The 111477-nt window shown below is 53.8% G+C and carries 116 protein-coding genes, 7 tRNA genes and 1 other RNA gene (2 of these 124 running past the window's edge); 71 read left to right on the top strand and 53 right to left on the bottom strand.

The features are described from left to right. Window positions 1-333, top strand: partial view of a cysteine synthase CysM gene (gene cysM, locus AL479_RS02255; RefSeq protein ID WP_061074907.1) — the 3' portion only. It extends 579 nt beyond the left edge of the window; the window shows 333 of its 912 coding nt (coding positions 580-912); its start codon lies beyond the left edge, outside the window; it ends in the stop codon at window positions 331-333. A gap of 31 nt (window positions 334-364) precedes the next feature. Here cysM and AL479_RS02250 read toward each other — a convergent pair whose 3' ends face one another. Together AL479_RS02250 and ptsJ are read right to left on the bottom strand one after the other, a co-directional pair. Then, the gene (locus AL479_RS02250; RefSeq protein ID WP_061074906.1) at window positions 365-1081 is read right to left on the bottom strand and encodes a type 1 glutamine amidotransferase; all 717 of its coding nucleotides are present in this window, start codon (window positions 1079-1081) and stop codon (window positions 365-367) included. Between the two features lie 13 nt (window positions 1082-1094). After that, a complete protein-coding gene (ptsJ, locus tag AL479_RS02245; protein ID WP_061074905.1) occupies window positions 1095-2390 on the bottom strand; it encodes a transcriptional regulator PtsJ in 1296 nt (431 codons plus the stop codon). A gap of 82 nt (window positions 2391-2472) precedes the next feature. Here ptsJ and pdxK point away from each other — a divergent pair, with 82 nt between their 5' ends. Both pdxK and AL479_RS02235 read left to right on the top strand, forming a co-directional pair. After that, a complete protein-coding gene (gene pdxK, locus AL479_RS02240) occupies window positions 2473-3339 on the top strand; it encodes a pyridoxine/pyridoxal/pyridoxamine kinase (RefSeq protein ID WP_061074904.1) in 867 nt (288 codons plus the stop codon). After that, entirely contained in the window at window positions 3336-3575 is a 240-nt protein-coding gene (locus tag AL479_RS02235; protein WP_042999906.1) for a hypothetical protein, read from the top strand. Before pdxK ends, AL479_RS02235 begins: the two co-directional genes overlap by 4 nt. 109 nt (window positions 3576-3684) lie before the next feature. On the opposite strand, the gene crr is transcribed toward AL479_RS02235, so the two are convergent. The 5 genes from crr to cysZ all read right to left on the bottom strand — a co-directional run bounded on the left by crr (window position 3685) and on the right by cysZ (window position 8545). Then, window positions 3685-4194, bottom strand: a complete 510-nt coding sequence (gene crr, locus AL479_RS02230; protein ID WP_061074903.1) for a PTS glucose transporter subunit IIA — start codon at window positions 4192-4194, stop codon at window positions 3685-3687. Window positions 4195-4234: 40 nt separating this feature from the next. After that, window positions 4235-5962, bottom strand: coding sequence for a phosphoenolpyruvate-protein phosphotransferase PtsI (gene ptsI / locus AL479_RS02225; protein WP_061074902.1), 1728 nt, complete (start codon window positions 5960-5962; stop codon window positions 4235-4237). Window positions 5963-6008: 46 nt separating this feature from the next. After that, window positions 6009-6266, bottom strand: coding sequence for a phosphocarrier protein Hpr (gene ptsH, locus AL479_RS02220; RefSeq protein ID WP_000487600.1), 258 nt, complete (start codon window positions 6264-6266; stop codon window positions 6009-6011). Window positions 6267-6648: 382 nt separating this feature from the next. Continuing rightward, the gene (gene cysK / locus AL479_RS02210; RefSeq protein WP_042999909.1) at window positions 6649-7620 is read right to left on the bottom strand and encodes a cysteine synthase A; all 972 of its coding nucleotides are present in this window, start codon (window positions 7618-7620) and stop codon (window positions 6649-6651) included. Window positions 7621-7783: 163 nt separating this feature from the next. Then, on the bottom strand, window positions 7784-8545 hold the full coding sequence (cysZ, locus tag AL479_RS02205) for a sulfate transporter CysZ (RefSeq protein ID WP_061074901.1): 762 nt from the start codon (window positions 8543-8545) through the stop codon (window positions 7784-7786). A 230-nt stretch (window positions 8546-8775) separates the two neighbouring features. Between cysZ and zipA the strand changes: the two genes are divergently transcribed. From zipA to AL479_RS02190, 3 genes are all read left to right on the top strand, one after another. After that, a complete protein-coding gene (gene zipA, locus AL479_RS02200; RefSeq protein ID WP_061074900.1) occupies window positions 8776-9813 on the top strand; it encodes a cell division protein ZipA in 1038 nt (345 codons plus the stop codon). A 72-nt stretch (window positions 9814-9885) separates the two neighbouring features. Then, window positions 9886-11901 carry an NAD-dependent DNA ligase LigA gene (gene ligA, locus AL479_RS02195; RefSeq protein WP_061074899.1) on the top strand — a complete coding sequence of 672 codons (2016 nt, stop codon included), beginning with the start codon at window positions 9886-9888 and terminating at the stop codon, window positions 11899-11901. A gap of 1 nt (window position 11902) precedes the next feature. Further along, window positions 11903-12121 carry a DUF3820 family protein gene (locus AL479_RS02190; RefSeq protein WP_042317684.1) on the top strand — a complete coding sequence of 73 codons (219 nt, stop codon included), beginning with the start codon at window positions 11903-11905 and terminating at the stop codon, window positions 12119-12121. Here the strand turns inward: AL479_RS02190 and AL479_RS02185 are convergent. Beyond that, complete coding sequence (locus tag AL479_RS02185; protein ID WP_061074898.1) at window positions 12118-13116, bottom strand: bile acid:sodium symporter family protein; 999 nt, start codon at window positions 13114-13116, stop codon at window positions 12118-12120. The two genes, AL479_RS02190 and AL479_RS02185, sit on opposite strands and share 4 nt — an antisense overlap. Before the next feature lie 89 nt (window positions 13117-13205). Between AL479_RS02185 and AL479_RS02180 the strand changes: the two genes are divergently transcribed. After that, window positions 13206-14132: a LysR family transcriptional regulator gene (locus tag AL479_RS02180; protein WP_061074897.1), complete on the top strand. Its 927-nt coding sequence runs from the start codon at window positions 13206-13208 to the stop codon at window positions 14130-14132. On the opposite strand, the gene AL479_RS02175 is transcribed toward AL479_RS02180, so the two are convergent. After that, window positions 14123-14464: a FlxA-like family protein gene (locus tag AL479_RS02175; RefSeq protein WP_061074896.1), complete on the bottom strand. Its 342-nt coding sequence runs from the start codon at window positions 14462-14464 to the stop codon at window positions 14123-14125. The genes AL479_RS02180 and AL479_RS02175 overlap by 10 nt on opposite strands. A 236-nt stretch (window positions 14465-14700) precedes the next feature. On the opposite strand from AL479_RS02175, the gene xapA reads away from it, so the two are divergent. The 3 genes from xapA to AL479_RS02160 all read left to right on the top strand — a co-directional run bounded on the left by xapA (window position 14701) and on the right by AL479_RS02160 (window position 17838). Then, the gene (xapA, locus tag AL479_RS02170; RefSeq protein WP_061074895.1) at window positions 14701-15534 is read left to right on the top strand and encodes a xanthosine phosphorylase; all 834 of its coding nucleotides are present in this window, start codon (window positions 14701-14703) and stop codon (window positions 15532-15534) included. A 64-nt stretch (window positions 15535-15598) separates the two neighbouring features. Continuing rightward, window positions 15599-16855: a nucleoside permease gene (locus AL479_RS02165; RefSeq protein ID WP_061074894.1), complete on the top strand. Its 1257-nt coding sequence runs from the start codon at window positions 15599-15601 to the stop codon at window positions 16853-16855. A 98-nt stretch (window positions 16856-16953) separates the two neighbouring features. Then, window positions 16954-17838, top strand: coding sequence for a LysR family transcriptional regulator (locus tag AL479_RS02160; protein WP_061074893.1), 885 nt, complete (start codon window positions 16954-16956; stop codon window positions 17836-17838). 178 nt (window positions 17839-18016) lie between these two features. On the opposite strand, the gene AL479_RS02155 is transcribed toward AL479_RS02160, so the two are convergent. From AL479_RS02155 to AL479_RS02135, 5 genes are all read right to left on the bottom strand, one after another. Next, a non-coding RNA gene (locus AL479_RS02155) (RtT sRNA) lies at window positions 18017-18150 on the bottom strand. Between the two features lie 22 nt (window positions 18151-18172). Beyond that, a tRNA-Lys gene (locus AL479_RS02150) sits at window positions 18173-18248 on the bottom strand. 4 nt (window positions 18249-18252) lie between these two features. Further along, window positions 18253-18328 (bottom strand) — tRNA-Val (locus AL479_RS02145). Window positions 18329-18369: 41 nt separating this feature from the next. Continuing rightward, a tRNA-Val gene (locus AL479_RS02140) sits at window positions 18370-18445 on the bottom strand. A 45-nt stretch (window positions 18446-18490) separates the two neighbouring features. Continuing rightward, window positions 18491-18566: transfer RNA gene (locus tag AL479_RS02135), tRNA-Val, on the bottom strand. A 258-nt stretch (window positions 18567-18824) separates the two neighbouring features. On the opposite strand from AL479_RS02135, the gene gltX reads away from it, so the two are divergent. Then, window positions 18825-20240, top strand: coding sequence for a glutamate--tRNA ligase (gltX, locus tag AL479_RS02130; protein ID WP_061074892.1), 1416 nt, complete (start codon window positions 18825-18827; stop codon window positions 20238-20240). 53 nt (window positions 20241-20293) lie between these two features. On the opposite strand, the gene AL479_RS02125 is transcribed toward gltX, so the two are convergent. Next, window positions 20294-20686 (bottom strand): MerR family transcriptional regulator, encoded by a 393-nt coding sequence (locus AL479_RS02125; RefSeq protein WP_061074891.1) that lies wholly within the window; start codon window positions 20684-20686, stop codon window positions 20294-20296. A gap of 1 nt (window position 20687) precedes the next feature. After that, complete coding sequence (locus AL479_RS02120) at window positions 20688-21050, bottom strand: MerR family transcriptional regulator (RefSeq protein WP_061074890.1); 363 nt, start codon at window positions 21048-21050, stop codon at window positions 20688-20690. A 221-nt stretch (window positions 21051-21271) separates the two neighbouring features. Here AL479_RS02120 and AL479_RS02115 point away from each other — a divergent pair. The 3 genes from AL479_RS02115 to AL479_RS02105 all read left to right on the top strand — a co-directional run bounded on the left by AL479_RS02115 (window position 21272) and on the right by AL479_RS02105 (window position 23850). Continuing rightward, window positions 21272-21347 (top strand) — tRNA-Ala (locus tag AL479_RS02115). 39 nt (window positions 21348-21386) lie between these two features. Further along, window positions 21387-21462 (top strand) — tRNA-Ala (locus AL479_RS02110). Window positions 21463-21660: 198 nt separating this feature from the next. Continuing rightward, window positions 21661-23850 carry a sensor domain-containing phosphodiesterase gene (locus tag AL479_RS02105; RefSeq protein ID WP_061074889.1) on the top strand — a complete coding sequence of 730 codons (2190 nt, stop codon included), beginning with the start codon at window positions 21661-21663 and terminating at the stop codon, window positions 23848-23850. Between the two features lie 51 nt (window positions 23851-23901). Here AL479_RS02105 and nupC read toward each other — a convergent pair whose 3' ends face one another. Then, entirely contained in the window at window positions 23902-25104 is a 1203-nt protein-coding gene (gene nupC, locus AL479_RS02100; RefSeq protein WP_061074888.1) for a nucleoside permease NupC, read from the bottom strand. A gap of 198 nt (window positions 25105-25302) precedes the next feature. Here nupC and AL479_RS24160 point away from each other — a divergent pair, with 198 nt between their 5' ends. From AL479_RS24160 to AL479_RS02085, 3 genes are all read left to right on the top strand, one after another. Continuing rightward, window positions 25303-25467 carry a hypothetical protein gene (locus AL479_RS24160; RefSeq protein WP_420535882.1) on the top strand — a complete coding sequence of 55 codons (165 nt, stop codon included), beginning with the start codon at window positions 25303-25305 and terminating at the stop codon, window positions 25465-25467. Then, the gene (locus AL479_RS02090) at window positions 25448-26686 is read left to right on the top strand and encodes an Nramp family divalent metal transporter (RefSeq protein ID WP_061074887.1); all 1239 of its coding nucleotides are present in this window, start codon (window positions 25448-25450) and stop codon (window positions 26684-26686) included. The genes AL479_RS24160 and AL479_RS02090 overlap by 20 nt, the downstream gene beginning before the upstream one ends. 87 nt (window positions 26687-26773) lie before the next feature. Next, window positions 26774-28321 carry a hypothetical protein gene (locus AL479_RS02085; RefSeq protein ID WP_061074886.1) on the top strand — a complete coding sequence of 516 codons (1548 nt, stop codon included), beginning with the start codon at window positions 26774-26776 and terminating at the stop codon, window positions 28319-28321. Here the strand turns inward: AL479_RS02085 and nagA are convergent. The 5 genes from nagA to mgrA all read right to left on the bottom strand — a co-directional run bounded on the left by nagA (window position 28314) and on the right by mgrA (window position 34026). Continuing rightward, window positions 28314-29525, bottom strand: a complete 1212-nt coding sequence (gene nagA / locus AL479_RS02080; RefSeq protein ID WP_061074885.1) for an N-acetylglucosamine-6-phosphate deacetylase — start codon at window positions 29523-29525, stop codon at window positions 28314-28316. The two genes, AL479_RS02085 and nagA, sit on opposite strands and share 8 nt — an antisense overlap. Continuing rightward, window positions 29518-30870 carry a class-II fumarase/aspartase family protein gene (locus AL479_RS02075; protein WP_061074884.1) on the bottom strand — a complete coding sequence of 451 codons (1353 nt, stop codon included), beginning with the start codon at window positions 30868-30870 and terminating at the stop codon, window positions 29518-29520. Before AL479_RS02075 ends, nagA begins: the two co-directional genes overlap by 8 nt. A gap of 16 nt (window positions 30871-30886) precedes the next feature. After that, window positions 30887-32446 carry a PTS transporter subunit EIIC gene (locus tag AL479_RS02070; RefSeq protein ID WP_061074883.1) on the bottom strand — a complete coding sequence of 520 codons (1560 nt, stop codon included), beginning with the start codon at window positions 32444-32446 and terminating at the stop codon, window positions 30887-30889. Window positions 32447-32574: 128 nt separating this feature from the next. Further along, window positions 32575-32901, bottom strand: coding sequence for a DUF2502 domain-containing protein YpeC (gene ypeC, locus AL479_RS02065; RefSeq protein WP_061074882.1), 327 nt, complete (start codon window positions 32899-32901; stop codon window positions 32575-32577). 126 nt (window positions 32902-33027) lie between these two features. Continuing rightward, window positions 33028-34026 (bottom strand): L-glyceraldehyde 3-phosphate reductase, encoded by a 999-nt coding sequence (gene mgrA / locus AL479_RS02060; protein ID WP_061074881.1) that lies wholly within the window; start codon window positions 34024-34026, stop codon window positions 33028-33030. Window positions 34027-34208: 182 nt separating this feature from the next. On the opposite strand from mgrA, the gene AL479_RS02055 reads away from it, so the two are divergent. Beyond that, window positions 34209-35864, top strand: coding sequence for an alpha-keto acid decarboxylase family protein (locus AL479_RS02055; RefSeq protein WP_061074880.1), 1656 nt, complete (start codon window positions 34209-34211; stop codon window positions 35862-35864). On the opposite strand, the gene AL479_RS02050 is transcribed toward AL479_RS02055, so the two are convergent. Next, complete coding sequence (locus AL479_RS02050; protein ID WP_061074879.1) at window positions 35865-37100, bottom strand: ion channel protein; 1236 nt, start codon at window positions 37098-37100, stop codon at window positions 35865-35867. 205 nt (window positions 37101-37305) lie between these two features. On the opposite strand from AL479_RS02050, the gene glk reads away from it, so the two are divergent. Then, a complete protein-coding gene (gene glk / locus AL479_RS02040) occupies window positions 37306-38271 on the top strand; it encodes a glucokinase (protein ID WP_061074878.1) in 966 nt (321 codons plus the stop codon). A 214-nt stretch (window positions 38272-38485) separates the two neighbouring features. Further along, window positions 38486-39025, top strand: a complete 540-nt coding sequence (locus tag AL479_RS02035) for a DUF2058 domain-containing protein (RefSeq protein WP_061074877.1) — start codon at window positions 38486-38488, stop codon at window positions 39023-39025. A gap of 7 nt (window positions 39026-39032) precedes the next feature. Here the strand turns inward: AL479_RS02035 and AL479_RS02030 are convergent, their stop codons facing one another. Then, window positions 39033-39731 (bottom strand): RluA family pseudouridine synthase, encoded by a 699-nt coding sequence (locus AL479_RS02030; protein ID WP_061074876.1) that lies wholly within the window; start codon window positions 39729-39731, stop codon window positions 39033-39035. A gap of 189 nt (window positions 39732-39920) precedes the next feature. Between AL479_RS02030 and AL479_RS02025 the strand changes: the two genes are divergently transcribed. After that, the gene (locus AL479_RS02025) at window positions 39921-40403 is read left to right on the top strand and encodes a cold-shock protein (RefSeq protein WP_061074875.1); all 483 of its coding nucleotides are present in this window, start codon (window positions 39921-39923) and stop codon (window positions 40401-40403) included. 36 nt (window positions 40404-40439) lie between these two features. Here AL479_RS02025 and AL479_RS02020 read toward each other — a convergent pair whose 3' ends face one another. Continuing rightward, window positions 40440-41174 carry a LytR/AlgR family response regulator transcription factor gene (locus AL479_RS02020; RefSeq protein ID WP_061074874.1) on the bottom strand — a complete coding sequence of 245 codons (735 nt, stop codon included), beginning with the start codon at window positions 41172-41174 and terminating at the stop codon, window positions 40440-40442. Between the two features lie 14 nt (window positions 41175-41188). Continuing rightward, on the bottom strand, window positions 41189-42886 hold the full coding sequence (locus tag AL479_RS02015; RefSeq protein ID WP_105291713.1) for a sensor histidine kinase: 1698 nt from the start codon (window positions 42884-42886) through the stop codon (window positions 41189-41191). A 388-nt stretch (window positions 42887-43274) separates the two neighbouring features. Between AL479_RS02015 and alaC the strand changes: the two genes are divergently transcribed. After that, entirely contained in the window at window positions 43275-44513 is a 1239-nt protein-coding gene (gene alaC / locus AL479_RS02010; protein ID WP_061074872.1) for an alanine transaminase, read from the top strand. 66 nt (window positions 44514-44579) lie between these two features. Here alaC and ypdK read toward each other — a convergent pair whose 3' ends face one another. Both ypdK and lpxP read right to left on the bottom strand, forming a co-directional pair. Next, on the bottom strand, window positions 44580-44651 hold the full coding sequence (gene ypdK / locus AL479_RS02005) for a membrane protein YpdK (protein WP_010723117.1): 72 nt from the start codon (window positions 44649-44651) through the stop codon (window positions 44580-44582). 370 nt (window positions 44652-45021) lie between these two features. Beyond that, window positions 45022-45942, bottom strand: coding sequence for a kdo(2)-lipid IV(A) palmitoleoyltransferase (lpxP, locus tag AL479_RS02000; RefSeq protein WP_061074871.1), 921 nt, complete (start codon window positions 45940-45942; stop codon window positions 45022-45024). A 422-nt stretch (window positions 45943-46364) separates the two neighbouring features. Between lpxP and AL479_RS01995 the strand changes: the two genes are divergently transcribed. Next, the gene (locus AL479_RS01995; protein ID WP_061074870.1) at window positions 46365-46607 is read left to right on the top strand and encodes a DUF2545 family protein; all 243 of its coding nucleotides are present in this window, start codon (window positions 46365-46367) and stop codon (window positions 46605-46607) included. Between the two features lie 149 nt (window positions 46608-46756). On the opposite strand, the gene AL479_RS01990 is transcribed toward AL479_RS01995, so the two are convergent. The 5 genes from AL479_RS01990 to AL479_RS01975 all read right to left on the bottom strand — a co-directional run bounded on the left by AL479_RS01990 (window position 46757) and on the right by AL479_RS01975 (window position 49607). Beyond that, window positions 46757-47587, bottom strand: a complete 831-nt coding sequence (locus AL479_RS01990; RefSeq protein ID WP_420535881.1) for a cyanate transporter — start codon at window positions 47585-47587, stop codon at window positions 46757-46759. Next, window positions 47587-47928 (bottom strand): hypothetical protein, encoded by a 342-nt coding sequence (locus AL479_RS24155; protein WP_420535880.1) that lies wholly within the window; start codon window positions 47926-47928, stop codon window positions 47587-47589. Before AL479_RS24155 ends, AL479_RS01990 begins: the two co-directional genes overlap by 1 nt. After that, a complete protein-coding gene (locus AL479_RS01985) occupies window positions 47925-48383 on the bottom strand; it encodes a nucleoside deaminase (RefSeq protein WP_061074869.1) in 459 nt (152 codons plus the stop codon). Before AL479_RS01985 ends, AL479_RS24155 begins: the two co-directional genes overlap by 4 nt. Before the next feature lie 61 nt (window positions 48384-48444). Further along, window positions 48445-48915, bottom strand: a complete 471-nt coding sequence (cynS, locus tag AL479_RS01980) for a cyanase (RefSeq protein ID WP_061074868.1) — start codon at window positions 48913-48915, stop codon at window positions 48445-48447. A 32-nt stretch (window positions 48916-48947) separates the two neighbouring features. Beyond that, window positions 48948-49607 carry a carbonic anhydrase gene (locus AL479_RS01975; protein WP_061074867.1) on the bottom strand — a complete coding sequence of 220 codons (660 nt, stop codon included), beginning with the start codon at window positions 49605-49607 and terminating at the stop codon, window positions 48948-48950. Between the two features lie 110 nt (window positions 49608-49717). Between AL479_RS01975 and cynR the strand changes: the two genes are divergently transcribed. The 4 genes from cynR to AL479_RS01955 all read left to right on the top strand — a co-directional run bounded on the left by cynR (window position 49718) and on the right by AL479_RS01955 (window position 53025). Then, entirely contained in the window at window positions 49718-50611 is an 894-nt protein-coding gene (cynR, locus tag AL479_RS01970; RefSeq protein WP_061074866.1) for a transcriptional regulator CynR, read from the top strand. Between the two features lie 106 nt (window positions 50612-50717). Next, entirely contained in the window at window positions 50718-51485 is a 768-nt protein-coding gene (locus AL479_RS01965) for a basic amino acid ABC transporter substrate-binding protein (RefSeq protein ID WP_061074865.1), read from the top strand. Window positions 51486-51551: 66 nt separating this feature from the next. After that, window positions 51552-52316 carry an amino acid ABC transporter permease gene (locus AL479_RS01960; protein ID WP_061074864.1) on the top strand — a complete coding sequence of 255 codons (765 nt, stop codon included), beginning with the start codon at window positions 51552-51554 and terminating at the stop codon, window positions 52314-52316. Next, the gene (locus tag AL479_RS01955) at window positions 52303-53025 is read left to right on the top strand and encodes an amino acid ABC transporter ATP-binding protein (RefSeq protein ID WP_061077914.1); all 723 of its coding nucleotides are present in this window, start codon (window positions 52303-52305) and stop codon (window positions 53023-53025) included. Before AL479_RS01960 ends, AL479_RS01955 begins: the two co-directional genes overlap by 14 nt. Before the next feature lie 48 nt (window positions 53026-53073). Here AL479_RS01955 and AL479_RS01950 read toward each other — a convergent pair whose 3' ends face one another. Continuing rightward, on the bottom strand, window positions 53074-53406 hold the full coding sequence (locus AL479_RS01950) for a YegP family protein (protein WP_061074863.1): 333 nt from the start codon (window positions 53404-53406) through the stop codon (window positions 53074-53076). Window positions 53407-53533: 127 nt separating this feature from the next. Between AL479_RS01950 and AL479_RS01945 the strand changes: the two genes are divergently transcribed. Then, a complete protein-coding gene (locus tag AL479_RS01945; protein WP_061074862.1) occupies window positions 53534-54007 on the top strand; it encodes a methyltransferase family protein in 474 nt (157 codons plus the stop codon). Between the two features lie 14 nt (window positions 54008-54021). On the opposite strand, the gene AL479_RS01940 is transcribed toward AL479_RS01945, so the two are convergent. Both AL479_RS01940 and AL479_RS01935 read right to left on the bottom strand, forming a co-directional pair. Beyond that, window positions 54022-54609, bottom strand: coding sequence for a dienelactone hydrolase family protein (locus AL479_RS01940; RefSeq protein WP_061074861.1), 588 nt, complete (start codon window positions 54607-54609; stop codon window positions 54022-54024). A gap of 7 nt (window positions 54610-54616) precedes the next feature. Further along, window positions 54617-54868, bottom strand: a complete 252-nt coding sequence (locus tag AL479_RS01935) for a zinc ribbon domain-containing protein (RefSeq protein WP_046483423.1) — start codon at window positions 54866-54868, stop codon at window positions 54617-54619. A 292-nt stretch (window positions 54869-55160) separates the two neighbouring features. On the opposite strand from AL479_RS01935, the gene AL479_RS01930 reads away from it, so the two are divergent. Next, window positions 55161-55760 (top strand): DUF1062 domain-containing protein, encoded by a 600-nt coding sequence (locus AL479_RS01930; RefSeq protein WP_061074860.1) that lies wholly within the window; start codon window positions 55161-55163, stop codon window positions 55758-55760. 114 nt (window positions 55761-55874) lie between these two features. On the opposite strand, the gene AL479_RS01925 is transcribed toward AL479_RS01930, so the two are convergent. After that, entirely contained in the window at window positions 55875-56753 is an 879-nt protein-coding gene (locus AL479_RS01925; protein ID WP_061074859.1) for a nucleoside deaminase, read from the bottom strand. A 420-nt stretch (window positions 56754-57173) separates the two neighbouring features. Here AL479_RS01925 and AL479_RS01920 point away from each other — a divergent pair, with 420 nt between their 5' ends. Both AL479_RS01920 and preA read left to right on the top strand, forming a co-directional pair. Continuing rightward, a complete protein-coding gene (locus AL479_RS01920) occupies window positions 57174-58406 on the top strand; it encodes an NAD(P)-dependent oxidoreductase (RefSeq protein WP_061074858.1) in 1233 nt (410 codons plus the stop codon). Window positions 58407-58408: 2 nt separating this feature from the next. Further along, window positions 58409-59644, top strand: coding sequence for an NAD-dependent dihydropyrimidine dehydrogenase subunit PreA (preA, locus tag AL479_RS01915; RefSeq protein ID WP_061074857.1), 1236 nt, complete (start codon window positions 58409-58411; stop codon window positions 59642-59644). Window positions 59645-59680: 36 nt separating this feature from the next. Here preA and AL479_RS01910 read toward each other — a convergent pair. Beyond that, window positions 59681-59755, bottom strand: a tRNA-Arg gene (locus tag AL479_RS01910). A 75-nt stretch (window positions 59756-59830) separates the two neighbouring features. After that, window positions 59831-60772 (bottom strand): formate/nitrite transporter family protein, encoded by a 942-nt coding sequence (locus AL479_RS01905; RefSeq protein WP_061077913.1) that lies wholly within the window; start codon window positions 60770-60772, stop codon window positions 59831-59833. A 291-nt stretch (window positions 60773-61063) separates the two neighbouring features. On the opposite strand from AL479_RS01905, the gene mlaA reads away from it, so the two are divergent. Then, complete coding sequence (gene mlaA / locus AL479_RS01900) at window positions 61064-61819, top strand: phospholipid-binding lipoprotein MlaA (RefSeq protein WP_042999958.1); 756 nt, start codon at window positions 61064-61066, stop codon at window positions 61817-61819. Window positions 61820-61880: 61 nt separating this feature from the next. On the opposite strand, the gene fadL is transcribed toward mlaA, so the two are convergent. Continuing rightward, window positions 61881-63221, bottom strand: a complete 1341-nt coding sequence (gene fadL, locus AL479_RS01895; RefSeq protein WP_061074856.1) for a long-chain fatty acid transporter FadL — start codon at window positions 63219-63221, stop codon at window positions 61881-61883. 373 nt (window positions 63222-63594) lie between these two features. Here fadL and AL479_RS01885 point away from each other — a divergent pair, with 373 nt between their 5' ends. From AL479_RS01885 to sixA, 4 genes are all read left to right on the top strand, one after another. Further along, complete coding sequence (locus AL479_RS01885) at window positions 63595-63879, top strand: YfcZ/YiiS family protein (RefSeq protein ID WP_042317736.1); 285 nt, start codon at window positions 63595-63597, stop codon at window positions 63877-63879. Between the two features lie 179 nt (window positions 63880-64058). Beyond that, on the top strand, window positions 64059-65369 hold the full coding sequence (gene fadI / locus AL479_RS01880) for an acetyl-CoA C-acyltransferase FadI (RefSeq protein WP_061074855.1): 1311 nt from the start codon (window positions 64059-64061) through the stop codon (window positions 65367-65369). Further along, a complete protein-coding gene (gene fadJ, locus AL479_RS01875) occupies window positions 65369-67528 on the top strand; it encodes a fatty acid oxidation complex subunit alpha FadJ (protein ID WP_061074854.1) in 2160 nt (719 codons plus the stop codon). The genes fadI and fadJ overlap by 1 nt, the downstream gene beginning before the upstream one ends. Window positions 67529-67718: 190 nt before the next feature. Continuing rightward, entirely contained in the window at window positions 67719-68204 is a 486-nt protein-coding gene (gene sixA / locus AL479_RS01870) for a phosphohistidine phosphatase SixA (RefSeq protein WP_061074853.1), read from the top strand. Window positions 68205-68257: 53 nt separating this feature from the next. Here the strand turns inward: sixA and smrB are convergent, their stop codons facing one another. Continuing rightward, window positions 68258-68809, bottom strand: a complete 552-nt coding sequence (smrB, locus tag AL479_RS01865; protein ID WP_061074852.1) for an endonuclease SmrB — start codon at window positions 68807-68809, stop codon at window positions 68258-68260. Window positions 68810-68977: 168 nt separating this feature from the next. Here smrB and prmB point away from each other — a divergent pair, with 168 nt between their 5' ends. From prmB to AL479_RS01835, 6 genes are read left to right on the top strand one after another with little or no spacing between them, the layout of a single operon-like run. Next, on the top strand, window positions 68978-69910 hold the full coding sequence (gene prmB, locus AL479_RS01860; RefSeq protein ID WP_061074851.1) for a 50S ribosomal protein L3 N(5)-glutamine methyltransferase: 933 nt from the start codon (window positions 68978-68980) through the stop codon (window positions 69908-69910). A 26-nt stretch (window positions 69911-69936) separates the two neighbouring features. Further along, window positions 69937-71022, top strand: coding sequence for a chorismate synthase (aroC, locus tag AL479_RS01855; RefSeq protein ID WP_061074850.1), 1086 nt, complete (start codon window positions 69937-69939; stop codon window positions 71020-71022). Window positions 71023-71025: 3 nt separating this feature from the next. Then, the gene (gene mepA, locus AL479_RS01850; RefSeq protein WP_061074849.1) at window positions 71026-71850 is read left to right on the top strand and encodes a penicillin-insensitive murein endopeptidase; all 825 of its coding nucleotides are present in this window, start codon (window positions 71026-71028) and stop codon (window positions 71848-71850) included. Further along, complete coding sequence (locus AL479_RS01845) at window positions 71850-72659, top strand: sulfite exporter TauE/SafE family protein (RefSeq protein ID WP_061074848.1); 810 nt, start codon at window positions 71850-71852, stop codon at window positions 72657-72659. The genes mepA and AL479_RS01845 overlap by 1 nt, the downstream gene beginning before the upstream one ends. After that, entirely contained in the window at window positions 72659-73207 is a 549-nt protein-coding gene (locus tag AL479_RS01840) for an elongation factor P hydroxylase (protein ID WP_061074847.1), read from the top strand. The genes AL479_RS01845 and AL479_RS01840 overlap by 1 nt, the downstream gene beginning before the upstream one ends. A 31-nt stretch (window positions 73208-73238) precedes the next feature. Next, complete coding sequence (locus AL479_RS01835) at window positions 73239-73514, top strand: YfcL family protein (RefSeq protein WP_061074846.1); 276 nt, start codon at window positions 73239-73241, stop codon at window positions 73512-73514. A gap of 47 nt (window positions 73515-73561) precedes the next feature. Here the strand turns inward: AL479_RS01835 and mnmC are convergent, their stop codons facing one another. Continuing rightward, window positions 73562-75586: a bifunctional tRNA (5-methylaminomethyl-2-thiouridine)(34)-methyltransferase MnmD/FAD-dependent 5-carboxymethylaminomethyl-2-thiouridine(34) oxidoreductase MnmC gene (gene mnmC, locus AL479_RS01830; RefSeq protein ID WP_061074845.1), complete on the bottom strand. Its 2025-nt coding sequence runs from the start codon at window positions 75584-75586 to the stop codon at window positions 73562-73564. Between the two features lie 157 nt (window positions 75587-75743). Between mnmC and fabB the strand changes: the two genes are divergently transcribed. Beyond that, window positions 75744-76961: a beta-ketoacyl-ACP synthase I gene (gene fabB / locus AL479_RS01825; RefSeq protein WP_042317749.1), complete on the top strand. Its 1218-nt coding sequence runs from the start codon at window positions 75744-75746 to the stop codon at window positions 76959-76961. Between the two features lie 40 nt (window positions 76962-77001). On the opposite strand, the gene AL479_RS01820 is transcribed toward fabB, so the two are convergent. The 3 genes from AL479_RS01820 to AL479_RS01810 form a co-directional block, all read right to left on the bottom strand. Then, window positions 77002-77532, bottom strand: coding sequence for a YbjP/YqhG family protein (locus AL479_RS01820; RefSeq protein ID WP_061074844.1), 531 nt, complete (start codon window positions 77530-77532; stop codon window positions 77002-77004). Then, on the bottom strand, window positions 77532-77900 hold the full coding sequence (locus tag AL479_RS01815) for a CHAP domain-containing protein (RefSeq protein ID WP_061077912.1): 369 nt from the start codon (window positions 77898-77900) through the stop codon (window positions 77532-77534). The genes AL479_RS01820 and AL479_RS01815 overlap by 1 nt, the downstream gene beginning before the upstream one ends. A gap of 153 nt (window positions 77901-78053) precedes the next feature. Next, window positions 78054-78314, bottom strand: coding sequence for a helix-turn-helix domain-containing protein (locus AL479_RS01810; protein ID WP_061074843.1), 261 nt, complete (start codon window positions 78312-78314; stop codon window positions 78054-78056). A 169-nt stretch (window positions 78315-78483) separates the two neighbouring features. Here AL479_RS01810 and AL479_RS01805 point away from each other — a divergent pair, with 169 nt between their 5' ends. Beyond that, window positions 78484-78858, top strand: a complete 375-nt coding sequence (locus tag AL479_RS01805; RefSeq protein ID WP_061074842.1) for a DNA-binding protein — start codon at window positions 78484-78486, stop codon at window positions 78856-78858. A gap of 176 nt (window positions 78859-79034) precedes the next feature. After that, window positions 79035-80213 carry an MFS transporter gene (locus tag AL479_RS01800; protein ID WP_061074841.1) on the top strand — a complete coding sequence of 393 codons (1179 nt, stop codon included), beginning with the start codon at window positions 79035-79037 and terminating at the stop codon, window positions 80211-80213. Here the strand turns inward: AL479_RS01800 and flk are convergent. Next, entirely contained in the window at window positions 80210-81211 is a 1002-nt protein-coding gene (flk, locus tag AL479_RS01795) for a flagella biosynthesis regulator Flk (RefSeq protein ID WP_061077911.1), read from the bottom strand. The two genes, AL479_RS01800 and flk, sit on opposite strands and share 4 nt — an antisense overlap. A 103-nt stretch (window positions 81212-81314) precedes the next feature. Between flk and pdxB the strand changes: the two genes are divergently transcribed. From pdxB to purF, 9 genes are all read left to right on the top strand, one after another. Continuing rightward, on the top strand, window positions 81315-82451 hold the full coding sequence (pdxB, locus tag AL479_RS01790) for a 4-phosphoerythronate dehydrogenase PdxB (RefSeq protein ID WP_061074840.1): 1137 nt from the start codon (window positions 81315-81317) through the stop codon (window positions 82449-82451). Window positions 82452-82517: 66 nt separating this feature from the next. After that, window positions 82518-83531: an aspartate-semialdehyde dehydrogenase gene (locus tag AL479_RS01785; protein WP_061074839.1), complete on the top strand. Its 1014-nt coding sequence runs from the start codon at window positions 82518-82520 to the stop codon at window positions 83529-83531. After that, on the top strand, window positions 83531-84343 hold the full coding sequence (gene truA / locus AL479_RS01780; RefSeq protein ID WP_061074838.1) for a tRNA pseudouridine(38-40) synthase TruA: 813 nt from the start codon (window positions 83531-83533) through the stop codon (window positions 84341-84343). The genes AL479_RS01785 and truA overlap by 1 nt, the downstream gene beginning before the upstream one ends. Window positions 84344-84371: 28 nt before the next feature. Continuing rightward, complete coding sequence (locus AL479_RS01775; protein ID WP_105291712.1) at window positions 84372-85031, top strand: DedA family protein; 660 nt, start codon at window positions 84372-84374, stop codon at window positions 85029-85031. 153 nt (window positions 85032-85184) lie between these two features. Next, window positions 85185-86099 carry an acetyl-CoA carboxylase, carboxyltransferase subunit beta gene (gene accD / locus AL479_RS01770; RefSeq protein ID WP_061074837.1) on the top strand — a complete coding sequence of 305 codons (915 nt, stop codon included), beginning with the start codon at window positions 85185-85187 and terminating at the stop codon, window positions 86097-86099. A 69-nt stretch (window positions 86100-86168) separates the two neighbouring features. Then, entirely contained in the window at window positions 86169-87437 is a 1269-nt protein-coding gene (folC, locus tag AL479_RS01765; protein ID WP_061074836.1) for a bifunctional tetrahydrofolate synthase/dihydrofolate synthase, read from the top strand. Beyond that, a complete protein-coding gene (gene dedD / locus AL479_RS01760) occupies window positions 87427-88116 on the top strand; it encodes a cell division protein DedD (RefSeq protein WP_061074835.1) in 690 nt (229 codons plus the stop codon). Before folC ends, dedD begins: the two co-directional genes overlap by 11 nt. Before the next feature lie 247 nt (window positions 88117-88363). Then, entirely contained in the window at window positions 88364-88852 is a 489-nt protein-coding gene (gene cvpA / locus AL479_RS01755; RefSeq protein WP_046483084.1) for a colicin V production protein, read from the top strand. A 34-nt stretch (window positions 88853-88886) separates the two neighbouring features. Continuing rightward, a complete protein-coding gene (gene purF, locus AL479_RS01750) occupies window positions 88887-90404 on the top strand; it encodes an amidophosphoribosyltransferase (RefSeq protein WP_061074834.1) in 1518 nt (505 codons plus the stop codon). Between the two features lie 51 nt (window positions 90405-90455). Here the strand turns inward: purF and AL479_RS01745 are convergent, their stop codons facing one another. After that, a complete protein-coding gene (locus AL479_RS01745) occupies window positions 90456-92423 on the bottom strand; it encodes a glycoside hydrolase family 127 protein (RefSeq protein ID WP_061074833.1) in 1968 nt (655 codons plus the stop codon). Window positions 92424-92430: 7 nt separating this feature from the next. Further along, window positions 92431-93834, bottom strand: a complete 1404-nt coding sequence (locus AL479_RS01740; protein ID WP_061074832.1) for an MFS transporter — start codon at window positions 93832-93834, stop codon at window positions 92431-92433. Window positions 93835-94109: 275 nt separating this feature from the next. Here AL479_RS01740 and AL479_RS01735 point away from each other — a divergent pair, with 275 nt between their 5' ends. From AL479_RS01735 to AL479_RS01690, 9 genes are all read left to right on the top strand, one after another. Further along, a complete protein-coding gene (locus tag AL479_RS01735) occupies window positions 94110-95021 on the top strand; it encodes an ROK family protein (protein WP_061074831.1) in 912 nt (303 codons plus the stop codon). A 37-nt stretch (window positions 95022-95058) separates the two neighbouring features. After that, window positions 95059-96054 carry a LacI family DNA-binding transcriptional regulator gene (locus tag AL479_RS01730; RefSeq protein ID WP_061074830.1) on the top strand — a complete coding sequence of 332 codons (996 nt, stop codon included), beginning with the start codon at window positions 95059-95061 and terminating at the stop codon, window positions 96052-96054. Window positions 96055-96095: 41 nt separating this feature from the next. Next, window positions 96096-96665, top strand: coding sequence for a UbiX family flavin prenyltransferase (locus AL479_RS01725; protein WP_061077910.1), 570 nt, complete (start codon window positions 96096-96098; stop codon window positions 96663-96665). Between the two features lie 288 nt (window positions 96666-96953). After that, on the top strand, window positions 96954-97736 hold the full coding sequence (gene argT, locus AL479_RS01715; RefSeq protein WP_061074829.1) for a lysine/arginine/ornithine ABC transporter substrate-binding protein ArgT: 783 nt from the start codon (window positions 96954-96956) through the stop codon (window positions 97734-97736). A gap of 247 nt (window positions 97737-97983) precedes the next feature. Beyond that, window positions 97984-98766: a histidine ABC transporter substrate-binding protein HisJ gene (gene hisJ, locus AL479_RS01710; RefSeq protein WP_061074828.1), complete on the top strand. Its 783-nt coding sequence runs from the start codon at window positions 97984-97986 to the stop codon at window positions 98764-98766. A 185-nt stretch (window positions 98767-98951) separates the two neighbouring features. Beyond that, window positions 98952-99638, top strand: a complete 687-nt coding sequence (locus AL479_RS01705) for a histidine ABC transporter permease HisQ (RefSeq protein ID WP_061074827.1) — start codon at window positions 98952-98954, stop codon at window positions 99636-99638. Beyond that, a complete protein-coding gene (gene hisM, locus AL479_RS01700) occupies window positions 99635-100342 on the top strand; it encodes a histidine ABC transporter permease HisM (protein ID WP_061074826.1) in 708 nt (235 codons plus the stop codon). Before AL479_RS01705 ends, hisM begins: the two co-directional genes overlap by 4 nt. Before the next feature lie 13 nt (window positions 100343-100355). Further along, window positions 100356-101129 (top strand): histidine ABC transporter ATP-binding protein HisP, encoded by a 774-nt coding sequence (gene hisP, locus AL479_RS01695; RefSeq protein WP_061074825.1) that lies wholly within the window; start codon window positions 100356-100358, stop codon window positions 101127-101129. Between the two features lie 208 nt (window positions 101130-101337). Next, window positions 101338-102237, top strand: a complete 900-nt coding sequence (locus AL479_RS01690; protein WP_061074824.1) for an Rpn family recombination-promoting nuclease/putative transposase — start codon at window positions 101338-101340, stop codon at window positions 102235-102237. Between the two features lie 23 nt (window positions 102238-102260). Here the strand turns inward: AL479_RS01690 and AL479_RS01685 are convergent, their stop codons facing one another. From AL479_RS01685 to yfcG, 4 genes are all read right to left on the bottom strand, one after another. Beyond that, window positions 102261-102770: a GNAT family N-acetyltransferase gene (locus AL479_RS01685; RefSeq protein WP_061074823.1), complete on the bottom strand. Its 510-nt coding sequence runs from the start codon at window positions 102768-102770 to the stop codon at window positions 102261-102263. Between the two features lie 69 nt (window positions 102771-102839). Further along, complete coding sequence (locus AL479_RS01680; protein WP_061074822.1) at window positions 102840-103733, bottom strand: TIGR01777 family oxidoreductase; 894 nt, start codon at window positions 103731-103733, stop codon at window positions 102840-102842. Window positions 103734-103753: 20 nt separating this feature from the next. Further along, entirely contained in the window at window positions 103754-104116 is a 363-nt protein-coding gene (gene folX, locus AL479_RS01675; RefSeq protein WP_043000007.1) for a dihydroneopterin triphosphate 2'-epimerase, read from the bottom strand. A gap of 54 nt (window positions 104117-104170) precedes the next feature. Beyond that, window positions 104171-104818, bottom strand: coding sequence for a GSH-dependent disulfide bond oxidoreductase (gene yfcG / locus AL479_RS01670; RefSeq protein WP_061074821.1), 648 nt, complete (start codon window positions 104816-104818; stop codon window positions 104171-104173). Between the two features lie 138 nt (window positions 104819-104956). On the opposite strand from yfcG, the gene yfcF reads away from it, so the two are divergent. From yfcF to yfcD, 3 genes are read left to right on the top strand one after another with little or no spacing between them, the layout of a single operon-like run. Next, the gene (gene yfcF / locus AL479_RS01665; protein ID WP_061074820.1) at window positions 104957-105601 is read left to right on the top strand and encodes a glutathione transferase; all 645 of its coding nucleotides are present in this window, start codon (window positions 104957-104959) and stop codon (window positions 105599-105601) included. A gap of 55 nt (window positions 105602-105656) precedes the next feature. Then, window positions 105657-106208, top strand: coding sequence for a phosphodiesterase (gene yfcE, locus AL479_RS01660; RefSeq protein WP_061074819.1), 552 nt, complete (start codon window positions 105657-105659; stop codon window positions 106206-106208). Window positions 106209-106264: 56 nt separating this feature from the next. Then, a complete protein-coding gene (yfcD, locus tag AL479_RS01655; RefSeq protein WP_042317782.1) occupies window positions 106265-106831 on the top strand; it encodes an NUDIX hydrolase YfcD in 567 nt (188 codons plus the stop codon). Between the two features lie 4 nt (window positions 106832-106835). Here yfcD and AL479_RS01650 read toward each other — a convergent pair whose 3' ends face one another. After that, a complete protein-coding gene (locus AL479_RS01650; RefSeq protein ID WP_061077909.1) occupies window positions 106836-107855 on the bottom strand; it encodes a LacI family DNA-binding transcriptional regulator in 1020 nt (339 codons plus the stop codon). Window positions 107856-108101: 246 nt separating this feature from the next. Between AL479_RS01650 and AL479_RS01645 the strand changes: the two genes are divergently transcribed. The 5 genes from AL479_RS01645 to AL479_RS01625 form a co-directional block, all read left to right on the top strand. Beyond that, entirely contained in the window at window positions 108102-108545 is a 444-nt protein-coding gene (locus AL479_RS01645) for a PTS sugar transporter subunit IIA (RefSeq protein ID WP_061074818.1), read from the top strand. Between the two features lie 78 nt (window positions 108546-108623). Further along, window positions 108624-108896, top strand: coding sequence for a PTS sugar transporter subunit IIB (locus AL479_RS01640; protein WP_061074817.1), 273 nt, complete (start codon window positions 108624-108626; stop codon window positions 108894-108896). A gap of 71 nt (window positions 108897-108967) precedes the next feature. Beyond that, window positions 108968-110359 carry a PTS ascorbate transporter subunit IIC gene (locus AL479_RS01635; RefSeq protein ID WP_061074816.1) on the top strand — a complete coding sequence of 464 codons (1392 nt, stop codon included), beginning with the start codon at window positions 108968-108970 and terminating at the stop codon, window positions 110357-110359. Continuing rightward, on the top strand, window positions 110356-111186 hold the full coding sequence (locus AL479_RS01630; RefSeq protein ID WP_061074815.1) for a transketolase: 831 nt from the start codon (window positions 110356-110358) through the stop codon (window positions 111184-111186). Before AL479_RS01635 ends, AL479_RS01630 begins: the two co-directional genes overlap by 4 nt. Beyond that, window positions 111179-111477, top strand: partial view of a transketolase family protein gene (locus AL479_RS01625; protein ID WP_061074814.1) — the start only. Its footprint extends 655 nt past the window's final position; 299 of the gene's 954 nt are visible here — the first part of the coding sequence; its start codon is at window positions 111179-111181; the stop codon falls past the right edge of the window. Before AL479_RS01630 ends, AL479_RS01625 begins: the two co-directional genes overlap by 8 nt.

Below are 111477 nucleotides of genomic sequence, written 5' to 3'. Positions count from 1 at the left end.
GCTATTGTGGGCTTGCAACCGGAAGAGGGCAGCAGCATTCCGGGGATTCGTCGCTGGCCAGCGGAATACATGCCGGGCATTTTTAATGCTCAGCTTGTCGATCAGGTCGTGGATATTCACCAGCGAGACGCGGAGAACACCATGCGTGAACTGGCGGTACGTGAAGGGATCTTCTGTGGCGTCAGCTCAGGCGGCGCGGTCGCTGGTGCGATACGGATTGCGAAAGCAAATCCGGGCGCGGTGGTAGTGGCGATTATTTGCGATCGCGGCGATCGCTATCTCTCTACCGGCGTGTTTGGCGAAGAGCACTTCAGTCAGGGCGCGGGGATTTAATCACATTGCCCGGCGATGACCGGGCATGCGGTTAACCCTGACGTTTTTTCACCAACAGATCGAGGAACTGCCAGAGTTTTTCATTCATTTCCTTATAATCCCATTCGCGCATTTCCGCATTCGAGCGAATAAAGCGCTTCCCTTTGGCTTCCGCCAGCTCTTGCTCAGAGTGTTGAATCAGCCCCTCCACCGCCTCGGCGGTAAATTCCATGTGGCACTGGAAGCCGTAGACAAAATTGCCATATTGCACGATCTGCCGTGGGCAGCCGACGCTGGCGGCAAGCACCGTGGCCTGATCGGTAAGCCCTGGCATGTCGTTATGCCAGTGACCAACCGTCAGCGGAGAGCCGAAGTGAGCAAGCAACGGATGCTGTTTTCCTGCTTCGGTCAGCGTAATGGGATAGTGACCAATCTCTTTTTCCGGGCTCTGGCAGACCCTTGCTCCCAGCGCTTCGCCAATCAACTGCGAACCCAGACAGATCCCGACCACAATCCGACCCGCCGAGATGGCCTGGTTGATCAGGTGTTGTTCAGCCTTTGAGTCAAAATAAGGGCACTCCGCAAGCGTGGTGCGCGGTGACTGCGGGCCGCCAAACACGACCAGCATCTCAAAGCCATCGGCGTTAGCCGGAACCGGTTCGTTGTCGTAGACGCGGGTCCAGGTGATGTGGTGACCGCGCGTTTCAGCCCATGGCAAATAAGCGCCTGCTGATTCAAATGATTCGTGAATAATAAAATGGACGTGCACGGATGATCTCCTGTTATTGGCTCAGCGCCTGATGAAGATGGGCGGCCAGGCGGTTGATATCGTTGTCATTGAGTGTGGAAAGGGTGATACGCAGACCCTGCGCGGGCGTGTTAACGCCGAAAGCGTCGCCTTCACGCACCAGCCAACCGGATTTCGCCAGTGCGAATGCAACGTTCTGGCGGGTTTCGGCAAGCGGTAGCCACAGGTTCAGACCATCGCCGGGGAAAACGCTGTTGATGCCTTGTGCGTGCAGCGCCTTCGCCAGTTTACGCTGCTGATCGGCGTAAAACTGGCGGGATTCGGCGAGCGTATGCTGCCAGACGGGGTCTGCCAGACAGGTGTAAACCAGATCCTGCAAAATATGGCTAACCCACTGGCTGCCGGCGTTAAGACGCAGGCGTAATTTTGCCGACGTCGCGGGATCGCTGGCGACAATGGCAAGACGCAGGTCTGGTCCCAGCGTTTTCGACATTGAGCGAACGATCGACCAGTGGAGCGTTTCCGCCGCAATCACCGGATGCCACGCGGAGGCAGAAAGCAGGGCAAAGTGGTCGTCAACAATCACCAGCACCTGTGGGTATCGCGCCAGGATTGCCTGTAATGCGCCCGCGCGTGCGGCGCTTAAACTGCATCCCGTCGGGTTGTGCGCCCGAGGTGTTACGATCACTGCCCGGGCGCCTTTACTCAGCGCCTGTTCGAGCCCCTCCGGTTGCATTCCTTCGCTATCGACGCTCACCGGGCTGGCGCTGAATCCGGCGTATCGCAGCATATTGATACTGCTTAAAAAGCACGGGTCCTCAACCACCACGCTGTCACCGGGCAGCAGATGGGCGCTCAGCAGGCGTTCAATGGCGTCAATTGCGCCGCTGGTGATATCAATTTCACCCGCAGCGGGAACGGCATCCTGCATCCACTGCGTGGCCCAGCGCTTTAGCTCCGGGGAAACCGGCGCGTCACCGTACAGGCGGTGGCCGTGATGACATTTTGCAAAGTAACGGCTCAGGTCCGGCAGGCGAGCCGGGTCAGGATTTCCGCTGGAGAGATCGTGAAGCGGCGTGTGCGGGTCGCCGCCTTCGCGCGCGATGGGCGTCGAGGCGCTTTTAATAACGGTGCCATTGCGGCCACGACTTTGCGCCAGTCCGGATGTCACCAGGCGTTTGTAGGCCGCTGCAACAGTATTGCGATTCACATTGAGTTGCACAGCCAGTTCCCGTACCGGCGGCAGTGTTTCACCCGCAGGCAACACGCCGCTGGTGACGTGCTGACGTATACTGTCAAAGATTTCGCTGGCGGTTTTTCCGTCGATCATTATTGACCTATGACAAAATGAATTTTAGCATATGACGATAATAGTGAGGCACCCGCCCGCTGTCCAGTGAGAGGAGAAGTCTATGGGGCAGGAGAGTGATATTCAGTCAGTGCTCTTCGACGATAAGCATCGGGCGTTGCAGACCGATATTGTCGCCGTTCAGTCACAGGTGGTGTATGGCAGCGTCGGCAATAGCATCGCTGTGCCAGCCATCAAAGCAAAGGGTTTGCGGGTGACGGCGGTGCCTACCGTCCTGTTCAGTAATACTCCGCACTATGACACGTTCTATGGGGGCGTCATTCCGGCTGACTGGTTCCGTGGTTATTTGCTGGCGTTAAGCGAGCGTGATGCGCTGCGCGAGTTAAAGGCCGTGACCACCGGTTATATGGGCAGCGCGGAACAAATCGCCCTGCTGGCGCAATGGTTGCAAGACGTTCGTAAAACGCATCCTGATATTCCTGTCCTGGTCGATCCGGTGATTGGCGATACCGACAGCGGAATGTATGTGAAAGCCGAGATACCGGATGCCTATCGACATCACCTGTTGCCGCTGGCGCAGGGGCTGACGCCGAATGTCTTCGAACTGGAGATGCTCAGCGGTATGCCGTGCCGCACGCTGGAGGACGCTGTCGTCGCGGCGAGATCGCTGCTGACCGACACGCTGAAGTGGATTGTGATCACCAGCGCGCCTGGACAGGACAGTGAAACCATCAATGTGGCGGTAGTGACGGCCCAAACGCTGGATGTGATTGAGCATCCGCGGGTAGAAACCGATCTGAAAGGGACCGGCGATCTGTTTTGTGCCGAGTTGATTAGCGGCATTGTGCTGGGGAAATCGCTGACGCAGGCAACGCAACAGGCCGCAGAACGCGTGCTGGCGGTGATGACCTGGACGCAGCAATGCGGATGTGACGAACTGATACTGCCTCCGGCAGGGGAGGCGCGATGAAGAGTTATCGGTTGGTGGTTCGCCAGCAAGGGCGCATTGTGGGGCATTTTGAAACCAGCGGGCTGAATGCGCTGGAAGATATCTGCGTGGCGCGCGCGATGTTTGGCATCACGGGTGGCTATCAGTGCGAACTGCTGGTTTCTGATTCAGAAAAGCGGATGCTGGAGAGTGGACCGGAAGGGATGAAAATCCTGATGCGTGAAAAGTGTTATCGCCCGGTGACCTCGCCATTGTGACCCTGGTACCGATGCCGGATGGCGGCGGGAACGCCTTATCAGGCGGATTTTGCCATCCGGTAGATAAAAAAATGGCGCCATCTGGCGCCATTTTTTCCTGCGGCAAGAATTATTTCTTGATGCGGATAACCGGGGTTTCACCCACAGTCACGCTACCGGACAGTTTGATCAGTTCTTTGATTTCGTCCATGTTGGAGATAACAACCGGAGTCAGGGTTGACTTGGCTTTTTCTTCCAGCAGCGGCAGATCGAATTCAATAACCGGGTCACCCACTTTCACACGCTGGCCTTCTTCAGCGATACGCTTGAAGCCTTCGCCTTTCAGCTCAACGGTGTCGATACCGAAGTGAACAAACAGTTCGATACCGTTATCGGATTCGATAGAGAACGCATGGTTGGTCTCAAAGATTTTGCCGATGGTACCGTCAACCGGTGCAACCATCTTATTACCGGTTGGTTTGATAGCGATGCCATCACCCACGATTTTTTCAGCAAAAACGACATCCGGTACGTCTTCGATGTTGACGATCTCGCCAGAGAGCGGTGCAACAATCTCAATAGTTCCGGTGTCTTTCTTATCATCAGAAACCAGAGACTTCAGTTTATCGAACAAACCCATGATCTTCTCCTAAGCAGTAAATTGGGCCGCATCTCGTGGATTAGCAGATTGTTTTTTCTTCAATGAACTTGTTAACCAGCGTCATTAACTCGTCCGTTGTCGGTTGAGCAAGAGCCTGCTCTGCTAACACCTTCGCATCTTCGAAGTTCGTGTTACGGATAATCTTCTTAATGCGCGGGATAGAAATGGCGCTCATAGAGAATTCGTCCAGACCCATCCCCAGCAACAGAAGTGTAGCACGTTCGTCGCCTGCAAGCTCACCACACATGCCAGTCCATTTACCTTCAGCATGAGAAGCATCAATAACTTGCTTGATCAATGTGAGGACAGATGGCGACATTGGCTGGTAGAGATGTGAAATCATATCATTACCACGGTCAACTGCCAGAGTGTACTGCGTTAAATCATTGGTGCCGATACTAAAGAAATCAACTTCTTTGGCTAAATGACGAGCAATTGTTGCCGCAGCCGGTGTTTCCACCATCACGCCAATCTCAATGGTTTCGTCAAATGCTTTACCTTCGTCACGCAGTTCCTGTTTGTAGATTTCAATCTCTTTGCGCAGCGCGCGGACTTCTTCAACAGAGATGATCATCGGGAACATAATGCGCAGTTTGCCGAAAGCAGACGCGCGCAGGATAGCGCGAACCTGATCGCGCAGGATCTCTTTACGATCCATCGCGATACGCACGGCACGCCAGCCCAGGAACGGGTTTTCTTCTTTCGGGAAGTTCATGTACGGCAGTTCTTTGTCGCCGCCGATGTCCATGGTACGCACGATCACCGCCTGAGAGCCACAGGCTTCAGCCACGGCTTTGTAAGCCGCAAACTGTTCTTCTTCAGTCGGCAGCGCGTCGCGATCCATAAACAGGAATTCAGTACGGTACAGACCAACGCCTTCCGCACCGTTGCGTTCTGCGCCTTCAACGTCACGCACGGTACCGATGTTGGCGCACACTTCAACCTGATGGCCATCCAGAGTGATGGCTGGCAGGTCTTTCAGTTTAGCCAGTTCCGCTTTTTCAGTGGCAACTTGCTCCTGAACGGCGCGCAGTTTTTCAATTTCTTCGTTGGTCGGGTTGACGTAAACCTGGTTGTTTACGGCATCCAGAATCAGATAATCATCGTTTTTCACCTGAGAGGTGACGCTACCGGTACCCACGATGGCTGGCAGTTCCAGAGAACGCGCCATGATAGAGGTGTGGGAAGTGCGACCGCCCACGTCAGTAATGAAACCCAGCACTTTCTGCAGGTTCAGCTGTGCGGTTTCGGACGGGGTCAGGTCAGCGGCAACCAGGATCACTTCGTCCTGAATGGCGCTCAGGTCAATAATTGCCAGCCCGAGGATGTTGCGCAGCAGGCGCTTACCGATGTCACGTACGTCAGCCGCACGTTCTTTCAGGTATTCATCATCCAGTTCTTCCAGGGCAGTGGCCTGACCTTCGATAATTTCATGCGCAGCTGCGTCAGCCGTCATGTGTTTATCTTTAATCAGGGCTATGATTTCCTGCTCCAGCTCCTCATCTTCGAGTAGCATAATATGCCCTTCGAAAATGGCTTCTTTTTCTTCACCGAACGTTTCACCAGCTTTCGTTTTGATCGCTTCTAACTGTGCAGATGCCTTGGCACGACCGCTCAGAAAACGTTCAACTTCCTGATCAACCTTGTCGGCAGAAACTTTTTTCCGGTCAATGACGATTTCGTCTTCTTTCAACAAAAGTGCTTTGCCGAAAGCGATACCCGGGGATGCTAAAATGCCTGAAATCATAACCCTACCTTACTTGTGACTGATTTTTAAAAGAACCCGGAAAAACTTATTCCAGTTCCGCCATCAGCTTAACCAGATGTTCTACGGCTTTCTGCTCGTCTTCACCTTCTGCAGAGATGGTAACGACGGTACCCTGAGTCAGACCCAGAGTTTGCAGTTTAAACAGGCTTTTCGCGCTGGCGCTTTTGCCGTTGGAAGTCACAGTAATCTCAGAAGTGAAGCCTTTCGCTTCTTTAACAAACTGAGCAGCAGGGCGGGTGTGCAGACCGTTCGGAGCGGTAATGGTAACTTCTTGCTGGAACATTGTATTTCCCCAACTTATAGGTTTAGTGTTGTGGAACTAAAGTCTAGCCTGGCGGTTTGACTTTAGCCTGTATTGATAGCGCCGGCGTAAACGGGCGCGACACACCAGGTGTTTTACGCAATCCGTTGCAGTCAACCTCTGGCCGCTGACGTTTCGCTCGTCATTAAACATTATGCCGCTAAATCAATACTTGAACCAAATCATAAAATCGATTCAGCCAGCAGTTTTCCTGTAACGATTAATTTCGCGCTTCAAAATAATTAATCAGGTTAAATACCAGACCTGGCGGGGTGAAGCAATGGCAGGTGGGGTGAAAGTTTGAAGCAGGCCACAAAAAAGCACCTGAAAAGGTGCTTTTTTACGCGTTTTTAACATGCTGGCATTACTGTTGCAATTCTTTCTCTGTGAAGAGATCGGCAAACAGTGCTGTGCTCAGATAACGCTCACCCGATGACGGTAGGATAACCACAATATTCTTATTGGTAAAGGTTTCATCTTCCTGAAGCTTAAGGGCGGCAGCCACTGCGGCTCCGGAGGAGATACCGGCAAGAATGCCTTCCTCTTCCATCAGGCGGCGGGCGGTGGAGATCGCCTCTTCGTTGGTGATGGCGACCACTTTATCGATCAGTTTCAGATCCAGGTTGCCCGGAATGAAACCGGCACCGATACCCTGAATTTTGTGCGGACCTGGCTTCAGCTCTTCACCTGCCAGCGCCTGCGCGATAACCGGGGAATCCGTTGGCTCAACGGCAACGGTAATCAGGTCGGTTTTGCCTTTGGTGCCTTTAATATAGCGGGTGACGCCGGTCAGCGTACCGCCAGTCCCCACGCCGGAGATGAAAACGTCAACCTGGCCGTCGGTATCTTCCCAGATTTCCGGACCGGTGGTTTTTTCGTGAATTTCCGGGTTAGCCGGGTTGCTGAACTGCTGAAGCAGCAGATATTTTGCCGGATCGCTGGCGACGATTTCTTCCGCTTTCTGAATCGCGCCTTTCATGCCTTTTGCGCCTTCGGTCAGCACCAGATTGGCGCCCAGCGCTTTCAACAGTTTGCGACGTTCGATACTCATGGTTTCCGGCATGGTCAGCGTCAGCTTGTAACCACGAGCCGCAGCGACATAGGCCAGCGCGATACCGGTGTTGCCGCTGGTGGGTTCAACCAGCTCGACGCCCGGTTTCAGCACGCCGCGTTTTTCAGCATCCCAAATCATGTTGGCACCAATACGGCATTTCACGCTGAAGCTTGGGTTACGTGATTCCACCTTCGCCAGAATGCGTCCGTTACCGATACGGTTCAGTCGAACCAGCGGCGTATGACCGATAGTCAGCGAGTTGTCTTCAAAAATCTTACTCATGGCCTGTCCTTAACTGTATGAAATTGGGATACCTTCCCAGCATACCCTTCAGACGAATATGGGGAAGTAAGGATTTCGCATATCTATATGCTATGGAGAAATAATGGGTATCAGTATGGAATAAGAGGTGGCATAAGCCACCTCTCGTTTACACATTTTTGCATTACTTCCATAACGCATGTTTAGCACGATAGCAATCCACCCACATCGCCGTGGCGCCACAAACCGCCACCGGCATGATGAAGAGATTAAGCACCGGGATCAGGGTAAACAAGCTGGTAAGCGCACCAAACTGCATATTGATGACTTTACGGCTGCGCAGGGCGGTGCGCATCTCTTTAAACGGCACTTTATGGTTGTCAAAAGGGTAATCGCAATACTGAATGGCCAGCATCCAGGCGCTGAACAGGAACCATAGTACGGGGGCGAGGGTTTGCCCGATGCCGGGAATAAAGTATAGGATCAGCAGTACAATGGCGCGCGGCAGATACCAGGCGAGCTTTTGCCATTCGCGTTTCATAATCCGCGGCACATCTTTCATGATCCCCAGAACGCCCGTGTCCGGCGGCGTAGCGCCCGTCAACCGCGCTTCCAGTTGCTCCGCCAGCAGCCCGTTAAACGGCGCGGCAATCCAGTTGGCCAGGGTCGAGAAAAAATAGCCAAACACCAGCAGCACAGAGATGACCGCGACAGGCCACAGCAGATAGCTCAGCCATTGCAGCCAGTCCGGGACGTGACTCATGAGCGACGGGATCCAGACATCCAGCTGTGTGAACAGCCACCAGAACGCACTGCCCATTAGCAGGATGTTTACCAGTAGCGGTAAAATGACATAGCGACGGATCCCCGGTTGCGAAACCAGTTTCCATCCCTGAGCAAAGTAGTAAAAACCGCTGCGTGGTGCAGTGACAGATGATGACACCATAGTCAGGACATGCTCCTTTTCGTATAAGTCCTAAGCGAACACGGGTATCTTACCGGGTTATCGCACACAGAACAGTTCGGAAATGTTCGAAAAAACAGCAAAAAGCACGATTTCGTTCATCTTTATGCTGTGAAAGCTAAGAGTACACTTGCACTTGACGTAATCGGCAAATACTCTTAGTGAGTAAATGTTTGCCGTGGTGGCAAGGTGTTAGAACAACAGAGAATATAATGATGCAGGATTTGCGTCTGATATTAATCATTGTTGGCGCGATCGCCATAATCGCTTTACTGGTACATGGTTTCTGGACCAGCCGTAAAGAACGATCTTCTATGTTCCGCGATCGTCCACTGAAACGCATGAAATCAAAACGCGACGACGACTCGTATGACGATGATGTTGAAGCAGACGAAGGCGTGGGTGAAGTTCGTGTTCACCGCGTGAATCATGCCCCTGGCAACCCGCAGGAGCATGAAGCTCCTCGCCAATCGCCGCAACACCAGTACCAGCCGCCTTATGCGTCGGCACAGCCGCGTCAGCCGGTTCAGCCATCGTCTGAAGCGCCGGTACAGCCGCAGCATGCCCCGCGTCCGCCGCAGCAGCCGGTACACCAGCCGCAGCCTGCGCCGCAGCAATCCGCTCAGCCGCAGCCGGTGCATCAGCCTGCGCCACAGCAACCTGTGCAACAGCCGCAGCCGGTGCAACAACAACCCGTCGCGCCGCAGGTTCAGCCCGTTCAGCCGACTGCGCCACAGCCGTCGCAGCAGGCTTTCCAGCCCGCAGAACCCGTGGTCGAGCCGCAGCCTGAGCCTGTCGTTGAAGAAGCGCCAGCCCCGGAAAAACCGCAGCGTAAAGAAGCGGTAATCATCATGAACGTCGCCGCCCATCATGGCAGCGAGCTTAACGGTGAAGTGCTGCTCAACAGCATCGAGCAGGCCGGATTCAAATTTGGCGACATGAATATCTTCCATCGTCATCTGAGCCCGGATGGCAGCGGCCCGGCATTGTTCAGCCTGGCGAATATGGTTAACCCGGGTACGTTTGATCCAGAAATGGTCGACTTCACCACGCCGGGCGTGACCATCTTTATGCAGGTGCCGTCTTACGGCGACGAACTGCAGAACTTCAAACTGATGCTGCAATCCGCACAGCATATTGCCGATGAAGTCGGCGGTGTGGTGCTCGACGATCAGCGTCGGATGATGACGCCGCAAAAATTGCGCGAGTATCAGGATCGTATCCGCGAAGTGAAAGACGCGAACGCCTGATACACTCAAGGCACGACAACTTCCTTTCTGAACCCCCGCCTGTCGGGGGTTTTTTATCATTGATGGTGCGATATGGAATCAATCGAACAACAACTGACCGAACTGCGAACCACGCTTCGCCATCATGAGTATCTTTACCATGTGATGGATGCGCCAGAAATCCCCGATGCAGAATATGACCGCCTGATGCGGGAACTGCGTGAACTGGAAGCGCAGCACCCGGAGCTGATTACCCCGGACTCTCCGACGCAGCGTGTGGGTGCCGCGCCGCTGGCATCTTTCAGCCAGATTCGTCATGAAGTGCCGATGTTGTCACTGGACAACGTCTTTGATGAGGAGAGTTTCCTGGCGTTTAACAAGCGTGTGCAGGACCGCCTTAAGAGCAGCGATAAGCTGACCTGGTGCTGTGAGCTGAAGCTGGACGGCCTGGCGGTCAGCATCCTCTACGAAAATGGCGTACTGGTCAGCGCCGCAACCCGTGGCGATGGTACGACGGGTGAGGATATTACTTCAAACGTGCGGACTATCCGCGCCATTCCGCTGAAACTCCATGGCGATAACATTCCGACGCGCCTGGAAGTGCGTGGCGAAGTTTTCCTGCCACAGGCTGGTTTTGAAAAGATCAATGAAGAGGCTCGCCGTACGGGCGGAAAGCTGTTTGCTAACCCGCGTAATGCGGCGGCGGGCTCGCTGCGTCAGCTTGATCCGCGCATCACCGCGAAGCGACCGCTCACTTTCTTCTGCTATGGCGTTGGCGTGCTGGAAGGCGGCGAACTGCCCGATACTCATCTGGGCCGCCTGCTGCAATTCAAAGCATGGGGGCTGCCGGTCAGCGATCGCGTGACCCTGTGCGACTCGCCGGAAGCGGTGCTGGCGTTTTACCACAAGGTGGAAGAAGACCGTCCGACCCTGGGCTTCGACATCGATGGGGTGGTGATTAAGGTCAACTCGATGGCGCTACAGGAGCAACTGGGTTTCGTCGCACGCGCGCCGCGCTGGGCGGTGGCCTTTAAATTCCCGGCGCAGGAGCAGATGACCTTTGTTCGTGACGTGGAATTTCAGGTCGGGCGTACCGGGGCGATTACTCCCGTTGCGCGTCTTGAACCGGTACAGGTTGCCGGCGTGCTGGTGAGTAACGCTACGCTGCATAACGCCGATGAAATCGAGCGCCTTGGCCTGCGCATTGGCGATAAGGTGGTAATTCGCCGTGCTGGCGATGTCATCCCGCAGGTGGTCAACGTGGTGCTTTCCGAGCGTCCGGACGACACCCGGCCAGTGGAATTTCCGACGCATTGCCCGGTATGCAATTCCGATGTTGAACGCGTGGAAGGTGAAGCGGTTGCTCGCTGTACCGGCGGCCTGATTTGCGGCGCGCAGCGTAAAGAGTCGCTCAAGCATTTCGTGTCTCGTCGGGCGATGGACGTGGACGGGATGGGTGACAAAATTATCGATCAACTGGTCGAGAAAGAGTATGTCCATACGCCAGCGGACCTGTTCAGGCTGACCGCCGGGAAACTGACCGGCCTCGACCGAATGGGACCAAAGTCGGCGCAAAACGTGGTGGATGCGCTGGAAAAATCGAAAGAGACGACCTTTGCGCGTTTCCTGTATGCGCTGGGGATTCGCGAGGTCGGCGAGGCTACGGCCGCCGGTCTGGCCGCTTACTTCGGTACTCTGGAGGCGCTGGAGGCGGCGTCTATTGACGAGCTACAAAAAGTCCCCGACGTGGGCATTGTGGTCGCCACCCATGTGTTCAACTTCTTTGCCGAAGAGAGCAACCGCGAGGTGATCGCGCAGCTACTGGCAGAAGGCATTCGCTGGCCCGCACCGGTGGTGATCAACGCCGAAGAGATTGACAGTCCTTTTGCCGGGAAAACAGTCGTGCTGACGGGAAGCCTGAGCCAGATGTCGCGCGATGATGCGAAAGCGCGGCTGGTGGAGCTCGGTGCGAAAGTGGCGGGCAGCGTCTCGAAGAAGACCGATCTGGTCATTGCTGGCGAAGCGGCAGGTTCCAAGCTGGCAAAAGCGCAGGAGTTGGGGATTGCGGTGATCGACGAAGCGGAAATGCTCCGCCTGCTGGGTGTCTGAGATGGAGAAAGAGCAGCTCGTTGAGATTGCCAACACGGTGATGCCGTTTGGTAAATACAAAGGGCGTCGGTTGATCGATGTGCCGGAAGAGTATCTGCTGTGGTTTGCCCGTAAGGATGAGTTCCCGGCGGGCAAACTGGGCGAGCTGATGCAAATTACGCTGTTGATCAAAACCGAAGGGCTGAGCCAGTTGGTTCAGCCCCTGAAACGTCCGCTTTAAGCTTTGGCGGCGCGGCTGTCCTGCTGCGCCTGTAACTGTTCGGTCTGGCGCTTATAGCGACGCGCCAGCACTGCACAGACCATCAACTGAATCTGGTGGAAGATCATCAGCGGCAGTACCATCATCCCAATGACCGACGTCGGGAAGAGGATGTTGGCCATGGGGACGCCGTTCGCCAGACTCTTTTTCGACCCGCAGAAAACAATCGTGATCTCGTCAGCTTTGTTGAAGCCGCATTTACGCGCCACAACGATGTTTACGGCAATCACGATGGCGAGCAGCACAATGCTGACCACCACGATAAACAGCAGCGATCCCCAGCCCACTTTGTGCCAGATCCCGTTCACGACGGCTTCGCTGAAGGCGGAATAAACCACCAGCAAAATTGACGTCTGGTCAGTCTTCGCAATCCATTTTTTATTTTGTGCGACCCACTTGCCGATCCACGGACGGGAAAGGTGACCCAGCACAAACGGCAGCAGCAGTTGCAGCATGATTTTGCCAACTTGCTCCAGGCTGCCCTCTGCACCGTGAATGTTCATCACCAGACCAACCAACAGCGGCGAGAGGAAAATCCCCAACAGGCTGGAGGCCGAGGCTGAGCAGACCGCCGCCGCAACGTTTCCTCCTGCCAGCGACGTAAAGGCAATCGCCGACTGTACCGTGGCGGGCAAAATGCACAGATACAGGAAGCCGGTGTACAGCATCGGGTCAACGTTGACTGGCTCCCACCAGGCAAACAGTACGCCGAGCACCGGGAACAGAATGAAGGTGCTGCACATCACCCACAGGTGCAAACGCCAGTGGCTGCCGCCCGCGATGATGGCTTCGCGTGAGAGCTTTGCCCCGTGCATAAAGAACAGGAGCGCGATGGCCGCGGTGGTGATGCCTTCAACAACAGGCACAAAATCTCCCTCTGCTGGAAAAAATGAGGCCAGCAGGACGACCGCAATCAGGGTCAGCGTAAACGGATCAAGGATACGAAAAATATTCATAAATACTCCAGGAATTCGGTGTCCTCATTTTGCGTTTTTCATTTTGAGAAATAAAATTGATTTATTGCATCTATATATGAATTGAGTTGATGAATTATTCTCTGCGTCAATTACGTGTGTTTGTTACCGTTGCTCAGGAGCGAAGTTTCAGCCGGGCCGGTGAGTGTATTGGTCTGAGCCAGTCGGCGGTCAGTCACAGTATCAAAGAACTGGAGCGTCAGACAGGGGTGAAACTGCTGAACCGCACGACGCGCGAAGTGGTGCTGACGGATGCCGGGCAACAGCTGGCGGGTCGCCTGGAGCGACTGCTGGATGAACTGCACATCACGCTGCGGGAAGCGGGTAGGGTGGGCACGCAACTCACCGGTACGGTTCGCGTGGCGGCAAGTCAGACGATCTCCGCCCATCTCATTCCGCAGTGCATTGCGCAAAGTAATCAGCGCTATCCGGCGATTGACTTTGTCCTGCACGATCGACCGCAGCAGTGGGTGCTGGAAAGTATCCGCCAGGGCGAAGTGGATTTTGGCATTGTGATTGATCCTGGCGCGGTGAGTGATTTGCAGTGCGAAGCGATACTCTCCGAACCTTTCCTTCTGCTTTGCCATCAGGCGCACCCGCTGGCGCAACAGGAGTGGGTGAGCTGGCAGGATCTCCAGCAGGAACGACTGGTGTTGCAGGATTACGCCTCGGGGAGTCGGCCGCTCATTGACGCGGCGCTTGCGCACTTTGCGATAGAGGCCAATATTGTGCAGGAAATTGGCCACCCGGCGACGCTGTTTCCGATGGTGGAAGCGGGGATAGGTATCAGCATTTTGCCTGCGCTGGCCTTACCGTTGCCGCAGGGGAGTCATTTGCAGGTGAAGCGACTGACGCCGGTGGTGGAAAGACAGCTGATGCTGGCGCGGCGCAAAAACCGCTCGTTGTCGACAGCAGCCCAGGCGCTGTGGGAGGTGGTCCGCACCCAGGCGAATGCATTAACGTCTTTACGTGCGCAGGATCCGCTCTATCAGATATAGACATCAATCTGATGGTCGTCGGAAGGATAATTAACACCTTCCGCTTTAACCTGGATTTGTTCCTGTTTTTGCTGAGCCTCCTCGGCCTGTTGACGCTGTAGCTGTGCCAGCTGTGCCTGCAACATTTTGATCTGCGTTTGGATCATTTCTTGTTGTTTTTTCTTATCTTCCGCACTACCGGTGCCGTTTGGGACGTCTTTGAGCTTCTGCGTCAGTTGAGTGATTTTTTCCGCAATCTGCGCGATTTGCGCAGAGACGCTGTTCCCGGAGGCGGCTTGAGTCCCACCGCCGCTGCTTTGGACGGAAGGGGTCGAGACGTTGATGGTGGTCATCGTGGTTTCCTTTTGCCAGTAAAACTACGATATCGGCACACGTTCGCAGACCTTCAGTACTCCCTGCCATTTTTGGCAGTCATGCTTTTTCTCATCTGACGGCGCTGCATCGCCTTATCAATATAGATTTGCTATCGATCGGCAGGGAAAACTGTATTGGTAATCGATTGCGTACTCTCGTTATAACCATTATCTCCCTCACTCAATGAGTGATTAGCCGATTATAAGGACATCTCATGACCGACTCCCACTTTTCCCAGAATCCCTGGAACAGCGCTGATATTATTCGCGGCTACAAACCTGACTTCACGCCGCGTGTCGCCTTTATCCTTGGCTCGGGTTTAGGCGCGCTGGCTGAGCAGATAGAAGATGCGGTGGCGATTTCCTATGAGAAGCTGCCGGGGTTCCCGGTCAGCACCGTTCACGGGCACGCGGGCGAGTTGGTGCTCGGTCATCTGGCTGGCGTCCCGGTTGCCTGTATGAAAGGGCGCGGGCACTTCTACGAAGGACGCGGCATGACCGTGATGACCGACGCCATTCGCACGATGAAGCTGCTGGGCTGCGAACTGCTGTTCTGCACTAACGCAGCGGGTTCTCTGCGCCCGGAAGTGGGGCCGGGGAGTCTGGTGGCCCTGAGCGACCATATTAACACCATGCCGGGGACACCAATGGTTGGCCCGAACGACGAACGCTTTGGCGAGCGTTTCTTCTCGCTGGCCAATGCCTATGACGCCGATTATCGTGCGGTTTTACAGACCGTTGCCGCCGATGAGGGCTTCACGCTGAGCGAAGGCGTATTTGTTTCCTATCCGGGACCTAACTTTGAGACAGCCGCGGAGATCCGCATGATGCAGATCATTGGCGGCGATGTGGTCGGGATGTCGGTGGTGCCTGAAGTCATCACCGCCCGCCACTGCGGACTGAAAGTGGTTGCCGTGTCGGCGATCACCAATCTGGCGGAAGGCCTGGGCGATGTGAAACTCTCGCACGCGCAAACCCTGGCCGCCGCTGAACTTTCCCGGCAGAACTTTATCGACCTGATTTGCGGGTTCCTGCGCAAACTGGCCTGAAACAGATAATAATAATGACCCCGCTTGCCAGCGGGGTTCGTACTCTACGGCAAGGAAGAGAAAAATGGGTATTGCGTCCCGATTAAAGATCATGTCGTTTATGCAATATTTTATCTGGGGAAGCTGGCTGGTAACCCTGGGCTCATACATGATTAACACCCTTCATTTTACCGGCGCCAACGTGGGTATGGTATACAGCTCAAAAGGGCTGGCGGCGATTATTATGCCCGGCATTATGGGGATTATTGCGGACAAATGGCTGCGGGCAGAGCGTACCTACATGATCTGCCATCTGGTCTGCGCGGGCGTCTTGCTGTATGCGACCACGGTGACTGACCCGGACACGATGTTCTGGGTGATGTTGATCAACGCAATGGCTTTCATGCCGACCATTTCGCTTTCGAACAGCGTCTCCTACTCCTGCCTGGCGCAGGCAGGGCAAGATCCAGTAAGCGCATTTCCACCTGTTCGCGTTTTTGGCACGATTGGCTTTATCGTTGCGATGTGGACCGTCAGTCTGATGGGGCTGGAGCTGAGCAGCGCGCAGCTGTACATTGCATCCGGCGCGTCGTTGCTGTTGGCGCTCTATGCGCTCACGCTGCCGAAAATTCCGGTGGCCGAAAAGAAAGCGAGCGCATCGTTTGCCAGCAAACTGGGGCTGGATGCGTTCGTGCTGTTTAAAAATCCGCGGATGGCGATTTTCTTTCTGTTTGCCATGATGCTGGGGGCGGTGCTGCAAATTACTAACGTTTTCGGTAACCCCTTCCTGCACGACTTTGCCCGTAACCCAGAATTCGCTGACAGCTTTGTGGTGAAATACCCGTCCATCTTACTGTCCGTCTCGCAGATGGCGGAAGTGGGCTTTATCCTGACCATCCCGTTCTTCCTCAAACGTTTTGGCATCAAAACGGTCATGTTGATGAGCATGCTGGCGTGGACATTGCGCTTTGGCTTCTTTGCCTTTGGCGATCCGTCGCCGTTCGGTTTTGTCCTGCTACTGCTGTCGATGATCGTCTATGGCTGCGCATTCGACTTCTTCAATATCTCTGGCTCCGTCTTCGTTGAGCAGGAGGTGGAATCACGGATCCGTGCCAGCGCGCAGGGGCTGTTTATGACGATGGTCAATGGCGTCGGGGCGTGGGTGGGTTCCATTCTGAGCGGTATGGCGGTGGATTACTTCTCGGTGGATGGCGTGAAGGACTGGCAAACCATCTGGTTGGTCTTTGCGGCGTATTCCCTGGCGCTGGCGGTGATTTTCGCGCTGTTCTTTAAGTACAAACATGAGCCTGAAAAGCTGGCGCAGCACTCGCTGGCTCGTTAATCTCTCTTCGCGGCGGGCGTTTGTTGCCCGCCGTTCCTGTTCTGCGACGCATTGTGGTAATTTGGCGCATTCGTTTTCCCCTCTGGAGCGCATTACCCATGGAACGCACGCATCGTATCGATCTTAAGCTACTGCGTTATTTTCTTGCTGTCGCAGAAGAATTGCATTTTGGACGCGCCGCCGCTCGTCTGAATATGTCGCAGCCTCCACTGAGTATTCATATTAAGGAACTGGAACAAGAGCTCGGCACGCTGTTGTTCATCCGCCATTCCCGCAGCGTGGCGCTGACCCATGCGGGTAAAATCCTGATGGAGGAGTCTCGGCGTCTGCTTTCCAGCGCTAATCAGGTGTTGGCGCGTGTCGAACAGATCGGGCGCGGCGAGGCAGGGCGGATCGAACTGGGGGTGATCGGTACTGCAATGTGGGGAAAAATGCGCCCGGTGATGCGGCGATTTCTGAAGACGAACCCCAACGTGGAGGTGATGTTTCGCGAGAATATGCCCGCGATGCAAATGGCCATGCTGGAGCGACGTGAACTGGATGCTGGCGTCTGGCGAATGGCGATTGAGCCTGCGCCAGGGTTTACCAGCCTGCGACTGCATGAATCCTCTTTTCTGGTGGCGATGCCGGAAGAGCATCCGCTGACGGCCCGTGAGGCCGTGCCGTTAGAAGCACTGCGCAATGAATACTTCGTCACCATGCCTTCCATTCATACCGACTGGGCATTCCTGCAACGCGTTTGCCAGAGCGCCGGATTTTCTCCGATGATTATTCGCGAAGTGATGGAGCCGCAAACGGTGCTGGCGATGATCAGCATGGGGATTGGCATTACGCTGATTGCCGATAGCTATGCGCAGATGAACTGGCCTGGAGTGGTGTTTCGTCCGTTAGAGGAGCGTATTCCGGCAGATTTATACATTGTGTATGACCAGCAGCAAGCGACACCCGCGCTGGAGCACATGATTGATGCGTTAACGGCGTAACTGAGACGTGTAGGCCTGATGAGTGAAGCGCCCTGATATCGCCGGATGGCGACTGACGTCTTATCCGGCCTACGCGGAGTAACAGTGAAATGTAGGCCTGATAAGCGAAGCGCCATCAGGCTCGAATCGTTATATTCTGCGCATAGCAAAAAGGCGCCGCCAGCGCCCTCTTTTACATTGGTGGGTCGTGCAGGATGACTCGCTTCGCTCGCCCTTCGGGCCGTCGCCGCAAGCGGCTCCGTTGTCTCACTGCGTTCGACCCGAACCTGCCGTAGGTTCGAATCGTTATATTCTGCGCATAGCAAAAAGGCGCCTTTAGGGCGCCTTTTTACATTGGTGGGTCGTGCAGGATTCGAACCTGCGACCAATTGATTAAAAGTCAACTGCTCTACCAACTGAGCTAACGACCCGAAGTGGTGGGTGATGACGGGATCGAACCGCCGACCCCCTCCTTGTAAGGGAGGTGCTCTCCCAGCTGAGCTAATCACCCACTTCGGTACTTCACAATAAGAAATTTAGCTGGTGAGAAAGTGGTGGGTGATGACGGGATCGAACCGCCGACCCCCTCCTTGTAAGGGAGGTGCTCTCCCAGCTGAGCTAATCACCCACTTCTCAATTTCTTATCTACACGGCGGAGACTACATAAAGTAGTTGGTGGGTGATGACGGGATCGAACCGCCGACCCCCTCCTTGTAAGGGAGGTGCTCTCCCAGCTGAGCTAATCACCCCCGCTGTGTGGAGTCGCATTATAGGGAGAGTTGAAAATGAGTCAACGCCTTTTCTAAAGAAATTGTTCGTTCGTCGTAATTTTAAGCAAAACGATCGTGAAACGGTCTCTGGCGCATGATTTCTAAACAAAAACGGTTCTGCACGGCGTTTACCCGGTAACAACATTGAGGATTTACCTCACAGTGATAGAATATCGGCCATTCCATTTTTCCCGGATTTGCCGGTTGTCGGCATCTTTATAAACGTAAGGCCATTTCATGAAAATCAAAACTCGCTTCGCGCCAAGCCCGACAGGCTATCTGCACGTCGGTGGTGCGCGTACTGCTCTCTATTCCTGGCTTTTTGCACGTAATCACGGCGGTGAGTTTGTGCTGCGTATTGAAGACACCGATCTCGAACGTTCCACGCCGGAAGCTATCGAAGCCATTATGGACGGTATGAACTGGCTGAGCCTGGAATGGGACGAAGGCCCATACTTCCAGACTAAACGTTTCGATCGTTATAACGCAGTGATTGATGAAATGCTGGAAGCGGGCACGGCCTATAAATGCTACTGCTCCAAAGAGCGCCTGGACGCACTGCGTGAAGAGCAGATGGCGAAGGGTGAAAAGCCGCGCTACGACGGGCGTTGCCGTCATGGTCATGAACATCACTCTGATGATGAGCCTTGCGTTGTCCGTTTTGCCAACCCGCAGGACGGTTCAGTCATTTTTGACGATCAGATCCGTGGCCCGATCGAATTCAGCAATCAGGAGCTGGACGATCTGATTATCCGCCGCACCGACGGTTCCCCGACCTATAACTTCTGTGTGGTGGTGGACGACTGGGATATGGAGATCACCCACGTTATTCGTGGTGAAGACCATATCAACAATACCCCGCGCCAGATCAACATTCTGAAAGCGCTGAACGCGCCGGTGCCGGTGTACGCCCACGTCTCTATGATCAACGGCGACGACGGTAAAAAGCTGTCCAAACGTCACGGCGCGGTGAGTGTGATGCAGTATCGTGATGACGGCTATTTGCCGGAAGCGCTGCTGAACTACCTGGTGCGTCTGGGTTGGTCCAGCGGCGATCAGGAGATTTTCACGCGTGAAGAGATGATCAAGCTGTTCTCCCTTGGTGCGGTCAGCAAATCCGCCAGTGCGTTCAACACGGAAAAACTGCAGTGGCTGAACCATCACTACATTAATTCGCTGGCGCCGGAGTATGTGGCAACGCATCTGCAGTGGCACATTGAGCAGGAAAACATCGACACCCGTAACGGCCCGGAGTTGGCTGAACTGGTGAAACTGCTGGGCGAGCGCTGCAAAACACTGAAAGAGATGGCGCAGAGCTGCCGTTACTTCTACGAAGACTTTACCGAGTTTGATGCCGATGCAGCGAAGAAACACCTGCGTCCGGTTGCGCGTCAGCCGCTGGAAGTGGTGCGTGACAAACTGGCAGCCATTACCGAGTGGACGGCTGAAAACGTGCATCACGCGATTCAGGCAACTGCTGATGAGCTGGAAGTGGGAATGGGTAAAGTCGGTATGCCGCTGCGTGTGGCGGTAACCGGTGCGGGTCAGTCTCCGGGCTTAGACGTGACGGTGCACGCGATTGGGAAAACTCGCAGCATTGAGCGCATCAATAAAGCGCTGGCTTTTATTGCGGATCGTGAAGCGCAGCAGTAAGCGATCGCCGCATTAACGAAACGGCAGGGGAGACTCTGCCGTTTTTCTTTGTGCTACTCAGAATCGTTCAGACCCAGGCGTGTGAGGAAACCGCGGATGCCTTCACGTGAAAGAAACAGCGCTAACTTTTCCTGTTCCGCTGCGGACATATTTTCCACGGCATCAATAATTTGCCGATAAGCATGGCTGCGCACGACGGGGTTGTACTCGGCCAGTGACTCTTCAGCCTGATAAAATGCAGAATGGTTACGAAACGCCGGGATGTTCAGAATAAACTCCCGCACGCGTGTATCGATGTGAACGAGTCTTGCCCGACCCCCTTTAACACCTGGAAATTTTTCCGTTTCCCATTTTTGTTCACGGATCCAACGATTCACGGTTTGCTTAGCGACACCGAGGCAATCCGCCAGTTCTTCGGTGGTCATTTTGCTGCGTAATCTTTTCATATTATTTGCTGTCGCGGATCCCTAAGCGTTGTAATAAACCGGTAATCCCTTCCCGCAGTAGCAAAGAGGTAAAGTGTTTTTGTTCGGCTGGTGTCATCTCTTTCACCAGCTTGATCAGTAGGGCTTCCAGCGAGGCATCGCCAGGGTGCGAGAAGGTGTCAGACAGCCCTTCCGCCGAGCGTTCTGCGCTGCGGATATATTCACGAACCTGTTCGTTAACATGCACCAGTCGTGCTTTACCGCCCTGGACGCCTGGTTTTGGTGATGTCGCCCAACCCTCTTTTCGCACCCATTTATTAATGGTCTGTCGGCTGTAACCCGTCAGATTCGCGAGTTCTTCTGGCGTCATCCGCTCCTTGAACATAAAGATTCCCTGAATAGTCGTGTGGTTAATTAGTGGTTCATTTTATAGCACCATTTTAGTGGAAACCGTGACGTGTTTAACTACTGAATGCGAGTTGTTACGCAATGTTCTTCATTTGTCTGCTTTTTCAGCGATTAGAATCGGCGTCTACAATTTGCCGTTGACACATGCGAAGGGAATTCATATGATGCCGCCCGTCAACTCGACAAGCTTTACGTAATGGGGCTATAGCTCAGCTGGGAGAGCGCTTGCATGGCATGCAAGAGGTCAGCGGTTCGATCCCGCTTAGCTCCACCAAAAATTGAACCCAACAATTTTGGTACGTAAACGCATCATGGGGCTATAGCTCAGCTGGGAGAGCGCTTGCATGGCATGCAAGAGGTCAGCGGTTCGATCCCGCTTAGCTCCACCAAATTCAGAACCCTCGCTGCGAAGCGGGGGTTTTTTTATCTCTGCATACCTTCCATTTTTGTAATACAGTTGCTGATAAGCCGGAGTCTGTTCCACGAAAGGTGGGATCGGTTTCTGGTGGGTATAGGTTTGCTTCGCGATGCGAATAAACTTATCATTTATGTGACAAATAGTTCGTCTCTGTGAGAGCAGTTAATTCATGCCAGCCAAGCGCAACCTGATAAATAATATAAGAATATTCGCTCTTGCGATCGTGCTCTCCATCGCAGCCATCCAGTTTTCACGTTTGATTTCCCCTCTGGCCATTGTGGATTCCAGCTATATCTATCTCTCGTGGCTGCCGCTGTGCGTGCTGCTGTCGATGATGCTGCTGTTTGGCCGACGTGCTGTTCTGCCCATTGTGCTGGCGTTATACCTGACCAACCACTGGAATCTTCATCTGCCGTTCGCGCAAGGCATTGTGTTGCTCTTCTGTCAGATGTTTGCCGTGCTGGGAACCTGTGCGCTGGTGCGCTGGCAACTGGGGCCGCGCTGGCGTTACGGATTACCCGATCGCAATATCTGGCGCAGAGTGATTTGGTTTGGCTTTGTCGCCCCGCTCGGGATGAAAATCAGTATGTATCTCGCCGGGCATTATCTCGATTTCCCGGTCGCGGTTTCGACATTCTTTGGTGCGGCGGCGGCCATCTTCACGATTGTCGATATTCTGAGCCTGATCTCGGCGGTGCTGATTTTCACCATGCTTTTTTATTATCCGCTGCGGATGATAGTGAATCCGCATTATGCCCGGATATTCTGGCGTCGCGATATTGCGCCGTGTTTTGAAAAAGAGACGCGTCTCTTTACCCTATGCTGGCTGATCTGCATTTCTCTGCTGCTCGCTATGATGTGCTCCCCGCTGGAAAGCGACTACATTGCAGGGTATCTGGTGCCCGTGCTGTTCATCATCTTTACCACCGGCGTGGGTAAGCTTACCTATCCGTTTTTGAATCTCAGTTGGGCCATTTCAACGCTGTTTCTGCTGACCTATAACCGCAATTTCTTACAAGGGGTGGGATCGGAGTATTCACTGGCGTTCATCCTGTCGGTACTCGTCTCGTTCAGTATCTGCCTGCTGTATATGATGCGCATCTTTCTGCGCAGTGAATGGCTTAATCGTCGCTGGCACATGCAGGCCCTTACCGATCCCTTAACTCGTTTACCGAATCTGCGTGCGCTGGAGCAGTTCCTGCAAAAAGAGTCCGGGCAGAGCGTCTGTTGCCTGCGACTGGAGAATCTGGAGTTTCTGAGCCGTCACTACGGCATGTTAATGCGTGTGCACAGCAAACGTACGGTGCACCGTATGCTGCAACCGCTGATGCTTGAGAATGAAAAAATCTTCCAGTTGCCAGGGAGTGAATTATTACTGGTGCTTAACGGGCCGGAGATGGACGCCCGCCTGCAGCATATGCTCGACCTGTTGAACAGTCGTAAAATTTACTGGAACAATACCGGGCTGGACATGGGTTACGGCGCATCCTGGGGGCAATGGGATGGGAAGCAGGAGACGCTGCAACCGCTGCTGGGTCAGCTGAGCTGGCTGGCGGAACAGTCCTGCGCGAATCACCGGGTGCTGGCGCTGACTCAAAGCCAGGAAGTGGCGACGGGGCAGACGACCGAACGGGTGCTGCTGCTCAATAAAATTCGTAAAGCGCTCGATAACGGCGATCTCCTGCTTTACGCGCAGCCTATCCGCGACGCTCAGGGCAAAGGGTATGATGAAATTCTCGCCCGGCTGAAAAGCGACGACGGTATCATGACTCCGGATCAGTTTATTCCGCTGATAGCGCAGTTTAACCTCAGCGCCCGCTTTGATTTACAGGTCGTTGAAGCCTTGCTTACCTGGCTATCCGCACATCCTCCTACAGAGACTGGACCGCTTTTCTCGGTCAATTTAATGCCGCTGACCCTGCTGCAAAAAGAGACCGCGCCGCGCATTATTCGCCTGTTCACCCGGTATGGTATTGCTCCGGAAACGGTGATCATTGAGATCACCGAAGAGCAGGCATTTTCCAATTCGGAAACCAGCATGCAAAATCTCGAGCTGCTGCACAGGTTTGGTTTCAGAATTGCAATTGACGACTTTGGTACCGGATATGCCAATTATGAGCGCCTGAAGCGTCTGCAGGCTGACATCATCAAAATCGACGGTGTGTTCGTAAAAGATATTCTGACCGATTCGTTGGATGCGATGATTGTGAAGTCGATAACCGATCTGGCAAAGGCGAAGTCGCTAAGCGTGGTGGCGGAGTACGTAGAAACGCCCGCACAGCGGGAGTTGCTGCTGAGCCTGGGGGTGAACTACCTGCAAGGGTATTTGATTGGACGACCAAGGCCGCTCGAGGAATAACAGGTATAAAAAAACGGGGATGCGCTCCCCGTTTTTTATGACAGTGCTGTCTTACAGAACCAGTGCGGCGATTGAGGCAGACAGGACGCTCACCAGCGTAGAACCGTAAACCAGTTTCAGACCGAAACGGGATACGACGTTACCTTGCTCTTCGTTCAGGCCTTTAATCGCGCCCGCGATGATACCGATAGAAGAGAAGTTGGCGAAGGAGACCAGGAACACAGAAAGGATACCTTCCGCGCGCGGAGAGAGCGTGGAGGCGATTTTCTGCAGATCCATCATTGCAACGAATTCGTTGGAAACCAGTTTGGTCGCCATGATACTGCCCACCTGCAGTGCTTCACTGGACGGCACACCCATCACCCAGGCAATCGGGTAGAAGATGTAGCCCAGGATGCCCTGGAAGGAGATGCTGTAGCCGAACCAACCGGTGACGGTAGCGAACAGGGCGTTCAGCGCGGCGATCAGGGCGATGAAGCCGATCAGCATAGCAGCAACGATGATCGCAACTTTGAAACCCGCCAGGATGTATTCACCCAGCATTTCGAAGAAGCTCTGGCCTTCGTGCAGGTTGGACATCTGGATGTTTTCTTCGCTGGCGTCAACGCGGTACGGGTTGATCAGCGACAGCACGATAAAGGTGCTGAACATGTTCAGAACCAGTGCCGCAACCACGTATTTAGGCTCCAGCATGGTCATGTACGCCCCGACGATAGACATGGAAACGGTGGACATTGCCGTCGCTGCCATGGTGTACATGCGGTTGCGGGACATTTTGCCGAGAATGTCTTTATACGCGATAAAGTTCTCAGACTGACCGAGGATCAACGAGCTGACGGCGTTGAAGGATTCCAGTTTGCCCATGCCGTTGACTTTGGATAACAGGAAGCCAATGGCGCGGATGATAATCGGCAGCACGCGAATATGCTGCAGAATACCGATCAACGCTGAAATGAAGACGATAGGGCAGAGAACTTTCAGGAAGAAGAAAGCCAACCCTTTATCGTTCATGCTGCCAAAGACGAAGTTCGTCCCTTCATTGGCGAATCCGAGCAGTTTTTCAAACATTTCGGAGAAGCCTCTCACGAAGCCGAGACCGACGTCAGAGTTCAGGAAGAACCACGCCAGTAACACTTCGATAACAAGCAGTTGAACGACATAACGAATGCGAATTTTTTTACGGTCACTGCTTACCAGCAATGCGAGGATCGCAACAACGGCAAGTGCCAGGACAAAATGAAGGACGCGGTCCATATTTGCTCCAAATATGAGGCAGGTTAAATTTCCGTGCACATTCTATGCAACGTGTGCAAAGAAAACGAGATCTAACACACACTATAATCAGGACCTGTGACGAGATTCAAAAATAGTGATCCGGCATACACTTCTGTTATGTCTAATGCGAAAGTAAATAGTTAAGTTATTGTGCTAATATAATAACAATTATTAAACATGCCGCGCGCATTTCCTGTACCCGCACTCTTTATCGTTCCCGCCTATAAGAGAAATCAAGGTTACCGCTTTTACATGCACTTGATAACCATTCTCATCAGGCATAATATAAAACATAGCAAAGGCTATGTTTCCGAGGCAGAAGATGACAAACGATCGCGTTGAGAGTAGCAGTGGAAGAGCAGCGCGCAAGTTAAGGCTCACATTAATGGGACCTGCGTTTGTCGCGGCGATCGGGTATATCGACCCGGGCAACTTTGCGACGAACATTCAGGCCGGTGCCAGCTTTGGTTATAAACTGCTGTGGGTGGTGGTCTGGGCAAACCTGATGGCGATGCTTATCCAGGTCTTGTCTGCGAAACTGGGTATTGCTACCGGTAAAAATCTGGCTGAACAAATTCGCGATCACTATCCGCGCCCGGTGGTCTGGTTCTATTGGGTGCAGGCGGAGATCATCGCGATGGCGACCGATCTCGCGGAATTTATCGGGGCGGCGATAGGATTCAAACTGATCCTCGGCGTTTCGTTATTGCAGGGGGCGGTGCTGACCGGGATCGCCACCTTCCTGATCCTGATGCTCCAGCGGCGCGGACAAAAACCGCTGGAAAAAGTGATCGGCGGCCTGCTGCTGTTTGTCGCCATGGCCTATATCGTTGAACTGATCTTTTCCCAACCCAACTTTGCACAACTGAGTAAAGGCATGATGATCCCTGACTTGCCCAACTCTGAAGCGGTATTTCTGGCCGCCGGGGTGCTGGGCGCGACCATCATGCCGCACGTGATCTATCTGCACTCTTCGTTAACGCAGCACCTGCATGGCGGCACTCGTCAACAGCGCTATGCGGCGACAAAATGGGATGTGGCTATCGCCATGACCATTGCGGGGTTCGTTAATCTGGCGATGATGGCGACTGCCGCCGCCGCGTTTCACTTCAGTGGTCACACCGGCGTTGCCGATCTGGATCAGGCTTATCTGACGCTGGAGCCGTTATTAAGTCACGCGGCGGCAACGGTCTTCGGACTGAGCCTGGTGGCGGCGGGGTTGTCGTCAACGGTGGTTGGAACGCTGGCGGGGCAGGTCGTGATGCAGGGGTTTGTTCGCTTTCATATCCCCTTATGGGTGCGGCGTACCATCACCATGATGCCGTCCTTTATCGTGATTCTGATTGGCCTTGATCCGACGCGGATTCTGGTGATGAGCCAGGTGCTGTTAAGCTTTGGTATTGCACTGGCGCTGGTGCCGCTGCTGATATTTACCAGCGACAGCAAACTGATGGGCGATCTGGTGAATACCCGTTGGGTTAAACAGATTGGCTGGATGATTGTGGTGCTGGTGGTGGCGTTGAACCTGTGGCTGCTGGTCGGCACGGCGCTGGGGCTGTGATCTAACCGCCGTGACTCGCAACAGGTCACGGTTTTAGTCCTGGATTTCCGTTATCCTGAATCTTGCATTAGCCACTGGCGAGCGTTCATGAATCACTTTGATCTCTCTTTCCTGAAATATTTGCAGGATAACAGCCCGCTGTCGATTGACGAGGCGGTTCAGCGTTTCGGTAAGACCCTCTCCACGCTTAAACGCACCATGAAAGAGCTTAATGAACTCTTACCGGAAGACGTCCAGCTCCATCAGGATAATCAGTTTATTACGACCCGGATTGGCTATAGCGAATACCGGCAATTTTTAGCGCGTATACGTTTTAATCGCTATATCACCACGGCGGAAGAGCGTGTGAGGGATCTCCTCGTGGCGCTCTGTTTGCATGATGTGGTGAATAAAAACGAGTACTACAAAAAGTTTTATGTCAGCGCGGGGACGGTAAAAAACGATAATCCCGTGATGCTGCGTCTGACGCAGGAACACGCCCTGACGGTACAAAGCATCCCGCGTACCGGGTCGCGGCTTGTCGGCGATGAGTTCTCATTACGCCTGGCGGTGTGCATGTTAATACTTAAAACCGTCGAGATTGGTGAAAATCATCAGTTGATTGCTCATCAGGCGAATGAGCCCGTCAGTCGTTCGATTGCCGATCAGTTTCTGAGCGAATGTGCCACGGAGATTACCCAGGCAGCACGCTGCTATGAAGACGTTATCCGGCCGATTAACACGCTGGGTTACAACGGTCGGAAATACCTGCTGGTATATCTGAGCCTCGCGTTACACCGTATCCGCCGGGGGCATGTAATCAAAGAGAGTACGGCGACGTCGTTTTTGACGACGTTCCCTTTTGAGGCCATGACCGACCCGCAGGAAAACCGCTGTCTGGATCTTCTGATTGCTTCGCTGACGTTTACGTATCGGCCTTTCACCTTGTATGACGCCCGTCTGGTGTCGCACGTGAAACGGACCTGTGAACGATTAGCCAGTAGCCTGAGCAATACGGTTCACAATCAACATGCCTGGTTTGCCGAGGTTTATCACTTTATCTATGCCGCCATCATCCAGAATAAATTTCATCTCTGGTTTGATGATAAAAAACTGCATAACGTTCAGAATCGCTATCCCGAACTCTGGGCCGGCGTTCAGTCAGCGGTGAGCGAGATTGAAAAAGGCTGGCAAACGACGTTTTCTGCCATCCATCTGGCGACGCTGGTGTTGATCACGAAAAAATATGAGCTTAAAAACCGGGTAGTGAGTGAGCCGAAAAAGCGGGTCATTATTGTGACGAACTCTTCGGAAAGTAAGGTCGGGTATTTCAAAGAGGTCCTGTCCTCACGTTTTCATATCGATATCCCGGTATGTATTAATATCAATGAGATCGAAGAGCTTCAGTCACGTGAGTTTGATCTGCTGATCACCTTTACCAATAAGATCTCAAGCCATCTGCGGTATGCCGGACTGGATTACGTCAAGGTTAACTTCTGGCTAACCCAGGATGACTTCCAGTTGCTTCGTGAGCGGGGACTCGCCTCTGCGCGCAAAAAAATCCCGGCTGACCATTTTGTTCAGCAGGTTCAGGGGATGAGTCAGGCGGCGCTCAGGGACTTCCTCGAACGCCATTATGGTGATGTGTTTATTTAGCAAGTGGTTGTAAGACGCCGCGACACCAGACGGCTTCCAGATTTAACGTCTCATCCAGGACCAGAATATCGGCATCTTTTCCTGGCGTCAGACTACCCTTACGCCGTTCAACACCGGCGAGAATCGCCGGATTCAGGCAGGCAATCTGCGCCACAGAAACCCAACTATTCTCCAGACGATCAACCACATTTTTCACTGAATCCAGAAAGCTCATCTCCAGTGTGCAGACGTCCGCCCAGTCATCGGGCGAGACCGTGCGGGTATTGCCGTGGCGATCGGTAATTTCCAGAAGATGTTGATGGATACGAAACGTCTCCTGACGCAGGTAATGGTGAAATTCAAACCCTTCAGGAAAGTCCACATATCCGAGACAGTCGCTGACCATGACCAGGCGACGATCTTTTTTCAGGCGATAGAGAATATCAAACACTTCCGGGCGTAGAGTGATACCGCTTTGTTTCGCCACTTCGGCGAAGGTGTCCTGGTGATACATCAGCGCGCCGACAACGCCGGGTTCGCGATGATGTAATCCGCGCATGGCGCTGAAGGCGTGGGTAAAGTGGCATAGCCCCGCGTCAATCGCTTGGGTAGTTTCGTCAAACGTCGCGTCGGTATGCCCTGCGGATACCGTGACGCCGGCCTGGCGCAAATGACGGATCAGCGGCAGCGCGTCCGGCAACTCTGGCGCCAGCGTCATTAAGCGAATATGTCCCCGCGCAGCATGCTGATAGCGTTCAAAGCCCACGATACTGGGGGACTGAATAGACTCCTTGCGCTGCATCCCGCTGTATTTGGCATTGATAAACGGCCCTTCCATGTGAATGCCTACGGCTTCAGCTCCGTCTTCCGCTTTCGCGTGCGCAATCCAGTCGGCGGCCGTGGCCAGACTCTCCAGTAAGAACGCGTCCGGCTGGGTTGCGGACGTAGCAAGCCACGCGGTGACCCCGGCATTGACCAGATCCCGGCTCATGGCACGCAAAGATTGGCGCTCCCCCTTCCAGGCAAACGAGCCTCTCCCCCAACCGTGGACGTGGATATCGACAAAACCCGGCATCAGCATCGCATGTCGGTAATCCACAAGCTGGCCGCGGGGCGTATTATCCAGACCAACAATCTGTCCCTGGTCGATATGCAGATAACCGCGTTGTATCCCGTCAGGGGTGATGATACGGTCGCTTGCCAGAGAGAGCAGGGGGTCAGACATCCTCTTTCTCCCACACGCGCGCTGCCGTTTCGGCGGCGATCTCCGCGCACAAACCGAGGTAATGGGCGGGATCGAGCAGGGCGTCAATTTCCGCATCGCTAAAATACTGGCGAATCAGAGTGTCGGCGCGCAGCACGTCGGCGTAGGGCAATCCCTCATGGGTGCTGCGCATCGCCAGTTGGTACACGCGTTCGTGCGCCGCGTCTTTGCCCAGCCGCTCCACCAGTTGCATCATGATTTTTTCGCTATTGATCAAACCGTGGGTTAAGTGGACGTTCTGGCGCATACGTTCAGGGTTAACGACCAGTGTGCGGGTCAACTCTTCAGCGCGCATCACGATCTCCACCATTAACTCCATGCTCTCCTGAATATTTCCGTCGAAGATAAAGTAGGCAGAACTGTCCGCTTCAAACGGGCGAGGGCTGACATACAGGCAGGAGGTGAGCACGGAATACAATTTCTGCGCATTGGCGATAATCCCTTTAGCCAGTTTGGGGTTTACTTTTTGCGGCATAGTGCTGCTGCCAACCGTTCCTTTAGTGAACGCTTCAGAGACTTCGGCGAACTCTTCGCTGGAGGTCTGATACACCTCTTCAGCGATTTTATGCAGTGTAGTCGCGAGCAGGCACAGGTTACTGATGTATTCGGTACGATAGACGCGGGAGTTACGCGAAGGGATCGCCATGGAGTGCATTCCTAACCGCTGTGCGACGCGATCCTGCACCCGACGTCCAGTTTCGCCAGTCGCATGAAACGCCCCCACTGCGCCGCCCATCATCACCGTGAAGACGCGTTTTTCTGCCTCCTGCATGCGCTGCTGGGCGCTCAACAGTTCGTCAATCCATACGGCAGCTTTATAGCCCCAGGTCACCGGTAAGGCATGCTTACCGTGGGTGCGCCCAGGCATCAGGGTGGCCTGGTGATCGGACGCCATCTTCGCCAGATTGCGCAGAATATCGTTCACAAAGCCTTGCATGATGTCATCGAACTGCTTTGCCAGGTAAAGCTGCGCGGTTTGCTGAATATTCTGGGTTGTGACGCCATAGTGTACATACTTCCCACTTTCGCTGTCGCAGGCTTTGACCAGTACTTTGATCACCGGGACAAAGCCGTGGCCGATCTCGCGGAGCAGGCGTTCCATTTCCGTCAGGTCGATTTTATCAACGCGACAGTTGGCGGCAATATTTTCTGCCGCACGGGTGGGAATCATCCCGTATTCAGCCTGTGACAGCGCCAGAGCAGCTTCGACGTCCAGCCAGGACTGAACCCGCGCGGGTTGAGCGAGCAACGTTTTCATTCCCCGATCGTCGATGGTTTTACTTTTTGAATCATACAATGCGCGCATTCCTGTCTCCTTAAGCTTATTTCGCGCCGACAAGGCGGTCATCTACCGCATTGCGGACAAATTCGACGTGTGGGCCAAAGACCACGTGGACATGGTTGCTGGAGGGAATAAAGGTGCCCAGCGATCCCGATTCTTTCAGCACGGCCATGTCCATTTTTTTCTGATCCTTTACATCGACACGCAAACGCGACACGCAGTTTTCAACATGTTTAATATTGTCGAATCCGCCCAGCCCCTGAATAACCAGTTCAGCGACCTTGTCGTACTCTTTATTATTCAGCAAGGTACTGTCTGATGTTTCACTTTCGCGTCCCGGCGTTTTTATATCAAAGCGAGCAATCGCGAAGCGGAAAACGACGTAGAAAACGACAAAGTTAATGGCACCGAGGAGCAGTAAATTCACCCAGTGCGTCTGTTCATACATCAGACCAAAAATACCGAAGTCGAAGATCGTGCCGCGAATATAGCCGATGGACACGTCCAGCATTTGCAAAGGAATAGTCAGTAAGCCGCAGAGTAGGGCATAAACGATAAACAGCTGCGGAGCAATAAACAGGAAGGAAAACTCCAGCGGTTCAGTGATATTCCCCAGCATGGCGGTGAGTACCACGGTCAGAATCATCCCTTTGGCAAATTTCTTATTCTTAAAATAGGCCATGTGATACATCGCCAGACCAATTGCCGGCACGCGGAATAGCGTGGTGAGCATTTGCGACGACGCCAGATAACTGGTGAGCGTAGGCATATATTCCTTCCAGGCAGGATGAGACGGGCCAAGCTCAAACAGGATCTTATTAATCGCAGGCAAAATACCGACGTACGTTTGTCCGTCAATGAGATAGGTACCACCAGCCGCGGTAAAGCGGACGGTAGAACTCAGTACGTGATGTAAACCAAACGGAATTAACAGGCGGTTGAGCGTCATGTAAATCCCGGCGCCAATATTAGGCGCCATCATAATGGTTGAAATGGCGCGCATACCCGCCGTAAAAAGATCCCAGATAAAAGGGATAATTAACCCCACGGGAATCGAAAAGGCGATAGCCAGAATCGCTACGGATTTCTTACCGCTGAAAAACGCAAAGGCGAGAGGAAGTTGCAATCGGTAAAATCGATCGGTGACTTTGGCCGCCAGCAGGCCGGCAATAATGCCGCCAAGCGCTTCGATTTTCAGCGTCTGAATACCGAGTACCATTCCTTGCCCCACCAGCGCCAGATCATCTTTTGCCAGCGTCCCCGCCAGTTTGAGGTGAACATGCATGGCGATAAGTAGTGTCAGATAGGCAACCACGGAAGCAAAAACCGCAATCCCTTTCTCTTTTTTGGACATGCCGTACGCCACACCCATCGCGAATAATAACGGGATATTGTTGAATACGACGCTACTGATTAATCCCAGCGAAGAAAGGATGGCTTTAAATAGTTCATTCCCCAGAAACGGGAGTTTTTCTATCATATAGCTCTGGCCTAACGCCGAGCTAATTCCCATGACCATTCCCACGGGCGCCAGTACGGCAATCGGCAATAACAGCGATCGACCGAATGTCTGAATTTCATTCTTAAAATTAGCATTCATAAATTAATCCTGACGTGAATTCTCATGAGGATAAGATACGTTCAGGATATTTTTGCTCAAGGGCAAATGGTGCAGGATAAAAAGCGCAGGATTTGACCATAAAAAAAGAGCCCGGAGGGCTCTTTATTTTAATGTCTGTGTCCGTGGCCTTTCCCGCGCCCGCGATGGTCGTCGCGATCGCGCCAGCCTTCCCGGTATCCGCGCTCGTAAGCATTACGCTTATCCCAGCCACGGTGATAGCCATTGTCATGTCGCCACCAGCGATTTTTACGCCATTCATAATTGCGATGCCAGTAGTCGCGGTCACGCCAGTGCCCGCCGTCCCAGTAGTTACCGTAATTATCGCGATCGCCAATTTGTAATTTTATCGATGGCAACAGGGTGATTTCGCCCGCGTTTGCGGCAAGCGGTGTAAAAGCCAGTAGGGCTGCCGCCAGAATCAGTGACCTGAACATGCTTTATCTCCTTCACGATCGAAGCCGTAGTCGGCCTGTTAACGTAATATTACGGGGCCGTAAAGCCCCATTTCATCGCCTTAACTCTTAAATCATGAATGAGAGCACGAATTGCTAAAAAGGCAGTTAACGCGTGCTGTGCAGAATGTTGTCGATATCGGCGCACTCCTGGTCGGTGAAATGACGATTGGCCAGCATGCCGACCGCATCTTCAATCTGCGCGGTTTTACTGGCGCCAATCAGCACCGAAGTGACGTTGTCGTTACGCAGCACCCATGCAAGCGCCATCTGCGACAGTTTTTGCCCGCGTTTCTCGGCCAACGTATTGAGTTGGCGAATGGTTTCCAGCTTCCCGGCGGTAAGCTGATCCGGATTCAGAAAACGACTTCCACTCGCGGCTCTGGAATCCGCCGGGATCCCGTTCAGGTAGCGATCGGTGAGTTGTCCTCCCGCCAGCGGGGAAAAGGCGATACTGCCCACCCCTTTTTCCTGCAACATCGTCAGCAGTTCATCCTCCACCCAGCGTTCAAACATCGAATATTTTGGCTGATGGATCAGACACGGCGTGCCCAAATCATTGAGGATATCGATCGCTTCACGGGCGCGATCGGCCGGGTAATTGGAAAGCCCGACATACAGCGCTTTCCCCTGACGCACGATATGGTCGAGCGCTTTCATCGTTTCTTGCAGGGGTGTTTCAGGATCGGGACGGTGGTGGTAGAAAATATCCACGTACTCCAGCCCCATCCGCTTCAGACTTTGATCAAGGCTGGCAATCAGATACTTGCGGGATCCCCAGTCGCCGTAAGGGCCGTCCCACATGGTATATCCCGCTTTGGTGGAGATAATCAGCTCATCGCGCCACGGTAAAAAATCTTCCTGCAGGATGCGACCAAAGTTGCGTTCCGCTGAACCCGGCGGCGGACCGTAGTTATTGGCGAGGTCGAAATGGGTGATCCCCAGATCAAACGCGCGCTGAAGCAGGGCCCGGCTGTTTTCCACCTGGGTGGTATCGCCGAAGTTATGCCACAGGCCAAGCGAGATGGCGGGTAGCTTCAGGCCGCTTTGACCGCAGCGGCGAAATGCCATTCTCTGATAGCGATTTTCATCAGGCTGGTAAACCATTGTCTTCCCTCGCAGTGAATTCAGCTCTCAAGTGTATACGTTTACACTGGTCATTTTTCAATGACATTTTTCACTGCGGAGACTGTAAATTCTGCTTTCCACCCTCATCGCCGCCACTTTCTGGACAGCCCCGACGCTTCTTCAATACTCAACATGAGGTTACCGTCAGAAGGAAAGCTGTCATGCAAACCCCTTACACCGTTGCGGATTACCTGCTCGACAGAATCGCCGGGTGCGGCATCGGGCACCTGTTTGGCGTGCCGGGTGATTACAATTTGCAGTTTCTTGACCATGTGATTGACCATCCGCACGTGCGCTGGGTCGGGTGCGCCAACGAGCTTAACGCCGCCTATGCGGCGGACGGTTATGCCCGGGTCGCTGGGGCCGGGGCGTTGCTGACCACCTTTGGGGTGGGGGAACTCAGTGCGATGAATGGCCTGGCGGGCAGCTATGCGGAATATGTCCCCGTTCTGCACATTGTTGGCGCTCCGTGTAGCGGCGCGCAGCGTCGGGGAGAACTGATGCACCACACGCTGGGCGACGGCGACTTCCAACACTTCTACCGGATGAGCCAGTCCCTGTGTGCGGCCAGCGCACTGCTGGATGCGCAAAACGCCTGTCATGAGATCGACCGTGTACTGAGTACGATGTTGACCGCCCATCGCCCGGGTTACCTGATGCTGCCTGCTGATGTGGCGAAACGCCCCGCGTTACCCCCTTCAACGGAACTGGCCCTCTCAGCACCGGAATCGCAGGGGAGTGTGGTGACGGCATTTCGCTACCATGCCCGACAAAAGCTGATCAACAGTTCCCGCGTGGCGCTGCTGGCAGATTTTCTCGCTGTCCGTTTTGGTTTGCAACCGGTCCTGCAACGCTGGATGGCCGAGACGCCCATGGCCCACGCCACGCTGCTGATGGGAAAAGGGCTTTTCGACGAACAACAGCCGGGATTTGTTGGCACCTATAGCGCGGGTGCCAGCAGTGACGACGTCCGTCAGGCGATAGAAGAGGCGGATACGACGATTTGTGTGGGCACCCGATTTGTCGATACGCTAACGGCTGGCTTCACCCAGCAACTGGTGCAGGAACGTACGATTGAGGTCCAGCCGCAGGCATCGCGGGTGGGAGACACCTGGTTTAGTGGACTGTCTATGGAGCAGGCGGTTACCACGTTACGTGAGCTATGCCTGGAGCTCTCCATTGCGCCGCCGCCCGCAAAACCTGCGCCCGTACAGCCGCACATCGAACGAGGTCCACTGACCCAGGAGAACTTCTGGCATACCGTACAGCAGGCGCTGGCGCCCGGCGATCTGATCCTGGCCGATCAGGGAACGGCGGCATTTGGAGCTGCGTCTCTGTCGCTGCCTGGCGGGGCGGAACTGATTGTCCAACCGCTCTGGGGATCGATAGGTTATTCGTTGCCCGCCGCGTTTGGCGCGCAAACGGCGGCACCGGAGCGTCGGGTTATCCTGATCACCGGCGACGGCGCGGCGCAACTGACCATCCAGGAAATCGGCTCCATGCTGCGCGACGGACAAACGCCGGTGATCCTGGTGCTGAATAATGACGGGTATACCGTCGAGCGAGCGATCCACGGGGAGAAACAACGGTACAACGATATTGCTTCCTGGAACTGGACGCAGATCCCTCGGGCATTCAGCCTTGCGGATCAGGCTGAATGCTGGCGGGTGACTCAGGCCATCCAGCTCGAGGAAGTCTTCGCCCGGCTGGCGCGTCCACAACGGCTCTCGCTGATTGAGGTTGTGCTGCCAAAGGCCGACTTACCCGCGCTGTTACGTCAGGTTACCCAGGCGCTGGAGTCGCGTAACAGCGGGTGACTATTTGTCCTCCCGGTTGGCGACCATCATCGGTTTGCCTGCCAGCAACAGCCAGGCCGGAAGCATCACAATACACAGCAGCGGCAGCAGGGTGGTATCCGGTACCACCACTGCGGCCATAAACAGGCTAAGCCAGCCGTCACGGGTGACGACCAGCACCAGGCCAAGAATAGCGCAGGAGACGGTAATGGCGGCCGGAACGGCTTCAACGTGCGCATGCAGCATCAAGCCTAACGCCACGCCGATAAACACCGCCGGGAAGATTCGCCCGCCGCGAAAACCACTGGCCGCTGCAATGACCAGCGCGGCGAGCTTAATCACCGCGAGCATAAAGAAATCCGTGGTACCGAGCGTCTGACTGAACGCCATCTGCTGCATTTCGTCCAGACCTTTAAACAGCGTCAGCGGCCCACCCATCACGCCGAGTAACCCTAACAGGAAGCCACCAACGCCGAGGATTAGCACCGGATTCTTCAGGCGATGCAGTAAAGCGTGCAGTCGGGGTAAGCACCAGACCGCCACCATTCCCGCGGCAATCGCTATCGCCGCCACTACAGCCCCGGAGAAAATGTCCACAATACGCATCTGGGTGTAATGGGCGACAGGGAGCGAGAAATGCGGATGGAAGAACAGGCTGGTAGTCAGTGAACCCGCCGCCGCCGCCATCAACGGCGCAAAGAGGCGATCCCACAAAGGGGTATCGTTCGAGCCGCTCAGGGTTTGCGAGAAAATCAGCGCGGCGGCGACCGGTGTGCCAAACAGGGCGCCGATGGTGCCGGCGGAGGCGAGAATGGTCCAGTCGAGGGCGCCAATCCGTGGGAAAAACCGACGGCCCAGCGCCACGGCTAACGCAATGTTAACAGCCATAATCGGATGCTCGGGACCGAGGCTGACGCCACCCGCCAGACCGAGCACCAGCGCGATGATCAGGCCGGGCAGCGCAGCCGGGGAAATCGGTGCGCCGATCAGCGGTTCGGTGGCGGGATCCGGACCGGCGTGCCCGGTGCTGTAGCGAATCACCAGACCCACCAGAACCCCGGTTAACGTCAGAGTGAGCATGATCCAGAGGGGGGAGTCGGCGGCGATCCCTACACTTCCCGGCAGACGTTGCCAGAGTATGCTCTGCAAGATGGAAGCGAACTTCATGACCACAATCAGGACTAAACTGGATGCAACCCCCAGAATCAGCGCGGGGAGCGACAATAACAACATGGTTCTGGCTCGCGGATGGAGCATGTTTTTTTTCCTTAATGCCGTGTCTTGCGTTCAGTTTGCCGCGTCAGCCGGATGGCATTGCTGCAAATGGTGCTGAAACGATAAAGTTATTGTGTGACCTGGATCGATATTTTCAGGGGACTCGCTTTTCTGACGTTGTTGTTATGCCCCCGTATATTTACAGTGTGGCAAAGACTTATTTTGACTTTAGCGGAGCAGTAGAAGAATGACAAAGTATGCTTTAGTAGGTGATGTCGGCGGCACCAACGCGCGTCTTGCTCTGTGTGATATCGACAGTGGTGACATCTCGCAGGCCAAAACCTATTCCGGTCTGGACTATCCCAGCCTGGAAGCTGTCGTGCGGGTTTACCTCGATGAGCACAAGGTGAAAGTGGACGCGGGCTGTATCGCCATCGCCTGCCCGATTACGGGCGACTGGGTGGCGATGACCAACCATACGTGGGCGTTTTCTATTGCAGAGATGAAAAAGAACCTCGGTTTCAGCCATCTGGAAATCATTAATGATTTTACCGCCGTGTCGATGGCGATCCCGATGCTGAAAAAAGCGCATTTGATCCAGTTTGGCGGCGCGGAACCGGTTGAGGGGAAACCTATCGCGGTGTATGGCGCGGGCACCGGTCTCGGGGTGTCGCATCTGGTTCATGTTGATAAACGCTGGGTCAGCCTGCCGGGTGAGGGCGGTCATGTTGACTTCGCGCCGAACAGCGAAGAAGAGGCGATCATCCTGGAGGTCCTGCGCGCTGAGATTGGTCACGTCTCTGCGGAACGCGTGCTTTCTGGTCCGGGGCTGGTGAATTTGTACCGGGCGATCGTCAAATCTGACGGACGTCTGCCGGAAAATCTGCAGCCAAAGGATATTACTGAACGTGCGCTGGCCGACAGTTGCACGGACTGCCGTCGCGCACTGTCGCTGTTTTGCGTGATCATGGGGCGTTTTGGCGGCGATCTGGCGTTAACACTGGGCACCTTTGGCGGTGTCTACATTGCCGGTGGCATCGTGCCGCGCTTCCTGGAGTTCTTCAAAGCCTCGGGCTTCCGGGGGGGATTTGAAGATAAAGGTCGCTTTAAGGCCTACGTTCAGGATATTCCGGTGTATCTGATTGTTCACGACAACCCCGGTCTGCTCGGTTCCGGCGCGCATTTGCGCCAGACCTTAGGTCAGATTCTGTAAGCCTTGTTCAACGGGAAAACCGCGTGTCCCACGCGGTTTTTTTCATCCTTTTTCCGCAATAGTATTCGCCCTCTGATTCACGGTTTATGGCTGAACAGCATGCGTTACCCCAGCCCGATCACAACGAGGCCCGTAAACCGCGCCTGCCAACTGGTATCGTCGCAAAAATTGCAGGTATAATCTCAGACATCATTCCACAGGTTTATAAGCAAAGATGACGAAACTTACCTTACAAGAGCAGATGCTAAAAGCGGGTTTAGTAACCAGCAAAAAGATGGCGAAAGTCCAGAGAACGGCTAAAAAATCACGCGTGCAGGCTCGTGAGGCAAGAGAGGCGGTTGAAGAAAATAAAAAGGCGCAGCTTGAGCGTGACAAGCAGCTCAGTGAGCAGCAAAAGCAGGCGACGCTGGCGAAAGAATTTAAAGCCCAGGTGAAGCAACTGATTGAAATGAACCGGATCACTGTCGCAAAAGGCGACATTGGTTTTAACTTCACCGATAACAATCTCATCAAGAAAATCTACGTCGATAAGCTGACCCAGACGCAGTTGATCAACGGACGTCTGGCTATTGCGCGTCTGTCTACCGATAACAGCGGTGAGAGCGAATACGCGATTATCCCGGCCAGCGTCGCCGATAAAATTGCGCAGCGCGACGCCAATAGCATCGTATTGCACAGCGCGTTGAGTCAGGAAGCGCAGGATGAAGACGATCCGTATGCTGATTTTAAAGTGCCTGATGATCTGATGTGGTAAGTCGCGTTCAGAACGGCGCGGCGTGATGCGCGTTGATGCGCTCCCCGCTGACGGGATGAGTAAAGCGTAATTCGCTGGCGTGTAGCATCAGCCGTGTGGTTCGTTCCGTACCAGGCAGCAGGCGACCGCCATACAGGTCGCAGCCCAGAATCGGATGCCCCAATAGCTGGCAGTGAATACGTAGCTGATGTGTGCGTCCGGTCTCCGGCGTGAGCTGGACCCGCGTCAACGGCAGTATGGTTCCGTCGGCCTGCTGTTGGTCAATACGCGCCACGACCTGATAACGCGATCGCGCGGGTTTGCCATTGACCGGGCAAATTGACATCAGCGGAAACCGTGCCGGATCGTTGGCTATCGGCGCATCAATCACCCCTTTGTCAGCGTTCAGATGTCCGCAGAGCAATGCGCTGTAGACTTTACTGACGGTGCGCTGGCTGAACTGGTGACAGAGGGCGGCATTGATCGCCTTATTACGCGCCACGACCATCAGCCCGGACGTGCCGAAATCCAGACGGTGGACCAGCGTGCAGCCTGGATATTGCTGAACCAGCCGATAGTGTACCGAATCGAGATTTTGTGGATTTTTCCCTGACAGACTGAGCAGCCCGCTGGGTTTATTGATCAACAGCAGGTGATCGTCCTGATAGAGCGTCTCTATCTCGTCGTTGCACGGTGGGGCAATAAAGGTATCAATAATCGTAGACATCAGGCTGCCCGGCGGGAAAGTGGATGCGGATGATAACCCATTTTCAGCCGACCGGCGAATGACGGTGGCTTCACTTTCCCTCGCGTCGCTGAAATTTATCATCCAGACTTAAGCCAAAGACGTGGCCTGCGCAGGCATTGTGCTTTACACTGCGCGCTGCAAAAAATTGAGTAGATTAACCAGACGGTAATGGCGATGAACGGAACAATCACAACGTGGTTTAAAGATAAAGGTTTTGGATTTATCAAAGATGAGAACGGCGATAATCGCTATTTTCATGTGATTAAGGTTGCCAACCCTGAGCTTCTCAAGAAAGATGCGGCGGTAACCTTTGAACCCACCACCAACAACAAAGGTCTTTCCGCGTATGCGGTGAAGGTCGTGCCGGACAGCAAATATATCTATATCGCGGGCGAGCGACTGAAGCTCACCTCGATTAAGTCATTCGTGGTGTTCAGCGAAGAGGTCCCGGCCGACACGCCGATTGATAAAGAAAATGCAGTGCTCTCTGTCGGGCTGCTGATGAGCAGCATCCGACCGAAAACCACGGCGACACCCGGTGAAATGCGCACGGTAAAAAAACTGGCGATCACCACCTTCCAGGGCACGACGTTAATCTTCTCGGAAGATGAGATTGATATTGAGTCCACGGTCAAAATGCTCAAAGTCTGATTTCCGTGCTGCCTGGCGGCAGCACAATTCAGCCGACTACAGATGCATTAATTGCCGGAATTCTTTCACCTTACTGCGGCTGACGGGAATTTCGAATTCCAGATCCTTGAGCCGCAGAATATAGGTATTGTTAAACCACGGCTCGATCTCGCGAATCTTGTTCAGGTTGACGCAGAACGAGCGGTGGCAGCGGAAAAAATGCGAGGGCGGCAGTTTGTTGCAGAACTCGGTGATGTTGATGGGCATCACATACGACTCCCGTCGCGTATAGACAAACGTCATTTTCTCATGCGCTTCGGCGTAATAAATTTCGTTGATCGGGGTGACGATGATCCGCTCATCTTTGATCAGGTTGATGGTGTCGTTTTCACGGGTGATAGGGCCGGCCGCAGCGGTGCCGGATTGCTGCTGATGCCAGGCCGCCTCCAGTTTTTGCAGCATCCCGACAATCCGCGATTCCTGATACGGCTTGAGAATATAGTCAAACGCTTCCAGTTCGAACGCTTCAACCGCATGTTCTTTCCACGCGGTAATAAACACAATAAACGGCTTATGGGCGAACTGGCTGATATTTTGCGCCAGCAAAACGCCATCCAGAGACGGAATATTGATATCGAGAAAAATGGCGTCGACGCGCTGATGCTGCAAAAACTTCAGTACATCCAGACCGTCGTCAAACGTCCCGACAATCTCCATTTGGCTATGTTCTTTAATCAGCCAACTGAGTTCCTGTTGGGCGAGGAATTCATCTTCAACGATGATGACTTTCACAGTGTTACTCCGGCTTAAAGCAATAACGTGGCGGGCGTAGCCGTTGCCGAACGCTGGTTGGGGACATAAAAGGCGATTTCGGTCCCAGGTTCCAGGCGGCGTATATGCAGGCCTTCACCATATAACAGCTTAACGCGATGATGGACATTAAGCAGGCCAATTTTATTGCCCGGCATTTCGTTGGATTCCACGCGCTCAATCACTTTCGGGTCGATACCGTGGCCAGTGTCCCTGACGGCAATACGCACCCGGTTGCCGCACTCGGCGACGCTAATCGTTACCACGCCTTTCCCTTTGCAGGGCTGAATGCCGTGGACGATGGCATTCTCCACTAACGGTTGTATCAGCAGGCTGGGGATGGAGCAGTTGACCTCTTCATCAATATCATAAATCACGGTCAGCTTGTCGCCAAAACGGGCCTGTTCAATGGCAATGTAATCCTTGATTTGATACAGCTCTTTTTTGATGTCGATCTGCTCGTCATAGTTTAACTCAATGTTATAGCGCAGATAACGCGACAAATTAAAAATGAGCTGACGGGCAGTGTCCGGATTAAGTCGAATCGATGACGAAATTGCGTTCAGGGCGTTAAACAGGAAATGAGGATTAATTTTGCTTTGCAGCGCACGTAGCTCTGCCTTATTTGCCATTTCTCGCAATTGCTCGGTGCGGGAGACTTCGAGTTGGGTCGAGATAATCTGCGACAGACCCACCGCCATTTCCTGCAATGACGAGGTGATCTGATGGGCGTGACAGTAGTAAATTTTTAACGTGCCGGTCACCACCCCTTTTTCCCACAATGGAATGACCAACATGGAGTGGATCTCCGGCGTGCGGTGCGCTTCATCATTGTTTTTAATGATGATTTCACCGTGATTGATCGCCTGCTGGGTGGTCGGGCTGACGAAGTCATCGTGGTTGCGGTAGTTTGCTTCCCCGACGCCGACGTAGGCCAGCACATGCTGGGTATTGGTAATGGCGACCGCATCGGCGTGGATATCGTGGCGAATGATTTCGCAGATCTGGCGCAGCGATTCGCTGTTGACCTTGCGAAACAGGGGCAGGGTTTTATTGGCGATATCCAGCGCCAGCTTGGCCTGCCGCGCGGCGCTCGCCTCTTTCTCCCCCTCAACGCTCTGAACCAGCAGCACGATAAACCCGATACAGACGCTGCCGAGGATCATCGGAATACCGATTTTCGAGACAATATCCAGCCCCAGTTCAGTGGTTGGCGCCCAGAGAACCACCAGAATCATCGTCAGCGTTTCGCAAAGCATGCCGCCTAAAATCCCGGCGCGCCAGTGTTGGGCTTTGGGGATCCTGCGGTTAATCCAGCCCGCGAGGCAGCCCGCCAGAATGCTGGTAATAAAGCAGGGGATCGCCGTTACGCCGCCAATGTCGATCAGATAACGGTGCGTCCCGGCGATTGCCCCCGTAATAATGCCGACCCACGGACCAAACAGGATGCCGCCGGACATCACGGCAATGATCCGCACGTTCACCAGTGACCCCTCTACCGGTACGCCGGACCAGGTGCTGAACAATGCGAACATCGAAAAAATCGCGGTGACGGCGAGCAGTTCCTTTGGCGTATGGGCAGACTTATGCAGCAGCTCGCGAAACAGGCGGATGCGGATGAGAAAGAACAGGCAAAATAGCATCAGCGCTGCGCGGTCAAACACGGCCAGCAGCATGGTAAATATTTCGTGCACGGGGGGACTCTTGCCAAAGGGTTAAAGTCCTATGATAGGTAACCGCAGGGCGGATGACCAGCCTGCTGAGATCTTGCGACTAATGAGGAAAAACCATAATTTTAAAAGGGGATTGTTGGTTGATTGGTGTATTTACAATACATCTCATAAAACGCCCGCTTTCATGGTTATTACCATAGCAACAAAATGTTATTGAAAAGTAACATTAAGCAGTGTGGAAAACCTATTATTTCCCCTTTTAAAATTGTCGTTCCTCTTTTGGTGACCGAAAAAATATTTTCCTTTCCCTCTCGACAGAAGGATTTTAATCAGGCTATTTTCTAAACATGCCACCATCGTGGCAGCGTCGCTCGGACGGTCCGGGCGCTAACGTGAATCTGAGGATATTATGGCTGACTCTCGCCCTGAACGTCGCTTTACGCGTATTGATCGTCTTCCCCCTTATGTTTTTAATATCACCGCTGAACTGAAGATGGCTGCGCGTCGGCGCGGCGAAGATATTATCGACTTCAGCATGGGGAACCCGGACGGTGCGACGCCGCCTCATATCGTCGAAAAACTGTGTACCGTGGCGCAGCGCCCGGATACGCACGGTTATTCCACTTCTCGCGGTATTCCGCGTCTGCGTCGGGCCATCTCCCGGTGGTATCAGGAACGCTATGATGTCGATATCGATCCGGAATCCGAAGCGATTGTCACCATCGGCTCAAAAGAGGGGCTGGCGCATCTGATGCTGGCCACGCTCGATCACGGTGATACGGTGCTGGTGCCGAACCCCAGTTATCCCATCCATATTTACGGCGCGGTGATCGCCGGCGCTCAGGTACGTTCCGTTCCGCTGGTGGAAGGTATCGATTTCTTCAACGAACTGGAACGTGCGATTCGCGAAAGTTATCCGAAGCCGAAGATGATGATCCTTGGCTTTCCGTCTAACCCGACGGCACAGTGCGTTGAGTTAGAATTTTTTGAGAAAGTGGTCGCGCTGGCGAAGCGTTACGATGTGCTGGTGGTGCACGATCTGGCCTATGCCGACATCGTTTACGACGGCTGGAAAGCGCCGTCCATCATGCAGGTGCCTGGCGCCCGCGACGTGGCGGTGGAGTTTTTCACCTTGTCGAAAAGCTACAACATGGCCGGCTGGCGTATTGGCTTTATGGTCGGTAACAAAACGCTGGTCAATGCGCTGGCGCGGATTAAGAGCTATCACGACTACGGGACGTTTACCCCGCTGCAGGTTGCTGCGATTGCGGCGCTGGAAGGCGATCAGCAGTGCGTACGGGATATCGCCGAGCAGTATAAGCGTCGCCGTGACGTGCTGGTGAAAGGACTGCATGAGGCCGGGTGGATGGTCGAAATGCCGAAGGCTTCGATGTACGTGTGGGCGAAGATCCCGGAACAGTATGCCGGGATGGGGTCGCTGGACTTCGCGAAGAAGCTACTGAACGACGCCAAAGTGTGTGTATCGCCAGGCATTGGTTTTGGTGATTACGGTGATACCCATGTCCGCTTCGCGCTGATTGAGAACCGCGATCGCATTCGTCAGGCGATCAGAGGGATTAAATCAATGTTCCGCGCCGATGGCTTGCTGCCAGCCGGGACGAAATCAACCTCTGAGACGCTTGAGTAAAACCCCGGTCCCTTCAAACGCAAACAGGAGCCATCGGCTCCTGTTTTCTTTGCTGCATTGTTGTCTTTAGATCATCAGAGCAAACGTACCGGCCCAAACGATGACCATAAAAGAAATGCCCATAAAGAAATATTTCACTTTCATCTCTCCGCGCAATAACTGATACGCCTGAATGAATTTCATCTCATCTGATTATAGAGAGCTGATACCGGTAAAAACGAAACCCGGAATATTCCTCATTTCGTTTGCGGCATCACCTCAGAATTCTGTGCGTTGATTGCTCCAGACGGCGCTAATGTACGCCTAAAAATGAGGCGAGACAAGAGGCATTTTTTTATTTACTTTTAGTAACTTACAACTGTCGGGATTCGGCGACAGTATAATTGCAGAGGGTAATAAATCCCCTTTGAGCGACGCGATTTACGGTCCGAAAAACGAGGATGAAAAACCCTATCATAATCAGGGTTATTGGCGGGCGACAGGCAATAAAAAAGGCCTTGCGGCCTTTTTAAATGTAAAGCGAGGCTTCACCCATTGGACGGGTTTTAAAGCGGCGATGGATCCAGAGATACTGCTCGGGGGCGCGCATGATCTCTTTCTCGATAATTTTGTTCATGTAGGCAGCAGCCTGATTTTCATCCGCCGGGTAGCCTTGCATCTCCGGGGAGATATACAGACGGTAGCCGCAGTTACCGGCTTTTCTGACCATCGTTACGGTGAGCATCGCGGAACCGGACAAGCGCGACAGCACATAGGTACCGTTAGTGGTCGCTACATTTTTAACGGCGAAGAACGGAGCGAAAGAACTGCCTTTCGGGCCGTAATCCTGGTCGGGTGCAAACCAGACGGCTTCCCCTTTTTTCAGGGCGCCAACGATACCGCGCAGATTGTTTCTGCCGATCATCGCTTTATTCGAACGCATCCGTCCGCGGGTCTGTACCCACTCCATCAGCGGATTGTTGTGCGGACGATAGGTTGCCATCATCGGCTGGCAAAGCCCCATTACCCGACCACCCAGCTCCAGTGACATAAAGTGAACGCCAACGACCATCACGCCGCGATTTTGCGCCTGCGAGCGTTGCAGGTTATCCAGTCCCTCAACGTCAAACCATTTACGCACGCGACGGTCCGGCCAGAACCAGGCCATACCGGTTTCCAGCAGCGCCATCCCGAGAGAACGGAAATTCTCTTCGATCATCTTTTCTCTCTGTTCCTGAGAATAAGACGGGAAGCAGAGCTCAAGGTTTTTACGGGCGATAGACTCGCGACGTTTCAGGAAGGGGCGCGCCAGTGCGCCCGTCCGGGTGCCGAGAAAGCACAGAACAGGGTAGGGCAGTTGCACCAATAACCAGAGCACACCGAGACCAAACCAGGTGAGCCAGTAACGCGGATGCAGGAACGCGCGGGAAAATTTGCATTTTGGGAACATAAATACCTTCTAAAGATACCCATTTTTGTATCGCAGAAGACGTATTCTCCAACGCGGTACACTCAATGTCTTAGGCCATCATGTACGACAATGGTTCCTGCAAAGAGTGTAAAACTGCGTCAGGATAAAACCACGAGGGGCATGAATGCTGGACGCATAATGTACCACCTGGAGATTAATGTCAGCCACAAATAATTAATCAAGAAGCGTAAATATTTGCATTGCGTATAAAAAATAATGTCGTGTTTTTTAATTGTTTGTTTTTAATAAGGTTAGAAAAGCACAATGCGGAATATTCGTATAATTAAAATTGTTATGAAAAAGTTGTGATATTTGCCGGAGATGCCGCTTTAGTTTATGATTGAAAGTATAAGGAGAGTAAGGGCTTACGTTCGGAGTTCACGCAAAAAGGAGGTACGGCGATGATCTTTTTTTTAGCTTTTCTGCTCGCAAGTATCCTGGGTGTCAGTGGTTATATCGCGCAGGTTTTAGGTTGGGTATCAGCCATTAGCGCGCTTCTCGGCATGGTCATTCTGGCGGTGCTGATATACTACACCACGATGTGGTTGACTGCCGGTGACGAAATGGTCACAGGATTGTTTCTTTTTCTTTCACCTGCCTGCGGCCTGATGATTCGTTTTATGGTGGGTTACGGTAAGCGTTAATAGCCCCGGCAATAAATCATTAATATTGATGATTGCCATTTCTTATATCCGGTTATCGCGTCGAGTGGGAAAGTGCCAGTTCGCTGGCACTTTCGTTGTCAGGCACAACAGGAACGAGTCGGTTAATTCCCCGTCTTTTATTTCGCGTCTTATTCGGCGACAGACCACTCCTGCGGATAGCGGGCGGGAACGAAACGCAGTGTGAGCGCCATCAGCCCGGCGACACAGAGGGCGTGGAACGTCCAGTCAAGCCAGTAATTGCCGCTCAGACTGCGCAAGAGACCGGAGAGCCAGGGAGAGAGGCCGGCGATAATAAAACCAATCCCCTGCATGAAAGCAACTAATTTACCGGATATTACCGGATGTCGGGCATGGTCGAGCGCCAGCACCAGACATAAAGGAAATGCGCCGCCCAGGCCAATACCGCAAACCACAGCCCAGAGAATTGGCAATTGCGTGGGCCAGAGGATAAAACCACAAAAGCCGAGCATCTGTAGTGCCAGCGTGAAAAGCAGCAGTTTACGGCGATCCTGATGATGCGCGAGCATTGGCAATATCAGCGCTCCCGCCGTCTGACCGACGGTCATCAGTGCCAACAGCGTGCCGCTGAACTGCGCACTTTCGCCCAGTTGAATATAGTACGGCGGCAGCCAGGCAATCAGGCTGCCATAACCGCCATTGATCACGCCAAAATAAAGCCCCAGCGTCCAGGCGCGCGGGTTGAGGACAACGCGCACGGCGGCACCTTTCGGATGAGTGAGCGGCATCTCTGCGGAGCGGCGTTGCGCCAGCCAGCCAACCAGAGCGATCAGCGCGGGCAAGGCCCACCATGCCAGCGAGCGGTGCCAGAGTTCACTGCGTTGCGCGATCCACGGCGTCAGCGCCGCACCGAGTCCCCCGCCACCCATCAATGCGGCCGACCAGAGCCCCATCACCTGCGGCATGCGGCGATGAAAAAGACGCTTAATCACCGTGGGCATCACAACCTGAATGATCCCAATCCCAATGCCGCGCTGCTGAGCAGCACAACGCTGTGCGGCGCCAGTTCACGAAGCAATGCGCCGGTCATCACCATCAACAAACTTAAGGCGACGCTGACATGCTCGCTGATATGGCGATTGATCCATCCGCCAGCCAGCGCCAGCGCGCCCATGGCGATCATCGGTAGCGCCGTGAGCAGCGACGCCACGGCAAAGCTCATGCCGCTGGCGGCGCGCAGCTGCGGTAAAAGCGGGCCGACAGAGGTCAGCAGCGGACGCATGTTCAGGCCAATCAGCACCAGAACCAGCAGCATCAGGCCAATGCGGGAGGTTTTGTTCATGACTGTTTTTCAGCCCAGCGTTGATACACCGCCAGACCGTTAGGCTGTGGAAGATGATGAACGGGCAGCGTTTGTTGTTCGAGAGGCTGCTGTAGCTGCTGATAAATGGCCGCCGTGGAGAGACGGAACGTTTCGCCATCGCCATTGCTGTTGGCGAACCAGACCTCTTTCACCCCGGTGAGATACATCGCGCTAAGGCACATCGGGCACGGTTGCCCGCTGGCGTAAACCACGCATTCGCGGAGTGCCGCGCTGCCTGATTGGGCGGCAATCGCCCGAATGGCGTTGAGCTCCGCATGCCCGGTGGGATCATCATCCAGGTGCAGCGTATTGACGGCTTCGGCGATCGCGTCGCCGTTGCGAACAATCACTGCGCCAAACGGGCGCCCACCCTGTTCAACGTTGCGGGCCGCCAGGGCCAGGGCCTGTTGCAGATAGTTATCATGTGCAGACATGCTTTACTCCTGTGAGCAGATAAAAGAAAAACGATACGCCTGCGCGTACCGTTCTGATGGATTAAAAAGGCTTCGTCGGCAAATACTTGCCATCCAGGGTAATCACGGCGCGTTCGCCACCTTCTGGATCCGCCACTTTTTTTACATCCAGCCTGAAATTAATGGCGCTGATAATGCCGTCGCCAAATTTTTCGTGGACCAGCGCTTTTAGCGTCGTGCCGTAAACCTGCAACATCTCATAGAAACGGTACATCGTCGGGTCTGTCGGTACGCGATCGTCGATACTGCCGCGCAGGGGAATGGTCTGTAACAACAGTACCGCGTCGCTGTCGAGGGCCAGCTTCTCGCCGACGAGACGCGCAGCATCGGCCGGGAGAGCATGTTGACCGAGCAGCGCTGCGGTGACAAAGGCTTCGGATAAGCCGGTGCCGTCCGCAAGCTGGGCAAATGTGAGATCTTTTTTGGCTTTGCTCAGCAGGATCTGGTCAGCCAGGGCCAGGCGAATGTCACGGTTGATTTGCGACTGAATCATGATGAAACCTCTTTGATACGTTAAAAAATAGCTCAGGCTGCGGATGGCTGGCGGTAAGGCATCGCGCAGGTGTCTGGGTTGTTCGCCAGAGAGACGAACTGTCTGCTGGCACCGTCGTAAGCGGCAATCTCTGCGCTTTCAATGTCGTAAACCCAGCCGTGGAGCGCAATGCGCCCCTCTTCGAGCGCGAGGCGCACGGAAGGATGGGTCTGGATATTAGCGAGTTGCGCAATGACGTTTTCACGCACCATCGAGGCCGTTTTCTCAGCCAAAGAGGTGTGCGTTCGTGACTCATTGACGACGCGAGCGGAGTCCGCATAACGCAGCCAGTGGTTGACGGCAGGCATGTGATCCAGACAGTGACAGCCGGCAATGGCGGTCATCGCACCGCAGTCTGAGTGTCCGCAGATCACAATGTCGGTGACGCGAAGCGCAGAGACGGCGTATTCCACCGAGGCGGTCACCCCGCCGGGCTCCGGACCGTATGACGGCACAATGTTACCGGCGTTGCGGATCACGAACAGATCGCCAGGCTCGCGCTGCGTGACCAGTTCGGGAACCAGACGGCTGTCCGAACAGGAGATGAATAACGCCCGGGGGTTTTGCTGGGTGGCAAGGCGTCTGAACAATTCCGCGCGTTCAGGAAATATTTTGCGCTGAAACTTCAGGAAGCCATCAATAATCTCTTTCACGAATAATCCTCTGTCTCGCGATGCGATGAACACAGGCTACGCGCTTCGTATCATAAGATAAAAGACTCATTTACAATGGAGTATATTGGAAAATCTTATAGGTAAAAGCGATGCTGGATCGACACACCCACTATTTTCTTGCCGTCGCGGAACATCACGGATTCACTCGTGCAGCGGCGGCGCTGCACGTTTCGCAACCGGCGCTTTCACAGCAAATCAGGCAACTGGAGGAGGCGCTGGGCGTTCAGTTGTTCGATCGTAGCGGGCGTTCGACCCGGTTAACCGATGCGGGAGAGGTTTATCTGCGTTATGCGCGTAGCGCGCTACAGGCGCTGGAAGAGGGCAAACGCGCCATTCATGATGTGGAGGATCTGAGCCGCGGCGCCCTGCGCGTAGCGGTGACGCCGACCTTTACCGCCTGGTTTATCGGCCCGCTACTGGCCGAATTCTATACCCGCTATCCCAATGTGACTTTACAGTTGCAGGAGCTCTCGCAGGACAAAATCGAAGAGATGCTGGTTAACGATGAACTGGATGTCGGCATTGCCTTTGATGAGATTCACTCTGCGGATATCGATGCCTGGCCGTTGCTGACCGAAAACCTGGCTCTGGTTGTGGCGAATCATCATCCGCTGGCGGCGCAGGCGTCGGTGGATTTAAGCGTGCTCAATAATGAAAAGTTAATTTTATTGAGCGCAGAGTTTGCTACCCGGGAACAGATTGATCGTTACTGCCGCCAGGCTGGACTGCGACCGCAGATCCTCATGGAGGTCAATTCCATCAGCGCGGTGCTGGAACTGGTGCGGCGCACGGGATTATCCACGCTACTGCCTGCGCCTATCGCGACGCAAAGCAACGATCTGCGGGCCATTTCACTGACTCCACAACTGCTCGAACGCACGGCCGTATTATTGCAGCGCAAAGGTGCCTGGCGAACCGCCGCCGCCAGGGCGTTTGTCGCGATGGCGCAAGAAGGCGTTAAGGCTGTGAAAGCGACGCGCTAAGCGGCAATTCGGCGAAGCAAGCCGCGGATCAGATTGTGATTGCATAAGGAAATCAGTTTGGGTATTTTTATGCAGTAAATGTGCATAAAAATAACAGGAGAAGGGAATGTTCAGTCAGTGGATAAAAGCAGGATGTTTGATGATGGCGTTGACCGGGGCCGCTTTTGCCGCACAAGAAACCTACGTGGTCGGCGCGGGTGGCACCTATCGCCCATTTGAATTTGAAAACAGCCAGAAACAGCTGGAAGGCTTTGATATCGATATTATTAAAGCCATTGCTAAAGCAGAAAATTTTGATGTCAAACTGGTCAATACGCCGTGGGAAGGTATCTTCGCGACGCTGGGTTCCGGGGATCGTGACATCATTATCTCGGGGATCACCATCACGGATAAACGTAAGCAGATGGTGGATTTTTCTCTCCCTTACTTCCCGGCGGAGCAGTCCATTGTCGTTCCGGCTGATTCAAAAGTGAGTTCTCTGGACTCGCTGAAAACGGAAAAGGTTGGCGTCGTTAACTCCAGCACTGGCGACATAGTGGTTTCTGGCGTTCTCGGGAAAAACAGCACCGCGATTAAGCGTTTCGATAATACTCCGTTAATGCTGCAGGAATTGTTTGAAGATGGCGTCAGCGCGGCGGTTGGCGATGTTGGCGTGGTGAAATACTACATCAAGCAGCATCCGGAAAAACAGTTCAAGCTTGTGCCGGATGCCAAGTTTGAGCGCCAGTATTTTGGTATTGCAGTCGCCAAAGGGAATACCGAATTACTGCAAAAAATTAACGCGGGATTGAAGAAAATCATCGCTGACGGTACCTACGATAAAATTTATAAAACCTGGTTTGACAGTGAAGTCCCGACGCTTCCGTCAGAGTAATTTGCATTATTAATTTATTTTTAGGCTGACACGCGGTCTGTGTCAGCTTTTTTGCAGGGGAAAACCATGACGGGATTTCGTTGGGAAATCATCCAGGAGTATGCGCCATTATTTATGGAAGGCGCGTGGATGACCATAAAATGCACCATCATCTGTGTCTGTCTTGGCACACTCTGGGGGCTGACGCTGGGACTGGGCCGCATGGCGAAAGCCGAGCACGGCTTTTGGAAATACGCGCTCCGCTATCTTGTTCAATATCCCGTTCGTTTCTACGTCAGCGCCTTTCGCGGAACGCCACTGTTTGTTCAGATCATGGTCGTCCATTTTGCGCTGGTACCATTGTTCATCAATCCTCGTGACGGAATGCTGGTCACCAGCGGGCTGATGAGCGCCGATTTTGCCCGCGAATTGCGCTCGGGCTACGGGGCTTTCTTATCCTGTATTGTGGCGATCACGCTGAATGCCGGGGCTTATGTTTCCGAGATCTTCCGCGCGGGGATCCAGTCGATTGACCCCGGCCAGATGGAAGCCTCGCGAGCGCTGGGGATGCCGTGGTGGAAAACCATGCGCAAAGTTATTCTGCCTCAGGCTTTTCGCCGTATTCTTCCACCGCTGGGCAATAACGCCATTGCGATTGTCAAAGATTCCTCACTCGCCTCGGCGATCGGTCTTGCTGATTTGGCCTACGCGGCGCGTACGGTTTCAGGTGCTTACGCAACCTACTGGGAACCCTACCTGACCATTTCACTGGTGTACTGGGTACTCACCTTCCTGCTGGCGCAGCTGGTTAACCGTCTGGAAAAAAGGTTTGGTAAAAGTGATCCACATTAAAAATTTACATAAACACTTTGGTGACAACCATGTTCTGCGCGGAATTGACTGTGATATCAAACCGCAGGAAGTGGTGTGCATCATTGGTCCGTCAGGGTCCGGAAAAAGCACCTTTTTACGCTGTATGAATGCGCTTGAGACCGTCACCGAAGGCGAAGTGATGGTGAATGGTTTTGCCGTTCACGATCGCAAAACCGATCTCAATAAAATGCGCGAAAGCGTAGGGATGGTGTTCCAGCGTTTTAATCTGTTTCCGCACATGACGGTGCTGGACAACCTGATGATGGCGCCGCAGATGCTGTTGGGTCTCTCCCGCAGTGATGCGGTCAGTCGGGCTGAAATGCTGTTGGAAAAAGTCGGATTAAGCGATAAACGCGACGCCTGGCCTTCGCGCCTGTCGGGCGGTCAACAGCAACGCGTGGCGATTGCCCGTGCGCTGGCAATGAACCCCTCGATCATGCTGTTCGACGAGCCAACGTCGGCGCTGGATCCGGAGTTAGTCGGGGATGTGCTGGAGGTCATGAAGAACCTGGCCAATGAAGGCATGACCATGGCGATTGTCACCCACGAAATGGGGTTCGCCCGTGAAGTGGCTGATCGGGTCATCTTTATCGATCACGGTATTATCCAGGAAGAGGGATCGCCTGACGTGCTTTTTACGTCACCAGTGAATCCGCGAACGGCTGAATTTTTAAGTAAAGTTCTCTGATATAAGAGGCCAGATCGGTATTTCTCGATCTGGCCCATTACGTCAAAATCAGATCTGTTCTTTTATCGTTTTGCTGCTGCCGTTTGTTTTAACTGAGGCGATGCCCACATCACGCGATTGCGCGGAGGCATACATCTGGCTGGTGCCAATGATCTGATGATTGCCTGCTTTTAAATTAAAGAAGAACTTACCGTTCGACGCTGTCTTCATGTCGTAGCGCTCGTCCAGCGAGCTATTCGACTGAACGGAGGCAATGCCGTTTTCTGCCGCCGCCTTCGTGGTATACAGTTCGCTCGTGAGAATCACCTCACCATTACCTGCTTTCAATACAAAACGGAACTGATCGTTTGTACTCTTACTTAATTCGAACCAACCGGCCATAATTATCACCTTTTTGAAAAGAGAGGAATTACCGCACCGTATTGAGCATAGTTTATTAATAATTTATCAGGCAATATTCGAAGGGATCTGAAAAGTCTCAAAATAGTCGCGGTGCAGAAGGAGAGAAATGAAACAGATCAACGTGCGTCTCGCAAAGCTCAGGAGTCGGTTTCCGCCGCCGGTCATTTTATTAATCTTTGTGGTCGGGGATTGTCTGACCGCAAATCCACATTTTACCTTTGGCCTGGTCACCCAGGTGCTGAGTCTGGCGATTGCCGCAGTAAGCCTTGGCGTCATCCTGACGACTGCGTGGCACATGCACGTGAGTCACACCACGCTCAATCCACTACAGGCGGATAAAACGACGACGCTGGTCACGCACGGATGCTATGCCTGGAGTCGAAATCCTATCTATCTTGGACTGACCGGTGTGCAACTTGCCGTTGCGCTCTGGATGGGCAGTCTGCCAGGCCTGATTGCCGTACCGTTCTTTATGTTGGCGGTGGCCCGATTGCATATCGATTTTGAAGAGTTCCAGCTACATAAGCGCTTTGGCGCACAGTGGGAGCACTACGCTAAACAGGTTCGCCGCTGGCTATAAAGGCCGCATGTCGACTATCCGCAGACCGCGTCAACAAATGCGATGGCATCGGCGACAGCATGACGCGCCTGCCACGCAAGGTATCCGGGACTGTCCGCGTCACAAAAACCGTGCTGCGCATCGTACATATGGCATTGCACCAGGGGCAATGTTTCCAGTTTCTGTTGTAGCACCGCAGGGTCGAATGACGGCTCATGGCGAGCCATGATCATCAGCGCAGGGCAGTGCGGTAACTCATCGCTGTACTGACGAATGCGAGAGCCATAATGACATATAACCCCGTCACACAAGCCGCTTCCTGCGACCCGCCATGCGAGCGTTGCTCCGGTGCTGTAGCCGATGACAATCAGTTTGCGATGTTGCGCGCGCAGTGTGGTAAGCAACGTTAAGAGGGGTTGTGGATCAAAACCAACGTGGTGTGAAAAATAGCGATACGCCTCATCCTGCTGAGCATAGCTGTACGGCGCGTCATGCGGAAAAAGTGCGGGGGCGTAGACATCGAAACCGCGCGCCCGCCACATTTCACGGGTACGCCGTATATGCGCATTGATGCCGTAGATTTCATGCAGGATAACGACGGCATCCGACCGTTGGGTTGGCATCGACGGTTTAGTCGTCTGCTTTGTGTGCCCAGGCGGGCATGGACGTCAGGTAACGGATTGCGCGTTTACGTGACTCCTCAGGGCCAACTTTTTGCCAGGAATCCAGAAATCCCGCCAGACCGGAAACGGCTTCATCCCAGGGCTTCAGATTGCCTTCGGCATCGCTGCAATACGCACAGTATTTATCGCTCGCCCCTTTGGCATCGGGTGCGGAAAGTGGCATTCCGCAGGCATGGCAAAACTGTTCTTGCTGTGACATTTAACGCTCCTTGTATCCTGTGGTTGATGAATAAATATACGGTTATTTTTCGAGAAGAATCCGATGCCAGATCAAATAACCCTGATAGTTATGTCACAAATATTGATTTGATTTATGTATTGAGAAACCAGGTGTCTGTTAGTCTTGCTGGCTTATCGATAACTCAAGGGATTGTTGTGCTGGAAATCTTTTCTTAACCCACTGAAAAATATCTTCAAATATTTTTCGCATAGCAAAATTCATGGTTCGTCCAGGACGAATCCGTTTTTGTATGGGTTAAAAAAGGGTCAACATGCACGTCACATGGACCGTCAGTCCCGTGGGATATCAGCGCATTGCGAAGCGCTGTCCTGCCTGCAATATCAAACGCGATTTCATCCCTTCCGGGGCTTTCAGAATGAATTCGCAAAAGAAGCTGCTGGATGTCTGGAGCATCTATAAGTGCCTTCATTGCGATTATACCTGGAATATCAGTCTGTTCTCGCGACTCCCTGTCAGCCGTATTGACCGCGACCTTTATGCGCGGATCGTTGCCAATGACGCAAGCGCGATCCTGCTTTTCGCTCACGATCGCCAGGTTCTGAAGCGAAATAATGCCGAGCTCTCCGGGAGCCCGGACTTTTCTGTTCGTGAACAGTGGCGGGTAACGCTTGCCCGGCATCAACAGGTGAAGGTCACGATCAGCTTAACGACCGCTTTTCAGGTCAGTCTGTTGTCGGTAATGAAAAAGCAGTTGTGGCTCAGTACGGGGGAGATTGCGCGACGGATTGCCGAAGGGAAGATTCGCGGCATTACGCTGCGTGAACTTAAGAATCGCAAAAATCATGATACGACGCATGAGTTTTGGATGAGCCCCGACGCGTTCTACGCGACCCGGAAAATGAAGCGCTAAACGACGACGCCCGGCCAGTCAGGCGGGCGTCGAAGACTGATGAGTGAACACGGCGGGGATATCGCGTTTCCGTGATGATGTCTTTCTATCTCACGGACGATTTCCCCTGAAATATCAATCTTCAAGTGAGATAAATTCTTCGCAAAAAGACGTATAGGGACGCAGATTCGCGTAATTCCGTGAGAAACGAAGTCTGCGGTCAATATTTTTGACCAGCCTGTTTGTGGAATCTTCATTCAGGAGTTTACACACGTGCCGTGTATCCAGACGTAATATTTTGCACGCCTCCAGCGTTGGACAGAAATTCATGGAATGGAACGTGATCTGTTTTTCACTTCTCGCCACCACAGGCATTTCATCCACCGTGGCGTGAAACCGGCTTACCAGTAAGCGATGGGCTGCTTCTAACAGATTGCTGTGTTCAGTACGCAGTATCGCACTATTTTCACAGAACCAGGCCGTTCGACGTGCAATGGAATCTGCATTCAGCGCCTTAAGATCGTCATCGGTCGCCGAACGTAGTCTATTGATTTCATTTCGAACATCCGCGCGATAAAGGGTAGAGCATTCCCGCTGAAGAATACCTTTATGTACGGTAATATCCATTCCTGCTTTCTCAAACGCCTCGGTACAGAGGAATAAAATTCGCCGCCGCCCCTGATCCAACGCATCCTGAATAGAATAGCCATAAGCTATCTCTTTGATACCTGACCACGCAATGGCGAAGGCACACATCGGACAGGGTTCACTGGTCGAGAGAAGAAGGCAACCGGATAAATCTTTGCCGATCTTTTTCCCGGCGAGTTTAATAGCATTAATTTCAGCGTGCGATGTCGGGTCTGATTCAGTTTCCTCACCATCATGCGCAGAGGCAATGATTTCCCCATCCTTGATGATGACTGCACCAAATCCTTTATTTCCTTCACGCAGACTTTCCTCGGCCTCACATATAGCATGACGCATATAATATTCAAGTTGAATAATATCATCCATAAGTTATTTATTCCGTGGCGTATAATTATGAATTATTACACCGACGTTATTCCGCTGACAAGGAGCAATAACAGAATTCTCTGCCGCACAAAAACACGTTATTTACGTAAGGATTCGTGACTAATTATTTATCTGAAAAGAGATATTCCCGTATAAACGAGCCGATCGCCAGTGTGTAGTGCTGACAATGCGAGTCTTTTCGCAACCGTTTTTTTCGCATAACACAAACTAATACATTCTTATTACAAAAATAGTTTCTATTCGCATCTTATCTATTCTTGCGATCGCGGTGATTTCCACATATTTTATCCGGTTAACTGTGAATGCTTTCACAACATCCATTCAGGCATAAGCCTAGCCTCATACGTAACTATTTGTACTCAGTTTGCCTTACGTAAACTTATTATTAAGGAATGGCATATGTCGCAACGAGACTACCTGGATGAACTGATTCCTGGCTTCACGCCCTTGTTGGCTATCAAAGAAGCTTCCCGCTGCCTGCTGTGTCACGACGCACCGTGCAGCCAGTCCTGTCCGGCAGAAACGGATCCGGGCAAATTTATCCGCTCTGTTTATTTCCGTAACTTTAAGGGCGCGGCCGAAACCATTAGAGAAAATAATGCGTTTGGCGCCGTCTGCGCTCGGGTATGTCCCACGGAAAAACTCTGCCAGCACGGCTGTTCCCGTTCCGGGATTGATAAACCTATCGATATCGCCCGTCTGCAACGGTTTGTTACCGATTTCGAACGACAAACACAGATGCAGATTTATCAGCCTGGCCGTAAAAATAAGGGCAAAGTCGCCATCGTGGGGGCGGGCCCTGCCGGGTTGCAGGCCAGCGTCACGCTGTGCAATCTGGGCTATGACGTCACGGTGTTCGAGAAAACGGCCCAACCCGGCGGTTGGCTGCGCCACGGCATTCCTGAATTCCGTCTGCCGCAATCGGTGCTGGACGCTGAAATTGCGCGTATTACGGAAATGGGTGTGACAATCCGCTGTGGTTGCGAGATTGGCAATACCGTCACGCTGGAGGCGCTCAAAGGCGAATATCGCGCGGTCCTGCTGACGGTTGGCCTGTCAAAAGGCGCGTCGCTGCCGTTGTTCAATAACGCGGGTTCGGCAGAAATTGCTGTCGACTTTTTACAACGCGCGCGTGGCAAGGCGGGTGACATATCCGTGCCGCAAAACGCGCTGGTGGTTGGCGGCGGCGACGTCGCCATGGACGTGGCCAGTACGCTGAAAATTCTCGGCTGTGAATCGGTTACCTGCGTGGCGCGCGAAGAGCTTGCCGAGTTTCCGGCCAGTGAAAAAGAGTTCACCACCACCCAGGCGCTGGACGTCTCTATCATTGATGGCTTTACGCCAACGGCTGTTGACGGAAATAAGGTCACCTTCAGACATGTTCGCCTGTCCGGTGAGCTGTCTCTGACCGCAGAAAAAATTATCCTCGCCGTCGGCCAGCATGCCGAGCTGGAAGCCTTCTCCGGTATTCGGGTACAACGCAATACCGTCGACACTCGACATTACCAGACTACAGTTCCGGGACTGTTCGCCGCAGGCGATATCGTTCAGGGAGATAAAACCGTGGTGTATGCCGTTAAAACCGGGAAAGAAGCCGCTCAAGCCATTCATCACTATTTAGAGGAGGCGTAATCATGCTAACCAAAGATCTCTCTATTACCTTCTGCGGCGTGACGTTTCCCAATCCGTTCTGCCTCTCCTCTTCCCCGGTCGGCAATTGCTATGAGATGTGCGCTAAAGCCTACGATAGCGGCTGGGGCGGCATCGTTTTTAAAACCATCGGTTTCTTTATCGCCAACGAAGTTTCTCCACGCTTCGACCATCTGATTAAAGAAGACACCGGGTTTATCGGCTTTAAAAACATGGAGCAGATTGCCGAGCACCCGCTGGCGGAAAACCTTGCGGCGATTCGTCGGCTCAAACAAGATTATCCGAATAAGGTGTTGATCGCCTCGATCATGGGGGAAAATGAGCAGCAGTGGCAGGATCTGGCGCATCTGGTCGAAGAGGCCGGCGCGGATATGATTGAGTGCAATTTCTCCTGCCCGCAGATGACCTCTCACGCCATGGGGAGCGATGTGGGGCAAAGCCCCGAACTGGTAGAGAAATATTGCCAGGCGGTGAAACGCGGCTCTTCTTTGCCGATGCTCGCTAAAATGACGCCGAATATCGGTGATATGTGCGAGGTTGCGCTAGCGGCGAAACGCGGTGGTGCCGATGGTATTGCCGCCATCAACACCGTCAAGTCAATTACCAATATTGACCTCAACCGTAAAATAGGTCTGCCAGTCGTCAACGGCAAGTCCAGTATTTCGGGCTATTCAGGTAAAGCGGTGAAACCGATTGCCCTGCGCTTCATTCAGCAGCTACGCACCCATCCTGAGCTGAAAGATTTTCCGATTAGCGGTATCGGTGGAATTGAAACCTGGGAAGATGCTGCCGAGTTCTTGCTGTTGGGCGCGGCAACGCTGCAGGTGACAACTGGCATCATGCAGTACGGTTATCGCATCGTTGAAGATATGATCAGCGGCCTGTCGCACTATCTTAACGATCAGGGTTTCGACTCGCTGGATGAGATGGTGGGGCTGGCGAATGCCAATATCGTTCCGGCAGAAGATCTCGACCGCAGTTATATCGTCTACCCGCATATTAATCAGGAAAAATGCGTCGGCTGCGGTCGTTGCTACATTTCCTGCTTCGACGGCGGTCATCAGGCGATGGAGTGGAACGAACAGACGCGAACTCCGCACTGCAATACCGAAAAATGCGTCGGTTGTCTGCTGTGCGGCCATGTTTGCCCGGTCGCGTGTATCAGCCTCGGGGAGGTAGCGTTCAAAACAGGTGAAAAAGTGCACTCAATAACCCTTTAACACCTGACGATTTCCGGCTCACCACGGTGGGCCGGATGGTGTCCCCTGCAGGAATCGAACCTGCAACTAGCCCTTAGGAGGGGCTCGTTATATCCATTTAACTAAGGGGACGAGGCGGCACGAGTATACCGGTTTTTGTTTGCCCCGGTAAGTGAGTGGCCGCCTGACTGTTCAAACCGTCGCCATTCAGGACTGTTTTTCCTCTTTTTTCTGCGCATTGTCTCTTTTTTGCGCCGCGATTCTGGCTTCTTCTTTGCGTGCGTTGCTCATATCGTTGCGGATTTGCGCGTGGCTCATCAGAGCAAAGATAAAGGTGCCGCCGCAAATGTTTCCGGCAAGCGTCGGTAAGGCAAACGGCCAGAGGAAGTCACTCCAGTGCAGCGTGCCGTTAAATACCAGATAGAGAATTTCGACCGACCCGACCACGATGTGGGTGGTATCACCCAACGCAATCAGCCACGTCATCAGGATAATCACCACGATCTTCGCTGCACCCGCAGCCGGGAACATCCAGACCATGGTGGCAATCAGCCAGCCGGAAATAATGGCGTTGGCAAACATCTCCGTGGGGGAGTTTTTCATCACGTCCATGCCGATTTTCACGAACGCATCACGGGTCTCTTCGTTGAAAATGGGCATGTATTCAAAGGCCCACGCCGCGACGCCGGTGCCCAGCACGTTCCCCAACAATACTATGCCCCACAGTCGCATCAACAGGCCCGCGTTACTGAGCGTCGGATTCTGCATGACGGGCAGCACGGCGGTGACGGTGTTTTCAGTGAACAACTGCTGGCGAGCCATGATGACGATGATAAAGCCAAAGGTATAGCCGAGATTCTCCAGCAAGAAACTGCCGGGTAGCCCCTCCAGTTCGACGTGGAAGATCCCTTTTGCCAGCAGCGAAGCCCCCATCGAAAGCCCGGCGGCGATGGCGGACCACAGCAGTGCCATCGCATCCCGTTCCAGCTCTTTCTCCCCGTCCTGACGAATATGTTCATGAATCGCCATCGCCCGCGAGGGGAGGCGATCCTCATCCAGTTCTATCTTCTTCCCACTCTGTTTTTCTTCACTTTCGACGGCAAGCTCGTCGCTGTGTTTATCTATCTTGTCGTTTTCATGTTCGACCATCATTCGTCTCCGGTATGCGCACTGACACGTTAAAGCGTAGCGGTTTTTAGCCTGCCCCCCGTCAGGACATGTTCTGAAAACGCAAAAATGGTAACGTTTGTTTTTCTTCATCCCGCTAAAATAGAAGCGCGACGATTCTGGTGTGACCAGGCTATGATCAAATCAACAAGTTCGGTGATATAGACATCGTTTGACGTACTGTTACAATCGCTCACACCTTTACAGGCGGATACGGTAGCGTTCCGTCATGGATGGCAATCAGCGATAGCCATAATTAACAGGGAGACATTTATGAAGCTTCGCCTGTCGGCGCTTGCGCTGGGAACCACACTGCTGGTGGGGTGTGCGAGTTCCGGCACAGAACAGCAGGGGCGTTCAGACCCGTTTGAAGGGTTCAACCGCACCATGTACAACTTCAACTTTAATGTGTTGGATCCGTATATCGTTCGACCGGTGGCCGTCGCCTGGCGTGATTATGTTCCGCAGCCTGCCCGTAATGGTCTGAGCAACTTCACCGGCAACCTGGAAGAGCCGGCGGTGATGGTGAACTATTTCCTGCAAGGCGATCCGTATCAGGGGATGGTGCATTTCACCCGTTTCTTCCTCAACACTATCCTGGGGATGGGCGGCTTTATTGACGTCGCCGGTATGGCGAACCCGAAACTGCAGCGCGTTGAACCCCATCGCTTCGGCAGCACCTTAGGTCACTATGGCGTAGGCTACGGTCCTTACGTGCAGTTGCCGTTCTATGGTAGCTGGACGATCCGTGATGATGGCGGCGATATGGCGGATACGTTATATCCGGTGCTTTCCTGGCTGACCTGGCCGATGTCTATTGGTAAATGGACGGTTGAAGGGATTGAAACCCGCGCCCAGTTGCTGGACTCCGATGGTCTGCTGCGTCAGTCCTCCGATCCCTACATTATGGTTCGTGAAGCTTACTTCCAGCGTCATGATTTTATCGCTGATGGTGGCAAGCTCAAGCCGCAGGAAAACCCGAACGCGCAGGCGATTCAGGACGAACTGAAAGAGATCGATTCCGAGTAAGCCAGATTGGGCAAATAAAAAGGTGAGCTAAAAAGCTCACCTTTTTTACATCTGCAAGAAATCAGAATGCGTAGTTGAAGTTGGTACCGAACAACCAGGCTTTACCTTCAGACTCGAACTGATACGGACCTTCGTTAATTTTAACGCTCTGACCGTGCATGTAAGAGACGCCAACGTCCACAGACGCATCTTTATTGAAGGCGTAGGTGGTACCGGCGCTCAGCCAGAAGCGGTCCTGATCCGGAATCGAGATAGAACGGTTTTGTGCCGGAACCGGGCTATCATCGAAGGCGATACCGGTACGGAACGTCCAGTTATCATCGTAGTAGTAGGTAGTACCCAGTGCGATGCGGTAGGCGTCTTTAAAGCCTTCATCTTTCTGGAACAGCGTCTCACCACCGGTGGATTTCGCTTTCAGCTCCTGGAACTGACTCCAGCTGGTATAGGCCAGGCTGTAGTGGATAGCCCACTGTGGCGCCACGCGGTTATAACCGGACACTTCCCACATTTCTGGCAGGTTCAGCGTCAGGTAACCTGACTGAGTTGCGCCGCCGGTAGCGGTCGGGATACCCAGGTTGTAGTTGTTGATCGCCGGTGGCAGATCGCTGCTGTAGTTACCTTTAAAGTCAATTTTGACTTCAGAACGGTAGGTCAACGCGTAGCGGTTGTTTTTATCCAGTTCATACAAGATCCCGGCGTTCCAGCCGAAGCCCCATTGGTTACCGTTCAGGTGGGCAATTTTGGTATCGCTTGGGATGCCGTTTGCGGTGGCAGCCAGTTGCTGACCCTGCGGCGTTTGTCCGGCAGGAGAGTTCATCACCTGACCGGCGACCAGTTGACCCAGGTCACCGGCAAAGCGTTCGATTTTCGCCCGCGCATAAACAGCGTTCAGACCGAGACCGAAGCTCCAGGCGTCATCTAAGCGATAGGCACCGCTTAAGTTGAGGTTCATGGTTTCGAGGTCGGTGGTACCGCCGACAGAACCGCCCGCGTAGGTATCGTTGAACTCTGTTGCCAGACCGTAGTTGGAGGTAATGGATGCCCCCCAACCGAACTGATCGTTAATCGGCGCAACAAAGTGTGCGTTCGGCACCCATGCCGTCGGCGCGATGTTATCGGCATCAAGGCTACGGCCAGACGGTGAGCGTCCGCTGATGTTGACGTCCGGATCGATATAGACCGCACCCGCAGAGAACGTCGGGCGATCGAACATCGTGATCAGCGCTGGGTTACGGCTGACGTTACCTGCATCGTCTGCGATAGCGCCTTCACCCGAATAGGCCCGGCCGAGGCCAGAGGAAGAAAATTCGTTTAACTGAAAGCCTGCAGACCAGGCCTGGGTGGAGATAATTGCCACTGCGACTGCGAGAGCAGACTTTGTTAACAGGGTTTTCTGGCTCATGACCATAACCTCAATTGATTTATTTTTATACAAACTATGTTACATGGTGTAACAGGAGCGCGAAGTGTAGGGTCTGCGGTACGACTTAGAAATCAGACCAGTGGCGTGAGTATAGGTCTGACCAGCTGAAATGTTGCAAGTATGTTTATAACTTTTTTCAATTGTGATCTTAAAAACGCGATCCAGCTGGCAAAATTGCCGGTTTGCGCACTCACCCTTTTAGGTGAAATTTGTTTTAGATCATTTTTAATTGTGATTTCGGTCACTTATCTCATTTCGCACAATTAACAACTGGAGAGGTGAATGTGGGGAGCGTAAAATATCCCCATCGTTTATCTGGCACCCTGGGTGCGAAATACAGAGGAAATCTACAATGAGTAAATGCAGTGCTGATGAAACCCCGGTTTGCTGCTGTATGGATGTTGGTACCATCATGGACAACTCCGATTGCACCGCATCATACAGCCGCGTGTTCGCTAACCGCGCAGAGGCTGAAGAGACGCTGGCGGCGCTGACCGAAAAAGCGCGTAGCGTGGAATCTGAACCGTGCAAAATCACCTCGACCTTCACCGAAGAGTCTGACGGTGTGCGCCTGGATATCGATTTTGTCTTCGCCTGCGAAGCCGAAACCCTGATTTTCCAGCTGGGTCTGCGTTAATCCCACCTCGTTATTTCTGATGCCCCGGTGAGTTTTCCCGGGGCATTTTCATTTCAGACAGTGATTATTCACTGTGCCGTAGCTCTCACTTTCTTTGCGCTCCGCTTGGCTAAATGTAAAAAATTGGTTAAGACTATGATCAGGTCAGACCACTTATTTATTTTTTACAGGGGAGTGTTATGAGTCAGGCATTACCGCTGGTCACCCGTCAGGGCGATCGCATCGCCATCGTGAGCGGATTACGTACGCCTTTTGCCCGTCAGGCGACTGCTTATCATGGCATTCCCGCCGTCGATCTCGGCAAAATGGTGGTTGGCGAACTGCTTGCGCGCAGTGAAATCCCTGCAAAGGTGATTGAACAACTGGTTTTTGGCCAGGTTGTACAGATGCCGGAAGCGCCGAACATCGCGCGTGAAATTGTGCTCGGGACCGGGATGAATGTGCATACCGATGCCTACAGCGTCAGTCGCGCCTGTGCGACCAGCTTTCAGGCTGTCGCCAACGTTGCCGAAAGCCTGATGGCCGGCACTATTCGTGCGGGTATCGCCGGTGGGGCGGACTCTTCTTCGGTGCTGCCTATTGGCGTCAGCAAAAAACTGGCGCGGGTGCTGGTCGATGTCAACAAAGCCCGCACGATGGGGCAGCGTCTGAAACTCTTTTCCCGTCTGCGCTTGCGCGATCTGATGCCCGTCCCGCCTGCCGTGGCGGAATACTCCACTGGTTTGCGAATGGGCGATACCGCCGAGCAGATGGCGAAAACCTACGGCATTACCCGTGAACAACAGGATGCCCTGGCGCATCGTTCTCACCAGCGAGCCGCCCTGGCGTGGGCAGAAGGCAAGCTGACCGATGAAGTGATGACCACTTACACACCGCCTTTTAAAGACCCCCTGTCTGAAGACAACAATATTCGCGGCAACTCCACGCTGGCAGACTACGCCAGGCTACGTCCGGCATTTGACCGGAAACATGGCAGCGTTACGGCGGCAAACAGCACCCCGCTGACCGACGGCGCGGCGGCAGTCATCCTGATGACAGAATCTCGTGCCAAAGAGTTGGGGTTGGTTCCGCTTGGCTATCTGCGCAGCTACGCGTTTACCGCGATTGATGTCTGGCAGGATATGCTGCTGGGGCCGGCCTGGTCTACGCCGCTGGCGCTGGAACGTGCGGGCATCACGATGGCCGATCTGACGCTTTTCGATATGCACGAAGCCTTTGCCGCGCAGACGCTGGCCAATCTCCAGCTGCTCGGCAGTGAGCGTTTTGCCCGCGACGTGCTCGGTCGAAGCCATGCCACTGGCGAAGTGGATGACAGCAAATTTAACGTACTTGGCGGTTCGATTGCCTTTGGACATCCCTTTGCCGCAACTGGCGCGAGAATGATCACGCAAACGCTGCACGAATTGCGTCGTCGTGGCGGCGGCTTTGGCCTGGTCACCGCCTGCGCGGCGGGTGGGCTGGGTGCGGCAATGGTTCTGGAGGCGGAATAATGGAAATGACATCGGCTTTTACGCTTAATGTGCGTCTGGATAATGTCGCGGTCATCTCCGTTGATGTCCCCGGAGAAAAGATGAATACCCTCAAGGCGGAGTTTGCCTCGCAGGTACGCATCATTCTTAAACAGATTCGCGAGAACAAGGCGATTCGCGGCGTCGTTATTATTTCTACAAAAGCGGACAATTTCATTGCCGGGGCGGATATCAATATGATTGGCCGCTGTAAAAGCGCGCAGGAAGCAGAAACGCTGGCGCGACAGGGGCAGCAACTGATGGCCGAGATCAATGCGCTGCCGATCCCGGTAGTGGCCGCCATTCACGGTGCCTGCCTGGGCGGTGGGCTTGAGCTGGCGCTGGCCTGCCATACTCGCGTCTGCACGGACGATGTGAAAACCGTACTCGGTTTACCAGAAGTTCAACTCGGGCTGCTGCCGGGGTCGGGCGGCACCCAACGGCTACCCCGACGGGTGGGCGTCAGTACGGCGCTGGATATGATCCTCACCGGTAAGCAACTTCGCGCGAAGCAGGCGCTGAAAGCGGGGCTGGTGGATGAGGTGGTCCCGCAGACGATCCTGCTGGATGCCGCTGTGGAATGGGCGAAAAAAGATCGTCCCGTTCATCGTCCTCTGCCGGTTCGTGAACGTATTCTGGCGGGTCCGCTCGGGCGGGCGTTGCTGTTCCGCATGGTCAGCAAGAAAACAGAACAGAAAACCCAGGGAAATTACCCGGCGACAGAGCGTATTTTACAGGTGATTGAAACCGGACTGGCGCAGGGTAGTAGCAGCGGCTATGACGCGGAAGCGCGCGCGTTTGGCGAGCTGGCGATGACGCCGCAATCGCAGGCGTTACGCAATATCTTTTTTGCCAGTACGGATGTGAAAAAGGATCCGGGCAGCGAGGTTCCGCCCGGGCCGCTTAACAGCGTAGGCGTTTTAGGCGGTGGGCTGATGGGGGGCGGTATTGCGTACGTCACAGCCTGTAAAGGTGGCTTGCCAGTTCGCATCAAAGACATTAATACCAAAGGAATCAATCACGCGCTGAAATACAGCTGGGATCAGCTTGAAACGAAGGTGCGTCGTCGGCATATCAAAGCCAGTGAACGGGACAAACAGCTGGCGCTGATTTCGGGTTCGGTCGACTATCGCGGTTTTTCCCATCGCGACCTGGTGATTGAAGCGGTATTTGAAGATCTGCCGTTAAAACAACAGATGGTGGCAGAAGTTGAGCAGAATTGTGCATCTCACACCATTTTTGCATCCAACACGTCATCTTTACCTATTGGCGATATTGCGGCAAAAGCGGCCAGACCTGAGCAGGTGATTGGTCTGCACTTCTTTAGTCCGGTAGAAAAAATGCCGCTGGTGGAAGTGATTCCGCATGCTACGACGTCGGGGCAAACCATCGCCACGACGGTTAAGCTGGCGAAAAAACAGGGCAAAACGCCGATTGTGGTGCGTGATAAGGCTGGGTTCTACGTAAACCGTATTCTTGCGCCGTATATCAATGAAGCGATTCGCCTGCTGACCGAAGGTGAGCGGGTCGAGCAGATCGACAGCGCACTGGTAAAGTTTGGTTTTCCGGTCGGGCCAATCCAACTTTTGGATGAGGTCGGAATCGACACAGGCACTAAAATTATACCGATACTGGAAGCCGCTTATGGCGAGCGTTTTAGCGCCCCTGCAAATGTTGTTTCATCAATTTTGAATGACGATCGCAAAGGTAGAAAAAATGGTCGGGGTTTCTATCTTTATGGGGCGAAAGGGCGTAAAAGCAAAAAACAGGTAGACCCTGCAATTTATACGCTTATTGGTGCTCAGGGGCAGAGCCGACTCTCCGCTTCGCAGATTGCGGAACGCTGCGTCATGTTAATGCTCAATGAGGCGGCGCGCTGTTTCGACGAACAGGTGATCCGTAGCGCGCGCGATGGTGACATTGGCGCGGTGTTTGGTATTGGTTTTCCTCCGTTTCTCGGTGGCCCGTTCCGTTATATGGATTCTCTCGGGGCGGGTGAAGTGGTTGCGGTATTGCAACGTCTGGCTTCGCTGTATGGTCCGCGGTTCATGCCGTGCGATACGTTGTTACAAATGGCGGAGCGGGGTGAAAGTTTCTGGAAAGCAGATGCAACTGACCTGAATGAACACGGTCAAATGTAAGGTATATCCGCACTGAATGGCTGTAGGGTGGTTAAATTGTAAACACAGATTGACTATACTTACGCCATTGAGGTAAAACACAGCGTTTCATTCAGTGAACGGATAAGGCACAATGCCGGCCACTGCATTACAGCGACCCTGAGGGGTTTTGGCTGGGGTGCGTGATTCTGGTTAACAAAAGCGGTGCAATATGCAAGTTTTTATCATGCGTCACGGCGACGCGGCCCTCGATGCCGCCAGTGATTCGGTTCGTCCCTTAACCTCCTGCGGTTGTGATGAATCTCGCCTTATGGCGAACTGGCTGAAAGGTCAAAAAGTGGATATCGAACGTGTTCTGGTGAGCCCGTTCCTGCGAGCCGAACAAACGTTGGATGTGGTAGGGGGATGCATGAACCTGCCAGGCGACGTGGATGTTTTGCCGGAGTTGACTCCCTGCGGCGATGTCGGTCTGGTCAGCGCCTATTTGCAGGCTCTGGCCAATGAAGGCGTAGCTACCGCGCTGGTGATCTCCCACCTTCCGTTAGTGGGTTACCTGGTGTCCGAGCTGTGCCCAGGCGAAACGCCGCCGATGTTTACCACCTCCGCGATTGCCAGTGTGACGCTGGATGAAAGCGGAAAAGGGGTGTTCAACTGGCAGATGAGCCCGTGTAACCTCAAAATGGCGAAAGCGATTTAACCTGTCGTCTTACCTTTAAAGAGCCGCTGATGCGGCTCTTGTTGTTTCTGCGCTCAGGGCAGTTCCGGCGGCGCCCACTCTTCCACTTCGATTAACACCAGCAGCGCGGCATCGCCGCCGTACTCTTTCGGTGCCTGATGGAAGGCCATGACGTGCGGGTGCTGCGCCAGCCACAGCGGCGTCTGTTGTTTCAGCACATGTTTACCGTGACCGTGCATCACGCAGGCGCAAAACACATGTTCCCGGCGGCAGGCGGCAATCAGCGCGCCCAGTTCCTGCTTTGCCTGCAGCTGCGTCAGACCGTGTAAATCGAGAAACAGCTCCGGGGAGTAATCGCCACGGCGCATTTTCTTCAGCTCGAAATGGCTGACGTCAGGACGGAGATATTTCACCGGGCCTTCCGTATTCAGCAGCGGCTGAAACTCATCAGAGAAATAATGGCTGGCATCAGCCTGCTCTGAAAGCAGTCGCTTTACCGGCACCTCGGTGATCTTTTTACGCAGCGGGCGATGAACAATGGTGTCCTGCTTAATCTGACGGGTGCCGGTCATCAGCTGCCGGAACAGCGCCTGGTCCTCCTCGCTCAGCGATGTTTTCTTTTTCATTCTGCGGTCTCATCTTTTTTTATTGTCCGTTAGTTTACCCGACTCGATGCGGATGCGAATGCTCAAAACGCAATTTTCACCCGTAACCCCTGCGTGATTGCTGATTTATCGCCGTCTTCATGGCAAACTAGCCGCCGAAATTAATGCGAGCATGCCCTGGAGGAACAGGTGGATAAAATTTTCGTTGATGAAGCAGTGAGTGATCTGCATACCATTCAGGACATGTTGCGCTGGGCGGTCAGCCGTTTTAGTGCGGCGAACATCTGGTACGGTCACGGTACCGATAACCCGTGGGATGAAGCCGTGCAACTGGTGCTGCCATCGCTGTATCTGCCGCTGGATATTCCAGAAGATATGCGTACCGCGCGCCTGACCTCCAGCGAGCGCCACCGTATTGTTGAGCGCGTGATCCGCCGTGTGAACGAACGTATTCCGGTGGCCTATCTGACCAACAAAGCCTGGTTCTGCGGCCATGAGTTCTATGTTGATGAGCGCGTGCTGGTGCCGCGCTCTCCGATTGGCGAGCTGATCAACAACCGCTTTGCGGGGCTGGTCAATGAACCGCCTCAGCTTATCCTCGATATGTGTACCGGCAGCGGCTGTATTGCGATTGCCTGCGCCTATGCCTTCCCGGAAGCGGAAGTGGATGCGGTAGATATCTCGACAGATGCGCTGGCCGTGACCGAACACAACATTGAAGAGCACGGTCTGATCCACCACGTCACGCCTATTCGCTCCGATCTGTTCCGCGATCTGCCTAAAGTTCAGTACGACCTGATCGTGACCAACCCGCCGTACGTTGATGCGGAAGATATGTCCGATCTGCCGAATGAATATCGTCACGAGCCGGAACTGGGGCTGGCGTCCGGCACTGACGGCCTGAAACTCACCCGTCGCATTCTGGGCAACGCGCCGGATTACCTGTCCGATGACGGTATTCTGATTTGTGAAGTCGGTAACAGCATGGTACATCTGATGGAACAATATCCGGATGTGCCGTTCACCTGGCTGGAATTCGACAATGGCGGCGATGGCGTCTTTATGCTGACCAAAGCCGAGTTGATTGCTGCCCGCGAGCACTTCAGCCTCTATAAAGATTAAACAACAACGACAACAACGAGACCGCAATGGCAGGAAATACAATTGGACAACTCTTTCGTGTAACCACCTTCGGCGAATCGCACGGGCTGGCGCTCGGTTGTATCGTCGACGGTGTGCCGCCAGGCATTCCGCTGACGGAAGCTGACCTGCAGCACGATCTCGACAGACGTCGCCCTGGCACGTCGCGTTACACGACGCAGCGCCGCGAACCGGATCAGGTGAAAATCCTCTCTGGCGTGTTTGAAGGCGTAACGACGGGGACCAGCATTGGTCTGCTGATTGAAAACACCGATCAGCGTTCGCAGGACTATAGCGCCATCAAGGACGTGTTTCGTCCGGGACACGCGGATTACACCTACGAGCAGAAATACGGCCTGCGCGATTATCGTGGCGGTGGACGTTCTTCCGCGCGGGAAACCGCGATGCGCGTGGCGGCTGGCGCAATTGCCAAAAAATACCTCGCCGAAAAGTTTGGCGTAACCATTCAGGGCTGTCTGACCCAGATGGGCGACATTCCGCTGGCGATCAAAGACTGGTCGCAGGTTGAGCAAAATCCTTTCTTCTGCCCGGACCCGGATAAGATCGACGCGCTGGATGAACTGATGCGTGCGCTGAAAAAAGAGGGTGATTCCATTGGCGCGAAAGTGACCGTGGTCGCCAGTGGCGTTCCGGCAGGGCTGGGTGAACCCGTGTTTGACAGACTCGATGCCGATATCGCCCACGCGCTGATGAGCATCAACGCGGTGAAAGGCGTCGAAATTGGTGACGGGTTTGACGTCGTGGCGCTACGCGGCAGTCAGAACCGTGATGAAATCACCAAAGACGGGTTTCAGAGCAACCATGCCGGCGGTATTCTGGGCGGGATCAGCAGCGGCCAGCAAATCGTGGCCCACATGGCGCTGAAACCGACGTCCAGTATTACCGTTCCGGGCCGCACGATTAATCGCTTTGGCGACGAGGTGGAGATGATCACTAAAGGTCGTCACGATCCGTGCGTGGGGATCCGTGCGGTACCGATCGCGGAAGCGATGCTGGCGATCGTGCTGATGGATCACCTGTTACGTCAACGGGCGCAAAATGCGGATGTCAAAACGGATATTCCACGCTGGTAAGAAATGAAAAAAACCGCGATAGCACTGCTGGCTCTGCTTGCCAGCACGGCCAGCCTGGCGGCGACGCCGTGGCAGAAAATTACCCAGCCCGTGCCGGGCAGCGCGCAGTCAATTGGTGGTTTCTCGAACGGCTGCATTGTGGGGGCGGGCACGCTTCCTGTGCAGTCGGATCACTATCAGGTGATGCGCACCGATCAGCGTCGCTATTTCGGCCATCCCGATCTGGTGATGTTTATCCAGCGACTGAGTACGCAGGTGAGCAATCTTGGGCTGGGAACGGTGCTGATTGGCGATATGGGAATGCCCGCTGGCGGTCGATTTAACGGTGGACATGCCAGCCACCAGACCGGTCTGGATGTGGACATTTTCCTGCAGTTGCCAAAAACCCGCTGGACTCAGGCGCAACTGCTGCGTCCCCAGGCGCTGGATTTGGTCGCCCGTGACGGTAAACATGTCGTGCCGACCCTGTGGAAACCGGAAATCTCCAGTCTGATTAAGCTGGCGGCGAAAGATAACGACGTCACGCGTATTTTCGTGAATCCTGCCATAAAACAACAGCTCTGCCTGGATGCCGGTACCGATCGCGACTGGTTACGTAAAGTGCGACCCTGGTTCCAGCATCGTGCGCATATGCATGTACGATTACGTTGCCCTGCCGATAGCCTTGAGTGTGAAGATCAGCCTTTGCCTCCTCCGGGCGACGGTTGTGGCGCTGAGCTACAAAGTTGGTTTGAACCGCCAAAACCTGGAACAACAAAGCCTGAGAAGAAGACACCGCCTCCGTTGCCGCCTTCCTGCCAGGCGCTGCTGGATGAGCATGTACTCTAATGGATAATTTTGCGGACCTGTTTATGGTCTCTCCGCTGCTGTTGATGGTGTTGTTTTTTGTGGCAATGTTGGCTGGATTTATCGACTCACTGGCGGGCGGCGGCGGTCTGTTGACCATCCCCGCGCTGATGGCGGCAGGGATGTCTCCCGCGCAGGCGCTGGCGACCAATAAACTGCAGGCCTGCGGCGGTTCGATTTCTTCTTCAATTTATTTTATTCGCCGTAAAGTGGTGAACCTCGCCGACCAGAAACTCAATATCGCGATGACGTTTATTGGTTCGATGAGCGGCGCACTGCTGGTGCAACATGTGCAGTCAGACGTGTTGCGACAGATCCTGCCTGTTCTGGTGATCTGCATTGGTCTCTACTTTTTGCTGATGCCGAAAGTCGGCGAGGAAGACAGACAGCGTCGCCTGTACGGTCTGCCGTTTGCCCTGGTGGCCGGTGGCTGCGTAGGCTTTTACGATGGTTTCTTTGGCCCGGCGGCTGGTTCATTTTATGCGCTGTCGTTTGTCATGCTGTGCGGCTATAACCTCGCTAAATCGACTGCTCACGCCAAGGTGCTGAATGCCACCTCCAATATTGGCGGCCTGCTGCTGTTTGTCATCGGCGGGAAAGTGATTTGGGCCACCGGTTTTGTCATGCTGATCGGCCAATTTTTCGGGGCGCGGATGGGCTCCCGACTGGTACTAAGCAAAGGACAAAAGCTGATTCGGCCCATGATCGTCATTGTCTCGGCGGTGATGAGTATGAAACTTCTTTATGATAACCATGGACAGGAGATTCTCCACTGGCTGGGGATGAGTTAATGAACAGTACGCACCGCTACGAACAATTGATTGATATTTTTAACGGCTGCTTTGCCGATGATTTTAATACCCGTCTGATTAAAGGCGACGACGAACCGATCTATCTTCCTGCTGATGCGGAGATCCCATATCACCGGATTGTTTTTGCGCACGGCTTTTACGCCAGCGCATTGCATGAGATTTCGCACTGGTGCATTGCCGGAAAAGCGCGCCGCGAGCAGGTGGATTTCGGCTACTGGTATTGTCCGGACGGTCGCGATGCGGCGACGCAGGGCCAGTTTGAAGATGTGGAAGTGAAACCGCAGGCGTTTGACTGGTTATTTTGCGTGGCGGCGGGGTATCCGTTTAACGTCAGTTGCGACAACCTGGAAGGCGATTTTGAACCGGACCGCGTGGTGTTTCAGCGTCGGGTTCATGCACAGGTGATGGCGTATCTGGAGGAGGGGATTCCCGAACGTCCGGCGCGCTTTATCAAGGCATTACAGGATTATTATCACACGCCTGAACTTACGGCGGAACAGTTCCCGTGGCCAGAAGCGCTCAACTGAAGCCAGTGCCACGTTACAATGAGGAAAGAAGATGATCGCGGAGTTTGAATCACGCATTCTGGCATTAATCGACGACATGGTAGAGCATGCAAGCGATGATGAGCTGTTTGCCAGTGGGTATTTGCGTGGCCACCTGACGTTAGCCGTCGCAGAACTGGAAGGTACCGATGACCATTCTGCTCAGGCCGTCTATGCCAACGTCACCCGCAGCCTGGAAAACGCTATCGGTGCCGGTGAGTTGTCGCCGCGCGATCAGGCGTTAGTCAAAGAGATGTGGGACGCGCTGTTCCAGAAAGCAACGCAATAATCACGACACCGTCATCCGGCATTTCAACCTGCCGGATGGCGCGTTTTTTATCCCATCTGTGTTTTAATCGTTTTTCCTTTTAACAACTTCCGCACCCATAAGCGATTTGGATTTAAGGCTGCAAGCGTAGCGGCATCCATCGGCACCGGTTCATCACTCATCTGCGAAGCCAGAATTTCTGCACACAGCGGAGCGGAGCACAGCCCGCGAGAACCCAGCGCACCCAGCATAAACAAATCGTCATACACCGGCGCACTTGCGGCGCCCGCTTTGTTGTCGGCTAAGTCGGCATACTGCGCCAACGTGGCGCTATAGTCCGGAACGTTTCCCACCATCGGTAAATGATCGCGGGTGGCACAGCGCACGCCGCAGCGCACGCCGCAGCGCGCCGCGTTGTCACTCACATCAACCTCTTTAGCCCATTCCGCCGCCGGGAAACAATCGATCAGGCGCTGTCGGTTCTGCTGTTGATCGTCTTCCCGATACTGCGTTTCTTCGCTGCCGCGATGGTAGCTGGCCCCGATGCAGTGCTGCTGGTTGGCCGGGTTTTGCGGTGTAAGGTAGCCGTCATAACACAGTACCTGACGGATCCCGGAAAGCGCTGGCGTCGTCGGAATATGGCTGACCTGGCCGGCGACGGCGTAGACGGGCAGCGGTTGTGTCTGAGTAAAATGGGGAATCTGGTGGCCGTTAGCCAGCACCACTACGGCATGCTCTGCGCGATCGCCGTGGCTAAAGTGCAGATCCCAGCCGGAAGCAGAACGGTTAAGCGTCGCCAGCGAATGCTGATAGTGGCAGCGTAGTCCCTGTTTTTCGGCCAGCAGAAGCACGGCGGCAGTTAATTGCGCCGGGCACAGCCAGCCGCCCAGGGGATACGTCACGCCGCCGCAACCGGTGTCGACACCGGTAAGGTGTCGCGCCTGTTCGGCATCGACTGCGTTCGCCAGCGCTGACGGTAAATCCAGCGACAGCATCTGCGCGATTTTCTGCTGGCTTTTATCATCCCAACCCAGTTGCGTGACGCCACACCAGTCATGATCGAAGCCCACGGGCAGGGCATCGTAGAGGCGACGCGCGAACGTAAACGCCGCAGGGAAAAAGAGATTGATCGCCGAATCGTGTTTGCTGAGAAGTGGATAGAGCGCCCCCTGACGGTTGCCGGAGGCTCCCTGAGCAGGGCTTTCATCTGCGCAATAGAGCGTCACCTGCCAGCCACGGCGCAATAGCGCCAGTGAAAGCAGCGCGCTGGCAATCCCGCCACCAATAAGGGCGACCTCGCGTTTTTCACTGCCCTGACGGGCAAACCACGGTGTTGACGCTGGAAGGGCGAGAGTGTGTTCCATCACGCCGCGCAGCATTTCCCGTTTGCGGCCAAAGCCTTTGCATTTCTGCATGGTAAAACCAGCTTCCTGTAACCCGCGACGGACAAGTCCGGCAGACGTAAAGGTCGCCAGCGTCCCCCCCGGGCGGGCCAGCCGCGCCATGGCGTTAAACAGCGTCGGCGTCCACATGTCCGGATTTTTGGCCGGGGCGAAGCCGTCGAGAAACCAGGCGTCGACTTTTTGATTCAGGCTGTCGTCGAGTTGGTCGGTGAGTTCATTGATATCGCCAAACCAGAGATCGAGCGTGACGCGTCCTTCATCCAGCAGCAGACGGTGGCAACCCGCCAGCGGCAACGGCCACTGGGCCTGAAGTTGTCCGGCAAATTCGGCCAACTCCGGCCAGTGTTGATGTGCTGCTGTGAGATCGTCACGGTTCAGCGGAAATTTTTCAAAACTGATGAAATGTAATCTTTGTAGCGTAGCCTCGGGCTGAGTGGCGCGAAATGCAGCGAACGCCTGCCAGAGCGTGAGAAAGTTCAGGCCAGTACCAAAGCCGCTCTCCGCTACCACAAACAACGGGTGAGAATGTTCCACAAAGCGTTCTGTGATCCGGTTGCCTCCGAGGAAGACATAGCGCGTCTCTTCCAGACCGTTGTCGTTGGAAAAGTAGACGTCGTCAAAATCTCGGGAAACAGGTGTACCCTCAGCGTTGAATTCGAGGTTGGCGGGTTGTATAGCGTATTGTTTCACGTAAGTTACTCGTCTGACAGGCAGTGTCACGATCTTAGCGATGTGTGCCAGGCGGCGCAAATTTCAGTACAAATTGGCTGATCGGACTTGTTCGGCGTACAAGTGTACGCTATTGTGCCAATCGAAACTTATTATAGTGCGATTACAGAGGTATTGAATGAAACGTGCAGTGATTACTGGCTTGGGCATCGTTTCCAGCATCGGTAATAACCAGCAGGAAGTCCTGGCATCTCTGCGTGAAGGACGTTCAGGGATCACTTTTTCTGACGAGTTTAAAGATGCAGGAATGCGCAGCCACGTATGGGGCAACGTCAAACTGGACACCACTGGTTTGATCGACCGTAAGGTGGTTCGTTTCATGAACGATGCCTCTATTTATGCCTATCTCTCCATGCGTGAAGCGATTGCGGATGCAGGCCTGAGCGAAGAAGCCTATCAGAACAACCCGCGCGTTGGCCTGATTGCCGGTTCCGGCGGCTCGTCTAAAGCGCAGGTATTCGGTGCTGACGCAATGCGTAGCCCGCGTGGCCTGAAAGCGGTTGGCCCATACGTGGTCACCAAAGCGATGGGCTCTGCGGTTTCCGCTTGCCTCGCGACGCCGTTCAAAATTCATGGCGTAAACTACTCCATCAGCTCCGCCTGTGCGACCTCCGCACACTGTATCGGTAATGCGGTCGAGCAGATCCAACTGGGCAAACAGGACATCGTATTTGCTGGCGGCGGCGAAGAGCTGGGCTGGGAAATGGCCTGTGAGTTCGACGCGATGGGCGCACTGTCCACCAAATATAACGACCAGCCTTCTAAAGCTTCCCGTACCTATGATGCGCACCGTGACGGTTTTGTCATTGCAGGCGGCGGCGGTATGGTAGTGGTCGAAGAACTGGAACACGCTCTGGCGCGTGGCGCGCATATCTACGCAGAAATCGTGGGCTACGGCGCGACCTCTGATGGCGCTGACATGGTGGCTCCGTCTGGCGAAGGCGCGGTGCGCTGCATGCAGATGGCGATGCATGGCGTTGATACCCCAATTGACTACCTGAACTCCCACGGTACGTCTACGCCAGTTGGCGACGTAAAAGAACTGGGGGCGATTCGCGAAGTATTTGGCGATAACAGCCCGGCGATCTCCGCGACTAAAGCGATGACCGGTCACTCTCTGGGCGCCGCTGGCGTACAGGAAGCGATCTACTCGCTGTTGATGCTGGAACACGGCTTTGTCGCACCAAGCATCAACATCGAAGAGATGGACGAGCAGGCGGCAGGTCTGAACATCGTGACCGAAACCCTCGATCGCGAACTGACCACCGTTATGTCGAACAGCTTCGGTTTCGGCGGCACCAACGCCACGCTGGTGATGCGTAAGCTGAAAGCGTAAGACGGTTGCTGATGAAAAAGGGAGCCAAACGGCTCCCTTTTTACTTGTTAAGCGGTTCGTATTCTGCTGCGATTTTCGCAGACCACGCCCGGGCCTGGGCAATAGCGCCAGCGCTGTATAAGGGATGCTCAAAATGATTTCCGACATCCCTGACGCGATAGATTTTCCAGTGTGCTCCTTCCCGGCGCGTATAAACTTCCAGACGAATGGGGGGCTGGTCGACAGGACCGCCCAACTGGACCATCACTTTTTCGCCGCCGAGAAAGGGTTGCGGGTGTCCAACCTGTAATTGTGGGATCCATTCTGGCGCATAATCCTGCACATACATAAAGTAGTCTGAGTCCACAATCTCTTGCTCATAATAGCTATCAATCAACGTCAGACGATCGATAACCTCCTTTGCAACATAGCGTTGTAGTAATCCTGCGGTTTCACGGGGTTTGTCCGAATCGACCGTAAATGCCTCCATCCATGAAAGATAAAATTGCCTCACGTCGTGAGAACTGTCTCGCGGAGGGGTGGAACAACTGCACAGTAGCAGGATGAGTGGCAACAATAAGAAGGTTTTCATCATTTTTTCCTGTAAATGATATAGGTCGGTTTTGCTGCCCGATAACCCGGTCCTGCCCACATGTCGCGCTGTCTGAAGTCTGAATACCACTCTGAACCGTCGAAAATCGCCATATGACCACTTGGATTTCCACCGGCATAGGGTTGAATGACGATGACATCTCCCGCCTGAGGAGACTCATAGGTACCTATCGCGCTAAATCCGGCACTCTTTAATATTGGACCGTAGTCTTTGGCGTGGTAGGTGTTGCCAAGAAGTACACCTCCCGCTTGTATCGCTTTACGGGTAAATTCTGCACAGCGGCTTTGCGAATGTGCGCCTGCATGCGATTTTGCATAATTAGCCGCAGCTGTTTTATCCCAACTCATAATAACCTCTGTTAATGAAACGCGTAAAAAGATTACGAGAAGCATTAACAATATTTTCTCCGTCAGGCATAACCTTTAGTGCTATTGGTATCTACAATGTGTTTCGCTAATTAATTTATTAATTCCGGCAAAGAATAAAACATACAGGAAATATTAGTTTTCATTATTCTCTGGCGATTCAGCGGCAGGAACAGGTGGCATATTGATATAACGGGTCGGCCATATTACGTCTGGCGTGGTTTCCAGCGCGTTAGCGATAATCTGCTCGGCACGAGGCCAACTGCGGGTAAAGACATTCCGTAGCGAATCGGGTGACAAGCCCGCCGCGCGCGAAAGATCCCTGAGCGTAATACCTCTTTTTTCAAGTGCACTTTTAATATCTGCACGATGCCAGTCTTGGCTTTTTTCTCTCATTCTGTAATCCTACGAAGATGTGTTATCGGCGCCGATATTTTTATGGTTTATATCATGGCGACAAAAGAAGGCGATTTTCTTTTGTCGGCTGAGTATTGCCAGAATAACCCTGAAATTTCGCGTAAGAAAGAAAAGTTATTTTTATTTCACTGGGGAAAGGAACGAAATGATGTCTAAAGAATGGCTCACGGTACAGGAATGTATTGGCCTACCGGGTTTTCCCGGTAGCATCCCCGCTGTTCGCAATCGGCTCAATATCCTGAGCGCAGGTAAAGAAGGCATTAAACGCAAGCGCAGTAAATCAAAGGCGTGGGAATACCACATTTCAATTCTCCCCGTCTATGTTCATCCCTATGTTGTGGATGGCGACACGGCATCGGTGCGCAATGAATCATCAGCCTGGGAAGCGGAACCGAAAGAGATTTGGGATATGATGTTCAGACTCCTGACGCCAGAACAGCAGCAACAGGTGACTTATCTGTTTGGGACCAAAGGCATCGGTGCCGTCTTGCCTTCACTTTTTGACGATGAAAACCTGTATTGATACGCGCTGATGGTTTGCGGTTGACAACTTTAGCCACTCACAGGCAGACTTCAGGCCCATCATTATCTTCCGGATAATGCGTAAGCGTTTGACGTTATCCAACGCACCTTAATCCTGACGGTCAGGTGGAGGGGGCGTGGCATTTCCTCGCCTTACTCTGCATTCTGGAGTAACGCATGACAGCAGTAACCCATAAAGAAAAAACCTCTGCAGCGAACACATCGCTTTTTCGTATCGCATTTGCGGTCTTTTTGACCTACATGACGGTCGGCCTGCCGCTACCCGTCATTCCACTGTTTGTTCACTATGAACTGGGCTACGGCAATACGATGGTCGGTATCGCTGTAGGGATTCAGTTTCTGGCCACCGTTCTGACGCGCGGCTATGCCGGGCGTCTCGCCGATCAGTACGGCGCCAAACGTTCTGCGCTACAGGGAATGTTTGCCTGTGCTCTGGCGGGCGGCGCGTGGCTACTGGCGGCATTGTTACCCGTTTCTGTTCCGATCAAATTCGCGTTATTAATCGTCGGGCGGCTGATCCTCGGGTTTGGGGAAAGCCAGTTATTAACCGGAACCCTGACCTGGGGACTGGGTCTGGTGGGGCCAGCACGTTCCGGTAAAGTGATGTCGTGGAACGGGATGGCGATTTACGGCGCGTTGGCGGCTGGCGCGCCGCTGGGTCTGCTGATCCACAGCCATTTTGGGTTTGCGGGTCTTGCGGGTACGACAATGGTGTTGCCGCTGCTGGCATGGGCGTTTAACGGAACGGTGCGTAAAGTACCGGCCCATGCGGGCGAGCGTCCCTCGCTGTGGAGCGTGGTAGGGCTTATCTGGAAACCGGGTCTGGGCCTCGCGCTGCAAGGCGTGGGATTTGCCGTGATCGGTACCTTTATCTCTCTCTATTTTGCCAGCCACGGTTGGGCGATGGCCGGCTTTACGCTGACCGCGTTTGGCGGGGCCTTTGTGATCATGCGCGTGCTGTTTGGCTGGATGCCGGACCGCTGTGGCGGGGTCAGAGTGGCTATCGCTTCTCTGCTGATCGAGACCGTTGGACTGGTCTTGCTCTGGCTGGCGCCGACGGCCTGGTTTGCGCTGCTCGGTGCGGCATTAACCGGGGCGGGGTGTTCGCTGATCTTCCCGGCGCTCGGCGTTGAAGTGGTGAAACGCGTACCGTCACAGGTTCGCGGGACGGCGCTGGGAGGCTACGCCGCATTTCAGGATATCTCTTACGCGGTCACTGGCCCGCTGGCAGGGTTGCTTGCCACGTCCTGTGGCTATCCATCCGTGTTTCTTGCCGGTGCGATTTCGGCGGTGCTGGGAATAGCGGTGACGCTGCTGTCGTTTCGCCGGGGCTAGACGACCAGCCAGAAAATCAGTAACGCGACCAGCAGGGCGATGAACAGCAGTCCGGGACGCGCGGTGAACGAGCGCAGCGTGTCGATAACCGGCGCAAACGGACTGTAAATCGGCTGAATGTGGCGTGGATCGTTTAATTCCCGATCGCGTTCGACGCGGCGCAGGAAGATCTGATTCAGGAGATCCTGCACCTGCGCGGTGGTCAGTACCGTCTGCGGGTGGATCTGCCCGTTCTGCTGGGCGTACTCTTTCAGGCTGACCAGCTCATCGGCTTCCAGCGGTTGCTTTAGCGCCGCCTGTAGCGATTGCAGGGTAGGCGCATGTTGCAGACTCAGGGTCTGACGCGCCTGTAGCCAGGTTGCCAGATGAGTGAAATGCTTTGCCGGGATCAGCTCACCGCTTTTCACGCCGGAAAGTTCCAGCATCGATTGCCAGATCAGCTTGCTGGATTCCCCCGTTGCGGCGGCCAGTTTGGTCACCAGTTGATTTAACGTATTGTGTTCGGCTGGCAGCAGCGGGCGATCGGTCGCCGGGCGCTGCTGCGGCTGCGGGATCGACAACTGTCCCTGCTGTAAAAGCGTCAGCACGTTCTTAAGCTGTTCCGGTTTGAGTTGGCTGAGCGCCGTTTGCCCGTACTGCTGGCGAATAAAATCGCTCACTGCCTGGCGGTTATTTCCCTGATTCAGTAATTCTGTCAACTGTGAAAGCACCTGGCGGTTGGCATGATTTTGCTGGGCCACGCCGAGACGCTGGCTGAGGTTTTGTTCCGCCGCAGGAAAATGGCGCGACAGCAACGGAGTATCGCTTTTTACGCCGAGATCGTGCTTCATACCGGCCCACACTTCCGCACTTTGCTGTTGCGTCAGTGAAATCAGGCGCGTTATCAGGCGTTCCAGTACGGTCCGCTGTTGCGTGGAGAGCGGTTGTTCGCCCGCCGTGGAAACCGCAGGTTGCCCCTCACCGGGAGGGCGCGCGGGAGTACCGGAAATGGGTTGCATCATCACTTATCCTTAAACCATCAATCTTAGCAAAGTATGCCTGGCGGCCAGATTATGGCACACTTGCCCGGTTAACTCTCGTTCTCAAACAGGTACGACAGACGTGAAAATTCTCGTTGATGAAAATATGCCTTATGCCCGCGAATTGTTTAGTCGTCTGGGTGAGGTCAAAGCGGTTCCCGGACGTCCCATCCCTGTCGCTGAGCTGGATGATGCCGATGCGTTAATGGTGCGTTCGGTCACCAAAGTGAACGCGTCGCTGCTGGAAGGGAAAGCCATCAAGTTTGTGGGTACCGCAACCGCGGGCACTGACCATGTGGATGAGGAGTGGCTCAAACAAGCGGGCATTGGATTTTCAGCGGCGCCCGGCTGTAACGCCATCGCGGTGGTGGAATATGTTTTCTCCGCGCTGCTGATGCTGGCGGAACGTGACGGATTCGCGTTACGCGATCGTACCGTCGGGATTGTCGGCGTGGGTAACGTCGGCGGACGCCTGCAGGCGCGACTGGAAGCGCTGGGGATCCGCACGCTGTTATGCGATCCACCACGTGCGGATCGCGGAGACGAGGGCGATTTCCGTTCGCTTGATGCGCTGGTACAAGAAGCCGATATCCTGACCTTCCACACGCCGCTGTTTAAAGAAGGGCCTTACAAAACGCTGCATCTGGCCGATGACGCGCTGATTTCCCGTCTGAAACCGGGCTCTATTCTGATTAATGCCTGTCGTGGCGCCGTGGTGGATAACGCCGCGCTGCTGGCGCGTCTTAACGCCGGACAGGATCTGAGTGTGGTTCTGGATGTCTGGGAAGGCGAGCCGGACCTGAATGTCGACCTGTTGAACACGATCGATATTGGCACCGCGCACATTGCGGGCTACACCCTGGAAGGTAAAGCGCGCGGCACCACGCAGGTCTTTGAAGCCTGGAGCGCGTTTATCGGCCGCGAGCAACATATCGCGCTGGATACGCTACTGCCTGCGCCGGAATTTGGCCGCATTACGCTGCATGGCCCGTTGGATCAGCCGACGCTGAAAAGACTGGTGCATTTGGTGTATGATGTGCGCCGCGACGATGCGCCGCTGCGCAACGTTGCCGGAATACCGGGTGAATTTGATAAACTGCGCAAAAATTACCTCGAGCGTCGTGAGTGGTCCTCACTGTATGTGATGTGCGACGACGCAGATGCGGCGGCGTTACTGTGTAAACTGGGTTTTAACGCAGTTCATCACCCGACACGTTAATGTCTTCTTAATGCCCCCTGACGAATAATCGGCAGGGAGGCTTATGCTTTTCTGGAGTAAACCACCATGTCTGAAGGCTGGAATATTGCCGTCCTCGGCGCGACGGGCGCCGTTGGCGAAGCGTTGCTTGAAACCCTGGCTGAACGTCAGTTCCCGGTTGGGGAAATTTTTGCGCTGGCACGTAATGAAAGCGCGGGCGAACATCTGCGCTTTGGTGGTAAGTCAGTGATTGTGCAGGATGCGGCCGAGTTCGACTGGACGCAGGCGCAACTGGCCTTTTTCGTCGCCGGCGTTGAGGCCACGGCGGCCTGGGTTGAAGAGGCGACAAATGCAGGCTGTCTGGTCATTGATTCCAGCGGTCTGTTCGCGCTTGAACCTGACGTTCCGCTGGTGGTGCCGGAAGTGAACCCGTTTGTGCTGGCGGACTATCGCAATCGTAACGTGATTGCTGTGCCGAACAGCCTGACCAGTCAACTGCTGGCCGCGCTGAAACCGCTTATCGATCAGGGTGGACTTTCTCGCATCACCGTAACCAGTCTGCTTTCGGCATCAGCGCACGGTAAAAAAGCGGTCGATGCGCTGGCCGGACAAAGCGCAAAACTGCTGAACGGGATCCCCATTGATGAAGATGATTTCTTTGGTCGCCAGCTGGCGTTCAACATGTTGCCGCTGTTGCCGGATCGCGAAGGCAGCGTGCGTGAAGAGCGGCGGATCGTCGATGAAGTACGCAAAATTATGCAGGATGACGGGTTGTTGATCTCGGCAAACTGCGTGCAGTCACCGGTGTTTTACGGTCACGCGCAGATGGTGGCATTTGAAGCGCTGCGTCCACTGGCTGCCGAAGAGGCTCGTGATGCCTTTTCCCGCGGCGAAGACATTGTGCTGTCAGAAGAGAGTGATTTTCCGACCCAGGTTGGCGACGCTTCAGGCAGCGCGCATCTGTCGGTGGGCTGCGTGCGTAACGATTACGGCATGCCGGAACAGGTTCAGTTCTGGTCCGTGGCGGATAACGTCCGCTTTGGCGGCGCGCTGATGGCGGTGAAAATTGCGGAAAAACTGGTGCAGGAGTACCTGTACTGATGTCTGACCTGCAACAATCGCCGGTGTATAAAATTGCGCTGGGCATCGAGTATGACGGCAGCAAATATTATGGCTGGCAGCGTCAGAATGAAGTCCGCAGTGTGCAGGAAAAGCTGGAAAAGGCGCTTTCACAGGTCGCCAATGAACCGATTAACGTCTTTTGCGCCGGACGCACCGATGCCGGTGTGCACGGCACCGGGCAGGTTGTGCATTTTGAAACCACCGCGCTGCGTAAAGATGCGGCATGGACATTGGGTGTAAATGCGAATTTGCCTGGTGACATTGCGGTGCGATGGGTGAAAGCTGTACCGGAAGATTTTCACGCGCGATTCAGCGCCACGGCTCGCCGATATCGTTACATCATCTACAATCATCGGTTACGTCCGGCGGTGTTAGGCAAAGGTGTGACGCATTATTACGAGCCGCTGGACGCCGAACGCATGCATCGTGCGGCGCAGTGTCTGATTGGCGAGAATGACTTTACGTCGTTTCGCGCCGTCCAGTGCCAGTCGCGCACGCCGTGGCGTAACGTGATGCACATTACGGTATCGCGTCATGGGGCGTATGTGGTGGTCGATATCAAAGCGAATGCCTTTGTACATCATATGGTCAGGAACATTGTTGGCAGCCTGATGGAAGTAGGTGCCCACAACCAGCCGGAGAGCTGGATAGCAGAGTTGTTAGCGGCAAAGGACAGAACGCTCGCAGCGGCAACGGCGAAGGCCGAAGGACTGTATCTGGTTGCGGTGGACTACCCTGACCGGTTTGACCTTCCTAAACCGCCCATGGGCCCGCTCTTTCTGGCGGACTAATTTGCGTCGTACAAAGGTATAGGCAACTATGGACCTGATTTACTTTCTCATCGATTTTATCCTGCACATTGATGTGCACCTGGCGGAGCTGGTCGCAGAGTACGGCGTCTGGGTTTACGCAATACTGTTCCTGATTCTGTTTTGTGAAACGGGGCTGGTGGTGACGCCGTTCCTGCCAGGGGACTCCCTGCTGTTTGTGGCGGGGGCGCTGGCGTCGCTGGGCACCAACGATCTCAATGTGCACCTGATGGTGGTGTTGATGCTGATTGCCGCGATTGTCGGGGATGCGGTGAACTACACTATTGGTCGACTGTTCGGCGAGAAGCTATTCAGTAACCCGGACTCGAAGATTTTCCGCCGCAGCTATCTGGACAAAACGCACCAGTTTTACGAAAAACACGGCGGAAAAACCATCATTCTCGCCCGTTTTGTGCCGATCGTCAGAACATTTGCACCGTTTGTGGCGGGAATGGGACATATGTCGTATCGTCATTTTGCGGCGTATAACGTGATAGGCGCGCTGCTGTGGGTTCTGCTCTTTACCTATGCCGGTTACTTCTTCGGCACCATTCCGATGATTCAGAACAACCTTAAGTTGCTGATAGTCGGGATTATTGTGGTATCGATCCTGCCGGGCGTGGCGGAAATTATTCGCCATAAACGCGCTGCGTCACGTGTAACAAAATAGAAACTAACTCGGCGGTTCGACCACTTTTTTATCCAAAGTTTCGGGCTGTTATGTTTTAATGTGCAACATTCATGGTCTGTTGGGGGCAAAAATGGCATTATGCGCCCCCACGGCAAAACTGGAACACACCAGGTTCAGGCAGAAAGGTCATAAATGAGCTGGATTGAACGAATTAAAAGCAACATTACTCCCACCCGCAAGGCAAGCATTCCTGAAGGGGTGTGGACTAAGTGTGATAGCTGCGGTCAGGTTTTATACCGTGCTGAGCTGGAACGTAATCTTGAGGTCTGTCCGAAGTGTGACCATCACATGCGTATGTCGGCGCGTAACCGCCTGCATAGCCTGTTAGATGAAGGAACGCTGGTGGAGCTGGGTAGCGAACTCGAGCCGAAAGACGTACTGAAGTTCCGTGACTCCAAGAAATACAAAGACCGTCTGGCGTCCGCGCAAAAGGAAACCGGCGAGAAAGATGCGCTGGTCGTGATGAAGGGTACGCTTCACGGCATGCCGGTCGTTGCAGCGGCATTTGAGTTTGCTTTCATGGGCGGCTCGATGGGTTCTGTCGTCGGCGCTCGTTTTGTACGTGCCGTTGAACAGGCGCTGGAAGATAACTGCCCGCTGATTTGCTTCTCCGCCTCCGGCGGCGCGCGTATGCAGGAAGCGCTGATGTCGCTGATGCAGATGGCGAAAACTTCCGCGGCGCTGGCAAAAATGCAGGAGCGCGGGCTGCCGTACATCTCCGTGCTGACCGACCCGACAATGGGCGGCGTCTCTGCAAGCTTCGCGATGCTGGGCGATCTCAACATTGCTGAACCGAAAGCGCTGATCGGCTTCGCGGGTCCGCGCGTTATCGAGCAAACCGTACGTGAGAAACTGCCGCCTGGATTCCAGCGCAGTGAGTTCCTGATCGAAAAAGGCGCTATCGATATGATCGTCCGCCGTCCGGAGATGCGCCTGAAGCTGGCGAGCATTCTGGCGAAGCTGATGAATCTGCCGGCGCCAAATCCGGATACCCCGCGTGAAGGCGTGGTGGTGCCGCCGGTGCCGGATCAGGAACCCGAGGCCTGATAACTGAAAAGGGCAGGGCCACAGGCGCTGCCCTTTTGCTTTTCTCAACGTAACGATTTTACGGGCATCATGAATAACAAACGTATTCCTAAAGCCACGTCGCCCCTGGCCTCGTGGCTTTCTTATCTGGAAAACCTCCACGCGAAAACGATCGATCTGGGCCTTGAGCGCGTAAGCCAGGTGGCGGCGCGACTGGGCGTACTGAAGCCTGCACCGTTTGTCTTCACCGTGGCTGGCACTAATGGTAAAGGCACGACCTGCCGGACGCTGGAGTCCGTATTGACGGCGGCGGGGTATAACGTCGGGGTATACAGTTCGCCGCATCTGGTGCGTTACACCGAACGCGTCCGCGTGCGTGGCAATGAACTGCCCGAATCGGCTCACACCGAATCCTTTGCGGAGATCGAAGCGGCGCGTGGGGATATCTCGCTGACCTATTTTGAATACGGCACGTTGTCCGCATTGTGGCTGTTTAAGCAGGCGCAACTGGATGTAGTGATCCTGGAAGTTGGGCTGGGCGGACGACTCGACGCGACGAATATTGTCGATGCCGATGTTGGCATAGTCACCAGCATCGCGTTGGATCATACCGACTGGCTGGGGCCGGATCGTGAAAGCATTGGTCGTGAAAAGGCCGGTATTTTCCGTGCGGGAAAACCGGCGATTGTCGGCGAACCCGAAATGCCCTATACCATCGCCGATGTCGCGCTGGAGAAAGGCGTGCGGTTACAGCGTCGTGGCGAAGACTGGCAGTTTACGGTAACGGAGACGGGCTGGTCCTTTAGCGACCGCCACGGCACTCTGGTGGATTTACCGCTGCCGCAGGTTCCGCAACCCAATGCGGCGACCGCGCTGGCGGCACTGCGCGCCAGCGGCCTGAACGTCAGTGAACAGGCGATCCGCGACGGGATTGCCCGGGCGATTCTTCCGGGACGTTTCCAGATTGTGAGCGAGTCGCCGCGCGTCATCCTTGATGTCGCGCATAATCCCCATGCAGCGGAATATCTCACCGGACGACTGAAAATGTTGCCGAAAAAGGGGCGCGTTCTTGCCGTTATCGGTATGCTACATGATAAGGATATTGCGGGAACGTTGGCCTGGTTGAAAAGCGTGGTCGACGACTGGTATTGTGCTCCGCTGGAAGGCCCCCGGGGCGCAACGGCAGAACAACTGCTGGAACATCTCGGTAAAGGCAGTGTCTATGACAGTGTCGCGCTGGCATGGCATGCCGCTCTGGCAGACGCGAGACCAGAAGATACCGTACTGGTGTGTGGTTCATTTCACACGGTTGCACATGTCATGGAAGTGATGGACGCGGGGAGAATCGGTGGCGAGTAAGTTTCAGAATCGTTTAGTCGGCACGATTGTGCTGGTCGCGCTGGGCGTCATTGTGTTGCCCGGGCTGCTCGACGGGCAGAAAAAACATTATCAGGATGAATTCGCGGCGATCCCGCTGGTCCCGAAACCGGGCGATCGCGATGAGCCGGATATGATGCCAGCGGCAACGCAGGCATTGCCGACCCAGCCGCCAGAAGGGGCGGCGGAAGAGGTACGGGCAGGCGATGCGGCGGCGCCGTCGTTGGATCCGTCACGCTATGCATCAGCGAATAATCCTGAGCTTGATACGACGCCAGCGCCGGTAGAACAGCCCAAACCAAAACCGGTTGAAAAGCCGAAGCCGCAACCGAAGCCACAGCCGCCTGTAGAGGCAACGCCTGCTCCGGTTCCCGCTCCTGCGCCAAAACCGGCGGCAGAAGAGAAACCGGCGCCGACGGGTAAAGCCTACGTTGTGCAGTTAGGTGCGCTGAAAAATGCCGATAAGGTCAATGAGATCGTGGGTAAACTTCGTGCCGCAGGTTTCCGGGTATATACTTCTCCGTCAACGCCAGTACAGGGTAAAATAACCCGTATTCTCGTGGGGCCGGATGCATCACGCGACAAGCTGAAAGGCTCGCTCGGCGAGTTACAGCAAATCTCCGGATTAAGCGGAGTGGTGATGGGGTACAGCCCGAACTAAGTGAGGGTGGTCTGACGACAGCGCTCGGCGTCTTATCAGGCTTCCCATCTTGTTGTTTGTCGGCCGGATAAGGCGTTTCTACCGCCATCCGGCAGTGCCCGAAGAGGCATAAAACGGTATGGCGTTGAAGTTTTTTTCAGCGCCATTTTTATTTACGCACGGGAAGGAAATCCCTACGCAAACGTTTTCTTTTTCTGTTAGAATGCGCCCCGAACAGGACGACAGGGCGTAAAATCGTGGGACACATATGGTCTGGATTGATTACGCCATTATCGCGGTGATTGGTTTTTCCTGTCTGGTTAGCCTGATCCGTGGCTTTGTTCGTGAAGCGTTATCGTTGGTGACATGGGGTTGTGCTTTCTTTGTCGCCAGCCATTACTACACTTACCTGTCTGTCTGGTTTTCGGGCTTTGAAGACGAACTGGTTCGAAACGGGATTGCCATCGCGGTGCTGTTTATCGCGACGCTGATCGTCGGCGCCATTGTGAACTACGTGGTAGGGCAACTGGTTGAGAAAACCGGTCTGTCAGGTACCGACCGGGTTCTGGGGGTCTGTTTCGGGGCTCTGCGCGGCGTGTTGATTGTGGCTGCCATTCTGTTCTTTCTCGACACCTTTACCGGCCTGTCGAAAGGTGAAGACTGGAGTAAGTCACAGCTGATCCCGGAGTTCAGTTTCATCATCAGATGGTTCTTTGACTATCTGCAAAGCTCGTCAAGTTTCTTGCCCAGAGCATAAGCGTTGGGTTGTAGCTTAACGAGGAAAAAGACGTATGTGCGGTATTGTCGGTATCGCCGGTGTTATGCCGGTTAACCAGTCGATTTATGACGCCTTAACAGTGCTTCAGCATCGTGGTCAGGATGCCGCTGGCATTATCACCATCGATGCAAATAACTGCTTCCGTTTGCGTAAAGCAAACGGTCTGGTGAGTGATGTATTTGAAGCTCGCCACATGCAGCGTATGCAGGGCAACATGGGCATCGGTCATGTGCGTTATCCAACGGCTGGCAGCTCCAGCGCCTCTGAAGCTCAACCTTTCTACGTCAACTCCCCGTATGGCATCACGCTTGCCCACAATGGCAACCTGACCAATGCCCACGAACTGCGTAAAAAGCTGTTTGAAGAGAAGCGCCGTCACATCAATACCACCTCAGATTCTGAAATCCTGCTCAATATCTTCGCCAGTGAGCTGGATAACTTCCGCCACTACCCGCTGGAAGCAGACAACATTTTCGCCGCGATTGCCGCGACCAACCGCCAGATCCGCGGCGCGTATGCCTGCGTGGCGATGATTATCGGTCACGGTATGGTTGCCTTCCGTGACCCGAACGGTATCCGTCCGCTGGTGCTGGGTAAACGTGATATCGGCGATGGCCGCACCGAATATATGGTAGCGTCTGAAAGCGTCGCGCTGGATACCCTGGGCTTTGAATTCCTGCGTGACGTTGCGTCGGGCGAAGCGGTTTATATCACTGAGAAAGGGCAGTTATTCACCCGTCAGTGTGCCGAAAACCCGGTCAGCAATCCGTGCTTGTTCGAGTATGTTTACTTCGCGCGTCCGGATTCCTTCATTGACAAGATTTCCGTCTACAGCGCCCGTGTGAACATGGGTACCAAACTTGGCGAAAAAATTGCCCGCGAGTGGGAAGATCTGGATATTGATGTGGTCATTCCGATTCCAGAAACCTCCTGCGATATCGCGCTGGAAATTGCGCGTATTCTCGGCAAGCCGTACCGTCAGGGGTTTGTGAAAAACCGCTACGTCGGTCGTACCTTTATCATGCCGGGACAGCAGCTGCGCCGTAAGTCTGTACGCCGCAAACTGAACGCCAACCGCGCGGAGTTCCGTGATAAAAATGTCCTGCTGGTGGATGACTCCATTGTGCGTGGCACCACCTCAGAGCAGATTATTGAGATGGCACGTGAAGCCGGGGCGAAAAAGGTCTATCTGGCCTCTGCGGCACCGGAGATTCGCTTCCCGAACGTGTATGGCATCGATATGCCTACCGCAAACGAACTGATTGCGCATGGTCGTGAAGTGGATGAAATTCGCCAGATCATCGGCGCAGACGGCCTTATCTTCCAGGATCTGGACGATCTGATCGACGCCGTCCGTACCGAGAACCCGGATATTCAGCAGTTTGAATGTTCCGTGTTTAACGGCGTATACGTTACGAAGGATGTGGATCAGCAATATCTCGATTTCCTCGATTCTCTGCGTAATGACGATGCCAAAGCGGTTCAGTTGCAGAACGAAGTTGAAAACCTCGAGATGCACAACGAAGGGTAATTCTATCGCCTGGAAAAGCCCGCGGTCGTGAGATCGCGGGCTTTTTGATTTTTAAACCTCGTTGACCCAGATCCGCATTTCGCCTTCGCCACGGTTGGCCCAGCTAAACCACGGAATAAAGGTTAAGGTCTGTTTCTCTATCGCCGTCTGGCGATGGTCGAAGCTGTACAGCGGTTTATCTTGCTGGGGCGTCAGCACGCGAAGTCCCTCCGTCTGCAGCACTATTTTGCCCTTTAATACGCCAACGCCCTGAACTTCTCGCAGCTTGCTCTCTTTTGGTAGCGACAGATTATGCAGCTCGCTGCCGTTATCCACCTCTTCAAGACAGTAAACCAGCGGCCCGCGCTGAATGGCTACCTTACCAGCGTTGTGGCGCACCAATGGGTTAGCATAGACACGGCGGATGGTCATCGGCAGACGCAGCGTAATGACATCTTCTTGTTGCCACTGACGAGTGATATGCAAATAACCCTTCAGCTGTTCACCCTGTGCTTTTTCGCCGTTGACGAACACCTGCGGGGCTTCACACCATTCTGGCAGACGCAACGCCAGAGTATGCCAAACGGCCTGCGGGTTATTAACAGTAATATTAACCTCTTCATCCCACGGGTAGTTACCGCTGATTTTCAGCGCCAGAGGTTGGTTGTTAATGGTGAACTGCGCTTCGCTCCCGGCGTAGAAATTGATAAATAACGCGTCCTGGCGCGGGGTGAAAAGGTAGTGGCCGATAGCGACCAGTGTGCGTGCGATGTTCGGCGGGCAACAGGCGCAGCCGAACCAGCGCTGGCGAACGGGCTTGATATGGTCGTAAATATGGTTATGCGGGATGCTCTTCGGGTGCGTTTCCAGTGGGTTAACATAGAAGAAGTGCTTACCGTCCAGCGCCATCCCGCCGAGCACCGTGTTGTAAAAAGCGCGTTCCATTACATCGGCATAATGCGCATCGCCTTCCATTTCCAGCATTCTGCGGGCGAACATCATCAGGCCAATTGAAGCGCAGCTCTCACCGTAGGCGGTATCGTTTGGCAGATCGTAGTTGCTGGTAAAGGCTTCGCCGATCCCCTGCGAGCCGATACCGCCGGTAATATACATCCGGCGCTGGACCGTATTGTTCCAGATTCGCAGGCAGGTCTGCCGTTTATCTTCGTCATTTGTCATGCGGGCGATATGTGCCAGGCCGGTCATCAGGTAGACCGACCGTACGGCATGCCCAACCGCTTCGCTTTGTTCGGAGAGCGGTTTATGTGCGTGAGTGTAAGTTTTGTCTTTTATCATCCCCGGCCAGGCATCGCCCCAGTTGATCCAGTGTCGGGTGCCACCGCGTTTTTCGAATTCAATGTCGTAATAGTAAGGTTGTTTACCGCGTTCTTCGACGAAGAAGCAGGCCAGCGCTTGATAGCGAGGTTCCCGGGTGATTTCATACAGGCGCATAAGCGCCAGCTCGATTTCTGGATGTCCTGGATAGCCGCGAAGTTGACCAGAATTTGGACCAAAAACGGTGTCAATGTAATCGGCAAAACGGCAGGAGATTTCCAGCAATCGGCGTTTGCCCGTGGCGTTATAAAAAGCGACAGCCGCTTCGAAGAGATGTCCGGCACAGTAAAGTTCATGGCATTCAGCAAGGTTAGTCCAGCGCTGGCCCGGTTCTTTGACGGTGTACCAGGTATTGAGATAGCCATCTTCACACTGCGCCTGCGCCAGCAGTTCAATTACTTCGTCGGCGGTCTGTTCCAGAACTGCGTCAGGTTTTTGGCTCAAGGACCAGGCGACCGCCTCAAGCCATTTGGTGACGTCGCTATCCTGAAAAACCATACCGTAAAATTGGCCATCCTCTAATCCCGCAGCAATGCGGTAGTTAGCCAACGCATGGCTTGGCTCCGCATCAGGAATGTTGTCGTTAAGCGCTTCCCACTGATAGGGGATGACGACATCGCGAATCAGACGCTGATACTCCCCCAGGAAAGGATCGGTAACGGTAATTCGGTTCAGGTCGGCTTCAATTACTTCAGACTGCATCATGTTTACCTCAGGAAATTTGACTATGTCTTTGGTGAAGATCGGTGGAGATACGTTTCATCATCGGGTCATTCAGACGGCACTTCAGCAAGCACAGAGCTAGCACCAGGTGGAAAATTGCCGGTACGACGCTTTGCAACAGGGTGATGCCCTGAATAGAGGCTGCGGTCTGGTTTTCCAGACCGGGGCGGTAGGCGACCAAAATCAGCAGCAGGCTGATGATGCCGCCGGAGGAGGCCCAGGAGAGCTTGATGAAAAAGAGGTTAAAAGCGAAGTTCATCCCGGAAGAGCGCACGCCGTTCTTCCATTCGCCGTAATCATCGGCGAAGGCCATAATTGAGAAGTGCAGCGGCAGGGTGAAACCAAGCACAATGTTGTTAATCAGGATACAGACCAGCCATAGCGTCTGGTGCTGCGGCCCGATTGGCAGGAACCACATCGCCAGGCCGAAAATAACCAGCACCAGATTAGTGTGGAAATACAGTTTGACCATATCTACGCGGCGGGAAAGTGGGTTGACGATGACTGCGCCGATAATCGCGGCCAGCGTGACGATGGCAAAAAACAGTGACATAAAGCCAGCGTTGCCCTGTAGCGCATAGGAGATGAAGTACATGTAGCCGCCGCCGCGAATACACAGAATATTCACCAACAGGAAGGACATAACCAGCATCATTAGTAATTGGTCGTTTTTGCGCAGTCCTTGCAGATGCTGACGCAACGTGAACTTCCCGGCCAGCGACAGAGGTACGCGCTCTTTGACCCAGAAAAAGCACAGCAAAAACATTACCGCGCCAATCCCGCACAGCACGGTCACACCATACTGGTAGCCTTTAGCCAGATTGCCCTGACCAAAGAATTCGACCATCCACGGTAGTCCGACAGAGACCAAGAAGCCGGCGATGCCGCTTAAGACAAAGCGCCATGACTGGCAGGACATGACCTGATCGTGACGGTTGGTCATCGCGTTAATCAGCGCGCAGTAGGGGACGTTGTTGGCGGTATAGCCTACAGAGAGCAGGAAGTAGGTACCGAAGGCCCAGGCGATTTTCATATTCGGACTCATCTCCGGCACGGTAAACGTCAGGATCCCGATAACCGCGAGCGGAACAGCAGTCCATAGCTGCCACGGGCGAAAACGACCCCAGCGGCTTTGGGTTCTGTCAGCAATAACGCCCATAACCGGGTCGGATACCGCATCAACAATTCTCAAGGTAAAAAACATGGCGCCGACGATGGCCGGGCTAAGGCCAAATACATCGGTGTAGAAAAAAAGCAGAAAGCCGCTGATCAAATCAGAGATGCAGTGTCCACCAGCATCTCCCAGCCCATAGCCTATTTTTTCGCGGGTGGAGAGCGTTTCGTCCGCATCAACTATCAGCACATCAGTGTCCAGATTATCGGCTGTAGCCATCATCAATCCTTATTTGCTTAGCAAGGGTAAGAGTTCAAAAGTCATTACGACGCATCTCTGACTATTTTTAGTAAACTTGTTGCGTTCTTGAGCATAGATCTGATCTCTGTTTTCAATACATTCCTGACTTTTACACTTGTGATTTTGATCTTTATTTTTACTAAAAATAATTTTTTAATGCCGATCTACATCACACTTAAGTGTGTGTTAAGCGAAATGGTTTTAAGTTTTTGGATAAAATAAACTTAATTTCTACGAGAGAAGGTCAGGGTAAAATGCATTTGGGAATGGATATCGGCGGCACAAAAATTGAAACTGTTGTGTTGGATAGCTCGGGCTCCGTGGTCTGGCAACACCGGATTTCGACGCCGAAAGCGAGCTTTGAACAGTTCTTGCAGGGCGTCATTGGTGAAGTACAGCGGGCGCAGGATAAATCAGGTGAGAAGGTCAGCCTTGGCTTCGGTTTACCAGGGGCGATTGAACCGGGGTCTTGTTTAGTAAAAAATTCAAATATTCAGGTTGTTAATGGGCACCCGTTGCGTGAACTCCTGAGCGACTATTTTTCTCAGCCGGTTGCTGTTGTTAACGATGCCAACTGTTTTGCGCTCTCAGAAGCGATAGACGGCAGCGGTGCCGGTTATGAAGCTGTATTCGGGGCGATACTCGGTACCGGCTGTGGCGGTGGTGTGGTGGTTCATCAACGTTTATTGACGGGGCCGAATGCCTGTAGCGGCGAATGGGGGCATAATCCTTTGCCGTACTATTCGGCTGAAAAAGACGGGCCTTCGCATTTGTGTTACTGCGGCCAGCATAACTGCGTGGAGTCGTTTATTTCCGGTAGCGGGCTGGCACGACAGTTTCACCTGTTAAACGAGAGTGCCGGAACCGCCGAAGAGTTGGTGCAGCGGATGCGTGAAGGACGTCCTGAAGCGCTCTTTCTGTGGCGTCGCTTCCGCAATCAAGTGGCGCGCGCTTTCGCTAACATAGTTAACGCGCTCGATCCCGATGTGATTGTGATAGGTGGAGGGCTGTCAGGCGTGAGTGAGCTATATAGCGATTTATCGGCCGAGATGGCACAGTACGTATTTGGCGGGCGCTGCGTAACGCCAGTTCTGGCGGCGAAGCATGGCGACAGCAGCGGCGTACGCGGTGCCGCATGGGCTGGAGAGCAGACGCTGAAAGGATAATCGGCATGAATCCCGTAAAACAGGTGAAACGAACGGAATGGTAAAAAAGACCAGAATTAAAGATATTGCGACGGCCTGCGGTGTTTCGATTGCTGCGGTCTCCAGGGCATTGAAGGGGCAGCCGGGACTTAGCGAGGAGACTCGCCAGCGGATCCTGTCGATAGCGGAAGCCGAAGGTTATGATTTTAGCCGCCTGCGTAGCGGACGCATTAAGCGACTGCTTTTTTTACTACACCGGGAACACAATATTGCCAGCGCGCTGCCGTTCTATTCGGTTGTGATGCTCGGTGTTGCTGATGCCTGTAGAGAAAATGAAATTGCGATGAGCTTCCAGCCCATTGGCCCTGGTGATTCGGTTGGTGAGCTGATTAATTTGCATCAGCCGGATGCGCTGATCTGCGCGGGCTATCTGGAAGCTGAGGTTCTGGCGGAGCTAAGGAAAACAGCATTACCTGTCGCTCTGGTTGACCTGTGGGCGGCGGATTTTCCGTGCGTTAATCCCGACAACTATCATGGCGGTTTTGTCGCCACTCGTCACCTACTGGAACAGGGAAGAAAGCGCATCGCTTTGCTGGGCCATTCGCAGCGCCATTACAGTATTCGCCAGCGCACTGAGGGCTATCAGCAGGCGCTGTTTGATGCCGGAATCTCACTTTCTGCGGACTATCGGGTCGAGGTTCCGCCGGTCAAGGAGATAGAGCAGGCGCTGGTAGACGGTATGGAAAAGCTGTTAGCGCTACCGCAACCGCCGGATGCTATCTTTGCTTATAACGATATGGCAGCGCTGGTAGCTATGCGGGTCTGCGCGCGCAAAGGGCTCAAGGTACCGGAAGAGATGGCGATTGTCGGTTTTGATGATATTGAAGCCGCTGCCTGGGCGTACCCGCCGTTAACCACGGTGGCTATTGATAAGCGAGAACTTGGCCGCGATGCGTTCCGTCTTTTACTGAGCGATGAGGGGGAGAGAAACCTGCTTCTGCCGGTAAGGCTGGTGGTTCGTGAAAGCTCGTTGCGGTTGCGTCCGGAAGCATAATCCGGCAAAGTCTGCGCCATTGTGTGAAAGGGGCAATCATCGTGAAGCGACTCATTATTGGTATTTCGGGAGCCAGCGGCGCCATTTACGGCGTGCGACTGTTACAGGTTTTGCGCGATGTACCGGATGTTGAAACGCATCTGATCATGAGCCAGGCCGCCCGCCAGACGCTTTCTCTCGAGACTGACTTATCGCTGCGTGATGTTCAGGCGCTCGCTGCCGTGACGCACGATGCGCGCGATATCGCCGCCAGTATCTCTTCCGGCTCTTTTCAGACCGCCGGAATGGTTATCCTGCCGTGTTCAATTAAAACGCTTTCTGGCATCGTTCACAGCTATACCGATGGCCTGTTGACCCGCGCGGCAGACGTGGTGTTAAAAGAGCGCCGCCCGCTGGTGCTGTGTGTTCGGGAAACGCCGCTCCATCTGGGGCATTTGCGCTTAATGACCCAGGCGGCGGAAATTGGTGCGGTCATTATGCCGCCGGTTCCGGCGTTTTATCATCGTCCTCAGACGCTGGATGATGTGATAAATCAGACAGTTAATCGCGTTCTCGATCAGTTTGATATCGCCCTCCCGCAGGACCTTTTTACCCGTTGGCAGGGGGCATGACATTGCCCCGTCGGCGTGCCTTTTTGCATCAATTGCCCTGTTTCAGGGCAATTTTGTAACCGCGATCATATCCTCAACATTTAATTCGCTAAATCCATTCGAAACGCTGCGGTTCATCCGTCAGACCTGCTATCTTCAACATCAGGACAATATTGCAACGTTTTATTAACATATTTAACGTCGAATATCCCGAGCGGCGCGAAAATGGCATAAGACCTGCATGAAAAAGCCTGCAAACACACAACACAACGTAAAACATAATAAAGTCATTCCACTTGAGGGTTATGTATGAAGAAGTCAATTCTCGCTCTGTCATTGCTGATTGGTCTTTCTGCTACAGCATCCAGCTATGCCGCGCTGCCGCAAACGGTGCGCATTGGTACAGATACCACCTACGCACCGTTCTCTTCGAAAGATGCCAAAGGCGACTTCATCGGCTTTGATATCGATCTGGGCAACGAGATGTGTAAGCGTATGCAGGTCAAATGTACCTGGGTCGCCAGTGATTTCGATGCACTGATCCCGTCGCTCAAAGCGAAGAAAATTGATGCCATTATCTCTTCGCTCTCCATTACCGATAAGCGCCAGCAGGAAATTGCCTTCTCTGACAAACTGTACGCGGCGGATTCGCGTCTGATCGCGGCGAAAGGCTCCCCGATTCAGCCAACGCTTGACGCGCTGAAAGGTAAACACGTTGGCGTGTTACAAGGCTCCACTCAGGAAGCCTATGCCAATGACATCTGGCGTAGCAAGGGCGTGGATGTGGTGGCCTATGCGAACCAGGACCTGATTTACTCCGACCTGACGGCGGGTCGTCTTGATGCGGCATTGCAGGACGAAGTTGCCGCCAGTGAAGGTTTCCTCAAACAGCCTGCGGGCAAAGATTATGCTTTTGCCGGTCCTTCCGTGAAGGATAAAAAGTACTTCGGCGATGGCACGGGCGTCGGTTTACGTAAAGACGATGCAGAACTGAAAGCCGCCTTTGATAAGGCGCTGGCCGATCTGCGTCAGGATGGCACTTACGACAAGATGGCGAAAAAGTATTTTGACTTTAACGTCTACGGCGACTGATACCTGAATACGGGGACCTGATTGCACCGTTCGGGTTGGCCATTACGGTGCGAGACGGGTTAAATGCACCGTTATGGTGCAATTATTGCGGGTGAACAGAGCGGAAGTGCATATTTAAGCGCTTTTCATGCAAAATAAACCGGGTTGCAGGGCAGAATGTTTTGCCTTGTCGACCCGATTAATGGCACGATAACTGCACCTGGTCCTGTAAACATCCCCTATAAAAGACAGTCTGTTGAGGATAGTTATGAAAAAACTGGTGTTATCTCTTTCTCTGGTCCTGGCTTTCTCCAGTGCTACCGCAGCCTTTGCCGCCATTCCGCAAAAAGTTCGTATTGGTACCGATCCGACCTACGCCCCGTTTGAGTCGAAGAATGCGCAGGGTGAATTGGTGGGTTTTGATATCGATCTGGCGAAAGAACTGTGCAAACGTATTAATACGCAATGTACCTTCGTTGAGAACCCGCTGGATGCGCTGATCCCGTCGTTAAAAGCGAAGAAAATCGACGCGATCATGTCCTCGCTTTCGATTACTGAAAAGCGTCAGCAGGAAATCGCCTTCACCGACAAACTTTATGCAGCTGACTCGCGTCTGGTCGTGGCCAATTCATCGGACATTCAGCCGACCGTTGAGTCGCTGAAAGGCAAACGCGTCGGTGTGCTGCAGGGCACCACTCAGGAGACGTTTGGTAACGAACACTGGGCGCCAAAAGGCATTGAGATTGTGTCGTATCAGGGCCAGGACAATATTTACTCCGACCTGACTGCCGGGCGTATTGATGCCGCATTCCAGGACGAAGTCGCCGCAAGCGAAGGCTTCCTGAAACAACCCGTTGGCAAAGATTACAAATTCGGCGGCCCGTCTGTGAAAGACGAGAAACTGTTTGGTGTAGGGACCGGCATGGGTCTGCGCAAAGAGGATAACGAACTGCGTGAAGCCCTGAATAAAGCGTTTGCAGAAATGCGCGCTGACGGAACTTACGAGAAGCTGGCGAAGAAATACTTTGATTTTGATGTTTATGGCGGTTAATCCCCGCAGGTGCAGATAAAGCCCGAAGATGTTTGACAGACTTTATGCCGGATGACGGCTTCGCTTTATCCGGCCTACGACGATGTTCTGGTAGGCCGGATAAGCGTAGCGCCATCAGGCATCAATGAAGTGTGTCATCACTCAAAAGAGGCTTCTAACTCGCCACTCACGACAGGACAGGCAGCATGTTGTACGGGTTTTCAGGTGTTATTTTACAGGGCGCAATTGTCACGCTGGAACTGGCCCTCAGTTCCGTGGTGCTGGCCGTTCTGATCGGCCTCGTCGGGGCGGGGGCTAAACTCTCGCAAAACCGGGTGACGGGGCTTATTTTCGAAGGTTATACCACCCTCATTCGCGGGGTGCCGGATCTGGTGCTGATGCTGCTGATTTTTTATGGCCTGCAGATAGCACTTAACACGTTAACCGATGCGATAGGCATCAGTCAGATTGATATCGACCCGATGGTCGCCGGTATTATTACGCTCGGCTTTATCTACGGTGCGTATTTTACCGAAACCTTTCGTGGTGCCTTTATGGCCGTACCCAAAGGTCATATTGAAGCGGCAACCGCCTTCGGTTTCACTTCTTCACAAACCTTTCGTCGCATTATGTTCCCGGCGATGATGCGTTATGCGCTGCCGGGGATTGGTAACAACTGGCAGGTGATCCTTAAAGCGACGGCGCTGGTCTCGCTGCTCGGTCTGGAGGATGTGGTCAAAGCCACGCAACTGGCCGGGAAGAGCACCTGGGAGCCATTCTATTTCGCCATCGTCTGCGGGCTTATCTATCTGGTATTTACTACGGTTTCCAATGGTGTGCTGCTGTTCCTTGAGCGCCGTTACTCCGTCGGTGTGAAGAGGGCTGACCTGTGATTGAGATTATTCAGGAGTACTGGAAATCCCTGTTGTGGACGGATGGCTACCGGTTTACGGGCGTGGCGATTACGCTGTGGCTGCTGATTTCCTCCGTGGTGATGGGCGGCATTCTGGCGGTGATCCTGGCGATTGGTCGCGTCTCCAGTAACAAGTTCATCCAGTTTCCCATCTGGCTGTTTACCTATATTTTCCGCGGGACGCCATTGTACGTTCAGCTACTGGTGTTCTATTCAGGGATGTACACGCTGGAGATAGTCAAAGGCACCGATTTTCTGAACGCCTTCTTTCGCAGCGGTCTGAACTGTACCGTTCTGGCGCTGACGCTGAACACATGCGCCTATACCACAGAGATTTTCGCCGGGGCCATTCGCTCAGTTCCACACGGTGAAATTGAAGCTGCGCGCGCGTATGGCTTCTCCTCATTCAAAATGTATCGTTGCATTATTCTGCCTTCGGCGTTACGTATCGCATTACCTGCCTACAGCAACGAGGTCATTTTAATGCTGCACTCCACGGCGCTGGCTTTCACGGCAACGGTTCCGGATCTGCTGAAAATCGCCCGTGATATTAACTCGGCGACCTATCAGCCCTTTACCGCGTTCGGTATTGCCGCCGTGCTGTACTTAATCATATCGTATGTCCTGATAAGCCTGTTCCGCCGTGCGGAAAGGCGCTGGTTGCAGCATGTTTCCTCTAAATAATTCGGGTAACACGATGTCTGAGAATAAATTAAACGTTATCGATTTGCACAAACGCTACGGCGAACACGAAGTGCTGAAAGGGGTTTCACTGCAGGCCAACGCCGGAGATGTGATCAGTATTATTGGCTCATCCGGCTCGGGGAAAAGTACGTTTTTGCGCTGCATTAACTTCCTCGAAAAACCGAGCGAAGGGTCGATTGTGGTCAACGGCCAGAACATCAACCTGGTGCGTGACAAAGACGGTCAGTTGAAGGTGGCGGATAAAAATCAGCTTCGTTTACTGCGTACCCGCCTGACGATGGTGTTTCAGCACTTTAACCTGTGGAGCCACATGACGGTACTGGAGAACGTCATGGAAGCGCCAATTCAGGTGTTAGGTCTGAGCAAACAGGAAGCCCGTGATCGGGCGATCAAATACCTGGCGAAAGTCGGCATTGATGAGCGTGCCCAGGGAAAATATCCAGTGCATCTTTCCGGTGGTCAGCAGCAGCGTGTGTCGATTGCGCGCGCCCTGGCGATGGAGCCGGAAGTGTTGCTCTTTGATGAACCGACCTCGGCGTTGGATCCTGAACTGGTCGGCGAGGTGCTGCGTATCATGCAGCAACTGGCAGAAGAGGGGAAAACGATGGTGGTGGTGACGCACGAAATGGGTTTTGCCCGCCATGTCTCCAGCCACGTGATTTTCTTGCATCAGGGGAAAATCGAAGAAGAGGGCAATCCAGAGCAACTTTTCGGTAATCCACAAAGCCCACGCCTGCAACAGTTCCTGAAAGGGTCGCTGAAGTAACGGGTTTACGCGTATCGTCAAGGTAAGCCGGGAAAGGCAACACCGCCTCCCGGCTTTTTTGCGAGTGGCTTTCCGCAATCCCTGAAAATATTGCAGATCAACGCATTTCCCCTGGATTCATCACCGCAAAGCGCAACGTCTGTTGGTGTCGCAGACGATTAAAGCGCGTAACGTCATGTCATCGACTCACAGGGATGACGGTACGGCCATGACAACAGCTAAGGTTACAGCGCATGATGCGGTGTTTAAAACGTTCATGTGCCACCCGGACACTGCCAGAGATTTCCTGGAATTCCATCTGCCAGCTTCATTGCGGCAACTTTGCGATCTGGGCTCGCTGAAACTCGAGTCAGGTAGCTTTATTGAAGAGAATCTCCGTGCGTATTATTCCGACGTTCTTTGGTTGTTAAAGACGGCGGAAGGAGAGGGCTTTATCTATGTGGTGATTGAACATCAAAGTTCACCCGATGCTCATATGGCATTCCGACTTATGCGCTATGCAATGGGGGCAATGCAACGTCATCTCGATGCCGGACATAAAAAACTGCCATTGGTGATTCCGATGTTATTTTATCACGGCGCGGTGACGCCCTATCCCTTCTCGTTGTGTTGGCTGGACGAATTTTCCGATCCTGCCACGGCAAGACAGCTCTATACCGCCGCCTTCCCGCTAGTTGATATCACGGTTGTGGCGGATGATGAAATTATGCAGCATCGACGGATAGCACTCCTGGAGTTGATGCAAAAACATATCCGCAAGCGTGATTTAATGGGCTTGATGGAGCAACTAGTTGCCCTGTTGGTTAAGGGTTACGCTAATGACAGCCAGTTGAAAACGCTGTTTAATTATATGATGCAAACCGGTGACGCAACGCATTTCAGTGAGTTTCTTACAGAGGTTGCCCAGCGTTCACCCCACCACAAGGAGAGGTTAATGACTATCGCCGACAGATTGCGTCAGCAGGGGGTAGATCAGGGGATTCAACAGGGCAAGCGCGATGAAGCCCAGCGGATCGCACGTATGATGCTGGCGGACGGTATTGATGCCCACACCGTCGCCAGGATAACCGGTCTTCCCGTTGACGAGCTTACCGCGACACGCGCATAAGGCTTTCTCGCGTCGATGGACGGTTAATCTCGCGCACTCTCCAGACGGTATCCCCAGTCGTCATAGTGGATACCGTTGACCTCAAACGCTTTCTCCAGCACCTGCGTACGCACAAATCCCAGCTTTTCCAGCAGGCGGACTGAACCCCGATTCTCGGCAAGCACCCAGGCGTTGATGGCTTTCACGCCGGCTTCGCGGAAGGCATAGTCGCAGACGGCACGAACGGCCTCGCTGGCGATACCGCGTCCCTGGACGGCGGGGATGACGCAATAACCGATATCGGCTTCCTGCGGAAAATGATGGCTGATCTGTAAGCCAATGTCGCCCAGCGGCGTGGCATCGTGATGCTGGCGGATCACGAAGGTATGTTTTGAGGTAAGGCGACGGGCAAACAGCAAACGCGTTTCGCGTTCCGGGCAGAGGTTGCCCATAAAACGCATGATGTCCGGATTTTCACGAAGCGCGAGGAAAAAGGGCCAGTCTGTGGGTTGAAACGGGGAAAGCGTCAGTCGTTCGGTTGTGAGTCGTGTCATAAAATCGCCATTCCGGGAGCCAGTGAGACTACCTTACCACCGGAATGGCGAGAGTATACAGGGAAGCCGTTAGCGAATGACATCCGCCAGCGCTTCTTCAAGGTCATACCAACGGAAGGGAAATCCGGCGGCTTCCAGTCGTTTGGGCAGGGCGCGCTGCCCACCCAGCACCAGCACCGATGATTCGCCCATCAGCAGGCGAATCACGGTTGCCGGTACGCGAAGAATGGCTGGTCGTTGCAGGGCATGTCCCAGCGCATGAGCAAATTGCTCATTGCGTACCGGATAGGGGGAGACCATGTTGAACGGTCCGCGCAGGTCGTTATCCAGCAGCCAGAGGATCGCATTGACCATATCATCAATGTGGATCCAGGCCAGATACTGGCGGCCGTTGCCAATGGGGCCACCGAGGCCCAGGCGAAACGGCGGGATCATTTTGCCGAGGATACCGCCCTTTGGCGCCAGCACCACGCCGGTACGCAGCAGGCAAACGCGCGTTCTGTCGCTTTGTGCCTCGCAGGCAATTTGCTCCCAGCGAGCGCAAAGCTTATGAGTGAATTCGTTATGCGGCGGTTCTTCCTCGGTGACGACGACTTCGCCCAGATCGCCATAATAACCAGCGGCAGAACCGGAAATCAGAACCGATGGCGGCATTTCACTGGCGTTGATGAGGTCCGCCAGTTTCTGGGTGATGCGCCAGCGACTCTGACACAGGCGTTCTTTTTGCTCAGTCGTCCAGCGCTTGTCAGCAATGGGCTCACCGGCCAGGTTAATCACCGCGTCTATGCCGTCGAGATTCTGCTTGTCTTCCAGCGTATCCCACAGTGTCACCCGGTCATTGAGCTTTCCCCGGGCGTTATCGGGGCGGCGGGTCAGTACGGTCACCTGATGACCCAGTTCCTGCAGGCGCGGGACCAGGTGTCCTCCGATAAGGCCAGTCCCTCCGGTTACCAGTATCTTCATGCAGCCTCCCGTGATGGCGATTAGCGCTGCCAGCTCAACGTCATGGAGACGGAATCGGCATAACGCAACGCGTGTAGTTTGTCGACTTCCACTTCAGCATAAGTGACCCAGTGGTGTTCGCGTGCGATATCGAGCACATCCTGGGTTAATTTTTCTAACAATGAGAAGCGATTGTTCTCAACGTGCAGGATGATATTTTTGGTGATAGTGCGGTAATTCAACGCATCATTGATATCTTCACTGACGCGAGCCTTGTCCGCCGGATAGTGAATCGCAACGTTGATGACAATATCCTGGCGGTTATTGATCTCTTCCTCTTTAATGCCGATGAAAGTGCGTAAGCGAAGGTTTTTTATACGAATTATAGCGTCATGATGTGACATTGCAGGTCTCCTCCATGTATGAACTCTCGCATGATACACGAGAACCCGGTTGCGTTATCCTTTTGCACTCGCAGGATCCTGTTGCGCCAGCATCATTGCGCGCGTCGTGGCGGGTCGACTGCGAATGCGCTCAAACCAATTCTTCACGGCGGGAAACATGTCCAGATCGACGCGCTGCCGCTGCCAGGCGTTCACCCACGGCCAGCAGGTGATATCGGCAATGCTGTAATGCTCGCCGCCGAGCCACGGCGACGTTTCCAGCCGTTTATTGAGGACGTTATACAGCCGTTGTGTTTCTACCTGATAACGCTCGATAGCGTAGGGGATGGCCTGCGGGGCGAAGTGGTTGAAATGGTGATTCTGGCCGAGCATCGGCCCCAGTCCACCCACCTGCCAGAACAACCACTGCAGCGTGGTATGGCGCTCGCGCAATTCGCCGCTAAGCAACAGGCCGCTCTTTTCTGCCAGATAGAGCAAAATGGCGCCGGACTCAAACAGGCTAAGCGGCGCGCCGCCGTCGACCGGGTCATGATCGACGATGGCGGGGATTTTATTGTTGGGTGAAATGGCGAGGAAATCGGGACGGAACTGGTTACCCTTACTGATATCCACCTTAATGAGTCGGTACTCCAGCGCAGTTTCTTCGAGGAAGATCGTAATCTTGTGCCCATTGGGTGTCGGGGCGTAATAGAGGTCGATCATTTCAGCTCCACAACGTGTTTATCGGATAAGCCAACCACAAGTATAGAAAGCCTGTCGTGCTGTGTGAGTTTTCATCAGGTGACAGCGAGCGAAAGACCCTCTATGTTGGGAGAAAAGCCTAATAACGACGAGGATGCCATGAGTAAACCCAACATCACGCTGTGGTCCGATGCAAACTATTTCTCCCCCTACGTGCTCTCCGCGTATGTCGCTTTGCAGGAAAAGGGACTGCCGTTTAGTCTGAAAACCGTCGATCTTAACAACGGTGAACATCTACAACCGGGCTGGCAGGGTTATGCACTGACTCGTCGGGTTCCGTTGCTAGAAATCGATGGCTTTGAGTTGAGCGAGTCCTCCGCGATTGCGGAATATCTGGAAGACAGCTTTGCGCCGCCCACCTGGGAGCGAATCTATCCTCACGACCTGCAAAAGCGCGCGCGTGCGCGACAGATTCAGGCATGGTTGCGCAGTGATTTAGTGCCCATTCGAGAAGAGCGCCCGACGGATGTCGTTTTCGGTGGGGTAAAAAAAGGGCCGCTGAGCGAAGCGGGGAAAATCAGTGCTGACAAACTGTTCGTCACGGCGGGGAATCTGCTGGCACACGACATGCCAAATCTTTTCGGTGAATGGTGTCTGGCTGATACCGATTTAGCCCTGATGCTCAATCGTCTGGTTCTTAATGGCGACGACGTTCCGCAGCGACTGGCGGAATATGCAGCATTTCAGTGGCAACGCGCCTCTGTCCAGCGTTATATTGCGCTTTCCGCGAAGCGTTCAGGCTGATAAAACGTCCGTTATCCAGTATCATAATGCGGTTTTTGATGACACGGAGCATATGATGAAACTGATGTTTGCATCCGATATTCATGGGTCCTTGCCAGCCACAGAACGCGTGCTGGCCCTGTTTTCACAGAGTGGCGCGCAGTGGCTGGTTATTCTGGGTGATGTCCTCAACCACGGGCCGCGAAATGCGTTACCCGAAGGCTACGCGCCCGCTCAGGTCGCTGAGCGACTCAATGAACAGGCGGCGCAGATTATCGCGGTGCGGGGAAATTGTGATAGCGAGGTGGATCAGATGCTGCTGCAGTTTCCAATCACCGCGCCCTGGCAGCAGGTGCTGCTGGAAAATCAGCGACTGTTTCTGACTCACGGTCATCTCTTTGGGCCGGATAACCTGCCGGCACTGCGGGCCGGTGACGTACTGGTATACGGGCATACACATCTGCCAGTGGCAGAAAAAAGAGACGATATTTATCACTTCAACCCGGGGTCAGTAAGCATTCCGAAAGGCGGCCATCAGGCAAGTTATGGCCTGCTGGACGATAATGTTTTGAGCGTTATCGCACTCAATGATCAAAGTATTATTGCGCAGGTCGCGATTAATTCGTAATTTACCCCCACATATGTAAATGCGCCGTAAGAGCGCCAGAAAAAGAAGGTTTCCTGATGGTGGAACAGCGTCGTTTGGCAAGTACGGAATGGGTGGATATTGTGAATGAAGACAACGAAGTCATTGCACAATCCAGCCGGGAACAGATGCGAGCGCAGGGCCTGCGTCATCGTGCGACCTATATTGTTGTACACGACGGAATGGGCAAAATACTGGTGCAACGTCGTACCGAGACAAAAGACTTTTTACCCGGAATGTTAGATGCCACTGCCGGTGGCGTTGTGCAGGCTGACGAACAACTGCTGGATTCTGCCCGCCGTGAAGCAGAAGAAGAGTTAGGCATCGCCGGTGTGCCATTCGCCGAACACGGCCAGTTCTACTTTGAAGATAAGAACTGTCGCGTCTGGGGCGCGCTGTTCAGCTGTGTGTCGCACGGCCCGTTCGCCTTGCAGGAAGAAGAGGTCAGCGAAGTATGCTGGCTGACGCCGGAAGAAATTACTGCCCGCTGTGATGAATTCACGCCTGACTCCCTGAAGGCGCTGGCGTTGTGGATGACCCGCAACGCAAAAAATGAAGCCGCCAGGTCAGAGTCGCAACAGGAGAAGCAGGAAGAGGCGGAGTAAGAACTCAGCAACTTTCCCGCACGCTTAAACTGGAGGCGATCGGTTTTTGATCGCTCCAGTTACCATCCTCAAACCGCGCCAGTAACGCACGTCCGGCCTCAATACCAATCTTACGATGTGGCACCGCCATTGTAGTTAACGGCGGCTGGCAAACTTTGCTCACATCACTATCGCCAAATCCGACTACCGCCAGATCGTCAGGTACCTTGATGCGCCGTCGTTGACATTCGTACAGCACACCGCAAGCCAGTTCATCCGACACGCAAACCAGCGCGTCGAGCTCGGGCCAGGCGAGAATAAACTCAGGAAGCTGCGAGGCCCCGGTGGAGAAGTTGGGGGGGAGTGCCGCATTAATAACCCGATTCGGCGACATGTGGTGGCGCAGCATTGCCTTATACCAGCCCTGCAAATGTTGCTGAAAAATCCACTGTTCCTGATTGGCGCAAAGCAGTCCGATGTTCTGATAGCCGCGCTGAATCAACATTTCGGTGAGTTCAAACATTGCTGCGACGTTATCGATACCAATGTTCATATCAATGGGATCGCTACGAATTGCCCCCATCTCCATGACCGGAATCCTGGCGTTTTTCAGCCAGTTGCGCACGGTGTCACTGTGCTCGACGCTGAGCAAAATGGCGGCGGCGATATTGGAGGCCAGCAGCGTCTCCAGCAGTTTTTCTTCCTGTTCCAGGCGATGACGGGACTCTGCCAGCATAATCTGGTATCCGGCGGGCTGTAGAACCTCCTGCAATCCGGCAAACATTTCCGAGCAGCCAGCTTCTGAGAGATTCGGCACCACCATCGCAATGGTTCGTGATGACGCAGACGCCAGCGCGCTCGCCACCAGATTAGGCATATAGCCCAGTTCGTGCACGGCGGCGTCTATCTTTTCCCGGAGCTTATCGGAAACCTGTTCAGGTGTGCGCAATGCACGGGAGACGGTCATGGTGCCGACACCGGCAAGTTGAGCGACATCAGCAATGGTCACTTTGCCTGTACTACGTCGTTTTCGGGTCAGAGACATACACAATCCTGCACAATTACAACCGGTTGAGCCGCTTTTATCGTCATTTTTTCTTCGTATGCGGGGCAAGTATACGCCTTTAATGGCGTTGATTGCTGTGATTTTACCCGGCAATTGTATTTTGATAGCGCTATCACATATCTGAACGATATCTTTTGATAGCGCTATCTTTGTGAGAAAGATCGCAGATAAGGTTTCAGGGGTTGAATAAAGTTTGCTCACATCGAGTAAAAATAAGGAGCGGACGTGCTGAATAAATGGTTAACGGAGACAACCATCATGCTGCGCGAGAGCGTCGAAGACTGGCAACAGGCGCTTGAGTGGTGCGCCAGACCTTTGCTTGCTGCTGGGGTGATTACACCGGATTACCTCACCGCAATTGTCGCGCAGCATCATCAACTGGGACCTTATTACGTCCTGGCACCAGGTCTGGCGATGCCGCATGCCAGACCGGAAGAAGGAGCAAGGGCATTAGGGCTCTCGTTGTTAAAACTGAAACACGGTGTTTCATTTGACGCAGGCGAATTTGATCCTGTTGATATTATTATCATGCTGGCGGCGCCGGATAAACATAGCCATATTTCCATGATATCCGCACTGGCTGAATTATTTTCAAGTGACGAGGACCTGGCGCAATTACATCAGGCAACAACGCGGGAGGAAATTAAAAAAATCATTTCACGTTTCTGATGTAAGTCATTACGGCATTATCGATACATGACGCGAAAGCGTGATGCGGACATGCATTACTTAAAAAAGGGGATAACAATGAAAATCATGGCGATTTGTGGCTCGGGGCTGGGCAGCAGTTTTATGGTCGAAATGAATATTAAAAAAGTGCTTAAAAAACTGAATATTCAGGCTGACGTTGAACATTCCGATCTCTCCTCCGCCACGCCGGGGGCCGCCGATCTGTTTGTAATGGCAAAAGATATCGCTGCCAGCGCCAGCGTACCGGAAGCGCAACTGGTTGTGATTAATAATATTATTGATATCAATGAACTGGAAGCGCAATTGTGCGCATGGTTCGACAAACAATAACTGTGAATGCACGCAATCATGCAAACGGCCTGGGGCGGTTTGAGCGTTGACGTGCATAAAGCGAGGTGGATATGTTCATCCTTGAAACGCTGAATTTTGTTGTTGATATTCTTAAAGTCCCCTCCGTGCTGGTAGGGTTAATTGCATTAATTGGCCTGGTAGCACAGAAGAAAGCTTTTTCCGATGTGATAAAAGGAACAATTAAAACGATTCTGGGATTTATTGTTCTTGGCGGTGGTGCAACAGTGCTGGTGGGGTCATTAAATCCGTTAGGCGGGATGTTCGAGCACGCATTTAATATTCAGGGTATTATACCTAATAACGAAGCAATTGTTTCAATCGCCCTCGAAAAATATGGTGCCTCAACTGCGCTTATTATGGCATTCGGGATGGTGGCGAATATTATTGTCGCTCGCTTCACGCGTCTGAAGTACATCTTTCTGACCGGGCACCATACGTTTTATATGGCCTGTATGATTGGCGTCATTCTGACCGTCGCCGGATTCGATGGGATCGGTCTGGTCTTTACGGGATCATTGATTCTGGGGCTGGTAATGGCCTTTTTCCCCGCACTGGCGCAGCGTTACATGCGTCGGATCACCGGCAATGACGAGATTGCCTTTGGCCACTTCGGTACGCTGGGGTACGTGCTGTCAGGCTGGATTGGCAGCATCTGTGGCAAAGGTTCCCGTTCGACTGAAGAGATGAATTTACCGAAGAACCTGAGCTTCCTGCGCGATAGTTCAATCTCTATTTCTCTGACCATGATGATCATCTACCTGATTATGGCGATCAGCGCCGGTCGGGAGTATGTCGAAAGTACCTTCAGCGGCGGGCAGAACTATCTGGTCTACGCCATTATTATGGCGATCACCTTTGCTGCCGGGGTATTTATCATTCTGCAGGGCGTCCGTCTGATTCTGGCGGAAATCGTCCCGGCATTTACCGGCTTTTCTGAAAAACTGGTGCCTAACGCGCGGCCTGCGCTGGATTGCCCGGTGGTCTATCCCTATGCCCCGAATGCGGTACTGATTGGCTTTCTGTTCAGTTTTCTCGGCGGGCTGGTGGGGCTGTTTCTGCTGGGACAGATGAAGCTGGTGCTGATCCTGCCAGGCGTAGTGCCACACTTTTTCACTGGCGCAACGGCCGGCGTATTTGGTAATGCCACCGGTGGGCGTCGCGGGGCCATGATTGGCGCGTTCGCCAACGGTCTGTTAATCACCTTCCTGCCGGTTCTTCTCCTGCCCGTGCTCGGCGCGATTGGTTTTGCCAATACCACTTTCTCGGATGCTGATTTTGGCGTCATTGGCATCGTTCTTGGCAACCTGGCGCGCTATCTGTCACCTTTCGCCATCACGGGACTGGTTGTGGCGTTGTTTGCACTGCTGGTGGCCTGGAATCTGTTCGCGAAAAAACGGACTGTGGCGGGTCAGACTGAGGAAAATAATGGAGTTAAATCATGAGTGTGAAGGAGATAACCCAACTGGCGCGAGAGATTCGCATCGCAACCCTGAAATCGCTCATTCATCTCGGCTTTGGCCATTTTGGTGGCTGTATGTCAGTGGTCGAAACGCTGGCGGTTCTGTATGGCGAAGTGATGAATATTGACCCTGCCAATCCGGACTGGCCTGAGCGGGACTATTTCGTGCTGTCAAAAGGCCATGCCGGGCCGGCGCTGTATAGCACGCTGGCGTTGAAAGGCTACTTCCCCGTGGCAGAGTTGATCACGCTGAATCAGAATGGCACGCGCCTGCCTAGTCATCCGGACAGACTTAAAACACGTGGTGTTGATGCGACAACAGGGTCGCTGGGACAGGGCATTTCTATCGCTGGAGGGATGGCGCTGTCGCACAAATTGGCGCAGCGGGTGAACCGGGTATTTTGCATTGTTGGCGATGGCGAGCTCAATGAAGGGCAATGCTGGGAAGCGTTCCAGTTTATTGCCCACCATCGGCTGAACAACCTGACAGTCTTCGTCGACTGGAATAAACAGCAATTGGACGGTGAACTGGATGACATTATCAACCCGTTTTGTCTTGAAGATAAATTCCGTGCGTTTGGTTTTGAGGCGTTCACGGTGAAAGGGGATGATATCCCAGGACTGCTGGCAGTGGTGCAACCGGTTCTGGATGAACGGGCACGCCCACGCGTCGTGATTCTTGACAGCATTAAAGGACAGGGGGTGGCATATCTGGAGCAATTACCCAACTCACATCACCTGCGCCTGACGGATGAGACAAGACAAATGCTGAACGATAACCTTCGCCAACTGGAGGCTACGTATGATTAAGCTCGCGCCCGCAGGGCAAAAAGACAGTGTGGAGATGCGCAAGGTATATGCCGGTTTTGTCGCCAAAGAAGTGGCGGCAGGCAGCCCGATTATTGCGCTGGAAGCAGATTTGATGAGCTCCATGGCGATGGATGGCGTGGCGCGCGACTATCCGCAGCACGTCATTAATTGCGGCATCATGGAGGCAAATGTCATCGGCACTGCAGCGGGACTAGCTCTGACCGGCCGCAAGCCGTTTGTGCATACCTTTACGGCGTTCGCCAGTCGCCGCTGTTTTGATCAGCTGTTTAT

This window comes from Citrobacter amalonaticus (assembly GCF_001559075.2).
GTDB lineage: Bacteria > Pseudomonadota > Gammaproteobacteria > Enterobacterales > Enterobacteriaceae > Citrobacter_A > Citrobacter_A amalonaticus_F.
The sequence above is the reverse complement of the archived record's forward strand: the minus strand, read 5'-3'. Positions and strand labels throughout refer to the sequence as shown.

What these genes read in the sequence shown, in the direction of transcription:
- ptsJ (WP_061074905.1), bottom strand. Translation starts at nt 2,390, where the DNA reads ATGATCGACGGAAAAACCGCCAGCGAAATCTTTGACAGTATACGTCAG.
- pdxK (WP_061074904.1), top strand. Translation starts at nt 2,473, where the DNA reads ATGGGGCAGGAGAGTGATATTCAGTCAGTGCTCTTCGACGATAAGCAT.
- AL479_RS02235 (WP_042999906.1), top strand. Translation starts at nt 3,336, where the DNA reads ATGAAGAGTTATCGGTTGGTGGTTCGCCAGCAAGGGCGCATTGTGGGG.
- crr (WP_061074903.1), bottom strand. Translation starts at nt 4,194, where the DNA reads ATGGGTTTGTTCGATAAACTGAAGTCTCTGGTTTCTGATGATAAGAAA.
- ptsI (WP_061074902.1), bottom strand. Translation starts at nt 5,962, where the DNA reads ATGATTTCAGGCATTTTAGCATCCCCGGGTATCGCTTTCGGCAAAGCA.
- ptsH (WP_000487600.1), bottom strand. Translation starts at nt 6,266, where the DNA reads ATGTTCCAGCAAGAAGTTACCATTACCGCTCCGAACGGTCTGCACACC.
- cysK (WP_042999909.1), bottom strand. Translation starts at nt 7,620, where the DNA reads ATGAGTAAGATTTTTGAAGACAACTCGCTGACTATCGGTCATACGCCG.
- cysZ (WP_061074901.1), bottom strand. Translation starts at nt 8,545, where the DNA reads ATGGTGTCATCATCTGTCACTGCACCACGCAGCGGTTTTTACTACTTT.
- zipA (WP_061074900.1), top strand. Translation starts at nt 8,776, where the DNA reads ATGATGCAGGATTTGCGTCTGATATTAATCATTGTTGGCGCGATCGCC.
- ligA (WP_061074899.1), top strand. Translation starts at nt 9,886, where the DNA reads ATGGAATCAATCGAACAACAACTGACCGAACTGCGAACCACGCTTCGC.
- AL479_RS02190 (WP_042317684.1), top strand. Translation starts at nt 11,903, where the DNA reads ATGGAGAAAGAGCAGCTCGTTGAGATTGCCAACACGGTGATGCCGTTT.
- AL479_RS02185 (WP_061074898.1), bottom strand. Translation starts at nt 13,116, where the DNA reads ATGAATATTTTTCGTATCCTTGATCCGTTTACGCTGACCCTGATTGCG.
- AL479_RS02180 (WP_061074897.1), top strand. Translation starts at nt 13,206, where the DNA reads ATGAATTATTCTCTGCGTCAATTACGTGTGTTTGTTACCGTTGCTCAG.
- AL479_RS02175 (WP_061074896.1), bottom strand. Translation starts at nt 14,464, where the DNA reads ATGACCACCATCAACGTCTCGACCCCTTCCGTCCAAAGCAGCGGCGGT.
- xapA (WP_061074895.1), top strand. Translation starts at nt 14,701, where the DNA reads ATGACCGACTCCCACTTTTCCCAGAATCCCTGGAACAGCGCTGATATT.
- AL479_RS02165 (WP_061074894.1), top strand. Translation starts at nt 15,599, where the DNA reads ATGGGTATTGCGTCCCGATTAAAGATCATGTCGTTTATGCAATATTTT.
- AL479_RS02160 (WP_061074893.1), top strand. Translation starts at nt 16,954, where the DNA reads ATGGAACGCACGCATCGTATCGATCTTAAGCTACTGCGTTATTTTCTT.
- gltX (WP_061074892.1), top strand. Translation starts at nt 18,825, where the DNA reads ATGAAAATCAAAACTCGCTTCGCGCCAAGCCCGACAGGCTATCTGCAC.
- AL479_RS02125 (WP_061074891.1), bottom strand. Translation starts at nt 20,686, where the DNA reads ATGAAAAGATTACGCAGCAAAATGACCACCGAAGAACTGGCGGATTGC.
- AL479_RS02120 (WP_061074890.1), bottom strand. Translation starts at nt 21,050, where the DNA reads ATGTTCAAGGAGCGGATGACGCCAGAAGAACTCGCGAATCTGACGGGT.
- AL479_RS02105 (WP_061074889.1), top strand. Translation starts at nt 21,661, where the DNA reads ATGCCAGCCAAGCGCAACCTGATAAATAATATAAGAATATTCGCTCTT.
- nupC (WP_061074888.1), bottom strand. Translation starts at nt 25,104, where the DNA reads ATGGACCGCGTCCTTCATTTTGTCCTGGCACTTGCCGTTGTTGCGATC.
- AL479_RS24160 (WP_420535882.1), top strand. Translation starts at nt 25,303, where the DNA reads ATGCCGCGCGCATTTCCTGTACCCGCACTCTTTATCGTTCCCGCCTAT.
- AL479_RS02090 (WP_061074887.1), top strand. Translation starts at nt 25,448, where the DNA reads ATGACAAACGATCGCGTTGAGAGTAGCAGTGGAAGAGCAGCGCGCAAG.
- AL479_RS02085 (WP_061074886.1), top strand. Translation starts at nt 26,774, where the DNA reads ATGAATCACTTTGATCTCTCTTTCCTGAAATATTTGCAGGATAACAGC.
- nagA (WP_061074885.1), bottom strand. Translation starts at nt 29,525, where the DNA reads ATGTCTGACCCCCTGCTCTCTCTGGCAAGCGACCGTATCATCACCCCT.
- AL479_RS02075 (WP_061074884.1), bottom strand. Translation starts at nt 30,870, where the DNA reads ATGCGCGCATTGTATGATTCAAAAAGTAAAACCATCGACGATCGGGGA.
- AL479_RS02070 (WP_061074883.1), bottom strand. Translation starts at nt 32,446, where the DNA reads ATGAATGCTAATTTTAAGAATGAAATTCAGACATTCGGTCGATCGCTG.
- ypeC (WP_061074882.1), bottom strand. Translation starts at nt 32,901, where the DNA reads ATGTTCAGGTCACTGATTCTGGCGGCAGCCCTACTGGCTTTTACACCG.
- mgrA (WP_061074881.1), bottom strand. Translation starts at nt 34,026, where the DNA reads ATGGTTTACCAGCCTGATGAAAATCGCTATCAGAGAATGGCATTTCGC.
- AL479_RS02055 (WP_061074880.1), top strand. Translation starts at nt 34,209, where the DNA reads ATGCAAACCCCTTACACCGTTGCGGATTACCTGCTCGACAGAATCGCC.
- AL479_RS02050 (WP_061074879.1), bottom strand. Translation starts at nt 37,100, where the DNA reads ATGCTCCATCCGCGAGCCAGAACCATGTTGTTATTGTCGCTCCCCGCG.
- glk (WP_061074878.1), top strand. Translation starts at nt 37,306, where the DNA reads ATGACAAAGTATGCTTTAGTAGGTGATGTCGGCGGCACCAACGCGCGT.
- AL479_RS02035 (WP_061074877.1), top strand. Translation starts at nt 38,486, where the DNA reads ATGACGAAACTTACCTTACAAGAGCAGATGCTAAAAGCGGGTTTAGTA.
- AL479_RS02030 (WP_061074876.1), bottom strand. Translation starts at nt 39,731, where the DNA reads ATGTCTACGATTATTGATACCTTTATTGCCCCACCGTGCAACGACGAG.
- AL479_RS02025 (WP_061074875.1), top strand. Translation starts at nt 39,921, where the DNA reads ATGGCGATGAACGGAACAATCACAACGTGGTTTAAAGATAAAGGTTTT.
- alaC (WP_061074872.1), top strand. Translation starts at nt 43,275, where the DNA reads ATGGCTGACTCTCGCCCTGAACGTCGCTTTACGCGTATTGATCGTCTT.
- lpxP (WP_061074871.1), bottom strand. Translation starts at nt 45,942, where the DNA reads ATGTTCCCAAAATGCAAATTTTCCCGCGCGTTCCTGCATCCGCGTTAC.
- AL479_RS01995 (WP_061074870.1), top strand. Translation starts at nt 46,365, where the DNA reads ATGATCTTTTTTTTAGCTTTTCTGCTCGCAAGTATCCTGGGTGTCAGT.
- AL479_RS01990 (WP_420535881.1), bottom strand. Translation starts at nt 47,587, where the DNA reads ATGCCCACGGTGATTAAGCGTCTTTTTCATCGCCGCATGCCGCAGGTG.
- AL479_RS24155 (WP_420535880.1), bottom strand. Translation starts at nt 47,928, where the DNA reads ATGAACAAAACCTCCCGCATTGGCCTGATGCTGCTGGTTCTGGTGCTG.
- AL479_RS01985 (WP_061074869.1), bottom strand. Translation starts at nt 48,383, where the DNA reads ATGTCTGCACATGATAACTATCTGCAACAGGCCCTGGCCCTGGCGGCC.
- cynS (WP_061074868.1), bottom strand. Translation starts at nt 48,915, where the DNA reads ATGATTCAGTCGCAAATCAACCGTGACATTCGCCTGGCCCTGGCTGAC.
- cynR (WP_061074866.1), top strand. Translation starts at nt 49,718, where the DNA reads ATGCTGGATCGACACACCCACTATTTTCTTGCCGTCGCGGAACATCAC.
- AL479_RS01965 (WP_061074865.1), top strand. Translation starts at nt 50,718, where the DNA reads ATGTTCAGTCAGTGGATAAAAGCAGGATGTTTGATGATGGCGTTGACC.
- AL479_RS01960 (WP_061074864.1), top strand. Translation starts at nt 51,552, where the DNA reads ATGACGGGATTTCGTTGGGAAATCATCCAGGAGTATGCGCCATTATTT.
- AL479_RS01950 (WP_061074863.1), bottom strand. Translation starts at nt 53,406, where the DNA reads ATGGCCGGTTGGTTCGAATTAAGTAAGAGTACAAACGATCAGTTCCGT.
- AL479_RS01945 (WP_061074862.1), top strand. Translation starts at nt 53,534, where the DNA reads ATGAAACAGATCAACGTGCGTCTCGCAAAGCTCAGGAGTCGGTTTCCG.
- AL479_RS01940 (WP_061074861.1), bottom strand. Translation starts at nt 54,609, where the DNA reads ATGCCAACCCAACGGTCGGATGCCGTCGTTATCCTGCATGAAATCTAC.
- AL479_RS01935 (WP_046483423.1), bottom strand. Translation starts at nt 54,868, where the DNA reads ATGTCACAGCAAGAACAGTTTTGCCATGCCTGCGGAATGCCACTTTCC.
- AL479_RS01930 (WP_061074860.1), top strand. Translation starts at nt 55,161, where the DNA reads ATGCACGTCACATGGACCGTCAGTCCCGTGGGATATCAGCGCATTGCG.
- AL479_RS01925 (WP_061074859.1), bottom strand. Translation starts at nt 56,753, where the DNA reads ATGGATGATATTATTCAACTTGAATATTATATGCGTCATGCTATATGT.
- AL479_RS01920 (WP_061074858.1), top strand. Translation starts at nt 57,174, where the DNA reads ATGTCGCAACGAGACTACCTGGATGAACTGATTCCTGGCTTCACGCCC.
- preA (WP_061074857.1), top strand. Translation starts at nt 58,409, where the DNA reads ATGCTAACCAAAGATCTCTCTATTACCTTCTGCGGCGTGACGTTTCCC.
- AL479_RS01905 (WP_061077913.1), bottom strand. Translation starts at nt 60,772, where the DNA reads ATGGTCGAACATGAAAACGACAAGATAGATAAACACAGCGACGAGCTT.
- mlaA (WP_042999958.1), top strand. Translation starts at nt 61,064, where the DNA reads ATGAAGCTTCGCCTGTCGGCGCTTGCGCTGGGAACCACACTGCTGGTG.
- fadL (WP_061074856.1), bottom strand. Translation starts at nt 63,221, where the DNA reads ATGAGCCAGAAAACCCTGTTAACAAAGTCTGCTCTCGCAGTCGCAGTG.
- AL479_RS01885 (WP_042317736.1), top strand. Translation starts at nt 63,595, where the DNA reads ATGAGTAAATGCAGTGCTGATGAAACCCCGGTTTGCTGCTGTATGGAT.
- fadI (WP_061074855.1), top strand. Translation starts at nt 64,059, where the DNA reads ATGAGTCAGGCATTACCGCTGGTCACCCGTCAGGGCGATCGCATCGCC.
- fadJ (WP_061074854.1), top strand. Translation starts at nt 65,369, where the DNA reads ATGGAAATGACATCGGCTTTTACGCTTAATGTGCGTCTGGATAATGTC.
- sixA (WP_061074853.1), top strand. Translation starts at nt 67,719, where the DNA reads ATGCAAGTTTTTATCATGCGTCACGGCGACGCGGCCCTCGATGCCGCC.
- smrB (WP_061074852.1), bottom strand. Translation starts at nt 68,809, where the DNA reads ATGAAAAAGAAAACATCGCTGAGCGAGGAGGACCAGGCGCTGTTCCGG.
- aroC (WP_061074850.1), top strand. Translation starts at nt 69,937, where the DNA reads ATGGCAGGAAATACAATTGGACAACTCTTTCGTGTAACCACCTTCGGC.
- mepA (WP_061074849.1), top strand. Translation starts at nt 71,026, where the DNA reads ATGAAAAAAACCGCGATAGCACTGCTGGCTCTGCTTGCCAGCACGGCC.
- AL479_RS01845 (WP_061074848.1), top strand. Translation starts at nt 71,850, where the DNA reads ATGGATAATTTTGCGGACCTGTTTATGGTCTCTCCGCTGCTGTTGATG.
- AL479_RS01840 (WP_061074847.1), top strand. Translation starts at nt 72,659, where the DNA reads ATGAACAGTACGCACCGCTACGAACAATTGATTGATATTTTTAACGGC.
- AL479_RS01835 (WP_061074846.1), top strand. Translation starts at nt 73,239, where the DNA reads ATGATCGCGGAGTTTGAATCACGCATTCTGGCATTAATCGACGACATG.
- fabB (WP_042317749.1), top strand. Translation starts at nt 75,744, where the DNA reads ATGAAACGTGCAGTGATTACTGGCTTGGGCATCGTTTCCAGCATCGGT.
- AL479_RS01820 (WP_061074844.1), bottom strand. Translation starts at nt 77,532, where the DNA reads ATGAAAACCTTCTTATTGTTGCCACTCATCCTGCTACTGTGCAGTTGT.
- AL479_RS01815 (WP_061077912.1), bottom strand. Translation starts at nt 77,900, where the DNA reads ATGAGTTGGGATAAAACAGCTGCGGCTAATTATGCAAAATCGCATGCA.
- AL479_RS01810 (WP_061074843.1), bottom strand. Translation starts at nt 78,314, where the DNA reads ATGAGAGAAAAAAGCCAAGACTGGCATCGTGCAGATATTAAAAGTGCA.
- AL479_RS01805 (WP_061074842.1), top strand. Translation starts at nt 78,484, where the DNA reads ATGTCTAAAGAATGGCTCACGGTACAGGAATGTATTGGCCTACCGGGT.
- AL479_RS01800 (WP_061074841.1), top strand. Translation starts at nt 79,035, where the DNA reads ATGACAGCAGTAACCCATAAAGAAAAAACCTCTGCAGCGAACACATCG.
- flk (WP_061077911.1), bottom strand. Translation starts at nt 81,211, where the DNA reads ATGCAACCCATTTCCGGTACTCCCGCGCGCCCTCCCGGTGAGGGGCAA.
- AL479_RS01785 (WP_061074839.1), top strand. Translation starts at nt 82,518, where the DNA reads ATGTCTGAAGGCTGGAATATTGCCGTCCTCGGCGCGACGGGCGCCGTT.
- truA (WP_061074838.1), top strand. Translation starts at nt 83,531, where the DNA reads ATGTCTGACCTGCAACAATCGCCGGTGTATAAAATTGCGCTGGGCATC.
- AL479_RS01775 (WP_105291712.1), top strand. Translation starts at nt 84,372, where the DNA reads ATGGACCTGATTTACTTTCTCATCGATTTTATCCTGCACATTGATGTG.
- accD (WP_061074837.1), top strand. Translation starts at nt 85,185, where the DNA reads ATGAGCTGGATTGAACGAATTAAAAGCAACATTACTCCCACCCGCAAG.
- folC (WP_061074836.1), top strand. Translation starts at nt 86,169, where the DNA reads ATGAATAACAAACGTATTCCTAAAGCCACGTCGCCCCTGGCCTCGTGG.
- cvpA (WP_046483084.1), top strand. Translation starts at nt 88,364, where the DNA reads ATGGTCTGGATTGATTACGCCATTATCGCGGTGATTGGTTTTTCCTGT.
- purF (WP_061074834.1), top strand. Translation starts at nt 88,887, where the DNA reads ATGTGCGGTATTGTCGGTATCGCCGGTGTTATGCCGGTTAACCAGTCG.
- AL479_RS01745 (WP_061074833.1), bottom strand. Translation starts at nt 92,423, where the DNA reads ATGATGCAGTCTGAAGTAATTGAAGCCGACCTGAACCGAATTACCGTT.
- AL479_RS01740 (WP_061074832.1), bottom strand. Translation starts at nt 93,834, where the DNA reads ATGGCTACAGCCGATAATCTGGACACTGATGTGCTGATAGTTGATGCG.
- AL479_RS01735 (WP_061074831.1), top strand. Translation starts at nt 94,110, where the DNA reads ATGCATTTGGGAATGGATATCGGCGGCACAAAAATTGAAACTGTTGTG.
- AL479_RS01730 (WP_061074830.1), top strand. Translation starts at nt 95,059, where the DNA reads ATGGTAAAAAAGACCAGAATTAAAGATATTGCGACGGCCTGCGGTGTT.
- argT (WP_061074829.1), top strand. Translation starts at nt 96,954, where the DNA reads ATGAAGAAGTCAATTCTCGCTCTGTCATTGCTGATTGGTCTTTCTGCT.
- hisJ (WP_061074828.1), top strand. Translation starts at nt 97,984, where the DNA reads ATGAAAAAACTGGTGTTATCTCTTTCTCTGGTCCTGGCTTTCTCCAGT.
- AL479_RS01705 (WP_061074827.1), top strand. Translation starts at nt 98,952, where the DNA reads ATGTTGTACGGGTTTTCAGGTGTTATTTTACAGGGCGCAATTGTCACG.
- hisP (WP_061074825.1), top strand. Translation starts at nt 100,356, where the DNA reads ATGTCTGAGAATAAATTAAACGTTATCGATTTGCACAAACGCTACGGC.
- AL479_RS01690 (WP_061074824.1), top strand. Translation starts at nt 101,338, where the DNA reads ATGACAACAGCTAAGGTTACAGCGCATGATGCGGTGTTTAAAACGTTC.
- AL479_RS01685 (WP_061074823.1), bottom strand. Translation starts at nt 102,770, where the DNA reads ATGACACGACTCACAACCGAACGACTGACGCTTTCCCCGTTTCAACCC.
- AL479_RS01680 (WP_061074822.1), bottom strand. Translation starts at nt 103,733, where the DNA reads ATGAAGATACTGGTAACCGGAGGGACTGGCCTTATCGGAGGACACCTG.
- folX (WP_043000007.1), bottom strand. Translation starts at nt 104,116, where the DNA reads ATGTCACATCATGACGCTATAATTCGTATAAAAAACCTTCGCTTACGC.
- yfcG (WP_061074821.1), bottom strand. Translation starts at nt 104,818, where the DNA reads ATGATCGACCTCTATTACGCCCCGACACCCAATGGGCACAAGATTACG.
- yfcF (WP_061074820.1), top strand. Translation starts at nt 104,957, where the DNA reads ATGAGTAAACCCAACATCACGCTGTGGTCCGATGCAAACTATTTCTCC.
- yfcE (WP_061074819.1), top strand. Translation starts at nt 105,657, where the DNA reads ATGAAACTGATGTTTGCATCCGATATTCATGGGTCCTTGCCAGCCACA.
- yfcD (WP_042317782.1), top strand. Translation starts at nt 106,265, where the DNA reads ATGGTGGAACAGCGTCGTTTGGCAAGTACGGAATGGGTGGATATTGTG.
- AL479_RS01650 (WP_061077909.1), bottom strand. Translation starts at nt 107,855, where the DNA reads ATGTCTCTGACCCGAAAACGACGTAGTACAGGCAAAGTGACCATTGCT.
- AL479_RS01640 (WP_061074817.1), top strand. Translation starts at nt 108,624, where the DNA reads ATGAAAATCATGGCGATTTGTGGCTCGGGGCTGGGCAGCAGTTTTATG.
- AL479_RS01635 (WP_061074816.1), top strand. Translation starts at nt 108,968, where the DNA reads ATGTTCATCCTTGAAACGCTGAATTTTGTTGTTGATATTCTTAAAGTC.
- AL479_RS01630 (WP_061074815.1), top strand. Translation starts at nt 110,356, where the DNA reads ATGAGTGTGAAGGAGATAACCCAACTGGCGCGAGAGATTCGCATCGCA.